107 protein-coding genes and 1 pseudogene (1 of these 108 running past the window's edge) are annotated in these 113,275 nt (G+C 63.0%); 55 read left to right on the top strand and 53 right to left on the bottom strand.

The genetic code is table 11. The features are described from left to right. Positions 1–12 precede the first annotated feature (12 nt). The 3 genes from WN72_RS14205 to WN72_RS14195 are packed head-to-tail and all read right to left on the bottom strand — an operon-like array spanning position 13 to position 2,869. The gene (locus tag WN72_RS14205) at positions 13–1,095 is read right to left on the bottom strand and encodes an ABC transporter substrate-binding protein (RefSeq protein WP_092214954.1); all 1,083 of its coding nucleotides are present in this window, start codon (positions 1,093–1,095) and stop codon (positions 13–15) included. 20 nt (positions 1,096–1,115) lie between these two features. Further along, on the bottom strand, positions 1,116–1,844 hold the full coding sequence (locus WN72_RS14200; RefSeq protein ID WP_092214616.1) for an ABC transporter ATP-binding protein: 729 nt from the start codon (positions 1,842–1,844) through the stop codon (positions 1,116–1,118). Further along, complete coding sequence (locus WN72_RS14195) at positions 1,841–2,869, bottom strand: ABC transporter permease subunit (RefSeq protein ID WP_244553716.1); 1,029 nt, start codon at positions 2,867–2,869, stop codon at positions 1,841–1,843. The genes WN72_RS14200 and WN72_RS14195 overlap by 4 nt, the downstream gene beginning before the upstream one ends. Before the next feature lie 362 nt (positions 2,870–3,231). Here WN72_RS14195 and WN72_RS14190 point away from each other — a divergent pair, with 362 nt between their 5' ends. The 4 genes from WN72_RS14190 to WN72_RS14175 are packed head-to-tail and all read left to right on the top strand — an operon-like array spanning position 3,232 to position 8,478. Continuing rightward, positions 3,232–4,884 (top strand): ABC transporter substrate-binding protein, encoded by a 1,653-nt coding sequence (locus tag WN72_RS14190; protein WP_092214949.1) that lies wholly within the window; start codon positions 3,232–3,234, stop codon positions 4,882–4,884. A 35-nt stretch (positions 4,885–4,919) separates the two neighbouring features. Continuing rightward, entirely contained in the window at positions 4,920–5,930 is a 1,011-nt protein-coding gene (locus WN72_RS14185; RefSeq protein ID WP_092214614.1) for an ABC transporter permease, read from the top strand. After that, positions 5,927–6,775: an ABC transporter permease gene (locus WN72_RS14180; RefSeq protein ID WP_092214612.1), complete on the top strand. Its 849-nt coding sequence runs from the start codon at positions 5,927–5,929 to the stop codon at positions 6,773–6,775. The genes WN72_RS14185 and WN72_RS14180 overlap by 4 nt, the downstream gene beginning before the upstream one ends. Next, positions 6,754–8,478 (top strand): dipeptide ABC transporter ATP-binding protein, encoded by a 1,725-nt coding sequence (locus WN72_RS14175; protein ID WP_092214610.1) that lies wholly within the window; start codon positions 6,754–6,756, stop codon positions 8,476–8,478. The genes WN72_RS14180 and WN72_RS14175 overlap by 22 nt, the downstream gene beginning before the upstream one ends. 21 nt (positions 8,479–8,499) lie before the next feature. Here the strand turns inward: WN72_RS14175 and WN72_RS14170 are convergent, their stop codons facing one another. Both WN72_RS14170 and WN72_RS14165 read right to left on the bottom strand, forming a co-directional pair. After that, positions 8,500–9,513 carry a DUF2891 domain-containing protein gene (locus WN72_RS14170; protein WP_092214608.1) on the bottom strand — a complete coding sequence of 338 codons (1,014 nt, stop codon included), beginning with the start codon at positions 9,511–9,513 and terminating at the stop codon, positions 8,500–8,502. Then, positions 9,510–10,391: a hypothetical protein gene (locus tag WN72_RS14165; protein ID WP_244553715.1), complete on the bottom strand. Its 882-nt coding sequence runs from the start codon at positions 10,389–10,391 to the stop codon at positions 9,510–9,512. Before WN72_RS14165 ends, WN72_RS14170 begins: the two co-directional genes overlap by 4 nt. Positions 10,392–10,486: 95 nt before the next feature. Between WN72_RS14165 and WN72_RS14160 the strand changes: the two genes are divergently transcribed. Further along, entirely contained in the window at positions 10,487–11,437 is a 951-nt protein-coding gene (locus tag WN72_RS14160) for a LysR family transcriptional regulator (RefSeq protein ID WP_244553714.1), read from the top strand. 158 nt (positions 11,438–11,595) lie between these two features. Next, positions 11,596–12,954: an FAD/NAD(P)-binding protein gene (locus WN72_RS14155; RefSeq protein ID WP_092214603.1), complete on the top strand. Its 1,359-nt coding sequence runs from the start codon at positions 11,596–11,598 to the stop codon at positions 12,952–12,954. Here the strand turns inward: WN72_RS14155 and WN72_RS14150 are convergent. From WN72_RS14150 to WN72_RS14135, 4 genes are all read right to left on the bottom strand, one after another. Next, entirely contained in the window at positions 12,947–13,729 is a 783-nt protein-coding gene (locus WN72_RS14150; protein ID WP_085404180.1) for a class II aldolase/adducin family protein, read from the bottom strand. The two genes, WN72_RS14155 and WN72_RS14150, sit on opposite strands and share 8 nt — an antisense overlap. Before the next feature lie 16 nt (positions 13,730–13,745). Then, positions 13,746–14,738, bottom strand: a complete 993-nt coding sequence (locus tag WN72_RS14145; RefSeq protein ID WP_092214598.1) for an NAD(P)-dependent oxidoreductase — start codon at positions 14,736–14,738, stop codon at positions 13,746–13,748. Between the two features lie 136 nt (positions 14,739–14,874). Then, on the bottom strand, positions 14,875–15,252 hold the full coding sequence (locus WN72_RS14140; RefSeq protein ID WP_092214597.1) for a 4Fe-4S dicluster domain-containing protein: 378 nt from the start codon (positions 15,250–15,252) through the stop codon (positions 14,875–14,877). Next, a complete protein-coding gene (locus WN72_RS14135; RefSeq protein ID WP_092214596.1) occupies positions 15,249–16,850 on the bottom strand; it encodes an FAD-dependent oxidoreductase in 1,602 nt (533 codons plus the stop codon). The genes WN72_RS14140 and WN72_RS14135 overlap by 4 nt, the downstream gene beginning before the upstream one ends. Before the next feature lie 237 nt (positions 16,851–17,087). Between WN72_RS14135 and WN72_RS14130 the strand changes: the two genes are divergently transcribed. The 4 genes from WN72_RS14130 to WN72_RS14115 are packed head-to-tail and all read left to right on the top strand — an operon-like array spanning position 17,088 to position 19,961. Then, positions 17,088–17,330, top strand: coding sequence for a hypothetical protein (locus tag WN72_RS14130; protein WP_143130572.1), 243 nt, complete (start codon positions 17,088–17,090; stop codon positions 17,328–17,330). After that, a complete protein-coding gene (locus WN72_RS14125) occupies positions 17,323–18,327 on the top strand; it encodes an ABC transporter substrate-binding protein (RefSeq protein ID WP_244553713.1) in 1,005 nt (334 codons plus the stop codon). The genes WN72_RS14130 and WN72_RS14125 overlap by 8 nt, the downstream gene beginning before the upstream one ends. A gap of 1 nt (position 18,328) precedes the next feature. Further along, a complete protein-coding gene (locus WN72_RS14120; protein ID WP_092214594.1) occupies positions 18,329–19,144 on the top strand; it encodes an ABC transporter ATP-binding protein in 816 nt (271 codons plus the stop codon). Next, on the top strand, positions 19,137–19,961 hold the full coding sequence (locus WN72_RS14115; RefSeq protein WP_092214593.1) for an ABC transporter permease: 825 nt from the start codon (positions 19,137–19,139) through the stop codon (positions 19,959–19,961). Before WN72_RS14120 ends, WN72_RS14115 begins: the two co-directional genes overlap by 8 nt. 26 nt (positions 19,962–19,987) lie before the next feature. On the opposite strand, the gene WN72_RS14110 is transcribed toward WN72_RS14115, so the two are convergent. The 7 genes from WN72_RS14110 to WN72_RS14080 are packed head-to-tail and all read right to left on the bottom strand — an operon-like array spanning position 19,988 to position 25,588. Next, a complete protein-coding gene (locus tag WN72_RS14110) occupies positions 19,988–20,335 on the bottom strand; it encodes a DUF3088 domain-containing protein (RefSeq protein WP_092214592.1) in 348 nt (115 codons plus the stop codon). Between the two features lie 27 nt (positions 20,336–20,362). Next, complete coding sequence (locus tag WN72_RS14105; RefSeq protein ID WP_092214591.1) at positions 20,363–20,683, bottom strand: 4Fe-4S dicluster domain-containing protein; 321 nt, start codon at positions 20,681–20,683, stop codon at positions 20,363–20,365. After that, complete coding sequence (locus tag WN72_RS14100) at positions 20,680–22,308, bottom strand: FAD-dependent oxidoreductase (RefSeq protein WP_244553712.1); 1,629 nt, start codon at positions 22,306–22,308, stop codon at positions 20,680–20,682. Before WN72_RS14100 ends, WN72_RS14105 begins: the two co-directional genes overlap by 4 nt. A gap of 24 nt (positions 22,309–22,332) precedes the next feature. After that, entirely contained in the window at positions 22,333–23,115 is a 783-nt protein-coding gene (locus tag WN72_RS14095) for a MetQ/NlpA family ABC transporter substrate-binding protein (RefSeq protein ID WP_092214590.1), read from the bottom strand. A gap of 41 nt (positions 23,116–23,156) precedes the next feature. Further along, positions 23,157–23,408, bottom strand: a complete 252-nt coding sequence (locus tag WN72_RS14090) for a hypothetical protein (protein ID WP_092214589.1) — start codon at positions 23,406–23,408, stop codon at positions 23,157–23,159. Positions 23,409–23,435: 27 nt separating this feature from the next. After that, positions 23,436–24,233: a MetQ/NlpA family ABC transporter substrate-binding protein gene (locus WN72_RS14085; protein WP_092214941.1), complete on the bottom strand. Its 798-nt coding sequence runs from the start codon at positions 24,231–24,233 to the stop codon at positions 23,436–23,438. A 35-nt stretch (positions 24,234–24,268) separates the two neighbouring features. After that, entirely contained in the window at positions 24,269–25,588 is a 1,320-nt protein-coding gene (locus WN72_RS14080) for an O-acetylhomoserine aminocarboxypropyltransferase/cysteine synthase family protein (protein ID WP_092214939.1), read from the bottom strand. Positions 25,589–25,842: 254 nt separating this feature from the next. On the opposite strand from WN72_RS14080, the gene WN72_RS14075 reads away from it, so the two are divergent. From WN72_RS14075 to WN72_RS14065, 3 genes are all read left to right on the top strand, one after another. Then, positions 25,843–27,243 (top strand): LLM class flavin-dependent oxidoreductase, encoded by a 1,401-nt coding sequence (locus WN72_RS14075; RefSeq protein WP_092214588.1) that lies wholly within the window; start codon positions 25,843–25,845, stop codon positions 27,241–27,243. Positions 27,244–27,437: 194 nt separating this feature from the next. Continuing rightward, positions 27,438–28,403, top strand: a complete 966-nt coding sequence (locus WN72_RS14070; protein WP_092214586.1) for an aliphatic sulfonate ABC transporter substrate-binding protein — start codon at positions 27,438–27,440, stop codon at positions 28,401–28,403. A gap of 43 nt (positions 28,404–28,446) precedes the next feature. Beyond that, complete coding sequence (locus WN72_RS14065; RefSeq protein ID WP_092214584.1) at positions 28,447–29,787, top strand: LLM class flavin-dependent oxidoreductase; 1,341 nt, start codon at positions 28,447–28,449, stop codon at positions 29,785–29,787. Position 29,788: 1 nt separating this feature from the next. Here WN72_RS14065 and WN72_RS14060 read toward each other — a convergent pair whose 3' ends face one another. Then, positions 29,789–30,880: an LLM class flavin-dependent oxidoreductase gene (locus tag WN72_RS14060; protein ID WP_092214581.1), complete on the bottom strand. Its 1,092-nt coding sequence runs from the start codon at positions 30,878–30,880 to the stop codon at positions 29,789–29,791. A 391-nt stretch (positions 30,881–31,271) separates the two neighbouring features. On the opposite strand from WN72_RS14060, the gene WN72_RS14055 reads away from it, so the two are divergent. From WN72_RS14055 to epsC, 6 genes are read left to right on the top strand one after another with little or no spacing between them, the layout of a single operon-like run. After that, the gene (locus WN72_RS14055; protein ID WP_092214937.1) at positions 31,272–32,018 is read left to right on the top strand and encodes an ABC transporter permease subunit; all 747 of its coding nucleotides are present in this window, start codon (positions 31,272–31,274) and stop codon (positions 32,016–32,018) included. Next, positions 32,015–32,743, top strand: a complete 729-nt coding sequence (locus WN72_RS14050; protein WP_092214578.1) for an ABC transporter ATP-binding protein — start codon at positions 32,015–32,017, stop codon at positions 32,741–32,743. Before WN72_RS14055 ends, WN72_RS14050 begins: the two co-directional genes overlap by 4 nt. Positions 32,744–32,761: 18 nt before the next feature. Beyond that, positions 32,762–33,766: an NrtA/SsuA/CpmA family ABC transporter substrate-binding protein gene (locus WN72_RS14045; RefSeq protein ID WP_092214576.1), complete on the top strand. Its 1,005-nt coding sequence runs from the start codon at positions 32,762–32,764 to the stop codon at positions 33,764–33,766. Positions 33,767–33,788: 22 nt separating this feature from the next. Continuing rightward, complete coding sequence (locus WN72_RS14040) at positions 33,789–35,021, top strand: acyl-CoA dehydrogenase family protein (RefSeq protein ID WP_092214574.1); 1,233 nt, start codon at positions 33,789–33,791, stop codon at positions 35,019–35,021. Between the two features lie 46 nt (positions 35,022–35,067). Next, positions 35,068–35,640, top strand: a complete 573-nt coding sequence (locus WN72_RS14035) for a flavin reductase family protein (protein ID WP_092214571.1) — start codon at positions 35,068–35,070, stop codon at positions 35,638–35,640. A 46-nt stretch (positions 35,641–35,686) separates the two neighbouring features. After that, positions 35,687–36,613, top strand: coding sequence for a serine O-acetyltransferase EpsC (epsC, locus tag WN72_RS14030; protein WP_092214568.1), 927 nt, complete (start codon positions 35,687–35,689; stop codon positions 36,611–36,613). On the opposite strand, the gene WN72_RS14025 is transcribed toward epsC, so the two are convergent. The 5 genes from WN72_RS14025 to WN72_RS14005 all read right to left on the bottom strand — a co-directional run bounded on the left by WN72_RS14025 (position 36,610) and on the right by WN72_RS14005 (position 42,072). Continuing rightward, positions 36,610–37,476 carry an ABC transporter permease gene (locus tag WN72_RS14025; protein WP_092214566.1) on the bottom strand — a complete coding sequence of 289 codons (867 nt, stop codon included), beginning with the start codon at positions 37,474–37,476 and terminating at the stop codon, positions 36,610–36,612. The two genes, epsC and WN72_RS14025, sit on opposite strands and share 4 nt — an antisense overlap. Beyond that, on the bottom strand, positions 37,469–38,329 hold the full coding sequence (locus WN72_RS14020) for an ABC transporter ATP-binding protein (RefSeq protein WP_092214565.1): 861 nt from the start codon (positions 38,327–38,329) through the stop codon (positions 37,469–37,471). Before WN72_RS14020 ends, WN72_RS14025 begins: the two co-directional genes overlap by 8 nt. Beyond that, entirely contained in the window at positions 38,326–39,276 is a 951-nt protein-coding gene (locus WN72_RS14015; protein ID WP_244553711.1) for an ABC transporter substrate-binding protein, read from the bottom strand. The genes WN72_RS14020 and WN72_RS14015 overlap by 4 nt, the downstream gene beginning before the upstream one ends. A 131-nt stretch (positions 39,277–39,407) precedes the next feature. Next, positions 39,408–40,334, bottom strand: coding sequence for a TauD/TfdA dioxygenase family protein (locus WN72_RS14010; RefSeq protein ID WP_092214563.1), 927 nt, complete (start codon positions 40,332–40,334; stop codon positions 39,408–39,410). Positions 40,335–40,632: 298 nt separating this feature from the next. Further along, positions 40,633–42,072, bottom strand: coding sequence for an FAD-dependent oxidoreductase (locus WN72_RS14005; protein WP_092214561.1), 1,440 nt, complete (start codon positions 42,070–42,072; stop codon positions 40,633–40,635). 374 nt (positions 42,073–42,446) lie between these two features. On the opposite strand from WN72_RS14005, the gene WN72_RS14000 reads away from it, so the two are divergent. The 6 genes from WN72_RS14000 (at position 42,447) to WN72_RS13975 (ending at position 46,820) form a co-directional block, all read left to right on the top strand. Beyond that, positions 42,447–43,283: a class I SAM-dependent methyltransferase gene (locus tag WN72_RS14000; protein WP_092214558.1), complete on the top strand. Its 837-nt coding sequence runs from the start codon at positions 42,447–42,449 to the stop codon at positions 43,281–43,283. A gap of 45 nt (positions 43,284–43,328) precedes the next feature. Beyond that, positions 43,329–44,672, top strand: a complete 1,344-nt coding sequence (locus WN72_RS13995; protein WP_092214556.1) for an LLM class flavin-dependent oxidoreductase — start codon at positions 43,329–43,331, stop codon at positions 44,670–44,672. 45 nt (positions 44,673–44,717) lie between these two features. Further along, positions 44,718–45,533, top strand: a complete 816-nt coding sequence (locus WN72_RS13990) for a MetQ/NlpA family ABC transporter substrate-binding protein (RefSeq protein ID WP_092214554.1) — start codon at positions 44,718–44,720, stop codon at positions 45,531–45,533. Between the two features lie 30 nt (positions 45,534–45,563). Further along, positions 45,564–45,890 (top strand): hypothetical protein, encoded by a 327-nt coding sequence (locus WN72_RS13985; RefSeq protein ID WP_092214552.1) that lies wholly within the window; start codon positions 45,564–45,566, stop codon positions 45,888–45,890. 199 nt (positions 45,891–46,089) lie between these two features. Next, positions 46,090–46,254 (top strand): hypothetical protein, encoded by a 165-nt coding sequence (locus WN72_RS13980; protein ID WP_167380734.1) that lies wholly within the window; start codon positions 46,090–46,092, stop codon positions 46,252–46,254. 56 nt (positions 46,255–46,310) lie between these two features. Next, positions 46,311–46,820: an Lrp/AsnC family transcriptional regulator gene (locus tag WN72_RS13975; protein ID WP_092214549.1), complete on the top strand. Its 510-nt coding sequence runs from the start codon at positions 46,311–46,313 to the stop codon at positions 46,818–46,820. Positions 46,821–47,212: 392 nt separating this feature from the next. Here WN72_RS13975 and WN72_RS13970 read toward each other — a convergent pair whose 3' ends face one another. From WN72_RS13970 to WN72_RS13955, 4 genes are all read right to left on the bottom strand, one after another. Beyond that, positions 47,213–48,190, bottom strand: coding sequence for an amidohydrolase family protein (locus WN72_RS13970; RefSeq protein WP_092214547.1), 978 nt, complete (start codon positions 48,188–48,190; stop codon positions 47,213–47,215). Between the two features lie 64 nt (positions 48,191–48,254). After that, positions 48,255–49,271 (bottom strand): aliphatic sulfonate ABC transporter substrate-binding protein, encoded by a 1,017-nt coding sequence (locus tag WN72_RS13965; RefSeq protein WP_092214545.1) that lies wholly within the window; start codon positions 49,269–49,271, stop codon positions 48,255–48,257. A gap of 324 nt (positions 49,272–49,595) precedes the next feature. Further along, a complete protein-coding gene (locus tag WN72_RS13960; protein ID WP_092214543.1) occupies positions 49,596–50,360 on the bottom strand; it encodes an MBL fold metallo-hydrolase in 765 nt (254 codons plus the stop codon). An 11-nt stretch (positions 50,361–50,371) separates the two neighbouring features. Next, positions 50,372–50,998 (bottom strand): MSMEG_1061 family FMN-dependent PPOX-type flavoprotein, encoded by a 627-nt coding sequence (locus tag WN72_RS13955; protein ID WP_208617486.1) that lies wholly within the window; start codon positions 50,996–50,998, stop codon positions 50,372–50,374. Positions 50,999–51,142: 144 nt separating this feature from the next. Between WN72_RS13955 and WN72_RS13950 the strand changes: the two genes are divergently transcribed. Together WN72_RS13950 and WN72_RS13945 are read left to right on the top strand one after the other, a co-directional pair. Then, entirely contained in the window at positions 51,143–52,093 is a 951-nt protein-coding gene (locus WN72_RS13950) for a helix-turn-helix domain-containing protein (protein ID WP_245003233.1), read from the top strand. A gap of 313 nt (positions 52,094–52,406) precedes the next feature. After that, entirely contained in the window at positions 52,407–53,312 is a 906-nt protein-coding gene (locus WN72_RS13945; protein WP_092214539.1) for a LysR substrate-binding domain-containing protein, read from the top strand. Between the two features lie 173 nt (positions 53,313–53,485). Here WN72_RS13945 and WN72_RS13940 read toward each other — a convergent pair whose 3' ends face one another. The 10 genes from WN72_RS13940 to WN72_RS13895 form a co-directional block, all read right to left on the bottom strand. Next, the gene (locus tag WN72_RS13940) at positions 53,486–53,821 is read right to left on the bottom strand and encodes a hypothetical protein (RefSeq protein WP_092214537.1); all 336 of its coding nucleotides are present in this window, start codon (positions 53,819–53,821) and stop codon (positions 53,486–53,488) included. A 79-nt stretch (positions 53,822–53,900) separates the two neighbouring features. Further along, positions 53,901–54,524 carry a helix-turn-helix domain-containing protein gene (locus WN72_RS13935; protein WP_092214535.1) on the bottom strand — a complete coding sequence of 208 codons (624 nt, stop codon included), beginning with the start codon at positions 54,522–54,524 and terminating at the stop codon, positions 53,901–53,903. Continuing rightward, complete coding sequence (locus tag WN72_RS13930; RefSeq protein ID WP_092214534.1) at positions 54,521–54,739, bottom strand: hypothetical protein; 219 nt, start codon at positions 54,737–54,739, stop codon at positions 54,521–54,523. The genes WN72_RS13935 and WN72_RS13930 overlap by 4 nt, the downstream gene beginning before the upstream one ends. A 225-nt stretch (positions 54,740–54,964) precedes the next feature. Beyond that, complete coding sequence (locus WN72_RS13925) at positions 54,965–55,813, bottom strand: ABC transporter substrate-binding protein (RefSeq protein WP_244553709.1); 849 nt, start codon at positions 55,811–55,813, stop codon at positions 54,965–54,967. 432 nt (positions 55,814–56,245) lie between these two features. Further along, complete coding sequence (locus tag WN72_RS13920; RefSeq protein ID WP_347337469.1) at positions 56,246–56,950, bottom strand: ABC transporter permease; 705 nt, start codon at positions 56,948–56,950, stop codon at positions 56,246–56,248. A gap of 52 nt (positions 56,951–57,002) precedes the next feature. Further along, positions 57,003–57,863: an ABC transporter permease gene (locus WN72_RS13915; protein ID WP_092214528.1), complete on the bottom strand. Its 861-nt coding sequence runs from the start codon at positions 57,861–57,863 to the stop codon at positions 57,003–57,005. Continuing rightward, the gene (locus WN72_RS13910) at positions 57,860–58,705 is read right to left on the bottom strand and encodes an ABC transporter ATP-binding protein (protein ID WP_092214526.1); all 846 of its coding nucleotides are present in this window, start codon (positions 58,703–58,705) and stop codon (positions 57,860–57,862) included. Before WN72_RS13910 ends, WN72_RS13915 begins: the two co-directional genes overlap by 4 nt. Then, on the bottom strand, positions 58,702–59,787 hold the full coding sequence (locus WN72_RS13905; protein ID WP_092214524.1) for an ABC transporter substrate-binding protein: 1,086 nt from the start codon (positions 59,785–59,787) through the stop codon (positions 58,702–58,704). The genes WN72_RS13910 and WN72_RS13905 overlap by 4 nt, the downstream gene beginning before the upstream one ends. Before the next feature lie 26 nt (positions 59,788–59,813). Beyond that, positions 59,814–61,166: an LLM class flavin-dependent oxidoreductase gene (locus WN72_RS13900; RefSeq protein WP_092214522.1), complete on the bottom strand. Its 1,353-nt coding sequence runs from the start codon at positions 61,164–61,166 to the stop codon at positions 59,814–59,816. 160 nt (positions 61,167–61,326) lie between these two features. Beyond that, a complete protein-coding gene (locus WN72_RS13895) occupies positions 61,327–62,925 on the bottom strand; it encodes an ABC transporter substrate-binding protein (RefSeq protein ID WP_092214520.1) in 1,599 nt (532 codons plus the stop codon). Between the two features lie 265 nt (positions 62,926–63,190). On the opposite strand from WN72_RS13895, the gene WN72_RS13890 reads away from it, so the two are divergent. From WN72_RS13890 to WN72_RS13880, 3 genes are read left to right on the top strand one after another with little or no spacing between them, the layout of a single operon-like run. After that, positions 63,191–64,798: an ABC transporter substrate-binding protein gene (locus tag WN72_RS13890; RefSeq protein WP_092214930.1), complete on the top strand. Its 1,608-nt coding sequence runs from the start codon at positions 63,191–63,193 to the stop codon at positions 64,796–64,798. A 22-nt stretch (positions 64,799–64,820) separates the two neighbouring features. Further along, entirely contained in the window at positions 64,821–66,002 is a 1,182-nt protein-coding gene (locus tag WN72_RS13885) for an acyl-CoA dehydrogenase family protein (RefSeq protein WP_092214518.1), read from the top strand. A gap of 24 nt (positions 66,003–66,026) precedes the next feature. Continuing rightward, positions 66,027–67,427, top strand: a complete 1,401-nt coding sequence (locus WN72_RS13880; RefSeq protein WP_092214516.1) for an LLM class flavin-dependent oxidoreductase — start codon at positions 66,027–66,029, stop codon at positions 67,425–67,427. Between the two features lie 17 nt (positions 67,428–67,444). Here WN72_RS13880 and WN72_RS13875 read toward each other — a convergent pair whose 3' ends face one another. Then, positions 67,445–68,647: an LLM class flavin-dependent oxidoreductase gene (locus tag WN72_RS13875; protein ID WP_092214927.1), complete on the bottom strand. Its 1,203-nt coding sequence runs from the start codon at positions 68,645–68,647 to the stop codon at positions 67,445–67,447. Between the two features lie 199 nt (positions 68,648–68,846). On the opposite strand from WN72_RS13875, the gene WN72_RS13870 reads away from it, so the two are divergent. From WN72_RS13870 to WN72_RS13850, 5 genes are all read left to right on the top strand, one after another. Next, a complete protein-coding gene (locus tag WN72_RS13870; RefSeq protein WP_092214514.1) occupies positions 68,847–69,833 on the top strand; it encodes an ABC transporter permease in 987 nt (328 codons plus the stop codon). 2 nt (positions 69,834–69,835) lie between these two features. Further along, positions 69,836–70,813 carry an ABC transporter permease gene (locus WN72_RS13865; protein WP_092214512.1) on the top strand — a complete coding sequence of 326 codons (978 nt, stop codon included), beginning with the start codon at positions 69,836–69,838 and terminating at the stop codon, positions 70,811–70,813. A 1-nt stretch (position 70,814) separates the two neighbouring features. Beyond that, positions 70,815–71,819 carry an ABC transporter ATP-binding protein gene (locus tag WN72_RS13860; protein ID WP_092214509.1) on the top strand — a complete coding sequence of 335 codons (1,005 nt, stop codon included), beginning with the start codon at positions 70,815–70,817 and terminating at the stop codon, positions 71,817–71,819. After that, on the top strand, positions 71,797–72,759 hold the full coding sequence (locus tag WN72_RS13855) for an ABC transporter ATP-binding protein (protein ID WP_092214507.1): 963 nt from the start codon (positions 71,797–71,799) through the stop codon (positions 72,757–72,759). The genes WN72_RS13860 and WN72_RS13855 overlap by 23 nt, the downstream gene beginning before the upstream one ends. Before the next feature lie 189 nt (positions 72,760–72,948). Next, positions 72,949–73,245, top strand: a complete 297-nt coding sequence (locus WN72_RS13850; RefSeq protein WP_092214505.1) for a DUF1330 domain-containing protein — start codon at positions 72,949–72,951, stop codon at positions 73,243–73,245. Positions 73,246–73,302: 57 nt separating this feature from the next. On the opposite strand, the gene WN72_RS13845 is transcribed toward WN72_RS13850, so the two are convergent. From WN72_RS13845 to WN72_RS13825, 5 genes are all read right to left on the bottom strand, one after another. Further along, positions 73,303–74,895: an ABC transporter substrate-binding protein gene (locus WN72_RS13845; RefSeq protein ID WP_092214502.1), complete on the bottom strand. Its 1,593-nt coding sequence runs from the start codon at positions 74,893–74,895 to the stop codon at positions 73,303–73,305. A gap of 186 nt (positions 74,896–75,081) precedes the next feature. Next, positions 75,082–76,707, bottom strand: a complete 1,626-nt coding sequence (gene groL, locus WN72_RS13840) for a chaperonin GroEL (protein ID WP_092214500.1) — start codon at positions 76,705–76,707, stop codon at positions 75,082–75,084. 87 nt (positions 76,708–76,794) lie between these two features. Continuing rightward, entirely contained in the window at positions 76,795–77,082 is a 288-nt protein-coding gene (groES, locus tag WN72_RS13835; RefSeq protein ID WP_092214498.1) for a co-chaperone GroES, read from the bottom strand. A gap of 192 nt (positions 77,083–77,274) precedes the next feature. After that, the gene (locus WN72_RS13830; RefSeq protein ID WP_092214496.1) at positions 77,275–77,622 is read right to left on the bottom strand and encodes a DUF3088 domain-containing protein; all 348 of its coding nucleotides are present in this window, start codon (positions 77,620–77,622) and stop codon (positions 77,275–77,277) included. Between the two features lie 79 nt (positions 77,623–77,701). Then, the gene (locus WN72_RS13825) at positions 77,702–78,925 is read right to left on the bottom strand and encodes an acyl-CoA dehydrogenase family protein (RefSeq protein WP_092214494.1); all 1,224 of its coding nucleotides are present in this window, start codon (positions 78,923–78,925) and stop codon (positions 77,702–77,704) included. Between the two features lie 896 nt (positions 78,926–79,821). Between WN72_RS13825 and WN72_RS13820 the strand changes: the two genes are divergently transcribed. Continuing rightward, entirely contained in the window at positions 79,822–80,331 is a 510-nt protein-coding gene (locus tag WN72_RS13820) for an Lrp/AsnC family transcriptional regulator (RefSeq protein WP_092214492.1), read from the top strand. Positions 80,332–80,483: 152 nt separating this feature from the next. On the opposite strand, the gene WN72_RS13815 is transcribed toward WN72_RS13820, so the two are convergent. Next, positions 80,484–80,903, bottom strand: a complete 420-nt coding sequence (locus WN72_RS13815) for a winged helix-turn-helix transcriptional regulator (protein ID WP_092214490.1) — start codon at positions 80,901–80,903, stop codon at positions 80,484–80,486. A 101-nt stretch (positions 80,904–81,004) separates the two neighbouring features. On the opposite strand from WN72_RS13815, the gene WN72_RS13810 reads away from it, so the two are divergent. Beyond that, positions 81,005–81,979, top strand: a complete 975-nt coding sequence (locus WN72_RS13810) for a quinone oxidoreductase family protein (protein WP_092214488.1) — start codon at positions 81,005–81,007, stop codon at positions 81,977–81,979. 82 nt (positions 81,980–82,061) lie between these two features. Here the strand turns inward: WN72_RS13810 and WN72_RS13805 are convergent, their stop codons facing one another. Continuing rightward, complete coding sequence (locus WN72_RS13805; RefSeq protein WP_245003232.1) at positions 82,062–83,201, bottom strand: alpha/beta hydrolase; 1,140 nt, start codon at positions 83,199–83,201, stop codon at positions 82,062–82,064. A gap of 187 nt (positions 83,202–83,388) precedes the next feature. On the opposite strand from WN72_RS13805, the gene WN72_RS13800 reads away from it, so the two are divergent. The 7 genes from WN72_RS13800 (at position 83,389) to WN72_RS13770 (ending at position 90,563) form a co-directional block, all read left to right on the top strand. Beyond that, a complete protein-coding gene (locus tag WN72_RS13800; protein WP_167380732.1) occupies positions 83,389–84,441 on the top strand; it encodes a taurine ABC transporter substrate-binding protein in 1,053 nt (350 codons plus the stop codon). Continuing rightward, complete coding sequence (locus WN72_RS13795) at positions 84,438–85,208, top strand: ABC transporter permease (protein WP_092214482.1); 771 nt, start codon at positions 84,438–84,440, stop codon at positions 85,206–85,208. Before WN72_RS13800 ends, WN72_RS13795 begins: the two co-directional genes overlap by 4 nt. 1 nt (position 85,209) lies before the next feature. Further along, positions 85,210–86,007: an ABC transporter ATP-binding protein gene (locus WN72_RS13790; RefSeq protein WP_092214479.1), complete on the top strand. Its 798-nt coding sequence runs from the start codon at positions 85,210–85,212 to the stop codon at positions 86,005–86,007. A 239-nt stretch (positions 86,008–86,246) separates the two neighbouring features. Further along, entirely contained in the window at positions 86,247–87,239 is a 993-nt protein-coding gene (locus WN72_RS13785; RefSeq protein ID WP_092214925.1) for an ABC transporter substrate-binding protein, read from the top strand. Continuing rightward, positions 87,236–88,006: an ABC transporter ATP-binding protein gene (locus WN72_RS13780; RefSeq protein ID WP_092214477.1), complete on the top strand. Its 771-nt coding sequence runs from the start codon at positions 87,236–87,238 to the stop codon at positions 88,004–88,006. The genes WN72_RS13785 and WN72_RS13780 overlap by 4 nt, the downstream gene beginning before the upstream one ends. Next, a complete protein-coding gene (locus tag WN72_RS13775; protein ID WP_092214475.1) occupies positions 88,003–88,869 on the top strand; it encodes an ABC transporter permease in 867 nt (288 codons plus the stop codon). The genes WN72_RS13780 and WN72_RS13775 overlap by 4 nt, the downstream gene beginning before the upstream one ends. Then, positions 88,866–90,563: an amidohydrolase gene (locus WN72_RS13770; RefSeq protein ID WP_244553707.1), complete on the top strand. Its 1,698-nt coding sequence runs from the start codon at positions 88,866–88,868 to the stop codon at positions 90,561–90,563. The genes WN72_RS13775 and WN72_RS13770 overlap by 4 nt, the downstream gene beginning before the upstream one ends. A 44-nt stretch (positions 90,564–90,607) precedes the next feature. Here WN72_RS13770 and WN72_RS13765 read toward each other — a convergent pair whose 3' ends face one another. From WN72_RS13765 to WN72_RS13750, 4 genes are all read right to left on the bottom strand, one after another. Then, positions 90,608–91,069 carry a tautomerase family protein gene (locus tag WN72_RS13765; RefSeq protein ID WP_244553706.1) on the bottom strand — a complete coding sequence of 154 codons (462 nt, stop codon included), beginning with the start codon at positions 91,067–91,069 and terminating at the stop codon, positions 90,608–90,610. A gap of 41 nt (positions 91,070–91,110) precedes the next feature. Then, entirely contained in the window at positions 91,111–92,949 is a 1,839-nt protein-coding gene (locus WN72_RS46915; protein WP_244553705.1) for a phosphatase PAP2 family protein, read from the bottom strand. Positions 92,950–93,135: 186 nt separating this feature from the next. Beyond that, positions 93,136–95,181 carry an ABC transporter permease subunit gene (locus WN72_RS13755; RefSeq protein WP_092214472.1) on the bottom strand — a complete coding sequence of 682 codons (2,046 nt, stop codon included), beginning with the start codon at positions 95,179–95,181 and terminating at the stop codon, positions 93,136–93,138. 5 nt (positions 95,182–95,186) lie between these two features. Then, positions 95,187–96,212: an amino acid ABC transporter substrate-binding protein gene (locus WN72_RS13750; protein WP_092214469.1), complete on the bottom strand. Its 1,026-nt coding sequence runs from the start codon at positions 96,210–96,212 to the stop codon at positions 95,187–95,189. 379 nt (positions 96,213–96,591) lie between these two features. Between WN72_RS13750 and WN72_RS13745 the strand changes: the two genes are divergently transcribed. The 4 genes from WN72_RS13745 to WN72_RS13730 are packed head-to-tail and all read left to right on the top strand — an operon-like array spanning position 96,592 to position 100,609. Beyond that, positions 96,592–97,623, top strand: coding sequence for a PhnD/SsuA/transferrin family substrate-binding protein (locus tag WN72_RS13745; protein ID WP_244553704.1), 1,032 nt, complete (start codon positions 96,592–96,594; stop codon positions 97,621–97,623). Between the two features lie 3 nt (positions 97,624–97,626). Further along, on the top strand, positions 97,627–98,493 hold the full coding sequence (locus WN72_RS13740; RefSeq protein WP_092214466.1) for an ABC transporter permease: 867 nt from the start codon (positions 97,627–97,629) through the stop codon (positions 98,491–98,493). Next, entirely contained in the window at positions 98,490–99,236 is a 747-nt protein-coding gene (locus WN72_RS13735) for an ABC transporter ATP-binding protein (RefSeq protein ID WP_092214464.1), read from the top strand. The genes WN72_RS13740 and WN72_RS13735 overlap by 4 nt, the downstream gene beginning before the upstream one ends. A gap of 23 nt (positions 99,237–99,259) precedes the next feature. Next, positions 99,260–100,609: an LLM class flavin-dependent oxidoreductase gene (locus tag WN72_RS13730; protein ID WP_092214462.1), complete on the top strand. Its 1,350-nt coding sequence runs from the start codon at positions 99,260–99,262 to the stop codon at positions 100,607–100,609. A gap of 96 nt (positions 100,610–100,705) precedes the next feature. Here the strand turns inward: WN72_RS13730 and WN72_RS13725 are convergent, their stop codons facing one another. After that, positions 100,706–102,085: an MFS transporter gene (locus tag WN72_RS13725; RefSeq protein ID WP_092214461.1), complete on the bottom strand. Its 1,380-nt coding sequence runs from the start codon at positions 102,083–102,085 to the stop codon at positions 100,706–100,708. A gap of 198 nt (positions 102,086–102,283) precedes the next feature. On the opposite strand from WN72_RS13725, the gene WN72_RS13720 reads away from it, so the two are divergent. Both WN72_RS13720 and WN72_RS13715 read left to right on the top strand, forming a co-directional pair. Then, positions 102,284–102,979, top strand: a complete 696-nt coding sequence (locus WN72_RS13720) for a helix-turn-helix transcriptional regulator (protein WP_167380731.1) — start codon at positions 102,284–102,286, stop codon at positions 102,977–102,979. Positions 102,980–103,204: 225 nt separating this feature from the next. After that, positions 103,205–103,723: a nuclear transport factor 2 family protein gene (locus tag WN72_RS13715; protein ID WP_092214456.1), complete on the top strand. Its 519-nt coding sequence runs from the start codon at positions 103,205–103,207 to the stop codon at positions 103,721–103,723. Between the two features lie 41 nt (positions 103,724–103,764). Here WN72_RS13715 and WN72_RS13710 read toward each other — a convergent pair whose 3' ends face one another. Next, the gene (locus tag WN72_RS13710; protein ID WP_092214455.1) at positions 103,765–104,673 is read right to left on the bottom strand and encodes a LysR family transcriptional regulator; all 909 of its coding nucleotides are present in this window, start codon (positions 104,671–104,673) and stop codon (positions 103,765–103,767) included. A 96-nt stretch (positions 104,674–104,769) separates the two neighbouring features. Between WN72_RS13710 and WN72_RS13700 the strand changes: the two genes are divergently transcribed. The 3 genes from WN72_RS13700 to WN72_RS13690 all read left to right on the top strand — a co-directional run bounded on the left by WN72_RS13700 (position 104,770) and on the right by WN72_RS13690 (position 107,839). Next, on the top strand, positions 104,770–105,387 hold the full coding sequence (locus WN72_RS13700; RefSeq protein ID WP_092214453.1) for a glutathione S-transferase family protein: 618 nt from the start codon (positions 104,770–104,772) through the stop codon (positions 105,385–105,387). Continuing rightward, positions 105,384–106,316: a pyridoxamine 5'-phosphate oxidase family protein gene (locus WN72_RS13695; RefSeq protein WP_092214451.1), complete on the top strand. Its 933-nt coding sequence runs from the start codon at positions 105,384–105,386 to the stop codon at positions 106,314–106,316. The genes WN72_RS13700 and WN72_RS13695 overlap by 4 nt, the downstream gene beginning before the upstream one ends. A 62-nt stretch (positions 106,317–106,378) precedes the next feature. After that, the gene (locus WN72_RS13690; protein WP_092214449.1) at positions 106,379–107,839 is read left to right on the top strand and encodes an L-lactate permease; all 1,461 of its coding nucleotides are present in this window, start codon (positions 106,379–106,381) and stop codon (positions 107,837–107,839) included. Positions 107,840–108,033: 194 nt separating this feature from the next. Here WN72_RS13690 and WN72_RS13685 read toward each other — a convergent pair whose 3' ends face one another. From WN72_RS13685 to WN72_RS13675, 3 genes are all read right to left on the bottom strand, one after another. Then, entirely contained in the window at positions 108,034–108,381 is a 348-nt protein-coding gene (locus WN72_RS13685; RefSeq protein WP_092214447.1) for a TfoX/Sxy family protein, read from the bottom strand. Positions 108,382–108,603: 222 nt separating this feature from the next. Next, positions 108,604–109,980: an LLM class flavin-dependent oxidoreductase gene (locus WN72_RS13680; protein WP_092214445.1), complete on the bottom strand. Its 1,377-nt coding sequence runs from the start codon at positions 109,978–109,980 to the stop codon at positions 108,604–108,606. A 72-nt stretch (positions 109,981–110,052) separates the two neighbouring features. Continuing rightward, positions 110,053–110,973, bottom strand: a complete 921-nt coding sequence (locus WN72_RS13675) for a TauD/TfdA dioxygenase family protein (RefSeq protein ID WP_092214443.1) — start codon at positions 110,971–110,973, stop codon at positions 110,053–110,055. A 421-nt stretch (positions 110,974–111,394) separates the two neighbouring features. Here WN72_RS13675 and WN72_RS13670 point away from each other — a divergent pair. Continuing rightward, positions 111,395–112,902: pseudogene (locus WN72_RS13670) on the top strand (sugar ABC transporter ATP-binding protein). Then, positions 112,899–113,275, top strand: the 5' portion of a protein-coding gene (locus WN72_RS13665) for an ABC transporter permease (RefSeq protein WP_092214441.1). 661 nt of this gene lie beyond the right edge of the window; only the first 377 of its 1,038 coding nucleotides appear in the window; the start codon lies at positions 112,899–112,901; the stop codon falls past the right edge of the window. The pseudogene WN72_RS13670 and the gene WN72_RS13665 overlap by 4 nt, the downstream one beginning before the upstream one ends.

The following is a 113,275-nucleotide window of genomic DNA, read 5'->3' as shown; positions in this document are numbered from 1 at the left end:
CGGCGTCTCTGTTTATGCGCCGAGCTCCAGTGCGACGGCCCTCTTTGCGGCATCGAACTGCGTGCCAAGCAGGAACGATCGGACGTCCACCTTGTTCGGGAGCACGCCGAGCGCGTGGAAATTGTCGGCGAGATCCTGCGTCGATGCGGCGGCTGCCTCATCGATCGGCTTGAGCGCAACTGCGGTCGACTCCGACAGCCTGGCATCGCGGACGAGCTTTTCATACACGGCCTGTTCGGTCCCGTTCGGGGGAAAGCCGCCTTGCGACGCCCAGAGTGCAACGGATTCGGCAGGATGCGCGAAGATATGGGCCTGGGTCTCCCTAATGATCTTCACGAACTTGGCGAGGAGCTGCGGATATTTCACCGCGATGTCACTGCGCGCGACGTAGAAGGCATAGTCGTAGGTCTTCACGTCGGGCAGCAGACGTGCCTTGCCGCCGAGCTTTGTCAGCGCCAGCGCCGTCGCCGGCTGCCAGTGAATCCAGCCGTCGATGCTGCCTTGCGCGAATGCCGTGAACGCATCCGCCCCGCTCAGGCTGACGGCTGAGACATCAGACAATCTGAGGCCGGCAGTCTCAAGATATTTGATCAGGCTGTAGGTGCCCGTCGTGCCATTCTGGTGGGCGATCTTCTTGCCTTTCAGATCGGCCGCCGTCTTGATCGGGGAATTGGCCTGCACCAGGAAATCGACCTCGTCGACCGGCAGCGGATAGGCTGCCAGTGGCACGATCGGAACGCGCGCCGGAACAGCATTCACGACCGCCGTTGCGGTGGCAAAGGTGAAATCGACGGAGCCGGCCTTGATCGCCTCCATCACCGGCAGCGATGCCGTGAAGCCGGGTTGCCAGACGATCCTGGTGCCAAGCTCCTGCTCGAGATTGCGGCCGCCCACGCCGGCTCGCAGCGATGCCCAGACACCGGTCCGGCCGTCTCCGATCACCGCGACAGTCAGTTGCGGCGGCACGGCATCGGCGGCGCTCACGCGCGATACCGCGCCTGCCCCGGTCGCGGCGGCGGCAAATCCAGCACCGATCGAGAGCACCGAGCGCCGCGAAATACCCGCGCTACCGCGCGTCGAACCACCAAAAGTCATCAAGTCATCCTCTCGTCTCGTTATGCAACGGCAACCAAATCGCGCTCTGCCGTCAGCAGACCGTCGAGCAGTTCCTCTTTCAGAGCCGACAGCACCGGATCCCCGCGATGCCGGGGGCGCGGCTGGTCGAAAATCAGATCGCGCGCGATGCCGCCGTCCTTGACCAGGAGCACCCGATCCGAGAGCAGCAACGCCTCCTCGACGTCATGCGTCACCAGCACGACGGTGCGAGGCCGCGCGACCAGCAACTGCCCCAGGAGCAGCTGCATCGCAGCCCTGGTGATGGCGTCGAGCGCCCCGAACGGCTCGTCCAGCAGCAACAAGTCAGGCTCGTGAATCAGCGCCCTTGCCAGCGCCACACGCTGGCGCTGACCGCCCGACAGTCCCACCGGAAATTCACTCTCGCGCCCTTGCAATCCAACGGCTTCGAGAATGCGTCCGGCGTCATCCTTCCTGCCCTTGATGCCCAGCAACACATTGCCGAGCACTGTCCGCCATGGCAGCAGCCGGTCCTCCTGGAACATCAGTCGCACGTCCGCCTTGTGGCCGGTCGTCCGGAGTTCAATACGGCCACGCGAGGGTGCGTCCAGTCCCGCCACAAGGCGCAGGAGCGTCGACTTGCCAGCGCCGCTAGGCCCGATGATCGAGACGAACTGGCCGGCCGCGATATCGAGATCAACGCTATCAAGGACCTTGCGCCCGGCGAATGACTTGCCGACCGAGCGCAGGCTGACGCTGGCTCCGCTCATGCCTTCACCCTGCCAGCATAGTTCGGATGCCAGCGCAGCAGCCGACGTTCAATCAGCCGCGTGATGAAATCCGACAGCCAGCCTGCGATGGCGTAAAGAACGATGGCCAGCACGATGATGTCGATGCGCAGCAGCTCACGGGCATTCTGCACCAGGTAACCGACGCCATCACGTGAGGCGATGGTTTCACCCACCACCAGCGTGAGCCAGGCCACACCAAGTGCATAGCGCATACCGACCAGGATCGGCTGAAGCGCCGCCGGCAGAATGATGGACAAGACCAGTTCGAAACGCCCGAGGCCGTAGGATTTTCCAAGCTCGATCAGCTTCGGATCGACATTGCGGATGCCACCGACCGTGTTGATGTAGACCGGGAAGAGCGACCCCATCGCGACGAGAATAAGGCGCGGCTCCTCCCCTATGCCGAACCAGAGGATCATCAGCGGCACCAGCGCCAGATGCGGAATCGTTCGGATCATCTGGAGCGACCGATCGAAGAGATCGTGCACCGGCTCGAACAGCCCCACGGCCAGACCGAACAGAAGCCCGCCGAAAGCGCCAATGCTGAAGCCGATTGCAACCCGACGAAGGCTGACGAGGATGTCGTGCTGCAATTCGCCGCGCTCGGCGAGCTGCCGTGCAGCGTCCCAGATGTCGGATGGCGCCGGTACGATCGCAGTCGACACAATCCCGGTCGCAGAGAGGAACTGCCAGACAAGCAGCAGGCCGATCGGGAGAAGCCAGGGCAAAGCGACGGAGCGCCAGATCGGGGCATGCGCGCGCAATCTCGACACTTCCGACGGACGCGCAACGTCGGCGACCACCGTCACGACAGATTCGCCGGGACGGTGGAATGGCTCCGTGCGGCTGGCTGCGGGTACTGCAGTCGCATCGGCAGATGTGGAAAGTAGCGACGCATCCGTCATGAAATCGAACTTGCTCCGTCTCAGCTGAGACGGCGTCACCTTCGCAAACTCCAGCGCGCAATTCGATGGTAGCAAAATTCGTTTTTCGATCGTCGGCATCAATGCCGTTCTACTGCGCGCGGGATTTGGCAGAATGTCCTTTCAATACGACGATGCGCCACGCGAATTGACACGTCGAAGCGAACCATCTCGCAGTCGAATTCAAATTTCGGGTGCTCGAGGCAGCAACGGATGCGCCTTAGATCGTGAGCCAAACTACAATCGTGCGCGTTTGCACGAAGAACAAAACGGCCATTGCGGCCATGGCCCTGATCCCGAGGCATTTGTTGCCCACCTCACCCAAACTTTGGAATGGCCAGGTCTGCTCGTTTCGCCTCTCCTACGAAGAAACGGCGATCGTGCCGAAACATCGCCATGGATACGGCGATCCGCTCGACGCTGCCAATCATCAGGGGCTATCCATGACCGCACGCTTCTCTTCACTCCTGCTCTCCCGGCGCCGCCTGCTGGCCGCCACCTCCGTGGTGGCGGCCGCCGCCTTGACGGCCATCGCGGGACTGTCGCCAGTCCGAAGCGCCGGCGCTCCGCCGAACGGCGGTGACATCACCTTCCTCATCGACTCGCTCGGCAGCACCTGGATTCCGAACAACAGTGCGATCTCCAGCTTCCAGGGCCACATCTGGGGCCATGTGACCGACAAGCTCGTCTATGTCGATGCCGACGGCAAGGTCAGCCCCTGGATCGCCGAGAGCTGGGAGCAGAACGGCGACGCCACCCAGTTCACCCTGCACCTGAAGAAGGGCGTGAGCTTCTCCGACGGCACCCCGCTCGACGCGTCGGCGGTCGTCGCCAATCTCGACATCTGGTATGCCGGCCGCCGCAACGAGGGCATCAACCCGATTGGCCTCTTTCCGAAGACTTACGACCGCGCCGAGGCTGTCGACGCGGCCACGGTGAAGGTCCTCTTCAGGGCGCCGACGCTCGGGTTCATCCCGACGCTCGGCTATCACGGTTCGATCCTCATCTCCCCGAAAACCATCGCGCAGCCCGCCGCCCATCAGGCTGATCTGGCCAAGACATCCGGCAGCGGACCGTACGTGGTCGCCGCCTGGAAGGAGGGCGATTTCGTCAAGCTGGTCAAGCGCAAGGACTACAATTGGGGCCCGCCGGCGGTCGGTCATACCGGCCCGGCCTATCTCAATTCGATCACCTACAAGCTTGTATCGGAGCCGTCGCTGCGGGTCGCCGCTGTCCAGTCGGGACAGGCCGATGTCGCCTACAGCCCCTCGCCGCAGGAACTGAAGTCTCTCAAGGAGGCCGGGTTCACGATCGCAACGCCGCGCTATCTCGGCTTCGTCAATGGCCTTGCGATCAACACCAAGCTGGAGCCGTACAATGACGTAAAGGTACGCCAGGCGCTTCAGGCCGGCATCAACCGGAAGGAAATCATCGACACCGTCTATACGCCTGACTGGAAGCTGGCGACGTCCTTCATCCAGAGCAACGTGCCCGGTGCGACCGACCACAGCGACCTCCTGGCCTACAACCCCGGCAAGGCCGAGAAGCTTCTCGACGATGCCGGCTGGACCAAGGGGGCCAACGGCATTCGCACCAAGGACGGCAAGCAGCTGTCGCTCACACTTCACTCCAACCCCTACCTCGCGACGGCGAAGTCGATCGACGAGCTCATCGCCCAGCAACTCGGCAAGATCGGGTGGAAGGTCACCATCCGGGCCTACGACGTCGTGACGTTCGGCGAAAAGGTCCGGTTCGGCGGTCCGGCCGTGCCGGCCTATGAGGTGACGCGCAGCTTCATCGACGCCGGCACGGTCGCCAGCATCCTCACCGAGGCCAACAATGGCGAGAACTGGTTCAACCTCGGCGACAGTGACGGCAAGCTCAACGAGCTGCGCGACAAGATCGCCGGCGCTGCCTCTCTCGACATTCGCAATCCGCTGCTCGACGAGTTGCAGACCTACGTTCTCGAGCAAGGCTACTTCATTCCGCGGACGCAGATCGTTCAGCGAATCTACGTGCAGTCCCCGAAGCTCAAGGGAGAGGTCTACAACGGCATCGCCTATGCCAGCTATTACACGGCAACGATCGGCGAGTAAGGCGTCGTGCAACCAAGCAGCCTGAGGCGACCGGCATGAGAAGCGCCTACCTGTCCTATGCCGCGAAGCGTTTCGCCCAGGCCGTCGTCGTCATCCTGCTGGCCTACGTCTTCACCTTCGTCGTCGTCAGCATTCTGCCCGGCGATCCCATCACCAACGTGCTGCGCGACCCGCAGAACGGGTTCACCGAGGACCAGATCAGGCAGATCATTGCCGCCCAGGGGCTAGACAGGCCGATTCCAGTCCAGCTCTGGACGTCTTTGTCCAACTTCGTGACCGGCGACCTCGGCTTGTCGATGCGGTCCAGCCGGCCGGTGACGACCCTGATCGCCGAAGTTCTCCCGTCAACGCTGCTCCTTGCATCCTCGGCGTTCGCCATCGCGCTGCTGCTGGCGCTGACGATCGCCTACGGCACGCAGTTCCTTCCGAAACGTTTCGGCCAGGGCTTGCTGCGCGGTTTCCCGTCGTTGTTCCTGTCGGTGCCCAATTTCGTGATCAGCCTGGCGCTGATCCACATCTTCGGGTTCCAGCTCGGACTGTTTCGCGTGATTGCACCGGATAGCTTCTGGGCCACCTTTTTCGCCGCGATCGCGCTCGGGGTGCCCGTCTCCGCTCGGATCGCCGAGGTGCTGATCGCGAACCTCGACAAGGAGTCAGACCAGGAATACGCCGCCGTTGCGCGCAGCCGTGGTCTGACGCAGGTGCGTCTGTTTGCCAGGCATTTGCTCAAGCCCTCTTCACTCCCGGTCGTCACCGTCATCGCGCTCGCCATCGGCGAGCTGCTCGGCGGCTCGCTGATCACCGAGACGGTGTTCGGCCGCACCGGCATCGGCAGTCTGGTGCAGCGCTCGGTGAGCACGCAGGATTTGCCCGTGCTGCAAGCGGTCGTCTCGCTCGCGGCAGTCGTGTTCGTGCTCGTCAATTTGATCGCCGACCTCGTCTACCCGCTGCTCGACCCGCGCGTGAAGCTGATCGGCGGTCGCAGGGTCCGCCCGACCACCGCGGACGATAGCGCCGCTGCAACAACCGCGGCGGTCACATCATGATTCTCGCCTCCTTCTCCTCTGCCTCGCGCGTCACCGCGATCAGCCGGCTGACAGCTTTTCGCGTGCCGCCAACTGTCGCGCTTTCATTCGCGGTCATCCTGATCGTGATTGCCTGGTCGCTGGCGCCAGGCCTGTTCACGAATCATAGCCCGATCGTCGGTGTTCCCGCCGAGAAATTGCTGAGCCCGAGTGCCGCACACTGGTTCGGCACCGATCACCTCGGCCGCGACCTCTACACCCGCGTTGTCTATGGCACGGCGTCCTCGGTGACGAGCGCACTCATCGCCGTCGCCATCGCCGCCGTCGCTGGCGGCCTGATCGGCTTGCTTGCAGGCTTCCTCGGCGGCTGGGTCGACATCGTGCTCGCTCGCCTGGTCGACGTGCTGCTGGCGATCCCGAACTTCCTGCTGGCAGTCATCGTCGTCACCGCGATCGGTTTCGACACCACCAACGCTGCGATCGCGACCGGTGTCTCGGCGGTGGCCGTGTTTGCGCGGGTGATGCGCTCGGAAGTGATCAAGACCCGGCAAGCGACTTTCGTCGAGGCGGCGTTCCTGATGGGCGGCTCGCGCTGGCACATCCTGTTGCGGCACGTGCTGCCGAACGCATCGCGCTCGGTGATTCCACTCACAGTGCTGCAATTCGGCCTGTCGATCCTGGTGATCGCGAGCCTCGCCTTCCTCGGTTACGGCGATCCGCCTCCCGCCTCCGACTGGGGCCTGCTGATCTCGATCGGCAAGGATTACCTCAAATGGCCGTGGCTGGTGTACGCGCCCGCCTTCGTCACGATCGCGACCGTCCTCTCCGTGAACAGGATCAGCCGATGGCTGCGCAAGACAGACTGACCTCCCACACATTTACGCGCGCGGAGCTCACCGCGCCGTTGCCGCTGCGTCCGCTTCCGTTGCTCCGGGTCGACGGCCTCTCGGTCTCCTACGGGCCGCATGAGGTCGTGACCAATGTCGGGTTTGAACTCGGCCGCGGCGAGAGCCTCGCCCTTATCGGGGAGTCCGGCTCGGGCAAATCGACGATCGCCCGCGCGGTGCTGCGGCTGCTCCCCAGCGGCGGACGCGCCACTGGCCGCGTCGCGTTCGACGGCCAGGACGTGCTGGGAATGTCCGAGCGCGGCTTCCGCCCCTTGCGAGGACGAGCCATCGGGTTCGTCCCGCAGGATCCCGCCAACTCGCTCAATCCGGTGCGGACGATCGGTGGCCAGGCACAAGAGGCCGCAGCACTCCTCGACGAGCCGGACATGGCGCTCCGCAAGCAACTCATCCTTGAGACGTTCGCCGAGGTCGGGCTCGACAACCCGCAACGTGTCTATGACTCCTACCCGCACCAGCTGTCCGGCGGCATGCTCCAGCGCGTGCTGATCGGCCTTGCGATCCTTCCTCGGCCGGCTCTGCTGGTCGCGGACGAGCCGACCTCCGCGCTCGACGTCACGATCCAGAAGCGCATCCTCGATCTGCTCACGCGGTTGCAGCACGATCACAAGATCAGCCTTCTGCTCATTACCCACGACCTTGCGATCGCCGCCGAACGCGCGAACTCGCTCGTGGTGCTCAAGGACGGCGTCATCCAGGAGGCCGGCCGCACCGCAGCCGTCTTCTCCTCGCCGGCGTCGGCCTACGCCAGGAAGCTTCGCGCGGATGTCCCGGCGCTCAACCCCGATCGTTACGCCGCGCTGCGCGATACAGGTTTTTGTGCCCTCAAGACCGGCGCCGGCGCGGCACCGAAGATCGAGGTCAGCGCCGTCACGAAGACTTTCACCGTCGACGGCAAGACGCTGACGGCCGCCAGCGATTTGTCGTTCGCCGTTCCGGCTGGCACCACGCATGCTCTGGTCGGCGAGTCCGGGTCAGGCAAGACGACCGCGGTCCGGCTGCTGCTGGGCCTCGAGCAGCCCGACCACGGGACCATTTCGGTCGCAGGCGAGCAGATCAACGGTCGCTCGCCCGAGGCCCTGCGCTCGGCGTGGCGCCACCTTCAGTTGGTCTACCAGAATCCGTTCACCTCGCTCGATCCGACCTGGACGGTCGAGCAGCTGGTGCGCGAGCCGCTCGACCGTTTCAAGGTCGGGACGCGCAAGGAGCGCGACGCGCGGGTCCGCGAGGCTTTGACCGACGTCGGACTGGCCGAGCACCTGCTCTCCCGCAAGCCAGCGGCCCTGTCAGGCGGCCAGCGCCAGCGTGTCGCCATCGCCCGGTCGCTGGTGCTCAAGCCCGACGTGATCGTACTCGACGAGCCCACCTCCGCACTCGACGTCAGCGTCCAGGCCGACATCGTCGAAGTCCTGCTCTCGCTGCAGGCCAATCTCGGCCTGACCTATGTGTTCGTCTCCCACGACCTGGCGCTGGTGCGCCAGCTCGCCCACACCGTCTCGGTGATGCACCGCGGACGCATCGTCGAGCATGGAGCCGTCACCGAGATCTTCGACAATCCGCAGCAGCCCTATACGAAGTCGCTGCTGGCCTCGATCCCGTCAGGTGTCGCCGGCGCTGCAAACGTTCCGCACGCGCGTCCCTGGCTGATGGCCGCTGCGGAATAACCGCAGGCAGCCCTCGCCTGCTCAGTTGTCATTATCAAGGGCAAGCACGGCAAAACTCGCGAGCCAGTGCTCGCCCATATAGTGCTCGGCGATATGTGGAAGGCCCGCGGCCAGGTGCTCGCGCGCCGCTTCGTGGGCAATGGCGCGACGGGGGTCGCCTGCCGGCAACGCATTACCGAGAGAACGCCAGCACCAGGCCCGGCTGAGATTGAGCCCGTCGAGATGGGCAATCTTGCCATCCGTGCGGTCGGTGACCGTCGCAGGCCTGAACAGCGTTGCCGGCTGCTTTTCGACGAGCCGCGGCAGGAACCGATCGAACCAGGACAGGAACGCATCCGGCGGCAATAGGCGCCGCATGCACTCGGCCTCGATGAGAGCCGAGGATTGGAAATCATCGCCGCTCGGCTCACCCCAGGCCGGGCAGTCGCTGTCCTCGCCATACCAGCGATGGCCGGTCTCGCGCAGCAGCCTGGCCAGCGCCTCATCCCCCTTGATACCGGCGTAGTCCGCTGCCATCCGCAAGCCAAACGCCGTATTGAAATGTGTGCCGACGCGTACGGGATAATGCGCCAACGGTAGAAAATCGTGAAAGCGCTGCGCGATGATGTCGGCCAGGGGTACGAGATTGCGGCTCCAGCGATCGTCGGGGTGGAGCGCGAGCTCGGTCGCGAGCTTCAGCAGCCAGCCCCAGCCATAGGGCCGCTTGAAGCCACGGGCGGTCGGGCGAGCGAAGTAAGCGCGCTCAGCAGCGACCTTCTCGGGTACGAACTGCGTGTCGAACAGCGTGCGGATGTCGGAGGCCGCCGCAAAATCCGGAAAGCGGCGCAGCAGTCGCGCCAGCATCCAGTAGCTGTGGACGCAGGAGTGCCAGTCGTAGCTGCCGTAGAAGATTGGATGCAGCTGGCTCGGCGTGCGGGCGTCCGACGGTTCGGCCAGTGCGTGGTCCACATTGTTGGGATATTCCCGCCCGACATGGCCAAGCGCAATGCGGGCGAAATGCTGGGCATGGTCGAGGGTGAGATGGGGTGTGGTCACGGCTTGGCCTCTTTAGTTTTACGGCTGATCAATGTCTCGATCAGCCGCGGCAGAAGGTAGATCGGAAATTGCGTCGCGGCGAAGTATAGGGCCATGCGCGGCGAGGCGGCGGCTCCCAGCGCCGACCAGACCAGGCCTACATTGCGATTGCCGAGGATGAGTCCGATAGTCAGGCGCTGGCCCAAACTGCCGGGCAGCAGTATGGCCCCCGCCGCCTGAAGGGCGATGTTGCAGGTAAAGGCGAGTCCCAGGCAGAGCATGGCGGCCTGCACATCCGCCGCGATCTGCGCGCGAATGCCGGCCATGGTCGCAATGGCAAAGACGAGGAGCGCCGCGACGATGGTCCCATCGACTACCGCGCCATGGGCCGCCAGCATCGAGGCCGCATGCCGCCGGACCAGGAACGCCACGCCTTCAGCGCTGCCGATCAACAGCGCCAGACGAAGCGCGAGCTCGAGCGCGCTAATCTCCAGTCCCCCGAACCAACCGGCAAGAAGCGGCACGGTGACCGGCGCCAGCACCATAGACAGCACCGTCACCACGAGTGGCACTGCGCCGTCGAGCCCGAGCATGCGTATCACCGCCGCCGTTCCGCTCGACGGCGGCGCCGAGACGGCAAGCACAATTGCAAGCGCGAGTTCCGGAGCAAGGCTCAAGGCATGCCCGGCAGCACCGACCAGCAGCGGACAGGCCACCATGACGATTGCGGGGAGCAGCACGGAGAGTGATGGCCGCCGCAGCGCCGCGATGACAGCCTGGCTGTCGATCCGCAACAGCGTTCCGAGCACGATCAGGAAGATCGTGGTCGGCATCAGCGGGCGCGCCAGATCCGCGAGAACAGGAAAGGCGAGCCCAAGCAGGACGCCGAGCGCCAGCAATGTCGGTCCGCGCGGGATGAGGCGCAGGAGTGAGGGTCGCATACGCCTCGTCCAGTCACGTCGTTTGGATCAGAGGACCACACCTCACGACATTCTTGAAATCGATTATTGCTATGCCTATCATTGCTATGATGAATTTGGCTTCCGTTGACCTTAACCTCCTGGTTGCCTTCGAGGCGCTGATGGAGGAGCGCCATGTGACCCGCGCCGGCGAACGCGTCGGCTTGGCGCAACCATCGATGAGCAGCGCGTTGATGCGACTGCGCGCGCTGTTTGGTGACGAGCTTTTCGTGCGCTCGGCCTCCGGTATGCAGCCGACGGCCAAGGCGCTGGCGCTGACCCAACCGATCAGCGACGCACTGGCACAGATCAGGGGTGTGCTCGCGCCCACATCAGCGTTCAATCCGGCAACAGTCAGCCGCCGCCTGTCGATTGCCGCGACCGATTATGGCGACCACGTCGTGGTGCCACCGCTGGTCGAGGCGCTGCGGCGGGAGGCTCCGGGGATTGATCTCGTGGTGCGTCCCATCATCGATCCGGCCGCGAGTGTCGCGAGCCTCGAGCGCGGCGATGTCGACGCGTTGATCGGCGGCCATCTTCCCGCGTCCCAACGCATCACCCGATGCACACTGTTCGCGGAGAACTTCGTCTGCATTCGTGACGCCAGGCGCACCAAAGGGAAGGCGCGGCTCACGAAGGACGACTACGCGCGTCTTCCGCATGTGCTGTTCTCATCCGCCGGCGGCGACGGGCTTCCTGGCGCTATCGACACGATGCTGAGCCGGCACGGACGCAAACGCAGGACTGCGATCACGCTCGCCCACGTCGTCGCGGTGCCATTTACAGTCGCCGGAACCGATCTGGTGGCGACCATGGCCGAGCGCATCGCGCGCCGCTTCGCGGCTGCCGCCGGCGTATCCGTCGTTCCGGTTCCCTACGATGTCGAGGCGTTCAATATCGACCTGCTCCACACCCGCCGCGCCATGGCGGATCCGGCGCTGCGCTGGTTCATCGAATTGGTCAATCGTGTTTGCAAGGAACTTTGACAAGATCGTTCCAGCAAATGGCGATTGAACGGAGCGTCACCACTCTTGATCTGGTGAAGAATAGAATATCGCACTTGTCTGACTATCAACGCATTTGAACGGTAAAGCTTCCCCGGTCCTGCGGCGTTGACTGAGCGATCGAAACGGGGGGCGGCACGATGAGTCCGGAGGGGCGGCACGCGATCGTCATCGGGGGAGGCGCCAGCGGCGTCCTCCTCGCCTTTCAGCTCCTGAAGAACAATCCCTCTGGCCTCCGCGTGACCCTGATTGAAAAGCGGCCCGAGATCGGACGCGGACTTGCCTATCATGCAGGCAATCCCGAGCATCTCCTCAATGTGCGCGTGACGAACATGAGCGCGCTACCCGACGATCCCGAACATTTCTGGAACTGGCTGTGTGCACGGCCCGGCGGGCCGCTGTGTCCCGATCCCTATTGCTTCGTTCCGCGGCAAACCTACGGCGACTATCTCGTCGATCTGATCGCGCCGCTGAGATCGCGCGACGGGACACAAGGCCTGACCATCGTGCGCGGAGAGTGCGTGTCGATCCGGGAAAATCCCTCCGACGTCGCAGTCACCCTTGCCGACGGAACATGCATCACCGGCAGCACGGCCATTCTCGCGACCGGCCATGACGCCGCGGCCCCGCTGCTGGCGGGTCATGCAGAACCCTGGGCCTCACCCACCGACGCCGGCATCGACACGAAGGCCACCGTGCTCATCCTCGGCACGGGTCTCTCGATGGTCGACTATGTCCTGTCGTTGCTTCGCTACGGACATCAGGGCCAGATCGTCGCAATGTCGCGGCGCGGCCTCCTACCGAGAGCGCACCGACGCGTCGATCCGATGCGCTTCACTGAACGCGAGATTCCGTTCGGCGCCGAGATCGGGCCGCTGCTACGCTGGTTTCGTCGCCGCATCGAGCTGCACGTCGCCGAGGGCGGCGAGTGGCGCGGTGCGATCGACGCAATCAGGCCCTTCACCCAGCGGCTTTGGCAGGAGCTGCCATTGAGCTCGAAGCGCCGCTTCCTGGAGCACGCCCGCGCCTGGTGGGATGTCCATCGCCATCGCACCGCGCCGGAGGTCGAGGCGCGCATCGCGGAGGCCCTCGCCATAAGGCGGCTGACGGTTATCGCCGGCAAGCTTGCCAGCATCGCGCCGAACTCCGGCGGCGCCATCGTTCGCTACCGCAGACGCGGTCAAACCGAGACGTCCGAGCTTGAGGTCGGAGCCATCGTCGACTGCACCGGGATCGTCCGGGATCCAGCCGCCAGCACCAACCCGGCCGTCCGCAGCCTGCTCGACCAAGGCCTTGCCCGCATCGATCCGCTGCGGATCGGCATCGACGTCACGCCCGACTGTGCAATTGTCAATCGTGACGGATCTCCCTCTCGCCGGCTCTATGCCGTCGGCCCGCTGACGCGGGCCGCGTTCTGGGAGATCATTGCCGTTCCCGACATCCGGCAGCAATGCGCGGAGCTGGCCGGGCGGCTTCGCGAGACCGTGATCGCTAGTTGAACAGATCCGGCTCGGCCTCGGTAATCCAGTCCCAGAGCGGCTGGAAGCTGAAATAGCCGCCCTTGTGCGTACCGACCTGCCGCGAGGTCAGGCTGGCGATCTCGTGCGGGATCGGCTTTGGGGTGCCGGCGGCCTCGGCAAGCAACTGAGCGCGCGCGGCATTGTCCATCGCGATGTACCACCATGCGGCCGCCTCGATGGTCGGTCCGACCGTGAGCAGGCCGTGGTTCTGCAAGATGGCGGCCTTCTTCGATCCCAGCGCCTGTGCGATCTTGCGGCCCTCTTCCGCCTCCAGCACGACGCCGGAGAAGGGATCGAATAGCACGTGATCCTCGTAGAACGCGCAGGAGTCCTGCGTCAGCGGATCGAGCAGACGACCGAGCGCCGACCACGCCTTGCCGTAGGTCGAATGGGTGTGGGCCGCCGCGATCACTTCCGGATGCGCCGCGTGGATCGCCGAGTGAATCACGAAGCCGGCCTGGTTGATCGGCTTGTCGCCGATCAGGATGTTGCCGTCGTGATCGACCAGTTGAAGGTCGGACACCTTGATCTGGCTGAAATGCTTCGACAGCGGGTTGATCCAGAACCGTTCGGGAAACTCCGGATCGCGCACGGTGACATGGCCTGCGAGGCCCTGATCGAAACCGTAGCGCGAGAACAGGCGGAAGGTTGCGGCAAGCCGCTGCTTGCGATGCAGCCGCTCCTCCTCGAACGTCGCGGCCGGCGTGCGCTCGACCAGGGAGTATTTCTTCGGCTTCTCGACGACCTTGTTCATTGTTGCGGCTCCTTTTCTAGTATTCGAGATTCCTGTCGAAGACGTCGGCCAGCGCCACGCCATGCGCATAGGCGTCGAGGTTGACCAGCGTCTTGTCGGCCAGCCGCTTGGCATCCTCGCCACCCGTCCACGACACATGCGGGGTCAGGACGACCTTGGGATGGTCATAGATCGGATCGCCTTCCGGCGGCGGCTCGGGGTCGGTGACATCGAGCGTCGCGCCGGCAATCCGTCCCTCATCAAGCGCCTGTAACAGAGCGCTCTGATCGACGATCCGTCCACGTGCGACATTGATCAGGTGCAGCGACGTCTTGGCGCGTGCCAGCACGTCGGCGTTGATGAGACGCGCCGTCTTCGTCGTCGCCGGCAGGGCAAGAACGAGATGATCGGAAACCTCGACCAACTGCTCGATGCTGCCGACAGGCTGAATGCCCGGGAGAACATATGGCCAGCCTGAGCGCCGCAAAACCCTGATGTTGACGCCGAACGGCTTGACCCGCTCCACCACGGCGCGGCCGATCGCGCCGAAGCCCGCGATCCCGATGGTCTTGCCGCTGAGCGAACCGAGCGGAGCAATCTTCCATTGTTCGCGGCTGCGCGGCCGGATGTCGTGGATGCGCTTTTCGAAGCCGAGGATCGCCGCAAGGACATATTCCGCAATTGGATCAGCCGAGATGCCGCGGCCGACCGTAACGACCGGGCCATCGAGCAGCCACGTCGGAAAGAAATCGACGCCCGTCGATGCGGTCTGGATCCAGCGCAGGCCGAATGGCCAGCCGGCCGGCTTCTCCGCAGGCGCCTTGTGCCATCCGGCGAGCGGCCGCGTCAGCAGCACGTCGGCTTCCGGAGCGATCGCCCAGGGCGCGCGATCGGCGGGATGATCGATGATCAGCGGACGCGACCAGTGATCGGCCAGCGCGGCACGAACGTCCGGGCCAAGCTGATTGACGACGATCGGCGATCGCACGCTGGCGGATGCGCGCTGGCCTTCAATTCGGGGGGTATTCATGTCCTGCAGCTTTACGATGACAATAACGAGGACATGCTAGGCGTTCAGACCAAGATAGTCTTTTCAAAGATCGCCGCTGTCATGCAACAACAGGACGACGCATCTCGACACGACATAAAAGTTTGTCTCTCTGGACTCACTTCGTGCGGATAACGTCAGCCGACGTCGCCTTCGCCGCGGCCTCGCCGGCGCGACGGAAAACGGTCTCCATCAGCCATTGCTCGTTTGGGAAACGATCGGACCATTCGTCCCAGCCGGAGTGTTTGCGGTATTGACCGAGGTGACCGGAGGTCACTACCTCCGCCTCGTCGACGGCGACACGGCGGTCGCAATCGGGTGCAACGTAGATGGCGTCGGCCTGACAATAGAGCTCGCACATGAAGCACGTCTGGCAATCCTCGACACGCGCAAGGATCGGCAGGCCGCCTTGCCCGGCGTCGAGCACATTAGCTGGACAAACCTCGATGCATGTCCCGCAATCCGTACAGCGGTCCGCGACGATAAGCTCGATCATGAAGCCGCCTCGAGTTGACCGGTCTTGGCATCCGCAGGAGCACCGTCGACAGCGACCCAGACCTGGTCCAGGCCGCCACTAAGCAGACGGACTGCAAGCCCGGAATCCCGTGAAGGGAAATCCTCGCGGCGATGAAGGCCCCTGCTCTCCTTACGTGTTGCCGCCGTGGCGACGGACCAGCGCGCTGTTGCCAATAGAGCCGCCGTCTCGCGCGAGGCGATTGTGCCTGCGTCTGCGTGATCGACCAACTCGGTCCACAAGCCCTTGAGCACGTGTGCAGATGCTGCAAGTCCTTGCCCGGTGCGCAATAGATTTTTGTCGAACGGGTGCATTTCGGCGCGCACGCCGTTACGAAGCGCGGCAAGATCGACGGCCCTGGCGCCCCTGCGAGGCTCCCGCCCGGCGCGGCCAAGTGGCCGCAATCGGCCCGCACTCGTCGTGCCGCGCGCCAGGCCTGCCGCAGCACGCCCGGCGAGCACACCGGACGAAAGCGCCCAGGCCGAGTTGACATTGCCGCCACCGGAGATGGCGCCTGCAACCTTCTCGCGCGATGCGTTGTCGCCGGCTACGAACAATCCCGGAACCGATGTCCTGCCATCCACATCGTGCACCCGCACCCCGCCGATGCCGCGAATGGTGCCGTCATTGTGCAATGTCACCTCGAAGCGGTCGCGATAGGGATCGACCCCCCAGCGGTCGAACACCAACGGGACGTTCGGCGATATCGTGTGCAGCCGCGCCTTGATGTCGTCGGGTAGACGATGCAGCGAGCAGTAGACCGGACCGCGCTGGAGCGCGCGCGCCAGGCGAATGGTCTGGTCGGGGCCGAACGGAAGATCGAGCTCGTGCCCGTCGGCGTCGTAATAGGTTGCGAACGCATAAGCCATGCTTCGCGTCATCGTCGAATGCGCGGGCGCAATGGTGTAGGCCGCAGTGAACTCCATGCCGGACATCTCCGCGCCCGCTTCGGCCGCCATGAGATAGCCGTCCCCGGTGTTGGTTCGCGAGCCCAGAAGATGGGACAGGAAGCTGGTCCCGCCGGCCGCAAGGATCACCGCCCCTGCCTCGATCCGATAGGCTCTCCCGCCGTCCTGTCGGCGCTGGCCGCGGGCACCGCCGATCGAGCCGTCGGACCGCGCCAGAAGTTCGAGGACGGGCGAATGATCGAGGATGGTGACACCGTGGCTCAGCACCTGTTGCCGCAGCGCGCGCATATATTCGGGCCCGCGCACCGCGCGATAGTTTACACGCCCATCGTCATCCGCGCCGAACTTGTAATAGCGCGCCAGTGTTGGCAGCGAGCGCCAGGTCTGATCGAGAATGCGATACATCCAGTCCGCTTCGCCGAGACCGAGGCCGCTCGCGATACGATTGGCGACAGCCGTATCGCGGGCCGACGGAGGATCCGGCGGGACCCACCAATGGCCCGGTCCTGCCGCGGCCGTCACGCCGCTGGTGCCGCAATAGCCCTTGTCGACCAGAACGACTTTCGCCCCCGCCTCGGCGGCAGACGTCGCGGCCCATGCGCCCGCCATCCCGCCACCGACGATCAGCACGTCGGTCGCTATCGACAATTCTTCGAGCGCGGAAGACATCATGATCCTGATCTCTCGTAACGCACTAGCCGCTCCGCCGGCACCTGCTGATGCCGAGCGGCACCCGGTGACCCATGTTTGAGGCGGGCCGTACTCGCGTCAATGAAAGGTAAAACTCTTTTGACGCCTCGCAGCGAACGAGTCGTGTGGCCTGTGGCGAAGTCGAGAAGATGGCTATTCTGGCATAGAACAGACTTCTCCAGCGAGGACAGGGAGTAAAACGAAGCTTCTCGCTGTCGTGTGGTCCTGCCCGACGCGAGAAATTGGATCGAAGCCCTTCAAGGCAAGGGAACAGACTTCTTTGATACAGATCGATTGAAGAACAGATCTCCTGCCGATGCAGTTGGCCAAGCGGATTTGTTTCGAAAATTGCGCAGCGACATCAGTTCACTGGACCGGCTGATTGATTTCCTGAAGTGTGCCGCAATGGCTCGTGGTGAGCCGTCGGACGAATGGGAATTCAAGAGACGTCAACATGAATAGGTCGAGGCTTTTGCAGGCGGCGCTCGCGCTGATCATTACGCTGGGTGGCGCGAATAGTGTGCGCGCTGAAACGGGCCAGCTTCGCATCGCCCAGCAATTCGGCATCGCTTACCTTCCGCTGATCGTCGCCAGCGAAAAGGGGCTGATCGAGGAAGAAGCCAAGGCCCTCGGCATTGCGCCGCCAAAGGTCGAATGGCTCCGGCTGTCCGGCGCGGCGGCCATGAACGAGGCGCTGATTTCAGGCGGCCTCGATTTCGCAACGGCCGGCATCACGCCCATGATCCTGACCTGGGACAAGACGCGGACCACGGCCAAGATCATTGGCGTCGCTGCGCTCGGCTCGATGGCGAACATCCTGACCACCAACAATCCCAATATCAAGACGCTGGCCGACTTCACCGAGAAGGACCGGATCGCGCTTCCCTCGGTCAAGGTCGGCTTTCAGCCGATCGTCCTCCAGATGGCGGCGGACAAGGCGTTCGGCAAATACGACAAGCTTGACGAGCTCACCGTCAGCATGCCGCATCCCGACGCGACGGCCCAGATCCTCTCCGGGCATTCGGAAATCACGGCACATTTCACCTCGCCGCCGTTCTCGCAGCAACAACTAGCGAGCGGCAAGGTGCATCAGGTCCTCAACAGCTACGATGTGCTCGGCGGGCCCCACACTTTCAACGTGGTCTATTCCACCACGAAGTTCGTCAACGACAACCCCAAGACGATTTTGGCGTTCGTCCGCGGCCTTGATCGCGCCAATGAATGGATCAAGGCCAATCCGAAGGAAGCTGCCGCGCTGTACATCAAGGCGGAGGGATCGAAGCTTGCCCCCGACTTCGTCGAGAGCATCATTCGCGACAAGGACGTCAACTTCACGACGGCTCCCGAGGGCGCCCAGAAGTTCGCGGATTTCGAGGCCAAGGTCGGCCTGATCAAGCAGGCGCCGGCGTCATGGCGGGACCTGTTCTGGTCCGGCCTCGGAGAGAAGCCGGGAAGCTGATATGAACGTCGCTCCGCGACTGACTGGCCTCGTCGGCGACACCACGTCGTCGACGCTGCTCAAGCTCGATCACGTCAGCATCAGCTATCCGACGCGCGAAGGCATCCTCACCGCGGTCGAGGATGTCAGCTTCACGCTCGCGGCCGGCGAACGGCTGATCCTGCTGGGTCCGTCGGGCTGCGGCAAGTCCACACTGCTGCGTGCGGTGGGCGGTTTCCTCAAGCCAAGCGCCGGTGAAATGCGCATGAACGGCCGGCGGATCGGAGCCCCGGGGCCCGACCGCATGACCGTGTTTCAGGAGTTCGACCAATTGCTGCCGTGGCGCACTGTGCTCGGCAATGTCCGCTATGCCCTGGAGCGAGGAAAATCGCTGCCGCGACGAGATGCAGAGGGCATTGCGCGGCGCTGGCTTGAGCGCGTCGGATTGAAGAACTTCATCGACGCCTTCCCCCATACCTTGTCCGGCGGCATGAAACAGCGCGTCGCGATCGCGCGGGCCTTCGCGCTGGAGCCGGCGCTGCTGCTGATGGACGAACCGTTCGCCGCGCTTGACGCGCTGACGCGGCGGCAGATGCAGGACGAACTGCTCAAGCTGTGCGATGAAACCGGAAACACCGCCCTGTTCGTGACCCATGGCATCGACGAGGCGATTCGCGTCGGAACCCGCATCCTGGCGCTGACGCCGCACCCGGGACGGCTGGCCGCCACCTTCGATGTCCCGCCGGAAACGCGCGCCCGCGGCAGCTCGGGTTTCGGCGAGCTGGAGCGGCGCATCCAGGAGACCGTGTTTTCTGCCCCGGAAGTCGACCATGTCTGACGTCGCGGCCCCAAAACTCGTTCGTGCGCCAGCGCTGCGGCGGGCGCTCGAGGGAACGCCCTGGCGGCGCTTCATCATCCTCGCCGGCTTTGCGCTTGCCTGGGAGCTTTATGCACGCTGGCTCGACAACGCACTTCTGCTGCCGACCCTGGGCGCAACGCTATCGGCGCTGTGGTCGGCCGTCCTGTCGGGCGAGCTGCCAAACCGCGCGTTGACCTCGCTGCGGGTTCTCATCACCGGCTATGCGCTGGGCGTTGCCGTCGCCGCGGTGCTGACGACCCTCGCCGCCCTGTCGCGCTGGGGCAATGAGGCTCTTGGCCTGTTGACGTCGATGTTCAATCCGCTTCCCGCCATCGCGCTTCTTCCTATTGCTCTGCTGTGGTTTGGTGTGGGAACGCCGAGTCTCATCTTCGTCATTGTGCACTCCGTTCTGTGGCCGGTGGCCCTCGCCTGCTATGGCGGCTTCCTCGCGGTGCCGCCGACTTTACGAATGGCCGGCCGCAACCTGGGCCTCTCGGGGGGCCGGTTCGTCGCGGAGATCCTGGTGCCGGCGGCATTTCCCCAGATCCTGTCGGGCCTGCGGATCGGTTGGGCCTTCGCCTGGCGTACCCTGATCGCGGCCGAGCTTGTGTTCGGCGTCAGCGCGCGGTCCGGCGGGATCGGCTGGTTCATCTACACCAGCCGTGCGCAGCTGGAGACGGCAAGCGTCTTCGCCGGATTGCTCACCGTGATCGTGGTTGGTCTTGTCGTGGAAGGCCTGATCTTCCGGACGCTGACGCGGATCACGGTGCAGCGCTGGGGACAGGTGCAAACCTAGGGGAATGCCGGCGATCCCGATCAGTCCTATTGGTGAACGTGCGGGAATGCGTAGCGGTCGGCCAGATAGCGCAGTATTCGCTCCGAGGAATCGAAGAAGCGCCGGCCGTTGGCGACGCCGGCGTCCTCAGGCACCGGCCGGTTCTCATCAAAGACCAGAACCGGAAGCGACTGATGCTGCTCGCCCAAGATATCGACCAGCGCCGTTCGCGGCCGCGTGAATGGCAGGCGCTGCACTTCGATCTGCGTTGCCAGCCCGGGGAACGACGCCAGCAACCCCTCGATTGCATTGCAGTGCGGGCAGACGAAGAAGCGGCCCGGCTGCTCGGGATCTTCAAATCCCGGCTTCAACAGAAAGAGGCGATCTCCGCTCATGGCCGGCCTCCAGAGACGACATGACTTTCAATGGCCGAACAGCCGATAACTCCGATCGGCCGCCCGCAGGTGCCGACTCTCCTCGACCCAGCCCACGGCACGCCGATAGCTGCCCAGCATGGTCGCCTCCTTCAACGCCGCCACGTCGACCGCTTGCGGCGCGTCGGCGAACGGCGAGACGAACAGCGCATCCTCGGGACAATAGAGCTCGCACAGGAAGCAGGTCTGGCAGTCGCTTTGACGTGCGATCCTGGGAATGCCGTCGGTCTTGTCGAAGACGTTGGTCGGGCACACGCTCACGCAGATGTCGCAGGCCGTGCACTGTTCCGCATCGATAACCTCGATCATTCCGCGGCCTCCGCATATTGCGCAGACGCCAGCGGACGTGCGGACGTCCAGACATCATCGAGCCCGCCGCTCGTCACCAGATGGAGGTAACGGTCGTCCTGCTCGGGGTAATCGTCGCGGCGATGCATTCCCCGGCTTTCCTGACGCGTCAGCGCGCTGCGATACATCCAGCGCGCGGTCGCGAGCATGGCGGCCGCTTCGCGTGCACGTAACAGTTCCTTCTCGTCCGGTGCATCGGCAGCCGACGCATCGGACCACAATGCATCCAGCCGACGGAGCGACTCGCCCAGTCGTCCGGCCTCGCGGAAGTAATTCAGCTCGTAGGGGAACACCTCGTCCTGAACGCTCCGCGCGAGGGCGCTGCCCTGCAACGGACGACCGCCGCCAGATCGCAGGCCAACGGTGCCGCGTCGGAAGGCCTGACGCCCGCTCGTCGTACCCATTTGTCGCGCAAACTCGGCGGCGCCCTGGCCGGCCCAATGCCCCGAAGACATCGCCCAGGCGGCATTGTGGCTGCCGCCGCCGGTGAAGCCACCGCAGATCAATTCGCGCGTCGCTGCATCGCCTGCCGCGTAGAGACCCGGCACGGTGGTCGCGCAACTGTCATCGATGATCCGCAGGCCGCCTGTCCCGCGAACGGTTCCTTCGAGGCGCAGCGTGATCGGAAAACGTTGCGTGAAGGGATCGATACCGGTGCGGTCGAACGGAAGAAAGAAGTTCGGCTGGGACACGCGCATGTGCCGCTGGGTCTCCGCGTCCGCCTGGTCAAGCTGCGCGTACACGGGGCCTTTACGGAGCGCGCGCGCAATCACGGAGCGTCCACCTTTCGACGACGCTCCGGGAATGACGCTGCCCTGCTCATCGGTGAAGCTCGACCAGCTGTAGAACAAGGTCTTGGTCACCGATCCGAACGCCGGCGAGATCGCGTAGGCGTTGGAGAACTCCATGCTGGTGAATTCCGCACCCGCCTCCGCAGCGAGGAGATAGCCGTCGCCGGTCAGGACGTTCGAACCGAGCGTCTTGCTGAGAAAGGCGCATCCGCCAGTGGCGATCACCACGGCCTTGGCGTTGACCGCCCAACGATCCCCCTTCTGGCGGCGCAAGCCCGTAGCTCCCGCAACCACGCCGTTGCCATCGACCAGCAGTTCGAGCGCCGGCGAATGATCGAGGATGGTCACGCCGGCCTGCTTGGTCCGCTTGCGCATCAGCCGCATGTACTCCGGGCCCTGGAGCGAATTCCGCTGCGGCCTGCCATCGTCATCGGCGGGATAAGGATAGCCCCAGTCGGCGAGCTGGTTGCTCTGGGCGTAGGTCCGGTCCAGCACGCGCGCCATCCAGCGGCGATCCTGGAGGTGGCCACCGAGTTTCTCACGGCTGGCCATCGCGGCCTCGCGGCGCTCCGGAGCGGGATCGACATACCAAACGCCGGTGCCGGCGGCCGCAGTCGCACCTGAGGTACCGCAAAATCCCTTATCCGCCAGCACGACGCGCGCACCATGTTCCGCGGCGCTGATCGCGGCCCAGGTGCCCGCGGGACCGCCACCGAGCACCAGCACATCCGCGTCGAACATGACGGATCCTGCCGAACTCGACAGCTTCTCGGCGCGACCAGGTGAGTTTGTCATCGCTCGTCTCCGGTTTGACTCTGTTCAGAACGCGGGTATCTGACCCGGCAATTTGTCCTTGATGGTCTGGCGGATCGTGTCGTTCTGATAGGCGCGCACCAGCCTGGCGACCCAAGTGGCATCCTTGTCCTTCTCGCGAACGGCGATGAAGTTGTTGTAGGGATTATTGACCGAGGATTCGATCGCGATGGAATCCTTGCCCGGAATGAGGCCGGCCGGGACGGCGTAATTGGTGTTGATGACGGCGGCATCGACGTCGTCCAAACTACGTGGCAGCTGGGCGGCGTCGATTTCGCGGATCTTGAGCTTTTTGGGATTTCCGGTCACATCGAGCGCGGTCGGCAGAATTCCTACGCCATCCTTCAGCTCGATCAGCTTTTCCGCCTGAAGCAGCCGCAGCGCACGGCCACCGTTCGACGGATCGTTCGGGATACCGATTGACGCGCCCTCCTTGATCTCGGCAACCGACTTCGCCTTTCTGGAATAGAGCCCGATCGGAGCGACGATCGTCTCGCCGACGGCGACGATCTTGTATCCCCGCGTCTTGATCTGATTGTCCAGGAACGGCTTGTGCTGGAAGGCATTCGCATCGAGATCGCCGACGTCAAGCGCGGCATTGGGCAACAGATAATCGTTGAAGACGACAACCTGCACATCGAGGCCGTCCTTGGCGGCGATCTCCTTGACCTTGGCCCAGACGATTTCGGCATCCCCGCCCGATATCCCGACCTTGATCTTCTGATCCGCGGAGGCCGGCGCGGCGAACAGTACAAAGGCGGCCATCACGAGCAACAAGCGACGTCTCATGGTCTACGATCTCCTTCTCTAGCGATAATCTGCTTCGACATCTAGCCGACCCGGGCCACCAGGACGTCCGCCGTGGCATCCGCGAACTCGGACGACATGTCGTTGAAGAGGGCAAGTTCCTGAACCGCCGCAGCACGCGGACGATGATTCGAACCCCCGGAGCCTCGTCGATTCAGGAAAACGCGATCCAGAGCCTGCACAAACCCCGGCGAGCCTGCAATCTCCGATGCGTGCCGCTCACTTCTCGCCACGAAGGCAAAGCTCATCTGATTCACGTCGACGACATAGATCATGGCGCGGCTTCCCAAGAGGACGATCTCCTAGCTGCTGAACCCCGCCGGAATGAACGCCGGGATCTTCTCTTCGATGAACTGCTTCACTTCTGGCGAGTTGAACACCTGGATAAATGCCTTCAGGCGCGGATCGTCCTTCTTGTCGGGCCGTGCCGTGAAGCGCAGCACGAGCCCATCATCAACGGTGCGGTCGATGATGAGCGCCGACTTGGGATCGCCACCGGCCGGAATGAGGTAGGTGATGTTGACGAGCGCCAGCGTCACGTCGTCCAGCGATCGGTAGGTCTGCGCCGGATCAAGCTCGACGATCTTCAGATTCTTGGGGTTGTCGGTGATGTCGAACTTGCTGACCGAAAAGCCCTTGCCTGGCGTCAGCTTGATCAAGCCTGCCCGCTCCAGCAGGATCAATCCGCGGGCGCCGTTGAGCGGCTCGTTCGGAATGGCGACGCTGTCGCCGGACTTGATCTCGTCGAGCGTCTTGATCTTCTTCGAGAACAGCCCGACGGGCGCGATCACGCCGACCTTGTCGGCCTGCACCAGATTGAATCCACGCTGCTTGTTCTGAAGCGCGAGATAAGTCGCATGCTGGAACAGATTGGCATCGACCTCGCCGCTGTTCACGACCTCATTCAATGCGACCCAGTCCGAGAGCTCGACGATCTTGACGTCCTGCCCCTTGTCCTTGGCGAGTTTGGCGGCAAACGAGGCCAGTTGGCCAACCGGGCCGGCGCTGGTCGCGATCTTCAGGGGCTCGCCGGCGAAGGCGGCCGCGGTGAACGCGAGCCAGAGACCCGCGGCCTGGGCGGTACGACGAAGGATTTTCACTGTCTCAATTTCCATTGCAATTCAGATGACGCGTCTCACGCGGCTTTGCGCGCACCGGCCTCGGCCTGCGCCAGCGCCTGGCCGAGATCTGCCAGGATGTCGTCGGGATGCTCGATCCCGACCGAGAGGCGAACGTAGCCCGGGGTAACGCCGGCGGCGAGTTGCTCGGCTGGGGTGAGCTGCTGGTGCGTCGTCGACGCCGGGTGAATCGCAAGCGACCGGGCATCGCCGATATTGGCAACGTGATAGAACAGCTTGAGTGCGTCGATGAACCGCCGGCCGGCCTCGACACCGCCTTTGAGCTCGAAGCCGACCAAGGCGCCGTAGCCGCCCTTCAGATACGCGTCGGCCCGGCGCTTGTTCTCGCCGCTCTGCAGCCCTGGGAAGATCACGTTCGACACCGAAGGATGCTTGGCGAGGAAATTCGCGACCTTCACCGCATTCTCGTTGTGCTGGCGGATGCGCAGCGGCAAGGTCTCGAGACCCTGGATGAACTGGAAGGCGTTCTGCGGCGCAATGGATGCACCGAGGTCCCGCAACAGCTTGACGCGGGCTCGCAGGATGTAGGCGATCGGTCCGAGCGGCTTCGCCGCCTCGGTCCAGATCGCGCCGTGATAGGCCTCGTCGGGCTTGTTCAGCAGCGGGAAGCGCTCGGCATGGGCAGCCCAGTCGAAGTTGCCGCCGTCGACGATGGCGCCGCCGATTGCCGTGCCATGGCCGCCGATATATTTTGTCGTGGAATAGACCACCACTGCGGCACCGTGCTCGAACGGTCGCGCGATCAGGGGCGAGGCCGTGTTGTCGAGAATCAACGGCACGCCCAGCGAGCGGCCGATATCCGCGACCTCCTTGATCGGGAACACGTTCAGCTTGGGGTTCGGGAGCGTCTCGCCAAAGTAGGCCCGCGTCTTCGCATCGGTCGCGCGACGGAAGTTTTCAGGGTCGGAGGGATCGACGAAGCGGACCTCGATGCCGAACTGCTTCAGGGTCTGCGAGAGCAGCGTCCAGGTCCCGCCGTAGAGATCGGTCGATGACACGATGTTGTCGCCGGCTTGCGCGATATTGAAGATCGCGAAGGCGGAGGCGGTCTGCCCCGAGGCGACGGCAAGCGCCGCCACACCGCCCTCCAGCGCGGCGAGCCGCGTCTCGAACGCCTCCTGGGTCGGATTGCCGATGCGGGTATAGATCGGGCCGAGTTGCTCGAGCGCGAACAGACGCGAAGCATGATCGGCGTTCTCGAACTGGAATGACGTGGTCTGGTAGATCGGAACCGCGACTGCGCCGGTGGCGGGATCGGTGCGGTACGATCCGCCGTGCAGCGCGAGCGTCTCGAAATTCCGGGTTTCCAAGGCCATCTGCTTTTCCCTTTCGATCTCGATAGTGCGCGCCGTTCGCGGCCCGCCATCCTTGTCGATCAAAATGATGTGGCCGGATTCCGCCTCTGTCGAGCGTGTCCGAAAAATAGCGATGCACGTGCTGCATCATCGCCGCCTCGCAACGCGTTTGTTTCCGCGCCTTTGCCGAATTGGAAACAAACTCGCTCGCACAAAATGCTAGTAACAGTCACGCGCAGCGAATGTGCTTCGCAAATAGACGATCGAGCCAGATCATGACGCGACCGCGCGAGCTACGCTTCAACGCTTTCAACATGACCGCGCCGAGCCACAATTGGGCGGGCCTGTGGTCTCATCCGCGCGATGCGTCCATTGATTACAACACGCTGGATTATTGGGTCGACTACGCCAAGACCGCTGAGCGTGGACTGCTCGACGGCATCTTCCTGGCGGATGTATTCGGCGTGTACGACGTCTTTGGCGGCACTGCCGATGCCGCCGCCCGTCATGCGGTGCAACTTCCTAACGCGGACCCGACCCTGCTCGTGTCCGCCATGGCGCTCGTCACCCGCCATCTCGGCTTCGGCATCACATCCAACCTGACCTTCGAGCATCCCTATCAACTCGCGCGCACGTTTTCGACGCTCGACCACCTTACGAAAGGCAGGATCGGCTGGAATATCGTCACCGGCTATCTCGACAGCGGCGCGCGCGGCATGGGTTTGCCGGCCGGCCGCGCCCACGACGACCGCTATGACGCGGCCGAAGACTTTCTCACTGCGGCCTACAAGCTCTGGGAGGGAAGCTGGGAGGACGATGCGGTTCGCCGCGACCGCGGCAGCCGCATCTTCACGGACCCCGCAAAGCTCCACCGGGTTCTGCATGAAGGCCCCTACTTCAGGGTCGATGGCATTCATCTCGCCGAGCCTTCGCCGCAACGAACGCCGCTTTTGTATCAGGCCGGCACCTCTAAGCGCGGCCGCGCCTTCGCCGCCCAACACGCAGAAGCGATCTTTCTCAACGGCCAGACCAGGCCAATCCTTGCACGCGCCGTCCGCGAAATCCGGGAGGCCGCGAAGACCCATGGCCGCGATCCCTACGACATCCGCCTGTTTGCCGGCGCGACCGTGATCGTGGCGCCGACGCGGTCCGAGGCGAATGATCTGCTCGAGGACTACGCACGGCATGTCGACCAGACCGGGCAGCTCGCCTTGTTGTCGGGCTGGACCGGCATCGACTTCTCGACCTATCGGCCGGACCAGCCGATCGAGTATGTCGAGAGCAACGCCATCCAGTCGATGGTCGAGAATTTCACGGTCCGGAGCGACCGGCCGGTCAATGTCGGCGACCTCGCCGGATTGAGCCGCGCCGGCGCTCGCTCGCCTTTCGTGGTCGGCTCGCCGCAGGATGTCGCCGACGAGCTGATCGCCTGGGCTGATGAAACCGATGTCGACGGCTTCAACCTGTTTCGCCTGGTCGCGCCGGAATCGCTGAACGCTTTCGTCGATCTCGTGGTGCCCGAGCTGCAATCGCGCGGCGTCTACAAGACCGCCTATCGCGACGGCACGCTGCGCGAAAAGCTTTTCCCTGGACGCGGTCCGCGACTGCACGCGACGCATCCCGGCGCGCGTTATCGGCGCTCAGCCGACAATCTGAGATCCGATGCCGCCGAATAGCGGGCGGGCCGATTTCAGATAACAAGCCGCATCGCGTGGAAAATTCCGTTCTCGGATCGTGTCCGACCAGAGACGCTTCGTTCTCCAACTGCCCCGCATTCTGAAATTGCAACGCGGCCGCGATTGCCGGCACATTGCGGCCTGCAATTTGCCAAACGCGTCGCCAAAGCGGCTCAGCTTCAGGATCATGATTCATGTCTCGTTCCACCTCCCGCCTGCGGACGCTCGCCGCGGCTGCGCTCGGCATCTTCGCCATGGCGACCGTTCAGCCTGCGATGTCCGAGGAGATCCGCATTGGCTATCAGAAATCCTCGACCCTGACGGCGATCCTGAAAACAAACGGTGAGCTGGAGAAGGCACTGGCGCCGCTCGGCGTCACGGTGTCCTGGCACGAATTCACCAGCGGCCTGCCGCTGCTGGAAGCCATCAATATCGGCAGCATCGATTTCGGCGCGGACGTCGCCGACACCGTACCGATCTTCGCGCAGGCCGCTGGCGCAAAGCTTGCCTATGTCGCCGAGGAGGCCGCCTCGCCGGCGGCGCAGGCGATCGTGGTGCCGCAGTCGTCCGCACTCAAGTCCATCGCCGATCTCAAGGGCAAGAAGATCGCGGTGACCAAGGGCGCCGGCAGCCACTATCTGCTGCTTGCGGCGCTCGCGAAGTCCGGGCTGAGCTTCAAGGACATCACGCCCGCCTACCTCACCCCGGCGGACGGCCGCGCGGCCTTCGTCAGCAACAATGTCGATGCCTGGGTCGCCTGGGATCCGTTCCTGACCAGCGCTCTGCACCAAACGAAAGGCAGTATCCTGTCCGACGGCAGCAATGGCCTTGCGAGTTACAAGCGCTATTACCTCGCCGCGGCCACTTATGCGGACAAGCATGCCGAAGTGCTCAACGTGATCTTCGCAAAGCTCTCCGAGACTGGCAAATGGGTGAAGGCCCAGCCGAAGGACGCCGCCACATTGCTCGCGGGCCTCTGGGGTATCGATGCCGCCACCGTCGAGGAGGCCAACAGCCATCGCTCCTATCAGGTGGGCGCGGTCACCGGCCCGGGCCTATCGGAGCAGCAGCGAATTGCAGACGCATTCCACGCCGAGGGTCTGATCCCCGTGAAGATCGACACCACGGCCATCAAGATCTGGTCCCCAAAGGGGGCCTGATCTCCGCTCCTTGCGGCTTAGACCGCCGATTTTCGGAATCAACATGCCGCCACGCCAATTGCACCTGAACGTCAACCTGCTTCACTCCGGCGTCTATCCATCGGCTTGGCGCCTACCGGGCAGCGATCCACGTGCATTCTTCGATCTCGGTCATTATGTGCGGGTGGCGCAGATTGCCGAACGCGGGAAGTTTGACGCCATCTTTCTGGCGGACTCGCCGGCCGTGAACGACCGGATCGACTACCGGTCGTTCACGTCGCTGGAGCCGACCATCATTCTGGCGACGGTCGCGGCCGCGACAACGCATATCGGCCTGATCGGCACGGTGTCGACGACCTACAACGAGCCCTACAACATCGCGCGCCGCTTCGTGACGCTCGACCACGCGAGCGGTGGACGTTCAGGATGGAACGCCGTCACCACCGCAGATGCCGCGTCAGGCCGCAACTTCGGTCTCTCAGCGGTGACGGAGCACAAGGCCCGCTACGAGCGCGCCAAGGAATTCACGGAGGTCGTCCACGCGCTGTTCGACAGTTGGGAGGACGACGCCTTCGTCGGTGACAAGGCGAGCGCCAGGTTCGTCGATACGTCGAAAGTACATCCAATCGCCCACCGCGGCCCGCATTATTCAGTCGCCGGCCCCCTGAACGTGCCACGCTCGCCGCAGGGACGACCGGTGACGGTGCAGGCGGGCGGCTCAGATGACGGCCGCGACTTCGCCGCCGCCTATGCGGAGGCTGTGTTCACACTGGCGCAATCGATCGAGGAAGGCGTCGCCTATGCGCGCGATGTGCGCACGCGTGCTGCAGCTTACGGACGCTCCGGTGATTCCATCGTCATTCTGCCGGGACTCGCCATCGTCATCGGCAGTACCGAGGCCGAGGCAAAACGGCGGCAAGACGAGCTCTGGGAGCTGGTGCCGATCGAATACAGCCTGGCGCGGCTGGCTGGCACGCTCCAGATCGACCCTACGCTGCTTGAACTCGACAAGCCCCTGCCCGATCCGCTGCCACTGCCGGTCAACGCCAACCACACGATGTTCCAGGGTACCGTGAATCTTGCCCGGCGCGGAAATCTCACCGTCCGCCAGTTGATACGCGCGCTCGGAGGCGGCGTTGGCCATCGCATCATCGTCGGCACGCCGGAGTGGATCGCGGACGATATCGAGGCCTGGTTCAAGGCAGGCGCCGCGGACGGCTTCAACCTGATGCCGGATGTTCTGCCAACGGGGTTGGAGACCTTCGTCGACACAGTCGTGCCGATCCTTCACAAGCGCGGCCTGTTCCGGACCGAATACACCGGCACAACGCTTCGCGATCATTTTGGTCTTGCGCGACCGGCGAGTCGCTTCGCCAAGCGGGCGCCGGAAGTTGCGTCCGCCTGACCTACCCCAAGGACTGGGCCAGCCCCTCGGAGGGCCCAGTCGATTGCGTCGCCCGCACACGGGGAATCACCTCGAGCGCAAAACGCCGCATCTCGGCTTCGAATGGCTGGAATTGCAGCATGAACAGTTCGATGCCCGCGGCATGGAACGCCTCGATGCGCGCCGCGACCTCGTCGTAACTCCCGACCAGCCCGGCGGCCGTGCCGCCGTTGCTGCCGACCCGCGGCGTCTTCTGCATGGTCTGCATCATCACGACCTTGGGATCGGTATTCTGCTTCTGAATGGCTTTCATCGGTGCATCCTTTGCGGCGAGGCTGAGCAATCGCTCATACGCGGCCTGCGCCTGCTCTCGGGTCTCGCGCGCGACGACAAAGGCGGACAAGCCGAAACGCAGCGGCGGCGCCGAACCTCGCGGCCGCGCCGCGACATCCGCGATCAGGCCGGCTACATCGTCGAGCGGCTGGCCGTTGATGAACCAGACATCGCCATGGCCGGCGACGAGATCGCGCGCCGGCTCGGACTCGCCGCCGACATAGATGAGCGGACGCCTGCGATATAGGCCGGCCGGGCGCAGCGCATAGTCGGTGACGTTGAAGTGTTCGCCAGCATAGGTGAGGCGCTCGCCCTCCATCAGGCGCGAGACGACGGATATCCATTCGCGGCCATACGCATAACGCGCATCGTGCTCCGGAAAGCCGATCCCGGCCTTCTCCAGTTCCGGGCGATTCCAGGCATTGACCAGATTGATCGCGAACCGGCCTCGGCTGATGTTCTCGATGCCGAGCGCCAGCTTGGCGAGCACCACGGGGTGATAGAGATACGGCTTGATCGCGGCGATGATCTCGATGCGCTGCGTCAGCGCGGCGATCGCAGCGGCAGCGCTCCAAGCTTCGAGCTGATCGAGATCCTCCCGATGCGGATTGATCGTGTGCTGCGCGATCAGCGTCGAATCATACCCGAGGTCCTCGGCAGCAAGGATGAGATCACGATTGCGCTCCCAAGAGGCATCGTAGGGCTCTTCCGGGTCCTGATGCGCCGCACGTGGGCCATGCACCAGCGCCCAGATGCCGAAGCGAAGAGGTGCAGCCGTCATTATGCTCTCCCGTAACTCTCTCGACTTTGAGCGTTCTCGCCAATGGCTGGCGCAAGTTCAAGCAGACCTGCATCAAAAGATTTTCTTTGTCGCGCATCCACGCGGCGACGACAGCAGATCACTCCGGATCTGACGACAATTGAAATACCGCTCTATTTCTGTGAGCTCGATTTCGTGGGACATTTTGTCGAGACGGCAAGTGATTGGCGTCACATCGCATGCATCGAATGCAGCGCGTAAAACGAGGTCTCGCGTCTTGAGCAATATCGAACTGAGCGGCATCTACCGCACCGTGATCGGTGCGGACAGCGCGCCGTCGTCGCAAGGCGGCGACAACGCACTCGCTCCGACCGCTCCGAAAAGCAAGCTTGGCGCTCGCGGCCTTCAGCTTCTGTCGTGGTTCGCCCCGGTCGTGCTTGTCGTCATCTGGGAATGGCTGGCGCAGGCGGGATGGCTCTCGCCGCAAGTCCTGCCCGCGCCGAGCAAGGTGATCCGGACCGCGTTCAAGCTTGCGACCACGGGGACACTGCTCAACGACCTCGGCGTGAGCTTGCTGCGGGCGGCGGCGGGATTCGCGATCGGCACGGCCGTCGGTGGCGGCCTTGGCATTCTCGTCGGCTTCTCAAAGATTGCCGAAGCCGCAATCGACCGCAGCGTGCAGATGATCAGGGCCATTCCGTTCCTCGCAGCCCTACCCCTGGTCATCGTCTGGCTTGGCGTTGGTGAGACGCAAAAAATCTTCCTTGTGGCCCTCGGCGTCACCTTCCCGATCTACATCAACACGGTCCTCGGTATCCGCCAGGTCGACCCAAAACTGCTCGAGCTCGGCCGCGTCCAAGGCCTGAGCTCTATCCAGCTGATCCGACGGATCATCCTTCCCGGCGCATTACCGTCGATCCTGACCGGGGTCCGCTATGCGCTGGCGACGGCATGGCTTGCGCTGGTCGTAGCCGAAACCATCGGCGCGCAGTCGGGTATCGGTTTTCTTGCCATGGACGCGCGCGAATTCCTGCGCACCGACGTGATCATGCTGACGATCGTGATTTATGCGCTGATTGGCGTCGCAGCCGACGGCATCGCGCGCTTCCTCGAACGGCGCCTGCTCGCCTGGCATCCGAACTACGGAGCAGCACGATGAACGCGCACGTCGCTCCGCTGTCGGCTGCCTCATTCGAAGCCGGACCCGCCGTCGTTGTCAGCAATCTCGTGCGCAGCTACGGCAGCCGCGCCGTGATCGAAAAGCTGAACCTGCGCATCGAGCGAGGCGAGTTCGTTGCGTTGCTTGGCGAGAGCGGCTGCGGCAAGACCACGCTATTGCGGGCGCTCGCGGGTCTCGATTCGATTCAAGGCGGCCGCATCGTCGCGCCGCGGCGGCCGGCGGTAGTGTTCCAGGAGCACCGGCTCCTGCCCTGGGACAGCCTCTGGCGCAACGTCTCGCTTGGCCTGCGGGTGCCGGACGCGCGCGAACGCGCGGCCGAAGCGCTGACAGAGGTCGGCCTCGGCGACCGTCTCGACGATTGGCCGCGTAATCTTTCCGGCGGACAGGCCCAGCGCGTCGCGCTTGCCCGCGCGCTGGTCCAGCAGCCCGAGCTTCTGCTGCTCGACGAGCCGTTTGCCGCATTGGACGCGCTCACCCGCATCCGCATGCATGAACTCGTTCGCGAGCTCGTCGCCAACCATCAGCCGGGCGTTCTGCTCGTCACGCACGACGTCGATGAGGCAATTGCGCTCGCCGACCGTATCCTGGTGATGCGGAACGGCGCCATCGCTTTCGAGCATCGCGCCGGGCGTGACGGCTCGATACCCATCTCGCGCGCCGAGCTCCTCGGCGAGCTTGGCGTGGTTTCCCACTCTCCCAATTAGTTCATCCGGAAGGCAAATATGTCCGACTACTCAATCGCCAAACCATCCCGGCGCAGCTTTCTCGGCTCCGCAGCCTTCGGAATTGGCGCGCTCGCCGGCATGAATATCAGCGAATTCGCCCAGGCCGCGCCTGGCCGGACCACCGACACCGTTCGCCTGACCTGGGGCCTGAGCGGCCTCAATCTGATCGCCAAGGAGCGCGGCGAGTTCGAGAAAATGCTGGCCAAGGACGGCATCAAGGTCGAATGGCTCGGGCCCTTCCCGAACCACGCCCCGACCTTGCAGGCGGTCACCGGCGGCAGCGCCGACTTCAGCTTCGGCGGCAGCACGACGCCGGCGCTGGCCGCGATCATCGCGGGCTCACCGCTGGTGTTCACCCAGTTCGTGGTCTACGAGCCGCGCACCACGGCAATCATCGCCAAGGACGGTTCCGGCATCGACAAGATCGAGGACCTCGTCGGCAAGTCGGTCGCGGTCAACCGCTCCGGCCTCGGCGAATTCCTGCTGGTCGCAGCGCTCGAGAAGCACAAGGTCGACCGGTCCAAAGTCAAGTTCGTCTATCTCAATCCGCCCGATGCGGCGCCCGCCCTCGCCTCGGGCAAGGTCGACGCCTGGTCGATGTGGAGCCCCGGCGTCGACATTGCCCGGCTTGAATACAAGGCGCACGACATCTTCCTTGAGGGTCGCGATCTCGACTTCCAGATCGACTACACGTCTTACCTCACCACCCGCAAATTCGCGACCGACAACCCTGCCCTCGTCCGCGCCGTAAACGATACGTTCCGCGCCGAAGGCAAGTGGATCTCGGAGAACGGCAAGGACGCCGAGTACATTGCCCAGAAAGCGGGCAAGTACAGCGACGAGGTTCGCGACCAGTTCATCGCGCTGAAGCGCCAGTATCGCTACTTCGGCGTCAACGACGAGCGCTTCATCAGCGAGCTGCAAAAGGCTGCCGACTGGCTCGTCGCCCGCAAGGTTTTGCCCGAGCCGGTCAAGGTGACCGACCATCTCGCCCAGCTCTGAGAACGCGACCAACAGGCCAATCATGAACAAGACCGTATCCGCTCCCTCCCTCGGCACATCGGAGCCGCTCAAGACCGCCTCGCCGGAGCTGGAGGCGTTGCTCAACCAGATCGCCGAGGGGGCAAGCGCGCGCGAACGCGACCGCGTGCTGCCCTTCGATGTCATCGATCTCATCCGCCGCGCCCGTCTCGGCGCCTTGCGGCTTCCGGTGAACGCCGGCGGCGCGGGCAGCACGATCCGCGATCTCTTCGCTTTCGTGATTCGCCTCGGCGAGGCCGACGCCAATGTCGCGCATATCCTGCGCAACCATTTCAGCGTGGTGGAACGGCTGGTGCGTACGCCCAAGGACGAGCAGAGCCGCGCGTGGCAGAAGGCGGTCGCCGAAGGCGCCATCATCGGGCTCGCCACCACCGAGCTCGAAAGCCCCCGCGTCGGCAATGTCACGCCGGGGACGACCTTCACGCCTGACGGAAACGGCGACTACTTCCTGAACGGGACCAAATATTACAGCACCGGCACACTGTATTCAGATTACGTCCTCGTCCGCGCCGCCGATCCTGATGGCACCAGCGGCGCGACCATCGTTCCGATCAAGCGCGACGGCATCGAGCTGGTCGACGACTGGGATGGGCTCGGACAGCGGCTCACTGCAACCGGCACAACGCATTTCCGTAACGTCAAGGTCAAACGCCAGGAGATCGTCTTCGACACGCCCGACACGGGCTACGGCGTTGCCTACTCCAACACGTTCGCCCAGCTGTTCCTGACTGCGGTCGTTGCCGGCATCGCGCGGGCGACCCTGCGTGACGCCACTGCCCTGATCCAATCGCGCAAGCGCACCTTCTATTACGCGCCGACCGAAATTCCGACCGACGACCCCCTGCTTCAGCAGACCGTCGGCCAGATCGCAAGCGGTGCGTTTGCGGCCGAAACCGTGGTGCTGGCGGCTGCCGAGGCGCTGGACGTTGCAACCGACGCCTTCGACGCGGGCGCAGCGAACGCCGCGGAGGCCGCCCACACCGCCGCGCTGCTCTCGGCCAAGGCCAAGATCGTCGCCGACGATTTCGCGATCCGCGGCGGCAGCCTGCTGTTCGACGTCGGCGGCGCTTCCGCGACCAAGAAGGTTACCAATTTCGATCGCCACTGGCGCAATGCGCGGACGCTGTCCTCGCACAATCCGACGACCTACAAGGCGCGCTCGATCGGCCAGTACGAGATCAGCGGCACGCCCCTGCCGGCGAAGGGCTTCTTCTAGGCAAGATGGCGCCGCATTCGATGGTCCGATGCAAGGAGAGACAGACATGGGAAAGTCGGACATCCATCTGGTCACTGACAGCAATGAGATCGAGCACCAGTTCCGCACCGTGATGCGCCGCCTCGCCGGCGGCGTCAGCATCATCACGGCCGGCCGCGATGACGACATCACGGGGATGACGGTCACGTCGCTGACCTCGCTGAGCGCGAGCCCGCCGCGCGTGCTGGTCAGCGTCAATCGGCAGGCTTCGTCCTTTGCCCCGATTGAGCGTCACAGGGTGTTCGGGGTCAACATCCTCGGATCCGACCAGCAGGAGCTCGCGAACCGATTCAGCAATGGCAGACTCAAGGGGGCGCAGCGGTATGAAGGCGTCGCCTGGACGGCTGGGCTATCCGGCGTCCCCCTGCTTGGCAATTCACTGGCGACAGTCGAGTGCCAAGTGGAGGAGATCATCGAGCGGTATTCGCATGGGATCATCGTCGGCAGCATCTTGAGCTTCGAACTGTCGCCCCAGTTGTCGGGACTGGTATACTGGAACGGTCAATACATCGAGATAAAGCACGATTTCGATCTGGACTTGCTCGCCGAGATCAGCATCCCTCTGGCGCATGTCAGGTAGGAGCACTCCTGCAGCTTCTCGAGCTCCCGCATCAAACGAGGGCAGCATGAAACGCGAAATCCCGACCTCGGACCTGGAGCCCACTTCCAGGCGGTGGCAGCTCGACCGGATCGTGGCCGAGCTACGTGTCTCCCGGGAGGAGACACACAGCATTCGCAGGGATGGCGAAGCCCGCCAGGCCCCATCGCGCGAAGCGCTGGAGGCGGTCCTCGATGGCCTCACGGCAGCACTGTTTCCACGGCATTACGGTCGCTCTGAGCTCGACGGCGAGAATATCGACTATTTTGTCGGAAATACCCTCAGCGTCGCCCTGGACTCGTTGTGCGACCAGATCCATCGCGGCGCCCTCTTCATCGGCGACGAACTCACCGCCGGCTTCCGCCGCGAGGACGCCATAGAACTGACCCGGACATTCGGCTCGCGACTGCCGATCGTGCGCGGGCTCCTCATCAATGACCTCAGGGCCGCCTTCGTCGGAGACCCCGCCGCCCGCAATTTCCCCGAGATCCTGATCGGCTATCCCGGGATGACAGCGATCATTCATCACCGCCTCGCCCACATCCTGCACGGGCTGGGTGCCCGGCTTATCGCTCGCCTGATCGCCGAGATCGCGCATACCCGCACCGGGATCGACATTCACCCCGGCGCGAGCATCGGTTCGGGCTTCTTCATCGACCACGGCACCGGCGTGGTCATCGGCGAGACGGCAATCATAGGCGACAACGTCCGCGTCTATCAGGCCGTCACGCTCGGCGCCCGTCACTTTCCGACCGACGACGATGGCAGTTTGATCAAGGGCGACGCCCGCCATCCGATCGTGGAAGACGACGTCGTCATCTATGCCGGCGCTACGATTTTGGGCCGGATCACCATCGGTCGCGGATCGACGATCGGCGGCAATGTCTGGCTGACCCAGACTGTGCCGCCGAACAGCATCGTGACCCAGGCCACGGTCCGCAATAAGCAAGGCTAGACAGCCGGCGCCTTCCAGCGCATCAGGCGACGCTCCAGCGCCTCGAGGATTGCGTTGAAGGCGAGGCCGATCACGGTGATTCCGAGGATGCCGAAATACATCTGAGGGATCAGGAAACTGTACTGGCTGTTGATGATGAGATAGCCGAGCCCGGATTTCGCGCCCACCATCTCGGACGCGACCAGCACCAGCATCGCCGAGGCGCTGGCCAGGCGGATGCCGACGAAGATCGTCGGCAGCGACGCCGGCAGGATCACCTTCCGGAACAACTGGCTCGGCGTCGCCCCCATCGTCCGCGCCGACTTGACCAGAAGCGGATCGACCTGGCGGACCGCCGCGATCGTATTGAGCAGCAGCGGCCAGGCGCAGCTGTAGACCACCATGGTGACCTTCGACAGTTCGCCGATCCCGAGCAACAGGATGAAGACCGGCAGCAGCGCAAGCGGCGCCGTGTTACGCGCGATCTCGATGATCTGGTTCAGGATATCGCCAAGCCGGGCGTACCACCCCGTCAGCACACCCAACGGCACGAACAGGACGATGGCGATCAGGAAACCGCTCAGGGCCCGAAGCAGACTGGCACCGACGTCGTCATAGAGCTCCCCACTCTGTGCAAGCTGCCAGCCCGCGACGATCACCTCGGAGAACGGCGGCAGGAAGGTCACGTCGATGAGACCGAAGCGCGGCGCCGTTTCCCAGACGGCGAGGAACAGCAGCAGCAGCAGGGATCGTTGCCCGAAGATGGCGAACCATCGTACCAGGCCGCCCGTGACCGCCGTGATCGCGCCGCCGCGCTGCGCGGCCCGATCCTTCGGGCTTCCCTCGGCCAGCTCCAGCAGCGTCAAGATCTCCAGATTAGACATGAGCAAGCTCCTTCGCCTTTGCGATCCGCTCGCCGTCCGAGATCGCGGCCTGGGAGCCTTGCGCCTTCAAGACCTCGTCGCGCAGCAAGGACCACACCTCGTGCCTGACATGCCCGAACCCGGGCAGCGATCGTACATCCTCGGTCTCGCTGTGCAGCTCATCGGGAATATCGATGACCTGCTTGATGCGGCCGGGGCGCGAGGTCATCACCGCCACGCGCTGGCCCAGGACCACGGCTTCGTCGATACCGTGGGTGATGAACAGAATGGTCTTTCCGGTGCGGCGCCAGATCCGCAGCAGCTCTCCCTGGAGAGTCTCTCGCGTCTGTGCATCGAGCGCCGCGAACGGCTCGTCCATCAGCAGCACCTCCGGATCGTAGGCAAGGCTGCGGGCGATCGCGACGCGCTGCTTCATGCCGCCGGAGAGCTCGTGCGGATACCGGTCGGCGAAGCCGGACAGACCGACCAGGTCGAGATAATACAGCGCCGTCTCCCGCCGCTCCCTGGCTTTCAGGCCGGCAATGTCGAGCCCAAACTCGACATTCTGCGCAGCCGTGCGCCATGGAAACAGCGCATATTGCTGGAACACGATGCCGCGGTCGCGCGCCGGTCCCTCGATGACCTTGCCATCGAGCAGGATGCGGCCGCTGCTCGGCGTCGTCAGGCCCCCGAGCAGGTCCAGCAGGGTCGACTTGCCGCAGCCGCTCGGCCCGACCAGCGCAAGGAATTCGCCTGCACGCACATCGAGCGTGATGTCGTCGAGCGCGGTGAAGCGCTGCGCCGGTCCGCCGTCCTTGCCGCGGACCAGGAACTCCTTGCGGACATGTTCGAAGCGGATCTTGGCCGTCGTCATTTGGCCTCCGCGGTCTTGCCCGGGCGGAAATAGTTGAACTCGTTGGTGTAGAGATCCGACGGCTTGAGCTGGTCCTGCTTCAGCAAGCCATCCCTGACCAGCCAGTCGATCCAGACCTGGAGCTCGGCATCGCCGATCACGCCGCCCTTGGTCGCGACGCCCGTGCTCTTCCAGTACTTGATCGGGGTGGCGTCCTCGTTGCGCTTGCGATCCGCGACGATGCGTTCGAAGCGGGCGCGGACCTCCTCCGGCGACGTTGTCTGAGCCCAGTCGATGGCACGAGACACGCCCTCGATCAGCTTGCGGGACGTGTTCGGATTGTCCTTGATGAACTTGTCCCGCAGCACATAGGCCCCTCCGGTGAAGTTCCCGAAGACGTCCGTATCCGCAAACAGCCGCCGAATGCCGCCGCGCTCGAGTGCCTTGTCACGCAGGACGCCGCCGAGCGTGCTAAGCTCGACCTGCCCCTGCCGCAGCGCCTGCTCACCCGTGACCGGCGGGATCGCAACCAGCGTCACCTGCTTCGCGTCCGCCGGCGTCAGGCCGTTGCGAGCCAGGTACTCGCGCAGCACGAATTCATGGTGCGCTCCCAGCGTATTGACCGCGACCTTCTTGCCGATCAGGTCCCGCGCGGTCTTGATCGGACTATCCTCCTTCACGTAGTAGCCGCTGTAGGTGTTGTCGTCCGAGCCGTAATAGCCGACCACTGCCTTGATCGGCGCCTTGGCGGCGATCAGCTTGATGATCGCGCCGTAGAAAGCGCCACCGATGTCGATATCGCCGGTGACGACGGTCTGGATGTCCTGCGGTCCGCTGATAGTGTTGCCGACCCATTTGAGCTTGAGCGGCGCGAGATAGCCGAGGTCGTCAGCCAGCTCGATGAAGGTCACCTGCCCAGCCCAGCCCTGGTAGCGGATCTCGGTCTTCTCGAGCTGCGGCTCGGCCATAGCACTTCCGAAGAGCCCTGTCAGACCGAGGGCGGCGAGGCCAAGTTGCCGACGTCTTGCACGGAGCCCGGCAACCAGCCGGCGCAGAGCGGAGATAGCGATTCTCATTGTGTTCACTCCATCGCTCGTTTTCAGGCGGCCTTTGCCTGCGGCTTCGCCACCTTGACGCGAGTGACGCTGCTCCGGCCGTCGATGCTGACCGGCACTTCGCCGTCGATGGTGGCGCGCCGGACCACGCGGTGCTGGTCGCCATAGTCGTTCACGGCGTAGTGCTGGGTCGCGCGGTTGTCCCAGATCACCACGTCCCCTTGCCGCCAGCTCCAGCGCACGGTGTTCTCCGGCGCGGTGATGTGCGACTGGAAGAGATCAAACAGCTTCTGGCTGTCGTATTTCGACAGGCCGACGAATCGCTGGACGAAGTTGCCGAGCACCAGCGTGCGTTCGCCGGTTTCGGGATGGACGCGAACGACGGGATGCTCGGTCTCGTAGACCGTCGCCGTGAAGACCTCATCGAATTGCTTCCGGTCGGCCTCACTCGCTCGGGTCTTGACCGCATAGTCATAGGCATTGCTGTGTACCGCCCAGAGCTCGTCCGCGAGCTTGCGCAGCGGTGCCGGCAGATCGAGATAGGACGTGGCCGTGTTCGACCAGATCGTGTCACCGCCGTACTCAGGGATTACCACCCCGCGCAGAACCGAGATCTTCGGATAAGCGTCGACGAAGGTGACATCGGTGTGCCACTGGTCGGCGCGGCCGCCTCCGCGCGCGGAGTCGAGTTCGAGGATCGAGGCCGTGCCCTTGGTGGCGCCGACCGTCGGATGCGGCACCAGCCTGCCGAGCCGATGGGCAAAGCGCTCCTGCTCGGCATCGTCGAGATGATCCTGGTCACGGAAGAAGATGACCTTGTGCTCGAGCAGCACCTGGTTGATGGCGGCAATCGTCCGATCCGGAAGATCACCGGACAGCTTGATGTTCCTGATCTCCGCGCCGATACGCGCCGATCGCTTGACGATATCCGCGCGCGGAATGACGTTGTCGATGGTGATTCCGTCAGTCATGTCATCTTCCCCAAGACCGCGATCCGTTTGGACAAGGCTCCGCCGTGCGCCGATCGCTGCTGCGACGGCGGAGTGAAAGACAGTGATGTTGCGATCGATCCTCTTGCAGGACTGCCGTCTGCTCTGACGGCAATCGCGTCTGGCGGGATCTTCCGTGGGAGGCTGCATCAATGCAGCCTCTTGTTCAGTCACAAGATGCTAACTCAAGGGCTTCGGAAATAGCTTCCAAAGTTCGAGGCAGTTGAGAAACAGACGCATCCGCGGTCATGGCGTGTCCAGTTGCTACTTGCGCTCTGATCTACTCCGCAGCGACGATGTAGGGCGAACGCCAAACGGCCGACGCATAAAGTGACGGCTCGAAATCGTCCGCGATCGGCCCGTTGATCCGGGTCTCATGCGCAGGGAGGTCGTCAAGAAACAGATCCCTGCTGATCCGCGCGACGACGCCCGGAATATCGCGCTTGAAGCTCGGCACGTCTCCAATCGGCAGGCCGAAGCTGACGAACGCCGCGGGATTGAACACATGGATGTTCCGCAAGTACGGCGCGCGGCCGGGCTCCTTCTCCAGGAATTCATGCCCCGCGCCGAGATAAGGATGCGCACCCAAGGCCTCATCCTGCTCGCTCGCTGCCGGAGAATAGCGGTCGCGCCATAGCAGGATCTCGTTCGAGAAGGCAGCGAGCTCCAGCCGCTTTGCGAGATCGACCTGGTAGCCCGTCCCCGCGATGACGAAATCGAACGCGATATCGCCTTGCGGCGTGGTTGCAAGTAGTCGCCGCCCGAATGGCTTGGCTGAGGTCCACGGCGCCGCCAGATGAAGGTGGAAGTTGGGGAATTTGACCGCGCGCGCGATCGCGTCGGGCGGCGGCGTCGACCCCGCGCGACGAAAGCGGATGGCCTGATGCCAGCGGACCGCGTCCGGGAGCGCCCCATAATTGTCATATGCGCCCGGATATCCGCGCGTCCTGATCACGGGCTCCGAGGCCAGCTTATCGCGCCGTGCGAACAGGTGCACCTCCCTTGCACCGGCCTCGAGCGCAACCGCCGCCGCATCGAACGCGGAGGCCGCACTGCCCAGCACTGCGACCGACTTGTCGCGCAGTTTTCCGAAATCGATCGCCTCCAACGTATGCGCGTAAAGCTCCTTAGGCAGATTGCGCGAGAGCACGTCGGGAACGGACGGACCGCCGTTGCTTGGGAAACCACTGGCGAGGATGATCTTGCGGGCGGTTTCGACCCTTGCCTCGCCGGCGACGTCGAGATGAAGCCGCAAGTGATCCGCTGCCGGCTCGATGCGAAGAAGCTTCGTCCGGTAGCGCACCTCGATGCCGAGCGTCTTGCGATACCAGTCAAGATAGGCCGCCCAATCGACGCGGGAAATACGATCGACCGCTTCGTAGGCGGCCGCGCCATTGCGGGCTTCATACCACGCCCGAAAACTCAACCCCGGCAAACCGAGCTCGGGTCCGGGCAAGCCCTTCGGCGTCCGCAGCTTGTGCATGCGCGCACTGCTCAGCCATGGGCCCGACGAAGCGGCATCGCTTGCAGCATCGATCACCGTGATCTTGCCGATGCCAGCACGGCGCAGTGCGAAGGCAAAAGCGCTTCCGGATTGGCCGCCCCCGACGATGGCGACGTTGTGGTCAACCCCGTGACGATCCGGGACCCAGTTCTGCGGGTCGGGACCAAGCAGACGCAAGGTCTCACAAGCTGCGGCGTCGACATCAGATTGAAACATGTTGCACCCGGATTTGTCGGCATCAGATGCGACCAAATCGTAGAAGCCGGCGACATTCAGTCAATGAAATGGATTGGGTTTTGTTTGGCGGCACGAACAACGAACCCACCGCCGGGTCACGGCGCGTTGAAAGATTTGCTTCGACTGCGCGAAGTGAGCCAGGGCGGGCGACGGGACATTCGATCGCCACGCCGCCTTCAGTTGAGATGGTCGGTTCGCAACATCATCTCCTTAGTGCGCTCCCATCGCTAGATTCATGCTCGCGTCGCACCGAACAACGTAAATCCATTTCATCGACTTTTCTCGCCCCGACAACATAGAGTTCGTCTCGATCAAGCCGTCTCGACGGCGCGTTGGAGATTTTGGAAAGTACGATGTTGACCGCCGGCGTCATCAGCCTCGAACGGGACACGCCTGAGCTTGCACGCACCTACGAACAGGCTGGCATCCTCCAGTTTCACCATGGCAAATTCCTCATCGGGCCGCTGGCTTTGAAGGCCGGTGATCACGTGCTCGATATCGGTGCCGGCACCGGCCGCCTGACCGAATTCGTTGCGGGACTTGTCGGCCCGACCGGCCGCGTGGTCGGCATCGATCCACTGGAGAACCGGATCACCATCGCGCGGCTGCGCGCATCGCAGACCCTGACCTTCGATGTCGGCCGTGCCGAGGACCTTTCGCGCTTCGGGCCTGCGGAATTCGACGCCGTCTACCTCAACAGCGTCTTCCACTGGATCGCGGACAAGCGGCAGGCGCTGCGTGAGATCGAACGGGTCCTCAAGCCGGACGGCCGGATCGGGCTGAATGTGCAGGATCCGACCAAGCCTCACGAGTCGCGAACCCTGCTTCGTGAGGCCATCGAACAGGCCGGGTTCGGCGCGAGAAGCAGCGAGTCGCATCGCGTGCTCGGCGCGACGGACGACGAGCTCAAGACGCTGTTCGCCGAGACCGGCTTCGTCGATTACCGAAGTGACCTTCGTTCGCTGGTCGATCTGCACGGCGACGTGACTTCGGTGCTCGGATGGTCCGAGGCGAGCGCCTTCGGCAACTTCCTCGGCGGCTTCTCGCCAGCGGAACGGGCAGCGATCGACGCCGCCTTTGCCGCGCTGGTCGAGACGAAGCGCACGCCGGAGGGCCTCCGCCTCGAACGATACCTGCGCTTCGCTTTCGCGCGGAAGCTGGGATCACAAGCCACCTCTTCCATCTCGTAGCCGCTCCGGCCTCCTCCCCGGCCTTCGCATCTGGAAGTTCGAACCATGAGCAACCCACGGCAGCTTGTTCTCAACCTCTTCATCTATCCCGGCGGCCATCACGAAGCCGCGTGGCGCTACAAGGGGTCGTCGGCGGAGCGCATTCTCGACATCACCTATTACCAGGAGCTGGCGCAGCGCGCCGAGGCCAGCAAGTTCGACGCTATCTTCTTCGCCGACGGGCCGGCGCTGGCCGACAACGTCCGCTTCGCCCAGCGTTTTCGTTTCGAACCGATCACCTGGCTGGCTGCGATCGCCGCGGTGACCAAGCGCATCGGCCTGATCGCAACGGCATCGACCACCTATACCGAGCCCTACAATCTCGCGCGCCTGTTCGCCTCGCTCGACCATCTGAGCAAGGGTCGGGCCGGCTGGAATATCGTGACGACCAGCGCGCCGCAGGCCGCGCAAAACTTTGGATTGCCCGAGCATCCGCCCCACCATGAGCGCTACGAGCGCGCCCGCGAATATCTCGACGTGATCTCGCGGCTTTGGGACAGCTGGGAGGACGACGCGCTCGTCAACGATCCCGCTTCCGGCGTCTTCGCCGAGACCAGCAAGATCCACACGCTCGACCATGTCGGCAAGCATTTTCGCGTTCGCGGCCCGCTGAACATCTCGCGCACACCGCAGGGCCGGCCGGTCTATGTGCAGGCCGGCTCCTCCGATGACGGTCGGGCCTTCGCTGCCCGCTTCGCGGAAGCGATCTTCACGGCGCACCAGACGCTGGACTCCGCCAAGGCTTTTTACGCGGACATCAAGCGACAGGCCCGCAGCTTCGATCGCGGCCCCGACGAGATCAAGATCCTGCCCGGCATCAGCCCCTTCATCGGCAGCACGCAAGCCGAGGCCGACCGGCTCCAGGAGGAGTTCAACGAGCTGATCCAGCCGGAATATTCCCTGACGCAGCTGCGCCAGATGATCGGCGTCGATCTCACCGGCTACGATCTCGACGGTCCCGTTCCCCGCCATTTGATCGACACCGCGAGCGCACGCGGCGTCGCCAGCCGCTTCAAGCTCGTGGTCGACATCGTCGATCGCGAGAAGCCGACAATCCGGCAACTGGTGCAGCGCCTCGCCGGCGCGCGCGGCCATTGGGTCATTGCCGGCACGCCAGAAAAGATCGCCGACAACATCCAGGCCTGGTTCGAGGGCGGCGCGGCCGACGGCTTCAACGTGATGCCGCCTTGGCTGCCCGGCGGCTTCGATGTCTTTGCCGAGCAGGTCGTCCCGATCCTGCGCAAGCGCGGCCTGTTCCGCGAGGGCTACACCGGCACGACGTTGCGCGAGCATTACGGCCTCGCCCGCCCCGCCAGCATCTACTCCAACCAGGTCAAGGCGATCGCCTGACACCGCATCCGCACTCCCGTCCAGACTCGAGATCAGTAAGAAGACATGAAGATAGCGTTGTTTCTCCTCTCGGGCCTTCTGGCTCTTTCCCCGTTCGCCGCCGGAAATTCTTTGGCACAGCAACCCGCAAAGCCCGAGCTGCGGGTCGGTTTCGTGCCGGGGCCGTACATCGATGAGTTCAAGATCGGCGTCGAGCCCGAGCTGAAGCAGAAGGGCTACAAGATCCGCTACGTCGAATTCTCGACGGGCCTTGAAGCCAACAACGCGGTGTTCAAGTCCGAGATCGATGCCAATGTGATGCAGCACACGGTCTTCCTGGAGTCCTATAACGAGCGCCAGAAGACCGATCTCGTCGGCATCGTCCACGTCCCGACGCCCCCGATGGGCCTCTATTCGAAGAAGCACCCGCTGGGCACGCCGATCAAGCCGGGCTCCAGCGTCGCGGTGCCGAACGATCCCGTCAATCTGCAGCGCGCGCTGTGGGTGCTGCGCGATCTAGGCCTGATCGAGATCCGCGACAGCAAGCCGGTCGACGTCACCGAGCTCGATGTCATCAAGAATCCCGGCGGTATCAAGCTGGTCCCGCTCGAGGCCGCGCAGGCGCCGCGCGCGCTCGACGACGTCGATTTCGCCGCCATCCAGGGCAATTTCGCGATCTTCAGCGGGCTGAAGCTGACCAATGCCTTCGCGCTGGAGAAGATGACGACGCCCTACATCAACGTGCTCGCGGTGAAGAAGGCGAACGCCAATGCCGAATGGGCCCAGGACATCGTGGCCGGCTACAAATCGCCGACGTTCAAGACGGCGATCCGGGCGGACCATTTCTATGACGGCTTCACCCTGCCTGACTACATGAAGTGAAGGGATCGCGAACCAACAGCGACACACGGCATGTTCGAATTCACCCTGGAATGGACCGGCCTCCGTTCTCCCGCCGAGCGGGCGAACGACGCGCGAGCGGTGACCGATCGCATCGGAAGGCATGAGGCATTGATTTTCCCGCTAGTGCTGCTGATCGCGTTCCTGTTCGTACTCGGCCTGGTGACGGGGGCGCACCTGCATGAGCGAGCCGACCGGAGCCTTTTGTATGCATCGTTCGGCAGCATGGGAATGCCCATGCTGCCGATGGTGCCGGACTCCTGCCGCAGACCGTTGAACACCGGTTCCACACAGCAGCTGCGGCACGCTGACGTTCTCGCGCTGCTCGCGAACGACTGATCCAACGCCTCCGCGCTCCTTACACCGCATGAAAATCGTTCCTTGCGAAACGGCGCCATGGAATTTTCTGCTCGAACAGATGACGGTCTCAGTGCGATCCAACCAAACTGATCGTGGCCAGCGGCTGGCGATATTCAACGTGTTACCGCTCGTGATAGCCTTGTCGGGTTCTCGCCCTACACCGTTGTCCGGAGTGAACATGAGCTACGTCATCTCGCTGCATTCATGCTTCGCCAGTTGGCTCGAACAGGCACGCGGATGGTTCCGGCACTCACTGCGGCCACAGACGGGCGGCCCGAACGATGACCAGGGCGGCCATCAGGACGACCTTTACGAGATCTTCCTGTTCGGGCCCCACGGCTGACAATTTCGCCCAAACGCCGGCCCCCAAGCTTCCCCCTGACACAGAGGTAATCCGACATGACCGACGCTGCCTTGCAGCTCGCCGAGACAGGCCGCCGCCTCGATACCATCGACCGCAAGATCCTGACGGTGCTTCAGGAAGACGCCTCGCTGTCGGTGGCCGAGATCGGCGACCGGGTCGGCCTGTCGTCGACGCCGTGCTGGAAACGCATCCAGCGGCTCGAGGCGGACGGCGTGATCCTGAAGCGCGTCGCGTTGGTCGACCAGAACAAGATCGGCCTAGGCCTCTCAGTGTTCGTGTCGGTAGAAAGCTCCGATCACTCCGATGCCTGGCTGAAACGCTTCGCCGCGGCGGTCAGCGCCATGCCTGAGGTGATGGAATTCTACCGGATGGCCGGCGACGTCGACTACATGCTGCGCGTCGTGATCCCGGATATGCAGAGCTACGACGTGTTCTACAAGAAGCTGATCCACGCCGTCCCGCTCAAGAACGTCACCTCGCGCTTTGCGATGGAGAAGATCAAGTCGATCACGGCCCTGCCGGTGCCGCTCATCCTGGTGGAATAAGTGTTAAGGAACGGCGAACCTACACACGCGACGAATTGCCGATATCGGATCGAAATGTCCCCAACTTACGCCCCCCTTCACTCCGATTTTTGGTAATCCATATCAGCAGAGAGCTGCCATCGCATGTCGCGACGCCACATATCCCCCGGCTCTCAGACATCGCGCGGCTTACTCGAAGAGCGGTCGTTAGGCTCGCTCCTGCGCTCCTAGGCCCAATTGTGAAGCGGCGGCCTCTTATCGCTCAGCACGTAATGCCGATCAAATGATACTTCCATCGCACCGGGTCGTGCAGCGTATGGGCTTCTGAGACCGACGCAACACTTTCTAGGAACGGCGCCAACTCACCTCACTCGGTGGTATCGACAAGCGACAGCGCCGAAAACTGCCGGTGGTCATCGATCATCCCTATGATGGCTCAACTCCCGGCGTTCTCGTGCATGCCTTGCCCACCTCGAGATTGGGACGTTGTATAGATTCAATGCGGTCGAACTGAACAACTGCCGTCGAATCCCCGAGTCATCGGTTGCCTCCTCGACATTTCGAATCGACTTCAGCACTACCGGTGCGGGATCGCGCACAAATCTCCACACAGGAGACCAATCCGTGCCAAAGAGCAGTCTACTCGGCCCAATCACCTGCAGAGCCCGTCTCAAATGGTTCGAGGACGAGCCTGAAACCTCCAAATAGACATTCTCATTTCGCATAGCGACCGACAGGCAATTCTCGAAAAGGTGATCTATCTCTCTGCCCATCTTGGTCAGAATGATGCGCGCCGAAGGATGCCGGTTCGCCACCTCATCTACCCATATCGGATCCCCATAGTAGAGACCGCCGGGAAGCTGAGTCCAGGCGGTTGGAATCTGGACACTGGTTTCGTGAGCGGCAATCACCTCCATCATCGGCGCCAAATCGTCGGCAATATCTTCGGGATGAAGTTTCCGAGTCAGCCGCCTTAGAAAGATCTCGCCTACACCGATCATTCCAAGTTCAGTGATACATCGCTCCAGCTCCTCCGCGACGTCCCGCGGAGACATCATCCTCCCCTTGTCGCGCGGATCGTCAGCCGGCGTCGGCCAAGGGGTCGGGACGGCGATAGGAATTAGCCGCTCGGGATGGCGAGCCGCGATCGCCGCCACGAAATCATTGCTGATACCAGGCCGGCTTTGAACGATGGCTTTCTCGACCCCAAACTTGTCCATATCCTTGAGAAGCGCCTCTCCGTTGTCGAGCGGCTCCTCACGCGCGAATCGCTCGTAGAGCTCGCGATGGCGGGTCCGAAATGCGACGACATCGGGCACGGTGGACAGCAAGTGACCGGCGCTCTCGACCGAGGGGAATGTTCCGACGTGAACGTGACTGTCGATGATCATGATCGTTCCGCAAGAAGCTTCCCTGTTTCACGACGCAGGCCGGAATGGCTTCGGCTGGTGCGCATCACGCCTGCCAGTTCCACACCGCATCGCGAATCTTGATGGCCTTGGGAATGAGACCCAGCTTGAAGAACAGATCGGCCACCTCCTGCTGACTCTCAATCACGTCGTCCGTAACCGGCGCAATCGCATAATTCGCGCGCTCTGCCGCCAATCGTTGGGTCTCAAGTTCAATCCCGGTGATCTCGGCGAGTTGCTGGGCGATCTCGCCCCGGTGATCCTGCGCCCATGATCCGATCGGCCGGAGTTGCGCCAACACCTCGTTGACGGCCTGCGGGTTCTCATTCACGAAACCGCGCCGGACGACCAAAAAATTGTAGGATTTGATATCCGCTCCCAATGACGCAATCACGCGCCCGTTGAACTTCTGCTCGGCCAGGGCGAGATAGGGGTCCCAAACGACCCACGCGCTGACATCGCCTCGCGAAAGCGCCCCGGGCGCGTCGGAAGGCGCCAAGAATACCGCGGTCACGTCCTCGTATCCAAGGCCAGCCTTCTGAAGCGCGGCAACGAGGAAGTAATGCGAACTGGTTCCCTTCGCGACAGCAACCTTCTTGCCCTTCAATTCCCCAACGTGCTTGATGCCCGACTGCGGAAGAACGACGATCCCCTCTCCGCCATCGCCGGACCGCTGCGCGGCGATGTACTGGACATCGAAACCAGCGGCTTGCGCAAAGATGATCGGTGTGTTTCCCGACGACGAAAAGTCCATGCTGCCGACATTGACGGCTTCGAGCGCGGGATTGCCGTAAGAGAATAGTTTCCAGACGATCTCACTCCCCCGCGGCTGAAAGAACTTCTCGAGTACTTTCTGCTGCTGCGCGACAACGAGAATCCCACCGCGCTGATAAGCGAAGCGAATTTCCTTGGGCCTGGCACCACGATTCTCGACCGCCGCATTCTGCGCGAAGATCGTTCCCGGCGCGAATGCTGCGGACCCGACTGCAAGCCCCTGGAGCAAGCGGCGACGCAACAGGTTCACCGAGTCTTCTGAAACTTCAGGATACCGCTGCTTGGACATCAATTTCTCCGGCCATCTCGACGAAAATTATCGATCAGCAGATCGTTGTAACGATCCGACTTCGTCGCATGATCTTGCGCGAGTCAATGACGCTGGAGAATTAAGAAAATTCATGTTGCTTTCGCACGCAATTGAGCAATGCATCTCCGCAGAATAGCGCGAAGCTGAAACGCCATTCCGGCTACTCTCAATCGGAACGGCCTCGGCGTGATTGCACACAATCGTTTGCTATCGCCGGCACGGCGAATGATGCGGCATGGCCTAACAACAAGACGAATGCGAGCGATACGGCTCCGACCATCGATCATAGCCGCAGGCCGCGCGTCACTTGAGCTGGCCAGCCGTCAAAGACAGAAGATCGCCGTCCTGCGGGATCAGAAGCTGCTGCGGTCCGATCCCTTGATCCTGGGCGGTTTGTTGCAGATCGATCCGGCTCACGGTCGCATGATCAAGGGAGTCCATATGTGTCGCAATCACCACCGCGTCGGGCGCGAGCCGGCAGGTCTCGACCGCCTGCGCCGCATCCATCGTGATGAGATCGCCGTCCCATTTCGCTCCGCAGGGATGGATGACGATGACGTCCGGCCGGCTTCCCGCGATGTTGGCCTCGACCGCGGGATACAGCACGGTGTCGCCGGCCCAGTAAAGCGACGGCTCGTCCTTCGCCGTGATCGTGAAGCCCATCACCGAGCCCATCTTCTGCACGACCGGTCCCAGGCCATGGCTGCCCACACGTCGCTGGAACCGGATGTCCTGCCAGACGTATGCGTCGGCAAGCGGCGTGACGTTGCCAAAGCCGTAGGAACGGATCTTGTCTTCATCGCCGGGCTGGCAGATCAACGGCAGATGTTTCGGCACCAGCTCCTGCGCGACGGGATCGAAATGGTCGGCGTGGAGGTGCGACACGACGACGAGCTCGACACCATCGAGGATCTCCTCCGGGCCGACTGGCAGCTCGACCAGCGGATTTGGGGCACGCCCGGTAAAGGACGGCCGTGAGCCTTTCGGTGCGAAGAACGGATCGATCAGCACCGACCTGTCCAGAATGTCCAGCTTCAGAGTCGCGTTGCGCAGGAGCCTGAACTTCATCGTCGTTTCCTTCAGTAGAGGTTGTTGCGCGCATCGGCCTCGATGCGAGCCTCGATATCGGCAACGCTGATACCCGACCCCGTCTGGTCGGCCAGCATCCGGCCGAGCGTCGGAAGTTCGGCGCGGTCGAGCCGATACTCGTCGCTCCACAGCCGCGCGCGCTTGAATGCCTTGCTGCAATGGAGAAATGCTTCCTGCACCTCGACGACGATCGCGAGCTTCGGCGCCCTGTCACGCACTGCCATCTGGTCCAGCAGCAGCTGCGACCGCGTCAGGCGTGCCGTTCCGTTGACGCGAAGCAGCTCATCGATGCCGGGAATGATGAACAACAGTCCGATGGAGGCATCGGCGAAGAGATTTTCGATCGTGTCGAGACGATTGTTTCCGGGCCGATCGGGAATGGCCAGATACTGGGAATCGAGGATGCGGACGAAACCTGGCGCATCGCCGCGCGGGCTTACGTCGTGGCCACGGCGGGGATGGGACGAACCGATGATCACCAGCGGGGACTTTTCGATGAAGCGGCGGCAATGGGCGTCGAGCCGGTCGAGCTGCTTGGCACGAACCAGGGCGGACGCCTGCGCATAGAGCGGCCGCAATTCGTCGGCCCCGACAAGATATGTCAGATCGTCGAACATCGAATGACAAGCTCCCTGAACGGAAACGAAGCTGAGGCTTGTTCGACCGATTGACCAGTGGCACGGATGCCGCCTATCGTGAAGATAATGCCAAACCAAGGGTTCCCTTCCCGCAAGTCCGGTACGCCTCGGCGCAAGCAGGCCGTGGCCGTGCTCGCCTATGACGGGGTCAACGCATTCGAGCTCGGCCTCGCGGTCGAGGTCTTCGGCATGGCGACGGACTGGTATCGCGTCGTGATCTGCTCGGAACGGCCGCGACAGCCCCTGAAAGCCAACAACGGCCTCAAGGTCGTTGTCGACGGCGGCCTTCGGGCCTTATCCCGCGCCGACACGATCATCGTGCCGGGTTCGCTCGATATCCTGGATAGCCCACCTCCTGCGCTGCTCGAAGCACTCAGGCGCGCGCACAAGCGTGGCGCACGGGTGGCTTCGATCTGTGCCGGCGCCTTCATCCTTGCCGCAGCCGGACTCCTCGACGGCCGGCGCGCCACCGCGCATTGGGCGCATACCGAGACCCTTGCGCGGCGATTTCCGCGCACGCGGGTCGACGCCAACGTGCTTTATGTGGAGGACGGCAACATCATGAGTTCGGCCGGCCGCGCCGCCGGACTCGATCTATGCCTCCACATCGTGCGCCGGGATTTCGGCTCCGAGATCGCCAATCGTATCGCCCAGCGGCTCGTGATTGCACCGCATCGCGACGGTGGTCAGGCCCAGTTCATTCCTCAGCCAGTGCGAAAGGCCGAAGGCGACGCTCTCGCCGCGGTTTTCGTCTGGGCCCAGCGCCATCTCGACCGCGACCTGACCATTGCCAGCCTGGCGTCGCAGGCCGGAATGAGCCGTCGCACCTTCATCCGCCGGTTCGAGGACGCCACCGGCCTATCGCCGGGCGAGTGGGTGGTGCAGGCGCGCGTGGCCAAGGCACGCGAACTGCTGGAGGGAACGCGTCTTCCGATCGAGAGCGTTGCGACCGAAACGGGATTCGGCTCCGCAGACGCGATGAGGCATCATTTCAGGGCGCGTCTCGGCACAAGCCCCGCACTCTATCGGGCGGCTTTTCGCCAACCTGCGCATGGTGATCTTGCCGGCCGATAAGTGATGAAGGGCAAGAGGCGCTAGATCCATCCGGCGTGATGTCGCCGGATCTGATCAAGTCGCTCAGACCTCGATTGGCCATCACCGTCCATCAGACCGAGGTCCTGCCGTAGCCAGTCAGGATAGCTGTCGACCCTTTCGGGCCGTCCCAGCAGCGAAATGCATTGCCATGCCGCTTTCGCGGCACTGAACCACCAGCGAAGTCCCATAGGTCGATCTTCCACCAAGAGCAGTGGGCTCCTGGCGCCGACACTGGACTGCTTTGCGCTCAACTGACAAAATGGATTTGACTAGTTTCGCATGAGTCATTTCGATGGCAACGTCCCGAAAGCTTCCTTCGCTGGCTGCAATCCGTGCATTCGAAGTCGCTGCGCGACAAGGCAGCTTCACCCGCGCCGCGGAGGAATTGGGCACCACGCAGTCTTCGATCAGTCATCACGTCAAGACTCTCGAAGACCAGATTGGCCACGCTCTGTTCGTGCGGCGAAATCGATTCATAGAGCTCACGCCTGTAGGGATCGAGCTCGCTCCGGTCCTCCACCGAATGTTCGATTCGATGGCGGAAGCATTCGCGCATTTGGACGCGAAACGCCGCACGGTTCTCTCCGTCACGGCACTGACGAGCCTTGCTCCGGGATGGATTCTGCCGAGACTGGACGGCTTTCGCCGCAGGCACCCGGACATCGAGGTGAGGTTCGAAACGTCGCGCGAGATCGTCGACCTCGAACGGCACGGTTTCGATGTCGGGCTGCGCAGTGGCGGCGGCGTCTGGCCGGGACTGCGCATTCACAAGCTGCTACCATTTGCGCTGACGCCTCTATGCAGCCCGGCCTTCGTCAAGCAGTTCGGACCGCTGAAGTCGCCCCACGATCTGCTTCGCGTGCCGATGATTCAGAAGTCAGACCCTTATTGGCCCTCGTGGTTCGCGAGGAGCGGCATGCCAAACGTCGATCTTCCCACCAAGGCCGAGCTCAGTCTCGATTGCCGAAATCTATGTGCCGAGGCCGCGCTGCGAGGACATGGCGTCGCCCTGCTCTCTCCAGCCCTTTACGCGCACGAGATACAGGAAGGACGGCTCGTCCAACCTTTCCCGATCGTCACTGACATGACCCCGCGCGCGTACTGGTTAGTCTACCCAGTCAATCGAAGCCGTTTTCCCGCGGTACAGGCTTTTCGCCGTTGGATGACCAAGCCCGTGCAAGGTGAGCAGGACGTTTGAATATTGCTCGGCGACGGATCGACGCGATCCCAAGTCCGAGTCCGCCGCATCTCCAATATAAAAGATTCATATCTGTTATATTGGTAGATCCAGCCTTCAGGTTCGACAGCGTTTCCATTTTCTTGGATGAAAGCGAACGAGACAAACATTTCCCGATTCACTTCCCGTGCAGTTCATTTTATCTCCTTTGGCAGCGCAAATGAGTGCTTCCTACTTGGTCCCCGGAGAATGACAATGAACACCGCGATGAAGATGATGCCCATGCCGATGATGATGAGCCCCGCCATGGCCGGCAACATGATGCCGATGATGAACATGATGGGCATGCCGATGATGATGCCCTGCCAGATGAAGTACACCATGACCCCCACCGGCATGACCTGCGAGATGACGCCGATGGATCCGTCCATGAAGGACATGTTCATGAAGTGCTGCGAGAGCATGACCAACATGATGCAGATGGGCATGCCCATGATGATGTGCTGCGGCGGCATGATGATGATGTGCATGCCGATGAAAGCTGCCTGAGCCGCGATCCTCGCAAGGACGGACGGTTGCTTCGGGTCGGCTTTCGCCGGCCCGTTTGCGTTAGACGACGTCCTCCGCGCAGGTCACGACCAGGTAAAGAGTGGCCTCGCTGGCGACCAGATTCTTGTAAACGTGGGGCACGTCGGCCTCGAACAGAATGGCATCGCCTTCCATCAAGGTCTGTGGTTTTTCGAGGCCAACGGTGATCTCGACCGCCCCCTTTGCGACGAACAGATTTTCACGGGTGCCTGCCGCATGTGGCTCGGCCGCCTCGCGATGGAGAGGACCCATTTTTAGCTCGTAGAACTCGACCTGATGATTACCATCGAATGGAAACAGTGCCCGCGACGTGAACTGTCCCTGACTCGAGGAGAGCAGCTTGGCATCGCCGCGCCGCAAGACCACTGGTCCTCGCGCCGCGTCTGTCTGCAAAAGGTTGGCGAAGGGAACGTGAAGCGCGTTCGCGACCTTCCACAGCAATGCAATGGTCGGGACGCTCTTTCCTGTCTCGATCTGGCCCAGCATGGCACGGCTGACGCCTGACTGCTTCGCAAGCCGCTCGAGGGAGTGGCCGCGGCTGGTTCGCAGGCGCCGCAGGTTGCGCCCAAGGACGAGCGGCAACTCCAGGTCAGTAGGCGATGGAAGGTTCGTGTCCGAGGATGGAGCGACGCTGCCGTCGCTCATGAAGCATCCCACTGCACGGCCGATACCGCTGGGACGGGTACCGCAACCCAAACCCAGGTCGGCCAGAACCAGAGCAGCGGCATGGCCCCGCCAAAAGACGGGTTGCCGGCGGCGTTCTGCTGCGGCCCGATCACAGCTTCGGACGCCTGCTGGCGCCTCTTCAGCCGATAGGCATCGAGATCAATGATCCGCGCCGAATTCGTACTCTCGGTCACCTGTTCGATCCGCCTTCTGTTGTCACATTCAACATCCTAGTTCCACCGGGATCGCCGACAAGCTCTCGCAGAACAAAACAACACGTGTCCTGTAAAGCCCGACGACGTAGCAAAGATTTCTCGCCGCGGCCTCGTGCAGAGCGGCGCGCTTCTGCCTAGCTTTTGTTCGCCGCTTGCCCTCGGCCCCCTTCACCGGCGTCCGAGAGGTCCGCAACTACCCGCATCTCACGCTTCGACGTCAACCACGACGCGATTGGCAAGCTTTGCCGGATCCGTGTTGGGCTTGATGATCGTCGCACGTTTTAGATCGGACGTGATCTTCACGACCTCCTTCCGCAGCTCTGCGCCCGACGGATGATGCCCGTGGGTATGGCTGCGGAGCATCGCCGCGAGGTCGGCCACCGCGACCTTGGGCGTGTAGGGCGCGAAGATCTCGGCAGCGTCATCGGCATTCTCGGCGACGTGATGGGCCGCCTCGCGAATCGCGTAGGTCAGCGATTTCACGGCGGCAGGGTCTGACGCCCAAAGCGAGCTGCGTACTCCGAGGGTGCAGCACGACAGATTGGCGTAGTCATCGCTGAGGTTCGACGCGATCTCGACGATGTCGCCGTTGGCACGCCGCTCGGTCAGCCAGGCGTTCGGATCGGAATCGGCGATCGCCTGAATCTCCCCGCGTTGCAGGGCGATCAACTGCAGGTCGGCCGGAAATTCGCGCCACTGAACGTCGGTCTGCGGGTCCAGCCCATTGTCCGACAGCAGAATCGCGAAGAAGTTGCGCGGCGGCCCCGAAATGCTGGACACGCCGATCGTCTTTCCCTTGAGATCCTTGATGTCCTGGAAACCGGACTCCTTCCGCACGAACAGGCGGGTGCAGCCGCCATGGAGGCCTGTCGTCAGCTTGACGTCGATGCCCTGCTCCAGCGGCTTGAGCCAGTTGAGCAGCATGCTCGAGCCCGCATCCACCTTGTCGGTCGCGAGCGCCTGGAGCATCTGGTCAATATTGCCCGCGAGCTGCAGGAACTCGACGTCCAGATTGTGACGCGCGAAAAATCCCCGGTGCAGCGCGACCGGCACCGCTGCCGTACAGATGCCGGTGCCGTTATAGGCAAAGCGAATATGGCGCGGCGGCCTTTCGGGGTCTCCTCCGTGCTCGCGATCTTGCAGATTGGCGCGCCGCTCAAGGGATCGGCGATCTGGCCCAGACCAAGCGCCGGAAATGCACGCGCGGCCTGCATCAGGCCGAACGGCGCAGTCACACCGGCGAGCCCCGCCAGCCCGAGCACCCCACGCCGGGACCAGGTATCGCGTCGATCTAATGTCATGAAGATCTCCCGAATGCCCTTGCCGTTCGCGTAACGGCGACGCTGGCCTCAGATGCTAGAGATCGCTGTAGGTCGGGTCGATTGCAAAGATTTGCGCTGAGCTAGTGCGTTCATGTCGCGACGCACGGCGCGGCGGAAATAGCCGTACTGAAACGAGACTGAAGACACGCGACGACGTGAATCCCTATTCCTTGCGCCACGGAATGAGTCTCCGTTCGAGCCATGCCGCGCCCCGGTCGATGACGAAGCCCACCGTGCCCACAACCAGGATGCCGAGCATGACCAGGTCCATGTCGAAACGCTCGCGGCCCGCGATGATGAGCCCACCGATGCCGGGCCCAGCCGCCATAAAGTATTCGGCGCCGATCGTGGCGAGCCACGCGTAGATGAGCGCGAGGTGGAGACCCGTCAGAAGCGAGGGCAACGCGGCCGGAAAATAGACGTAGACGACGAACTGGAGGCGATTGAAGCGAAAGACGTCGCCGACTTCGACCAGCTTTTCCGAGGTCGCATGCACGCCCTCGACGAGATTGAGAATGACCGGTATCGCCGCCGCCAGCGCGATGAACACGATCTTGGCGGTCTCGTCGAACCCGAACCACAGTGAGATCAACGGAATCCAGGCCAACAAAGCTATCTGCTTCAGTCCATTGAACCACGTCGTGAAGATGCGATCGGCAATGCGGGACAGGCCGAGCAACAGTCCGACCAGGATACCGATGCCAGAGCCGAGCGCAAATCCCAGCAGATCTCGGCGCAGGCTGGCCGCAAGCGACTGGGTGAGCTCGCCACTGCGCAACTCCTCCCAGAAACTGACTCCGACGTGCTCGAGTGGCGGCAGAAACTGCCGGTTCACGAGGCCGGAATGGCTTGCGAACTCCCAGAGCACGAGCAAGCCGAGCGGAAGAACCAACCCGCGGCCGATGGTCCTGAACGCGGCGCTATCGGACACGATCGATCCGCCAGCGTTGCAGCCGGGCTTCCACTATCGCCAGCGCCTTGTCGCTGACAAAGCCGATGACGCCAATGACGATCATCGCGACCAGCACCGTGTCGAGCCAGAACATCTGGCGGCCCCAGACCAGGAGATAGCCCAGCCCTTCGGACGAGGCCAGCAGCTCCACGCTGACCAGCGCGATCCAGGCATGGGTCAGGCCGTAGCGCAGGCCGGTGAAGATCGGCGGCACCGCTCCCGGCAGCACGATATGGCGCAACATCTGTAACGGCGTGAAGCGAAAGGTCTCGCCGACCTCGACGAACGCCTTCGGCACGTTGGCAATGCCTGCGCTGGTGTTCATGACGACGGGCACGAACGCCGCCTTGGCGATCACCACGATCTTGAGCCCCTCGCCGATACCGAGCAGCAACATCGCCAGCGGGATCCAGGCAAGCGCCGGCACCTGCGCGATCGCCGTGAACAGCGGCCGCACATACTCGTCCACGCGGCGCGACAGGCCCATGGCGGAACCGACTACGAGGCCTGCACCCGCGCCGACAACGAAGCCATAAGCGACACGCCGCAAACTGTAGCCGGCATGCTGCGCGAGCTCTCCGCTCACGACCATGTCCCGCAGCGTATGCAGGACGTCGCCTGGCCTCGGCAGGATCTGTTCCGCCAGCCAGCCACGATCCGTCCCGATGATCCAGATCGGGAGGGCCACCGCCGGCAACACCAGCAGCCAACCGAAGGCCGCTAGACGCCACAACACCGCCTGCCCCGCAGAACCGGAGACGATGCGGCGAAGAGCAAGATGCCATGAGGCGCGTGGGCCGGCTGAGGTTCGAATTGCGGCGTCGGTCATGCGTCTGCTCCGCTCGGGAGCCCTTGCGCGACCGTGCCACCATCGCCTTCGCCGAGCGTCCTCAAGATTTCGTTGCGGGTACGGACAAGGTCGTCACTGCTCCGGGATCTTGGCCGCGGGACCGTCACATCGAAGATGCGTGCAACCCGGCCCGGTCGGGGCGCGAGCACGATGATGCGATCGCCGAGCAGCACGGCCTCGTCGACATCATGGGTCACGAGGATCATGCTGATCTTCTCATGGGCCCAGATGCGCTGAAGCTCGAGCTGGAGCCGCGCGCGCGTCAATGCATCAAGCGCACCGAACGGCTCGTCGAGCAGAAGCAACCGCGGACGGTTGACGAGACCGCGGGCGATGGCCGCCCGTTGCGCCATGCCGCCGGAAAGCTGGTGTGGGTAGGCCTCCGCAAACCCGTCCAGGCCGACCAGCGAGATATGTGCCGCAATCGTTTCCCTTTTCGCGCGCTCGCTGAGCGGCGCATTCTTGAGACCGAGGGCGATATTCTGGGTGACCGTTGCCCATGGGAACAACCGCGGCTCCTGGAACACGATGCCGCGATCGAGGCTGGTCCCCGCAACCGGCTCGCCATCCTGGCTGATGCTTCCGCGAAAATCGCGATCGAGCCCGGCGACGAGCCGCAGCAGGGTCGATTTTCCGCATCCGCTCGGGCCGAGCAGGACCACGAACTCACCTGCTGCAACATCCAGCGACACGTCCTTCAACGCCTCGACCGCTGCGCCGTTGACGACGAACGATTTCGACACATTGCGAATGTCCAGACGAGCGCCACTCCGATCGGCGCTCGCAGATAAAGCCGGTTCGACCTGCGCCAACGCGGTCATTGTCCTGCCGCCAGCGGCTTGCCGCTCGCATCGTATTCCTGCCAATAGCCCACCAATCCCTGCTGCTTGAGCGCCGCATCGAGGAACGAGCGATCGAACCATCCGTCGATGTCGACGTCTCGACGCAGGAGGCCAAACTCCTTTGCCTGCTTTGCCTGCACCCGGTAGCTCTCGATGATCGAGGCATCGACGATCGGCGTGTTACGGTACTTCAGCTCCTGATTTGAGAAGTCAAACCTGTAGCCCGAGGCCGGAAAGCCGGTACGCGCCGAGAACTCGAAGAAAGCTTCCCGATTGGCTTCCTCCGACGACCAGCGCGCGGCCTTCACGATCGCAGAGACGATCTTCTGCGTGACATCAGGATGCGCCTTGATGAAGGCCTCCTGCCCGATCAGCGTGGAATGGCGCTCATAGGCCGGGTTGTCGCCCTTGGTCGTATAGATGATCTCGACGATGTTCTTCTCGGCGAGGCCCGCCAGCGGGAAATTGCCGAAGGCGGCATCGATATCCTTGGAGGTCAACGCGGCATTGGTCGTCGCGGTGTCCATGTTGATCACCTGCACATCCTTCTCCTGAAGGCCGTTGCCGGCGAGCACCTTCACGGCGGCAAGGTGATTGTTGGTGCCCCTGAAGATCGAGACCTTCTTGCCACGCAGATCCGCGACCTTGCGGACCGGCGAGCCCACGGGCACCGCGAGATAGATCGGCGCATGCGCGCCCGACGCCAGCAGAATCTTCGTCTTCAAGCCGTTCGCCCGGCCGATGATCTCCGGCAGATCGCCCTGGATCGCAAAATCGAGCTGGTTGTTGGCGAAGGCTTCGTTGACCGCCGGACCGGCCCCCTTGAAGAAGAACCATTCGATCTTCACATCCGGCCGGTCACTGAACTCGCGATCCAGATAGTGCTCGGAGTGCGCGACCCCGGCGGATGAACCGCCCGAGAACTGGCGGTTATCCGAGCCGACCGAGGCAAACCCGATCCTGACCGTGATCGTATCGGCGGCCGAGCCCGGCGACGACGCCGCGATCAAGAGTCCTGCTCCCGCGAGCAAATGGCGGAACAGCGTGCGTATTCCGATCATGGCGTGATTTCCTCGTGCATTTCGAATTATTCGGCGGCCTCAGCCGCGGATCGGCGCGCCGGCTGAGGGCGGCGCAGGCCGAGGTGGTCGCGCAAGGTCGTTCCCTCGTACTCGTCGCGGAACAGGCCGCGGCGGCGCAACTCGGGGACCACCAGCCGGATGAAGTCGGTCAGACCGCCCGGCAGGGTCGGCGCCATGATGTTGAAACCATCGGCCCCGTAATTCTGGAAGCGCTCCTCGAGCTGGTCCGCGATCTGCACGGGCGTTCCGACCAGTTGCCAGTGCCCCCGCGCGCCGGCGATGCGGAGATAGAGATCGCGAACCGTCAGTCCTTCCCGGCGTGCCAGCTCGAGCAGGAGCGCTTGCCTGCTCTTGCCGCCCTCGGTCTCCTTGAGGGCCGGAATGGGGCCGTTCGGATCGGCATGAACGATCTCGGGCGCACCGAGGAAGCCGGCGAGCAGATCGAGCCCGACCTGAGGCAGGATGAGCGACTGCAATTCGTCGAACTTCTCCTTCGCTTCGCTTTCGGTCTCCGCCACAACGGGAAAGATGCCAGGCAGAATTTTCAACTCGTCCGCGTCCCGGCCATATTTGTGGAGCCTGCCCTTGACGTCGGAATAGAATGAGACGGCGTCTTCGAGCGTCTGCTGCGCAGTGAAGATGGCTTCCGCCGTTCGCGCCGCCAGCTCCTTGCCGGGTCCGCTCGAGCCTGCCTGCACCAGGACCGGGCGCCCCTGCGGCGACGGCGGGATATTGAGGGGGCCGCGCACCCTAAAGTGCCGCCCCTGATGGTTGAGGAGGTGCAGCTTGTCGGGATCGAAATAGCGACCGCTTGCGCGGTCGCGCTCAAAGGCATCGTGATCCCAGCTGTCCCACAGACCGAGAACCACGTCGGCGAACTCTTCCGCCCGGGCATAGCGCTCGGCGTGGGCGACGAGGCCGTCATGATTGAAGTTCAACGCGGCCGAAGCCTCTGTCGATGTGACGAGATTCCAGCCGGATCGACCGCCGCTCAAACGATCGAGCGAGCCGAATTGCCGCGCGACGTTGAACGGCTCGCTGTAGCTGGTCGAAACCGTGGCGACGAGACCAATCCGGGATGTAACGGCAGCGAGCGCCGACAGCAGCGTGAGCGGCTCGAACGGATACACCCCACTGTGGGCCTTGTGGCTGGCGCCTTCGATGCGATCGACTCGTACGCCGACCATGTCCGCCAGAAAAATGGCGTCGAACTTGGCGTCCTCTGCGATCCGGGCGAACTGCACGAAATCCGCTAAAGACTGGCTGTCGGAGGCCTCCGGCGAGCGCCACGCAGCGACGTGGTGACCGGTGAACAGCAGAAAGGCGCCGAGAGACAGCTTCTCCTTGCGACGCGACATGCAATGGTCCTTCGATGATCAATATTGAGATGCGCGATCGTTAGCCGATATGACGATTGCTTTTCGCTTTGCGCAATCTCACAGATTTTCATTCTTGCAGCGTCCGGCGCTACGTCTCTTCTGCAGAAGCAATCGGACGCGGAAGAATATGATTTCCGGGTCACGCCGACGGGTCGATCCACAGATCGGCGAAGCTGCCGTTCAGCCCCTCCCCGCCCGGCGCGAAATTGCGGACCTTCTTGTTGGCGATGATCACGCCTCCGGCGGCGACAAGGTCGACGGAGGCAACTTCCTCGTGGATCGTCGACTGGAACTTCCACCAGATATCGCGGCGCTTCTCGACGTTCGGCTCGATCGCCGCGGCCTCCAGCAGCTGATCGACCTCGGCGTTGTCGTAATGCGCGGCATTCGAGAACGGCAACCCGATCCGGAAATTCTTCGACCAGTACGCGCGCTGGATACCGAGACTCGGGTCGAACGTGTTCGACAGGCTCTCGGCCGTGAGGTCGAATGCCCGATCGCGATAGACGACGTTCAGGTAGGTCGCGAGATCGTATCGTTGAATCTCGATGTCGAGACCGATCTGGCGCAGTGAATTGCGCAAGAAATCCGAGAGACTTGCGGGCAAGAACGGATTCTGCGTCAACCTCAACTTGGCGCGGACGCCACCTGCGCCACGCTTGATGCCGGCCTCGTCCAGCAACTGTTCCGCTGCCTTCGGATCAAATGGCCACGCCTGGATCTTGGGATCATAGAACTTCGGCAGCGCCGTGCTGACCGGCGACGGAGAAACGAGCGCGTAGCCAAAGAAGACGACGTTCACCAGCGCCTTCAGATCGATTGCGTGAGCGATCGCCTTGCGCACGCGGCGATCCCGCAAAAGCTGCGTGTCGTAATTGAAGAAGAGCTGCTGCTGCGGGCCGGAATAGCCGTAAGTCGCGGTATCGACCACGAAGCGCTTGTCGCGCTTGAACCGCTCGATGTCGCCATAGGGCACCGGGGTCGCACCGATATCGACCTCTCCCGCCTCGAGTGCCGCCGCCCGCGCGGCCGGATCGAGAATCACCTTGAGCACGAGGCGGTCGACATAGGGTTTTGGCGCGTCCCAATAATTGGGATTGCGGACGAACAGAAGATGGCTTCCGGGAACCCACTCGCGAAGGATGAACGGGCCCGTACCGATCGTCTGTTCCAGCTTGGGCTGCTCGTCCGGTTTCAGCGCCGTATAGATATGCTTCGGCACGATCGGAGATTCCGCACCCGCCAATGCCGTGATGAGGTACGGCGCCGGCTTCGACAGCACGATCACAGCCGTCAGCGCATCAGGTGTTTCGATAGTCTCGACATTCGCGAACGTGATCCGGCCACGCGGATGGGCGATCTTCAGGCGCTCGATCGAGAACGCGACGTCGGCCGAGGTGAATTCCTTGCCGTCGGACCATTTGACGCCGGGCCTGAGCCGGAACGTGTAACGCTTCCCGTCCTCGCTGATGGTCCAGGATGTCGCCAGCACCGGCCGCGGATTGAGGTCGTAGTCGTAGGCCAGCAGCCCCTCGTTGATCTTGGTGCCGATCGACTGGCCGGTGCCGGACGACGTATTAATCGCGATGATCGCCGACGGATCGGGGTAATAGACCCAATTCAGCGTACCGCCCGAGACCGGGCGCGCCTCCGCCGCAACGGTCCTCGCGGAAGGCAGCAGCGTGACGGCGCCGGAGGCGAGCATGCCGCGATTGAACGTTCGACGATTGATCCCCATCACGTCACTCCGCCTCTTCCAATTCGTCACAATGCGGCATTCGCCCGATGACTCGGCGCGATCCCCAACCGCCGCAATGTTAGGCATGGTTCGCAGAGAATTTGCTTTTGTTGTTTGAAGCGACGACGCGCGTTCGCTTGCACAGGCCGCCACGCGTACAGCAGCAAAATTTTCATTATGCGATCGGGCGCGTCGCGGGATTGATTGTCCGATCCTTCGGTGAACTATTGGTATGAAGATATTCTCGAGTGACATGCGACCCGCGATGAACGAACCGACACGCCGACAGATTACCAAGGCGCTCCTGCTCACATCCGGAGCTATCGCCGGCGGTCTTGCGCCGAACCCCATCCGTGCGGCCGAGGAGATCAAGCGCGGCGGCACGCTGAACATCGTCATTCAGCCCGAGCCGCCGATTCTGGTCAGCCTCACCCACACCGCCGGGCCCACCACACGCGTCAGCCCGAAAGTCACGGAAGGACTGCTGACCTTCGATCTCGACTTCAATCCGCGGCCTCAATTGGCGACAGCCTGGCACATCAGGGAAGACGGGCTACGCTATCGGTTCGAGCTGCGGCGCGGCGTGAAGTGGCATGACGGACGGGACTTCACCTCGGCCGACGTCGCCTATTCCATCGAGCTTCTTAGGCAGCATCACCCGCGCGGCCGCGGCACCCTCTCTTCGGTACGGGAAGTCCTCACACCCGATCCGCATATTGCGGAGATCGTGCTCGACAAGCCGGCGCCGTATCTGCTGGCCGCGCTGACGGGCTCAGAATCGCCCATCGTGCCGCGGCATGTCTACGAGGGCTCTGATCCACTCGCCAATCCCAATGGCCGCGCGCCGATCGGGACCGGCCCTTTCGTCTTCAAGGAGTGGAAGCAAGGCAGCCACATCCTGCTGGAGCGCAATCCGAACTATTGGGATCCGGGCAAGCCGTATCTCGACCGCGTGGTCATCCGCTTCATTGCCGACGCCAATGCCCGCGCCGTTGCGCTTGAAACCGGAGAAGTTCACTTCGCGCCGGACACGCCGGTGCCGCTCGGGCAAATCGAGACGCTCAAGGCCAACCCCAACCTCGTGATCGAGACACGTGGCTACGACTACCAGCCGATCGTCTATCGGCTCGAGTTCAATCTCGCCAATCCCTATTTCTCGCGACCCGAGGTCCGTCGCGCCGTGGCGCACGCTATCGATCGCGAGGCCATCAATCGCGTCGTCTTCTATGGCTGGAGCAAGAATGCGCCCGCCGCCATCAGCCCCGCGCTGAAGCAGTTCCACAATCCGGATATCCCCCGGCACGACTTCGACCCGAAGAAAGCCGAAGCGATCCTCGACGCAGCAGGGCTGCCGCGCGGCCCCGACGGCACGCGCTTCAAGGTATTCCACGACTACATGCCCTATAGCGAGACTTATCAGCAGCTCGGCGCCTATACGCGCCAGGCGCTCGCCAATATCGGCATCGGCGTCACTCTGCGGGCGCAGGACGTGCCGACCTGGTTCAAGCGCACCTATACCAATCGCGACTTCGATTTCATGAGCAATGGGATGAGCCATTCCTTCGACCCCACGGTCGGCGTGCAGCGGCTCTACTGGTCAAAGAACTTCAAGCCCGGCGTGCCCTTCTCAAACGGCTCGGGCTACAGCAATCCAGAGGTCGACCGGCTGCTGGAAGCCGCCGCCGTCGAGAGCGATCCCGCCAAGCGGCGCGAGCTGTTCCGTGCCTTCCAGATGATCATCGCCACCGACCTGCCCGACATCAATCTGGTGACGAGCGCCAACCTGACGATCGCCAACCGCAAGCTGCGGAACCACACCGCGACCATCGACGGCCCGTCGGCGAACTTCGCCGACGTCTGGCTGGAGGCCTGATCAACATACAAGGCATCGCCGAATGAGCTTTGATCTCGACACATCCAATCCGCATTTCGCCAAGGCCGTCGACCTGCGCGAGATCTTCGCCCGGGACGCCGCGGAGCGCGACCGCGCCGGCGGAAAGCCGCTTGAACAGCTGGCCCATCTCAAGGCCAGTGGCCTGCTCAATCTTCTGATCCCGCAGGAGTTCGGAGGCTCCGGCGAGCGCTGGTCAACCGCTCTCAAGATCGTCCGCGAATTCGCCAAGGTGGATGGCGCACTCGGTCATCTCTATGGCTATCATTTCGGCTCGCAGCATGCGGTGCATCTACGCGGCACCACGGAGCAGGCCACGGATATCTTCCGGCGGTCGGCGGCAGGCAACTGGTTCTGGGGAAACACCGCCAACAGCTTTTCGAAGAGCCTGTTCGGCCGCAAGGACAGCGAAGGGGTCGTCCTCGACGGCTTTCGTCCCTTCACGTCAGGGTCGCACATTGCCAACTATCTCCAGGTTGCTTGGGAGGACCACGAAACCAACGTGCGCGGCTTCGCCGCCATTCCAGCCAACCGCGAGGGCATCCGGGCTGAAAACGACTGGGACGGGTTCGGGCAGCGCCAGACCGGCAGCGGCCGCGTCACCTACACGAATGTCCGCGTCCATCGGAACGAAGTGCTTGAGCACAAGCCGGATGGCGGCCGCCCCTACCAGACCATCACGCCGTTCCTGCAACAATCCACGCTGCTGAATGTCTTCGTCGGCAGTGCGCAGGGCGCGCTGATCACCGCACGCGACTATACGCGCGACAAGTCTCGGCCTTGGATTCATTCCGGCGTCGAGAAACATACCGACGATCCCTGGATCAAGCGCGTCTACGGCGAGCTCTATACGCGCGTGAAGGCGGCGACGCTGCTCGCCGACGAGGCTGCGGCGACGCTCGACTGGGTGTGGTCGCGCGGCCGTGACCTGACAGCACGGGAACGCGGCGAGGCCTCTGTGGTGATCGCCGGCGCCAACGCTCATGCCGGTGAGGTTGCGCTGGATGTCACCAGCCGGATCTTCGAGGTGATGGGCGCGCGCTCCACCACGATCGCCAACGGCTATGACCGCTTCTGGCGCAACGTGCGCATCCACACGCTGCACAATCCCGCGGAATACAAGACGCGTAACGTCGGCAGCTGGTTTCTGACCGGCGCCCATCCCGATCCCTCTGCATTCCAGTAACGATCGTTCTCGCGAGATCCTGCCGTGTCCAAGCTCATCCAGGTCAATGGCTTTGCCATCTTCAGCCCGGTCCATCTCTCGCCGGGGCTGTGGCGCCATCCGGACGACCGCTCGCTTGATTTCTCCACGCTCGACTACTGGACCGACGTGGCGAAAATCCTCGAGGCCGGCAAGTTCGATTCCATCTTCATCGCCGACGGAATCGGGATCCACGACGTCTACGCCGGCACGGCCGATGCGGCGCTCAACACCGGCGCGCAGATCCCGAAGCTCGATCCGATGCTGCTGGTCTCCGCCATGGCCCACGTCACCGAGCATCTGGGCCTGGGGGTCACCGCTCCCGTCTCATACGAGCCCCCCTTCACCCTGGCGCGCCGCTTCTCGACATTGGATCATCTGAGCAAGGGGCGCATCGCCTGGAATATCGTCACGGGCTATTCCAACACGGCGTCGCGCGCGGTCGGCCGCGACAGCATCATGGCGCATGACCCGCGCTATGATCTTGCCGACGAATTCCTCGATGCCGTCTATGCGCTCTGGGAAGGCAGCTGGGACGATGAAGCCGTCGTCGTCGACCCGATCCGCGGTGTCATTGCGGACCCCTCGCGCATTCGCAAGGTCCATCACCACGGCGCGCACTTCAAGATCGATGCGATCCATCTGGTCCATCCCTCGCTGCAACGAACGCCCTTCCTGTTCCAGGCCGGCGCTTCCAACCGCGGCAAGGATTTTGCGGCCCGGCACGCGGAAGCGGTCTTCCTGGGCGAGCATTCGAAGGCCCCGACCGCGGCGAATGTCGCAGAAACCCGGGCCCGCGCGCGCGCGTTCGGTCGCGATGGCCGGGACATCCGCTTCTACGCCCTCCTGACCGTCATCGTCGGCGAGACCCATGCCGAGGCGGAAGCAAAGTACCGCGACTACCAGCGCTATATCGACCCAAAGGGCTCGCTCGCCCTGCTATCCGGCTGGACCGGGATCGACTTGTCCCGCTACAGCCTGGACGACCCGTTCCCGACGGTGAAGAAGGACAATGCCGTCACGTCGATGATCGACTCGTTCTCGCGCAGCGAGCGCCCCTGGACGATCCGCGAGATCATCGAGCACAACGGCATCGGCGGCCGCGGCCCCGTGATCGTGGGATCGCCGACCGAAGTCGCCGATCAGCTCCAGGCCTGGGTCGCCGAGACCGACATCGACGGCTTCAATCTCAGCTACGCCGTGACGCCCGGCGGCTACCAGGATTTTGCCGAGCTCGTCGTACCGGAGCTGCAACGGCGTGGTGTCTACAAGACCGGGTACGCCAAGGGCACCCTGCGCGAGAAGATATTCGGCCCCGGTCAGGCGCGGCTGCCGTCGTCGCATCCGGCGGCGCGCTTTCGCCATCACGCGGCGGTCGAACCGCAGCGCGAACCCACGTCCGCCTGAACGTCATGCGTCCGCTTTCAACCGCCCTGCAATCTCGGCACGGCATGGCGCAGCCCGGCCCGCTCCATCAGGGGCAGCACGCGACGGCCGAAGAAGTCCAGGTCGGGCTTGAAGTCGAAGAAGCTCAATTGAAGTCCGTCGACACCGGCCTTCTTGAGCTGCACGAATTGCTCCACCACTTGCTCCGGCGTGCCGATCACCTCGATGTTGCCGCCGATGGCGCGCCGCTTCTGCGCATCGACGCCGACGCGTCCCTTCCAGGCATGCGCATCGCTGGCAAAGTTCTGCATGCTGGCCTTGGGGTCGATATGGGCGACGATGGCATCGTGATACTGCCAGGTCTCCCGCTCGGTCTCCCGACAGATGACCATGGGGTTCAGCAGGGTGCGGACCTCGCGGCCGACGTCGATAGCCGACTGTTTGACGCGCTGCGTATGCGCCGGAAGAGCCTCGATCGCGCTGTCGAAGGACGAGCCGGCCGGGCTGGTGACGAACACGATATCGGAATAGCGGCCGGCGAATGCGATCCCGGCATCGGACCCGGTGGCGTTGACCAGGATGGGACGGCCAAACTGCGGCTTGGGCGTCACGAAGGCATTGCTGAGCTTCCAGGGCGACTGACCGGAGAAGGAGAAATTCTCGTGGTCGTTCCAGAGCCGCTGGAGCACTTCCAGGAACTCGGCAGCCAGCTCATAGCGCCGGTCGTGCTCGATCTGGTTCCAGCCAAACGCTTCGTGCTCGACGGCGCGGTGACCAGTCACGACGTTGATGCCCCAGCGGCCGCCCGCAATGTGATCGAGCGTGGCGCCGTACTTGGCGAGATGCAGCGGATGGATCGGGCCGTAGAGAACGTGAATGGTCGAGATCAGCATGATCCGCGACGTCACGGCGGCGAGCGAGGCCGTGGTGATGAAGGAGTCCAGCGCCTGGCCCGTGAACACGCCGCCATAGCCGCCCTTCGGCAGCCATTGCGACAGCGCAAAGACGAGATCGAATCCCAGTGCTTCGGCAATGAGTGTCAGATCGCGGTTGTAGTCGAACGTCCAGGTCGTCGAACGCGGCAAGGTCGAAGCGCTCCAGCCGCCCGCCTGGATCGGAAGAAACAGGCCGAGCAGCAACGGCTGCTTCAGCGATTTCGCCAAAGGACTGTCGGGATATTGCGCGGGGCTCGGGAAGACCGGCCAGCCAACGATTTCGCCCGGCTTGTGCACTATCGTCATGATCATGTCCGTCGTGATGAGGCGCGCATTCTGCTGACAGTTCACAGCACTCATGCAGCTGCACGCGAATGCATCGACGTTGCTGATGCATATTGCCGTTGTCAACCGAGCGACGGCGACCGTGCAGACTCGTCCGCGCAATCGCGCAACACCGGGCCCAACAGCATTTTGTCGACGAACCACGGAAGTTAGAAAAATCATGTCGAGCATTGCGCGCATCGCAAAGACTTTTCGTCGTACGTTGTGGCAGGCGGTCCCAACAGTGATCGGGATCATCATCATCAATTTTTTTCTGCTTCAACTCGCTCCCGGCGACGCCGCGGACGTTCTGGCCGGAGAGTCGGGATCCGCGACGATGGAGACGGTCGCGGCCTTGCGGGCTCGCTTCGGGCTCGATCAGCCCGTGCTGATCCAGCTCGTGGCCTACCTAGACAATCTCGCTCACTTCAGCCTCGGCTACTCGCCGCGCTACAATCTGCCTGTCGCCGACATCATCGGCCAGCGCCTGCCCGGCACGGTCGCCCTGATGGCAACCGCTCTCGTCATCGCGCTCGCCGGCGGCATCGCTCTCGGCATCGTCATGGCGACCTTCGCCGGACGATGGCCGGACCGGGTGATTTCGATCGTCGTCACGCTGTTCTACTCGATCCCCGGCTTCTGGATCGGCCTGATGCTGATCCTGTTGTTCTCGGTCAAACTCGGATGGTTGCCGAGCGGAGGCTCCACGACGATCGGTTCAACCGTCGGCGGAATTGGTCTCGTGCTCGACCGGGCGCGCTACATGGTTCTGCCCGCATTGTCGCTCTCGCTGTTCTACATCGCGATCTATTCGAGGCTGGCGCGCGCCGCCATGCTCGAGGCCCAGGCGCAGGACTATGTGCGCACGGCTGCGGCCAAGGGCCTGTCGCCGCTCGCAATCACGGTGCGCCACGTGCTGCGCAACGCGCTGCTGCCCGTCACCACTGTTGCCGGCATGCATTTCGGCGGCCTGCTCGGCGGCGCCGTTGTCGTCGAGACGGTCTATAGCTGGCCGGGGCTTGGCCGTCTCGCCTTCGAGGCCGTCATGAGCCGCGATTTCAGCGTGCTGCTCGGCATTCTCCTCCTGTCATCCCTGCTCGTGATCATCGCCAACATGACGGTCGATCTCGTCCAGGCCTGGCTCGACCCTCGTATCGAGACCCGTTGATCATGACCGATACCATCCTTCAATCCACCGCATCGACCCAGCGAGGCGCCGCCGGCGCTCCAGCTCCCGTACCGGACCAGAGCGACTGGCCCAACATCCATGCTGCGGACACGCATGTCGTTGCCCCCGATCTGGAGCGTGCGCGACCTCACTTGGTCCGCCGTCTCAGGCAAAACCCATCCGTCATCGCCGGTGGCCTGCTCCTGCTGTCTATCGTTGTCGCAGCGACCCTGGCGCCCGTGCTCTATCCGGCCGATCCTCTGGGGATGGTGGCACGGCCGCTGCTCTGGCCGGGGCAGGATCTGGCATATCCGCTTGGAACGGACTCGCTCGGTCGCGACGTAGCTGCCGGCCTGATGCATGGTGCGCGTGTTTCGCTGCTGATCGGATTTGTCGCCACCACGATCGGGCTCACGGTCGGTATCCTCATCGGCGCGACTGCGGGATATCGCGGCGGACGCGTCGACGACATTCTCGTTCGCGTCATCGAGCTGTTCCAGACGGTCCCGAGCTTCATCCTGCTCGTCGTCCTCGTAGCGATCGCCCAGCCGTCCATCGTCACGGTGACCTGGGCTATTGGTCTTGTCACATGGCCGACCATTGCCCGTCTCGTCCGCGCCGAGTTCAGGGTGCTGCGCGAGAAGGAATTCGTCATGGCGGCCCGGAGCCTCGGCTTCGGCCATGCGCGGATCGTCTTCCGTGAAATCCTGCCCAACGCCCTGCCCGCGATCATCGTCACGGCGTCGGTCATGGTCGCCTCCGCCATCCTGATGGAGGCGGCGCTATCGTTTCTGGGCCTCGGCGATCCCAACGTCGTGAGCTGGGGCAGCATGATCGGCTCCGGGCGCGAACTGATCAGGACGGCGTGGTATCTCACCGCCCTTCCCGGTGTCGTCATCGTCCTGACCGTGCTGTCGCTGAACCTGATCGGCGACGGCTTGACCGACGTGCTCAATCCTCGTTTCAGCCGGGAGCGTTGATGTGACCGCTCTGCTCGATATCCAGGACCTCACCATCGGCTTTCCGGGCGCCACGCCGGTCCGGAATCTCAGCTTCAGCGTTGCGCCGTCGGAGACGCTCGCCGTCGTCGGCGAGTCCGGCTCCGGCAAGTCTCTGACCGCGCTGGCGCTGATGCAGCTGTTGCCGAAGACGGCACGCATTGCGTCCGGGCGTATTCAGCTCGGCGGCGAAGATCTCCTCGCGCTGTCCGAGACCGAGATGCGGCGGCGACGCGGCCGCGATATCGCGATGATCTTCCAGGAGCCGATGACGTCGCTCAATCCGGTGCTGACGATCGGGCGGCAGATCAAGGAGGTGCTCTATTTGCATCGCGGGCTGACCAAGGCGCAGGCGCACCGCGAAGCGGCCGCGCTGCTCGACCTCGTTCGAATACCGAATCCGGAAGCCTGCCTCGATGATTATCCGCACCGTCTCTCCGGCGGGATGCGACAGCGCGTCATGATTGCCATTGCGGTGGCTTGCCAGCCTAAGGTTCTGATTGCCGATGAACCGACGACAGCGCTCGACGTGACCATTCAGGCGCAGGTGCTCGAACTGCTCGACCGGCTGCGCCGTGAACTATCACTGTCACTGCTGCTCATCACCCATGACCTCGGCCTGGTGGGCCAATGGGCAGATCGCGTCGTCGTGATGTATGCGGGGCGAAAGGTCGAGGAAGCCTCGCCAGGCAAGCTGTTCGAGCGTCCCCTACATCCCTATACGCGCGGTCTTCTGGCGGCATCGCCGCGCCTGCATGACCGGCTGCACTATCGCAACGCCAGACTGTCCGAAATTCCCGGCAGCATTGCCTCTGCCGCCGCCCAACAAGGCTGCCCGTTCGGCCCGCGTTGTCCCGAGCGGCTCTCACCTTGCCGAACCCAATTCCCACCCGAACGGCAGGCGGAGCCCGGCCGCCGCGTGGCCTGTCACGCCGAACCTGCTCACGCCTCTCACGGAACGATCCATGACGCTGCTGTCAGTCTCTGACCTCAAGACGACCTATCGCTCGGGATCGACGCCGGTCCATGCCGTCGACGGCGTCTCGTTCGACATCGCTCCCGGCGAGACCGTGGGCCTGGTCGGCGAGTCCGGTTGCGGCAAGTCCACACTCGGCAAGACCATTCTGCGGCTGGTCGAACCCTCTGCGGGCCGGATCACATTTGACGGAACGGATCTCACGAAGCTGCCGGATCAGCACCTGCGCGCCTACCGCCGCAGGCTCCAGATGGTGTTTCAGGACCCCTTCGCATCGCTCAACCCGCGGCAGACGATCGGGGACATCCTCGGCGCACCGCTGGACGTCCATCGTGTCGGCTCGCGCAGCGAGCGGCGGCAGCGGGTTGGGGAGATCCTTTCGCAGGTGGGCCTGCCGGAGGATTCGGCATCGCGATATCCTCACGAGTTCTCGGGCGGCCAACGCCAGCGAATTGGCATTGCACGAGCGCTGATCCTGGGGCCCGATCTCATCATCTGCGACGAACCGGTGTCCGCGCTCGATCTGTCCGTGCAGGCTCAGGTCCTGAACCTGCTGGCCGACATCAAGCGCAGGCTGAATCTGTCGTTGCTATTCATTTCGCACGACCTTTCCGTGGTGCGATATCTCTCGGACCGTGTTCTGGTGATGTATCTGGGCCGGATCGTGGAAAGCGGTAGCCACGAGCAGATCTGGAAGACTCCGCTGCACCCCTACACCCGCGCCCTGATCGATGCCGTGCCGGACCCGGCGCGCAGACGGTACGCGGCGCCCTTGCCGGGCGACCTGCCGGACCCTCGCAGCGCGGGCAGAGGCTGCCGTTTTCAGCCGCGCTGCCCGCTGGCGACGGAGCTGTGCGCACAGCAGGATCCCGAGTTGCGCAAGAGCCCGTCGGGCCAGAGTGTGGCTTGTCATCACGCCAATTTCCAGGCGAGTCCGGCACCGCCGAATTAACATAGCTATGGTTTGACTGAACTCGCTCGGCAGCCGAGGCTCATGATTTGGAGCCACCGTTGTCTTTCGCTCAACCGCTGACGCGATCGGGTGCCCAATCTTCGGCTGCCTTATCGAAAGGTTGTCCCCGACGCACCAATCACCATCTGATCAAAGCGTATCGATGCAATCGATTTGGAGGGATGGTAGATGCCAGCTTATGTGGTCGGGCTGCACCAGATTACGAACCCGTCCAAGTTCGAGGAGTACAAGGCCAAGATTGGGCCGATGGTGGCGCAATATGGCGGCCGGTATCTCACACGGGGCGAAAATCTCGAGATGCCCGAAGGTAGCCATTGGGTACCGGAGCGCGTCGTGGTCATAGAGTTTCCGAATATGGCAGCGATCAAGGCCTGGTACGCTTCTCCCGAGTACCAGCCCCTAATTGAACTACGCAAGGCTTGTCAAAGTGAGAACGACATGACGTTCTTCATGGACGGGATTTAAAGCGCCCCACAGCACGACCGGCCATCGTGCGGATACACAGCTCAGTCGAGATACAGCTCAGGTCCGCAGCCACACGCCGGCGAAATTGCCTTGCGGCCCGGCGCTGTCGACGGTGTGACCGACGACACGCTTGTTGTAGACGGTCACCGGCTTGCTCAGCATCAACGGAAGCACCGGGAGCTCGTCCGCCACGATCTCCTGGAAGCGGTCGATCGCCGCTTTGCGCTTCACCGCATCGGCCTCCACCGCGATCTCGGCAAACAGCCTGTCGATTTCCGGATTGGCATAATGGCTCGCATTGGTGAAGGCGACGCCCTTCCGGTAATTGTCGCTGGTATAGAAGCGTTGCAGGCCGACGGTCGGATCGAACATGTTGGTGAAGGGATGGAACGTGAAGTCGTAGTCGCGGTCGGTATAGACGCGCTTGAGATAGCTCGGAAAATCCTGTCCGCGGACGGTCACATCGATGCCGACCGTAGCCAGCGCGCTCTTGAGGGCTTCGCCGCTGCGCCTGAAATTCTCGCCGAAGGGCTGGAAGTCGTGCGTGAGCGCAAAGCGCCATCGTCCCTTCAGTGGGAAGCCGGCCTCGTCGAGCAATAGCGCCGCTGCCTTCGTGTCGTAACCATAGGTGGGGACTTTGGAGTTGTAGAACCGCTTCAAGGTCGGGCTGACGATGCTGACCGTTCGCTCACCGAGACCGTACCAGGCCACATTCAGGATGATCGCCGGATCGACCGCATGGGCAATCGCCCTGCGCACCTTAATGTTGCTGAGAATCGGGTGATCGAGATTGAACTCGAGGCCATACAGCGTCGGCGAGTATTCGTAGCCGCGCGTTTCGAGGCCGAGATGCGGAACTTGCTGGAAGCGCTCGAGATCCAGCGGCGAAACCGGGGTCGAGCCGCCGAGATCGAGCTCACTGGTCTCGAAGGCCACCGCGCGGGCCGCGCCATCCGGGATGACGCGGACCAGCAACGCTTCGAGATAGGGTTTCGGGCTATCCCAGTAGTTCGGGTTGCGGACATAGCTAACATAGTTGCCGAGTACCCACTCCTTGAAAACGAATGGGCCCGTCCCGATCGGCGCACGGTTGTTGGGATTTTGCAGCGGATCGCCCTTGCCCTCATAGACGTGCCGCGGAACGATGGGGGACTCTCCCGCCGCGAGCGCATAAAGCAGATATGGCGCCGGCTTGGAGAGTTTCAGGACGACCGTGTGCTCGTCCACGGCCGTCGCCTCAAGAAGATTCGTGAATGTCGTGCGCCCACGCGGATGCGCCGACTTCAGCAGGCCGACCGAATAGACCACGTCCGCTGCGCTAAAGGGTCGCCCGTCGTGCCATTTCACGTTCCGACGCAGCTCGAAACGATATTGCAGGCCGCCCTCGCTGACGCTCCAGGCTGTTGCGAGCTGTGGCCTGGGATTGAGATCGAAGTCGTAGCTGAGAAGACCTTCGACGACCTTGGTGCTCGCCTGGATTGCCGGCCCTTCCGTCGTGTTGAAACAAACGAGCGTGGTCGGCTCGGGGTGAATGACGAAGGAGAGCCGTCCTCCGGCACGCGGCGCTTCCTCCTGGGCTCGCGTGGAGGTCGAGACGGCAAGCGCAGCTGCGGTCGTCGCAACGAAGCTTCGTCTGGACATCAGAGTCATGAGTTATTCCTAAAATCCGCGGCAACTGACGAAGAACTCATGGCGTCCGCATGGATCGCTTCCGTTCTGCGCTGACTCCGTCGAGTTGGCTGTCGCGTGAGACGCACAGCGCAGACCGCCATCCGGTCGTGCGCTCACGCGACAGCCGTTCCGATCGACAGACCGCCCCGCAACGGGTCCGCCGGCTCAGAACTCTCCCCCCGCACCGGGAGCAGCAAGACCCGCCTTATCCTTTGGCAACTCGGCAACCAGCGCCTCCGTCGTCACGATGAGGGAGGCGATGGAGGCGGCATCCTGTAGCGCCGTTCTAACGACCTTCGCGGGATCGACGATGCCCGAATTGATCAGGTCGACATATTGTTCGGTCTGCGCATCGAAACCGTATGTCGGCGACCTGTTCTCGAGGATCTTCCCGACCACGATGGATCCTTCAACGCCGGCATTCTCGGCGATCTGCCGGATCGGAGCCTCCAGGGCCTTGAGCACGATGTTGATGCCCGCCTGCACATCGGAATTGGCGTGGGTCAGACGGCCGATCGCGGTCTTGGCGCGCAGTAGCGCCACACCGCCGCCGGGCACGATGCCCTCCGCGATGGCGGCACGCGTCGCGTTCAATGCATCGTCGACGCGGTCCTTGCGCTCCTTGACCTCGACCTCAGTGGCGCCACCAACGCGGATGACTGCGACTCCTCCGGACAGCTTCGCCAACCGCTCCTGGAGCTTCTCGCGGTCGTAATCCGACGTCGTTTCCTCGACCTGGGCCCTGATCTGCGCGACCCGCGCGTCGATCTCCTTGCGCTTGCCGGCCCCGCCGACGACCGTTGTATTCTCCTTGTCGATCCGAACCCTCTTGGCCCGCCCCAACTGCGACAAGGTGACATTTTCCAGCTTGATGCCGAGCTCTTCCGAGATCGTCTGCCCGCCCGTCAGGACCGCGATGTCTTCGAGTTGAGCCTTGCGCCGATCACCGAAGCCCGGCGCCTTGACCGCAGCGATCTTCAAGCCGCCCCGAAGCCTGTTGACGACCAGTGTGGCGAGCGCCTCACCCTCCACGTCCTCGGCGATGATTAAAAGTGCCTTGCCGGACTGCGCAACCGCCTCTAGGACCGGCAACAAGGGGTGAAGCGAGTTAAGCTTGGCTTCGTGGATCAGAATGTAGGGATCCTCGAACTCGACGAGCAGCTTCTCGGAATTCGTGACGAAATAGGGCGACAGGTAGCCACGGTCGAACTGAAGCCCCTCGACGACGTCGAGCTCGGTATCCAGGCTCTTCGCTTCCTCGACCGTGATAACGCCGTCGTTTCCGACTTTTTTCACGGCGTTGGCAATGATCTTCCCGATCTCGACGTCGCCGTTAGCCGAGATCGTGCCGACCTGGGCGACCTCCTCCGATGACTGAACCTTCCGCGCGCGCTTCTCGATATCCTTGATCGCCTCTGCGACGGCGAGATCGATACCGCGCTTCAGATCGAGCGGATTGAGACTTGCTGCGACCGCCTTGGCACCTTCCCGAACAATCGCCTGCGCCAACACTGTCGCAGTCGTCGTCCCATCGCCGGCGAGATCGTTCGTCTTCGACGCTACCTCACGGAGGAGCTGCGCGCCGATGTTCTCATACTTGTCTTCGAGCTCGATCTCCTTCGCGACCGTGACGCCGTCCTTCGTGATCCTTGGCGCGCCGAACGACTTCTCGATGACCACGTTACGCCCCTTCGGGCCAAGCGTCACCTTGACGGCGTTCGCAAGCACGTCCACGCCACGCAGTAAGCGCTCGCGGGCATCGGCGGAGAATTTCACTTCTTTTGCAGCCATAGCGATGATCCTTCAGACAAAAGTGCTCCGCCTCACGCTTGCGCGCGAGCTACAGCACGTTGAACAAATACGATTGGGGTCGAGAAGCTAGGCGATCACGCCCAGAATGTCGGATTCCTTGGCGATCAGCAGGTCCTCGCCATTGATCTTCACTTCCGTTCCGGACCACTTCCCGAAGAGAACGCGGTCACCTTTCTTGACGTCGAGCGGCAGGAGTTTCCCAGTCTCGTCGCGGGCACCGCTGCCGACTGCCACAACCTCGCCTTCCTGCGGCTTCTCCTTGGCCGTGTCGGGAATGATAATTCCGCCCTTCGTCTTGTTGCTCTCTTCGATCCGGCGGATCACCACGCGATCATGCAATGGACGAAAACTCATCTGAACCTACCTCGAAAGATTCTTGCGTTGACTCTTGAGCACCGACGACTTCGCTTCCCTACGCGGCCGAAGGTAACTGCAAAAAGCTATGGCCGCGACCACATCGTGTCCATGGCAAATTGAACTACGAAAATAGACGATTCCTGCAGAGCAAAAGCGGCCTGAAAAACGTTTCGATCGGCCCGCGCGGCTTCAATAATGGACATAGGGAAAGGTATAGCGATTGGCCAGATAGTGGAGTATTCGCTCTGACGAATCGATGAAACGCCAGCCGTTGGCGACGTCCACGTCCTCAGGCACTGGATGGTTTTGATCGAAGACCAGGACCGGCAGCGATTGATGCTGCTCGCCGAGTACCTCGACAATCCCGTCTCTTGGCCGCAGGAACGGAAGCCGGTGCACCTCGACCTGCGTTGCCAGTCCGGGGAAGGACGCCAGCAAGCCCTCAATTGCGTTGCAATGTGGGCACACGAAGAACCGGCCCGGTTGTGCCGGGTCCTCAAATCCCGGCTTCAGGAGGAAGAGGCGATCACCACTCATCACCGTTCTCCAACATGTTCAGCACCACCCGCAACTTGCCTGATCCATACGAACGCGGCTGAGATCTAGTCGTATCGAGCTATGGCGTCCCGATCCGGTATTGGCCCGGCGGCGGCGTTCCGTTGACAGCAAAATCGCCGACGATGCGATCGCGATAGACGCGCGGGTTGTGCGTCACGATGGTCCTGGCATTCCGCCAGTACCGGTCGAGCCCGAGATTTCTTGCCGTCGAAGACGCACCGAGCGCGTCGAAGATGATCGTTGTTGCCTCCAGAACGAGATCCGAGATGACGGTTACGGACTGATCGAGCTCGATCTCGGCGATCGCGATCGCGGCGGCTGTGCGATCGGGGTCACCGGCCAGTTGCGCCTCATGCGCCCGTTGCAGCGCTTCGGCAACCTTGAGGACAATTGCGCCGGCCGCGTACGCGTTTCCGCGCACCCGTCCGATCACCTGGAGAATCTGCGGGTCGGCCGCGGCGCTACTCGCGTTGCCATGACTGAAGACCCGCGTTCTCTTCCTCACCAGCGCCGCCACGTCGTTGGCCGCCGCGCGTGCGATGCCGGCGAGCGTGGCAAGATGGAAGAGTTGATAGAACGGATTGGAATATTTGAAGCGTTCAGCAACCTCGACGACCCGATTGCCCTCAACGGGAACGTCCTTGAACAGAGCCGTTCCGCTCGCGGTCAAAGCCTGCCCGAAGCCGTCCCAGTCGTCAAGAACCTCAACACCCGGCGAATGGCGCGAAACGACCACACTGACCGGATCCCCATTCTCGTGCTGGGCCGCTACGTTGATCCAGTCGGCAAAGAGCGTACCGGTCGTGTAGTACTTCTTGCCGTTCAGAATCAATTGACCGCCCTTGCTCGACACTGTCGTCGAGAAGGCCTGGAGCTTGGCGTCCCCGATCTCGCTGTGCCCGTTCCCGAAGAACGTCTTCGCGCCGATCCGGCGCAACCAAAGCTCGCGTCGCTCGGGATCTGGCGAATTGACGACGTCCTCCGTGAAGCCGAAATGCGCCCGGACGGAGTTCGTCACGTTTGAATCGGCCTCCGACAATTCGATCAACAGGTTGAATAGTTCGGGAAGGTTCGCTGCTGCACCGCCAAAATCCCGCGACACGCGGACCGACGTGAAGCCTGCGTCCCGTAACGCCTTGATCTCGTCGTAAGGCAGGCGACGTTCCACGTCTCGCGAGACCGCTCCCTCTCTGATCGACTTGAACAGCGGACGGAACGGTGCGGCGAGTGCTTCATAACGCCCTGAAGGTCCGCCGCCCCAGGCGAGATCGATCTGAGACATGATCACCCTTTCCGATCGTTCACTGGCACGCTCGATAGCTTCTCGGCGCGGCCAGCGTTTCATTCGCGATACAGCAAGGAAGATCGCGCGAGACGACGCCTCTGGCAATTTCGGATATCTGCGTCGGAAGAGATGAAGCTTCCTGCCGGATCACGGGTGACGGAAGGTTTCTACCGGGTGCCGGCGCGAGGATCTGGACGTCCCGCAATGACGCTTGAACGCACGAGGCCATTCGGGGTCGGCCACTGGCTGCATCAGCCGGGCCGCCTTGCCGCCTCGATTGCAATCGATACGCCGCGACCACGGCGTCGCGACGATCCCGCGAATCGTGACCTAATCGCGCGCCTGCGCGGAATTCTGGGCGACGACGCGTCGGCATGATCAGTCCCAAGTCTCCGTGCTCAGATGGCGTTCCGGTGCCGCGATGTTCGAGGCTGACATCAACGCCGACTTGCCCCAAACTAGCCTAGTTGCTTGCCTTGCCCACGGCCGACAGCGTTACCACCCGCCTCAAGGCTCGCTTGCCGAAAGCGTAGAAATCCGTCACCAAAGAACGAGACCGGGGAATTTTCCACTCAAGCCCCAGGCGAGCTCAGCACAATCCAACCAAATTAGTTACCGCCATCTGCCGGTCATGTTCAACGCCGTCTCGGCCGTGATAGCCTTGGGCCTCCACTCACACTCGTTGTTGGAATGGACATGAGCTACGTGACCTCGCTGCACTCAAGCTTCGCCGGCTGGATAGAACAGGCATACAGATGGCTTCTAGGCTCGCGGCAGCTTCGGACTGGCGCGACGAGAGATGATCTGTACGAGATCTCTCTCTTCGGACCTTATGCCTGACGACACGAGGCGCACTTCTCTCGCCCAACTCCCATAATCCTGAGGTACCAGACATGACCGACGTTGCGTTGCAGCTGGCCGATACGGGTCGTCGACTCGATATCGTCGACCGCAAGATCCTGGCGGTCCTTCAGCAAGACGCCTCGCTTTCGGTTGCTGAGATCGGTGACCGGGTCGGCCTGTCGTCCACGCCCTGCTGGAAGCGAATTCAACGGCTGGAGGCCGACGGCGTCATCCAGAAGCGCGTTGCGCTGGTCGACCAGAACAAGATCGGCCTCGATCTCTCGGTATTTGTCTCCGTCAAGAGCGCCGATCATTCGAACGCGTGGCTGAATCGCTTCGCAGAGACGATCAGCGCGATGCCGGAGGTAGTGGAAATCTACCGGATGGCTGGCGACGTCGACTACATGCTCCGCGTCGTGGTCGCCGACATGCAAAGCTACGACGTATTTTACAAGAGGCTGATCCACGCCGTGCCACTCAAGAACGTCACGTCGCGCTCCGCCATGGAAAAGATCAAGTCCGTTACCGCATTGCCGATCCCGTTCCTTGCAACGCAATAGACTGAACGAGCGGTGGCTTGGCGATACGCCACTTTCACCGGTCGGCTCGAACTAGCGGATACGTCTGCCGCTTCTCTCTCGACCCTGACACTACAATACAGATTGCGTGCTCGGTCGGCGGCAAGCGCGCCGGTCCTTGTTTACCGCCAGCATCAGTGGGTTGGCCGATGGCGCCCGACGCCTCTGGACGAGCTGCCGTTTGCGACGACCGGTCTTATGACGCAATCCGCCAAACCATCGAACTCGTTCTGCTGCATGGCATGAAATTGTCCCCATTCGCAGAGAGCCAGCATGAGGGGCTGGAGAGTCAGGCCGAGCTGTGTCGCGGAATAGTCCACGCGGGGCGGGACTTGCCGAAATATCTCGCGGCGAACGAGCCCGTGCTGCTCGAGTTCACGCAGTTGCTGGACCAGAACCTTCTGGCTGACGCGCGGCACCAACCTTCTTAGTTCGGTGAGCCGCTTCGGTCCTCCGAGCAGATGATAGAGGATCACCGCCTTCCAGCGCCCGGATATCACCTTGAGCGCGCGTTCGATCGGCAGGGCAGGAAGCTTCTTCGACGGCATTTTCATGGTTACCGACCGGTTCCTATGGGAGCAATTTGTCAATAGCGTAGCGCAAAGAGCCCGAGATAGAGAAGCAGCGCGATCGTCTTCTTGCACCGGGATAAGTCATGAAAGCCGTAAGATTGAGCCGGTTTGGCGAACCAGACGTTCTGGAGGTTGTCCAAATCCCCGAACCGATCCCCGGTGACGGACAGATCCTGGTCCGGGTTGAGGCTGCCGGCGTCAATTACTTCGAAGCGCTCATGCGTGCGGATCGCTACGCCGTCACACCGGCGTTGCCGTTGCTGCTCGGCGTCGAAGTAGCAGGGGTGGTGGAAGCGGCCGGTCGTGGAGCAGAGTCTGCGATCGGCACAAGAGTAGCAATTCCCCTCTTTGCTGTAGGAGCCAGCGGCGGTTACGCAGAATATGTCGCGGTCGATGCGGCCGCAGCGGTTCCGATTCCGGACCGGGTATCATCCGGGGTCGCTGTCGCCCTGCTCATTCAGGGCCTCACGGCGTTGCGCGCAGCCCGGCGATACCCGCTCGCAGGCAAGACCGTGCTTGTGACAGCCGCCGCAGGTGGGGTTGGCACCCTGCTGGTACAGCTCTTGAGGCAGATGGGAGCTGCGAAGATCATCGCCGCAGCGAGCAAGCGCGAGAAGCTGGATCTGGCACTCTCTCTCGGTGCCGATATTGCCGTCAACTACGCGGACGATCGATGGAGCGAGGCCGCGAAAGATGCAACACACGGCCACGGCATCGACATCGTTTACGATTTCGTTGGCGGGAAGATCGGTTCGGATTGCCTTCCCCTGCTCAAGCAGGGTGGGATCCTGGTATCCGGTGCGCTCGGACGAATAACATTCACCCACCTGGATCTCGAAAGCATGGCCGAACGAAATCAATCAATCAACGGCTTCGCGCTTCTTCCGTTGCTTGCCCCTGACGCGCTACAGACCGACCTCGCTTACCTGTTCGACCTTTCGTCGACAGGCGCGCTGAACGTGCTCATCGACGAGACCTATTCATTGGACGACGTCGCCAAGGCGCACCGCAGGATGGAGAGCCGATCATCGCAGGGCAAGATCATTCTCGTTCCATGATATCATTGTCATGCAAGGCGTCATGCCTGCTGATCGCTCCTGTCAGAGACACCAAAACTGTCGCGGCGAGCCACCCGCGCAATCAATTGCGATCCAGAAAGTTCTGGACCTCGCGGAAGAGCAGGTCGCGCCCCGTCTCGACCTCGACGAAATGGGTGGCTCGCGGAATCTCGATCAGATGGCGCACGGGTGCATTGCGCAGAAGCGCGAACAGCGCCTGTGATTGGCTGAGCGGCGTCAGTTCGTCCCATTCTCCGCGAATGATGAGCGTCGGCGCCGAGATCTTGCCAGGATCGTAGATCGCCTTGTTGGCGTTCCAATATTCGGCGCCATCGGCCACGACGCCCGTCGGCGAGCGGAAACGAGGTGGATTATGCGCCTTGGCATCAGGTTGAGTCGCCAGAAGGGCCTGCTCCCAGATCGTCTTCCAGGCCGGCGGAAAGATCGTTTCGGCCTGTCCTTCCGGTACGCCGGTCTGAAGGCGCTTGAGCGCCGCGTCGGCCGTCCATTCCTGCCATGCGGCTTCCGGGATCTTGCCGCCCGCAGACGAAAGCCAGGGCGGCGCGAGCAGAACCAGGCCGGCGACATGTTGCGGCTTCGCAGCCGCGTAGCTGCCGGTGATCAGGGTTCCCCACGACCATCCGATCAGTTGCAATTTTGAAAGTTTGCGCTGGGCTAGAATATGGTCAACCGCGGCAGTGAGATCCTCAACCGCCTCCTTGGTCGTGGCAAACGGCTTCGACTGATCCGCAGGCGGACGTGAGCCGCCATAGCCCCGGACATCGACCAGCCAGACGTCGTAGCCTTGCGATGCGATGTAATCGGCCCACGATCCATGCCCCACAGCCAGATCGAATACGGTTTCCGATGGCTGGGTCGAGCCGTGGACATAGAGCACGGTGCGGGAGGCATCGAAATTTTCGAGATCCTTCGGACGCTTGTTTCGCAGAAAGATCTGAACACCCGGCGTTGTGGAGGCGACATGAAAGTCTTGCGCCACGAGCTGTCGTGGCTCTTTCGACCATGCCGGCAGCCACGCGGCCGAAATCGACAGCAACAGCGACGACAACAACAAGCGCTTCATCTGAAATTCCCTAGGCGCGAGACACGTTGCCTTGCATCGAAACCCTGCAAGACTGAGGCTCGTTGCATTTCGGCATTCACGCCAATCGTCGTCAATTCCAAAGAGATCCGCCGATTGAGAATGATTCAGCTGCCACACCTACAACCAAAGCCGCCGGCGATTGCACTCATCGTCTCGAAGGATGAAGCTCTTGCCGGGTGTCGCACTCAAACGAAATTTGTTGCGCTCGCGCGGTATGAGCGGAAATGAAAATCTTATTTCGCAGCCCGGATTGACTTGCTGCGGTCGAGCTGACGATCTGCGCGCCTCATCAGGCAGGTGCACCATGACAACAGACATTCGCAAGGGAAAGCTCGGACGGCGTGACGTGCTCCGCCTCGGCTTGGGCGCCGGAGCGTTGTCACTCGCCGCGGGACGCAGCCGGGCACAGGCGACAGCGAAGCCGGATGTCGTCCGCATCGGCTATCTCACGGCGGCACGCGCCTGGGTGATCGGCAAAACCGACGGCAGTTTCGACAAGGCCCTCGGCACCAGGATCGAATGGGTGCCCTTCCCGTCGGGAGGGCCCGCCCTGTCCCTGCTTGCCGCAAAGCAGATCGACTTCGCAATCTTCGGCAACACCCCGATCGTCGCCGGGCTTTCGCGCAAACTCCCGATTCAGATCCTGGGATCACCGGAGATCGTCGCCACCAGCGAGCGGCTGGTCGCGAAACCGGGCCTTGCCAGCCTCAAGGATCTCGAAGGCAAGCGCATCGCGGTTGCGCCCTCCTCGACGATGGCCTTTGCGCTCGAGGCGCTGATCCGGATCAACAAGCTCGATGCCAGCAAGATCAAGCGCCTGCCGCTGAACCAGCCGGATACGATCGCGGCCTGGAAGCGCGGCGACATCGATGCGACCTATATCAACGGTCCGTTCTGGGCCGAGCTCCTGGCCGATGGCGGTCGGCAATTGCTGGTCTCGGAGCAATTACAGCCTGCAGGCGTCTATGTCTGGAACAGTGCCGTCGTGCGCGCCGAGTTCGCCGAACGTTATCCCGACAGCGTGATCGCGTGGCTGCAAACGGTTCAGACGCAGTTCGACCGTTATCGCGCCGATCCGGAAGGCGTATCGCGCATCCTGGCCAAGGATTTCGGTGCGCCGTTCGAAGCCGTGCGCGATACGCTGGCCGGGCTGCGCTATCCCACGTTCCACGATCAGCTCGGCCCGAAATACTGGGGCGACGGGCCTGGCGCCGCTAAGGACGCTCCGCTGATCAAGGCACTCGGCGATGCCGCCGCGTTCCTGGCCGAGACGGGCGAGATCAAGCGTGACGACGTTCCGGCCTCGTTTGTCCCGGCGGTCAATTACGCACTGCTGCGGCGCGCGTTCCGGTCTTGAGCGGGTCTCTACGTTTTCTCATCGGGCTTTCGGCGGTCGCCAGCGTTACGCTGGTGTGGGAGATCGCCGGGCGGACCCATCTCGTCGAGCCGTTGCTGCTTCCGCCACCGTCGGAAATCCTGACGACGGCATTCGACCTGCTGCGCGACGGCTATCGCGGCACTCCGCTCTGGGAGCATCTGGCGCTCAGCCTCGCCCGCGCCCTGGGCGCGTTTGCTGTCGCCACCCTGATCGGCGTGCCCTTGGGCCTTGCCATGGGAACAGCACCGAGCTTCGGCGCCGTGATCGATCCGTTCGTCCAATTCCTGCGCCCTCTGCCGAAACTCGCGTTGATCCCTCTCGTCATCCTCTGGTTCGGCATTGGCGAGACTTCGAAGGTCTTGCTGATCTTCATCTCGGCCGCGCTCAGTATCATTGTCGGAACGGCGGCCGCGGTCGGCACCGTGCAGCGACAGCGGATCCGCGCCGGACAGGCGCTCGGAGCCCACGGCCTCGCACTGTTCCGCTACGTGATCCTGCCTCATATCCTTCCCGAACTGTTCGTGACCCTGCGCCTGTCGTTCGGGATCGGCTGGACAACGCTGATCGCCGCCGAGATGATCGCATCGGACGCAGGGATCGGCTGGATGGTCGTCAATGCCGGTGCCTATTTGCGCACGGATATCGTAATGCTCGGCATCGTGCTGCTGGGTGGCACCGGCTACGCACTGGATCTCGTTCTCGTCGGATTGCAGCGCTGGGTAGCCCCGTGGGCGGGACGCGCGTGAGATGACGGCTTCTCAACGGATTGTGATCGAGAACGTCGAGAAGCGCTTCGAGGACAAGCGCGCGCGGCGCGCGACCGTCGCGCTCGAAGGCCTCTCGCTCAGTGTCGCCGAGGGCGAGTTCGTATGCCTGCTCGGACCAAGCGGCTGCGGCAAATCCACCGTTCTTGACCTGCTCGCAGGCTTCGAACGGCCGACCCGTGGCAGCGTGACGATCGATGGCAAGCCGGTCGGGCGCCCCTCTCCCGACCGCGGCATCGTGTTCCAGGAAGCGACGCTATTCCCCTGGCTGTCGGTCATCGACAACATCACGTTTGCATCACGTCTTTCTGGACTGCCTGTCGCCGAGTACCGGCCGCGTGCGCAAGAGCTGATCGAGATGATGGGACTGCGCGGCTTCGAGAACCACGCCGTCTACGAACTTTCCGGCGGAATGCGTCAGCGCGTCTCGATTGCGCGCGCCTGGATCTCGCAACCCCTGCTCCTGCTGATGGATGAGCCGTTCGGAGCACTCGACGCGCAGACGCGGCTCGCCATGCAGGAGCTGCTGCTGACGGCGCGCGAACGGCGCCGCTCTACCGTCCTGTTCGTCACCCATGACATCGAGGAAGCGCTGTTTCTCTCGGACCGGATCGCAATCATGAGCCACCGCCCGGGCCACATCGTCGAGGAGATCGTCGTTCCCTATCCCCGTCCCCGCGCCTATCAGGACATCATCGCCGCACCATCCTTCGGCGAATTGAAAAGGTCGATCCTTGCCACGCTGCGCGAGCAGGTTGCGCGCACCCGCATCGAGGCCTGAGTACTCTGTCATTCCGCCTCAGCGCGCGCGAAGCCACGGGGAAAGTAATTCTCAATCCTCGACACTGCACAAAATTTTGCTCCCTCATGTCCCGGATTTCCGCAATTGCCATGAAGATGCGGAGTCACCAGAGTGCAGTGGAATTCCTCTCTCTGCTAACGGGTTGCTAAATGTTTCGCTCGTCATACCCTGCTTTGGCCGCAGAACGCTCCGGCTTGCCTTTGCTCGATCGCCGCAACATGCTCGCTGGTCTAGCCGGCGCCAGTGCCGCAGCCCTCCTGGGCGGGCGAGCGGTTGCGGAGCAGCGGCTGAACGGCGTGCTGGCATATGGCGGTGTTGGCTACACTTGGGCCGTCCCATACGTCGCCGAAGCTGCCGGCTACTTCAAGAAACAGGGCGTCGAGCTATCGACTTCCTCGTTCGAATCTGGCCGTGACGCGATGCAGGCGCTGCTGTCCGGCTCGGCCGATTTTTCCGCGTCCACGGATACGCCCCTGGTGTTTGCCGCGCTCTCCGGCCTTCGGCCGGTGGCCATCGCGAACTACAGCCGCTATTCGCGAGACATGAAGATTGCTGTACGGAACGACGGCGGCGTCGATCCCAAGACGCCTGCCAGCCTCAAGGGCCGGCGCATCGCGACCCGGGTCGGCACATCGGGTCAATATCTGATCGCTAAATATCTGGAACTCGCCGGCCTTAGCGCCAGCGACGTCACCATTGTCGACCTAGCGCCCAACAATATGGCCACCGCGTTGACGCGCGGCGACATCGACGGCTTCTGCTGGAGCAGTCAGACCGTGGCGGTGGCTCAGCGGCAGTCCGGCGGCAAGGTCGCGGAGATGACCTTCGACGGCATCGAGCGCTATTTCCAAAGTCACCAGCTGCTGCTAACGACGGAAGCCGTCATCGACAAGAAGCCGGAACTGGTCAGGGCGACGCTGAGCGCCCTGTTCGCCGCCGAAGAGCGGATCACGACCGACCGCGAATGGCCACAATTGATAGCGGAGCGCATCAAGACGCCACCCGCCGATATTGCGCAGGCAACCTCGACCTTCGCGTTCAAGGTCGGGTTCGACCAGCGCTTCATCGACGACATGGTCTCGCAGGCGGAATGGGCCATCGCCGCTGGTCTCGCCAAGCCGCCCAAGGGCGACTTGCCCAAGCTGCTCAGGTCGCTTGTTGTTGAAGGGCCGACCAAGGCCCTGCGTCCCGATCGCGTCACGCTGACATGAGCGATGCCCTCATCGAAGTCGCGTCGGTTTCGCAGGTTTTCGCGACGCGCGACGGCTCGCCCACCTTCGCATTGCGCGACGTCTCGCTCACCATCGGCAAGGGCGAATTCGTCTGCCTGATCGGCCCCTCCGGCTGCGGCAAGACCACGCTGATGCACCTGATCGCGGGCTTCATGACGCCGACCCGCGGCCGCATCAGCTTCTCCGGCACGCCGGTGACGGGACCAAGCCCCGATCGCGGCGTCGTGTTCCAGGAGTATGCTCTGTTCGCCTGGATGACGGCCCAGCAGAACGTGGAATTCGGACTGCGCATGCGCGGTTTTCCATCACGGATACGCGCCGCACGCGCGCTCGAGGCACTCGAACGCGTCGGCCTTGCGCACGCCGCCAACAAATACCCGCACGAGCTATCCGGCGGCATGCGTCAGCGCGTGGCGGTCGCTCGCGCGCTTGTCGTCAAACCCGCCGTGTTGCTGATGGACGAACCGTTCGCCGCTGTCGATGCGATCACCCGGCAGGCGCTTCAGGAGGATTTGCTACGCCTCTGGCGTAACAGCGAGCTCTCGGTGATCTTCGTCACCCATAATATCGACGAGGCGGCCTTCCTCGCACAGCGTGTCGTCGTCATGAGCCCTCATCCCGGCGCCATCCGCGCCGACATCGCCATCGACGCTTCCTATCCGCGCGATCGCAGCAGTGCTGCGTTCGGCGAGCTTTACAGCAGGATCTCCACCAGCCTTTCCGTCGGCACGCGGAGCGCTGCATGAGCATTGCTTCATCCGAGGGAACCTTGTCGCCGTCCAGGGATTCTGAGGCCCCGGGCTTCGAAGCCGAGTTCCGGACCGCCTATTGGCGCACACGTCGCCGTGCCGTCTTGTTCCGGTTGGCACTGAATGCCGCCGGGGTACTCTTGTTCGTCGCAGCCTGGGAAGCGATCCCGCGTTGGTCGAACTGGGTCAACGAAGTGCTGTTTCCGCCACCATCCCAGGTGCTGGAAGCGTTCTGGCCGATGCTCAAGTCGGGCGAGATCGGCCACAACATCGTCGTGAGCCTGCGCCGCGCCGGGACGGGGTTTGGCCTCGCGTTTGTCCTTGGCATCGCGGCAGGGCTGATCACTTCGCGCGTCCGCTTCTTCCAATACCTGCTCGAGCCGCTGCTGCACGGCTTCCGCGCGATCCCCACCATCGCGCTCGTACCCCTGTGCATTCTCTGGTTCGGTATTGGCGAGGCCTCCAAACTCGCACTCGTGACCTGGGGCGCGTTCTTCCCGATCTGGATCACCACCCATATCGGCGTACGCGACGTCCACGTCATCTATCTGCGCTCTGCCGCCTGTCTTGGGGCGGGCCGCCTGGCCACGCTATTCCTGGTCATATTGCCCGCGGCATTACCCTTCATCCTCTCAGGCCTACGTCAGGCGATCGCGGTCTCGCTGATCGTCCTGGTTGCCGCCGAACTGTCGGGCGCCTCTGCCGGCGTGGCCTATATGATGTCGCAGGGCAATCAGCTTTTCCGCGTCGACATCATGTTCATTGGCCTGGCGCTGCTCGGCATCTTCGGCTTTCTCGCCGATCGTGCCTTCGTCGCGCTCGCCGGATGGCTGTTTCCCTGGTACGAGGGGGCGAGATGAATCCGCTGCCCGGTGCGGCGGAGCCGCTGGTGTTGCGAAACGCAAGCATCATCACGTTCGACGAAACTCGGCCACGCGCGAGCGCCATCGCCCTCCAGGGTGGTAAGATCACGGCGATCGGCAGCGACGCAGAGGTGCCCCCTATTCCCGGCGTACGCGAACTCGATCTCAAGGGCGCCTGTGTCATTCCCGGCTTTAACGACACGCATGCTCACATGGAGCGTGAGGGACTGAAGCACCAGCGGCCGTCGCTGGCGGAAGCCCGTTCGGTCGCCGACATCATCGAGGTGATCCGCAACCTCGCGGCAAGCACGCCACCCGGACAGTGGATCGTCACCATGCCGGCGGGCCGGCCCCCTTTCTTTTTTGACGGGGTAGCTTCACTAGCCGAGAAGCGGTTGCCGAACCGCTACGCAATCGACAAAGCCGCACCCGACCACCCCGTCTACATTCCCGGCGTGTTCGGCAATTGGGGCAAGCCGCCCGGGCATTCCGCCCTCAATTCACGCGCGCTCGCGCTCAACGGCATCGACGCCAACAGTGAACCCCGCCTGAGTGGCCTAGAAATCGAGAAAGACGCGCGAGGAGAGCCGACGGGCATCATCGTCGAGCGCAACAACCGCCCGACCGTGGAATTCGACCTTTTACCCGCCGTCCCACGATTTGGGTTCGCGGAGCGCATCGAAGGGGTTCGTCTTTCCCAACGCCTCTACAATGCCAAGGGCACGACGAGCATCTACGAGGGGCACGGGTCCGCCGCGGAGACCATCTCGGTCTATCGCAAGCTGTGGGAACTCGGCGAGCTCACGGTGCGTACCGGACTCGTGGTCAGCCCGAGCTGGTCAGACCTTGCGGAGGCGCGCCGGATCATGCGGGACTGGCTTGCCACCGCGCGTGGCGCCGGCCTCGGCGATCCCTGGCTGCGAGTTTCCGGCATCCATGTCGCCTACGGCGGCGATCCCGAGGTGGCACATTGCGCCCGCGCGCATCTGCCCGACACCGGCTGGAGCGGCTTTGTCGAGCAAGCCGTGACGCCGGCTGACTTCCGCGAGGCCAGCTTCCTCGCCGCCGAATTCGATCTGCGCTTGCACACGATCGTGGGCGACAAGCTCCATGAGATCGTTCCGGTTCTCGAGGCGGTCGACGCGCGCTTTCCGCTGCGCCCAAGGCGCTGGGTCATCGAACACATCGGCCGCGCCCGCCAATCCGACATCGAGGCGCTCGCCCGTCTCGGCGTGCTGGTCACCACGATCCCGACCTACTACCTCTGGAAAGGCGGCGAAAAATATCTCGACGATCCCGACGGTGGCGATCTCGTCGTGCCGCATCGCCGTCTTTTGAACGCCGGGATACCGCTCGCCATCGCCACCGACAATATCCCTTATGATCCATTCTTCACGCTATGGGTCACCTGCGCCCGCGAGGAGCGAACCAGCGGCCGCGTGATCGGGATCGACCAGCAGCTCGGCGTCGAGGAAGCGCTGCGTCTCTTCACCGTCAACGGTGCCCGCCTGACCTTCGACGAGAGCTGGAAAGGACCCTTGAAGCCAGGCTTCGCTGCAGATCTTGCCGTGCTGTCGGATGATCCGACCGCGCTGCCCGTAGCTGAGATCAGGAATCTGCGCTGCGGGCTCACCATCGTCGGCGGGCGCATTGTCCATGATGACATGCTGACACCTGGAGCCCGGAGATAGCCCTGGCGATTATGGCCATGAGTCGGCGATCGTATGCGCTATGCTCAAACGTCAATCTTGAAGCCGAGATCGATCTCCGAAGCTGGGTAGCCACCTCTCAACCCCCAATTCTCCGCTGGCACTTCGAATAGAATGATCTTGATCTCCGTCGCGGGCACGCCGAGCGCGGCTAGGTTCGCGACGAGGGTTTTGTACAGCAAGCGCTTCGCTTCAATCGACCGCCCCGAGAACAACGCCACCTCGACGCGCACATAGTGGTCCGAACGGCCGGTCGGAACGATCCGGGCGCCAGCGTCGTAGAAATCCAGAACGATATCGCGGTCGTAGTCGGGTATCCTGAGCGCCGAGAGCAGCGCCGACTGAACACTCTCGATGACCTCTTGCTCCCGGTTTCGTGCCCAGAGACCCGTCGTGATTCGTGTGCTTGGCATTGGGATACTCTCTAGAAATTGAGGCCAGTTGAACATCTCGAGCGGAATGATCGCCCACGCGCCATCCCCTGTCACGCCTCTTCGCCGCAACCTCAGCACTTGAGCAAGCCAGTTCTTCAGACTGTGATCTTCGAGCCGTCGAACCTAGTGAAGCTGAATCCGTCGAACGGCTCGGCAAATGTCGCCTTCTGTTCGCGCAGCAGGCTGATCGCGAGATTCTCCCCTTGCGGAAAGGATGCCGCGGCGTCGGAGCGCCAGTGGATGCCGCCCCAGGTCCGGCCACCAGAGTAATTCAGCGCGAGCTTGTTCAATTCGCCTCCGACCGTGAGCGGCGGCCCCCGGTATGGAATCAGCCGCGTCGGATCCTTCGGATCGGGCTGGACGGGATTCGGAAACTCCCGGCTCTCGTCATAGAACGCCTTCAGCAAGGTCACGGTGACCGCGGCAATGATCGCGGCGCCTCCGGGGTAAGACGAGTGAAGCGGCGCTCCCTCGGGAAAGATATGACCGAGCAGGAACGTGCCATTCTTGTTCCGGCTTCGCTCCAGCGCTTGCGAACCGAGCAAGCTGTCGTGGATCGGATAGTCGGAGACCTTGTTGGCGAGGCGATGGTGAACCAGCCCGGAGAACGCCTCGGGGCGCACGATCCGCTGCTCGTACCATTTCTGGTAATAGTTGATCCGTATTGCGAGCGAAGAAGCCAGCGCAATGATCGATTGATAGTAGGCCGCCCCGAATGTCCCGGAAGCTCCGCCCTGGGTCTTGGAGCGCAGATAAGGATCTCCTGGAGCCGTCGCCGGCTTGTTCGCCGGATAGATCCCGCCATAGGCCGGCTCGGCTGCAAACTCCGGCGCGCTCAACAGTTGATTAGCGACGAAATTGAAGGCCTGCGCCGTGTGCGCATAAGCACCAAGGTCGCGCCCGTTGGAAATGTAGCGCGGCGTCGATTCGTAGGTGATGCGCTCTCGCGGCACATTGCCGTTCTGGACGTGCAGCCATTCGTCGTACTTCGTCAGGAAATCCGGTGTCGGCGCATAGGCGCGGATTTTTGCGGAGAGGCTTTGATTGCCGAGCGGAACATCCCGATACAGGAATTGCGAAACCAGCGGACCGTCGATCACGCCCGGAGGCGTCACCCATCGCGGGGTCGCACCGCTCGGGTCGGCCGGATCGACATAAGCAACGCTGCCGCGAAACAGCGTCTGGGGCGTGACGCGGCCGTTCACCTTCGGTCCCTGGAAAGCGGCGATGCGGTTGAGCTCGTCGACCGCAGCACGGATATCCGGGTTGGAAGTCTCCTCGTTATATTCCGTGAATGGCACGTCCCGCAGCAGGGACTGCCAGTAGATCTCGACTGCATCGGCCGCACGCGCGGGACTTGCGAGGGCCGGTGCCGCCGGTAACTGGAACTGAGACGCGTTGAGACCGTCGAGGCTAACGGCGAGAGTGCCCACGGGATTGACGAGCTTGCGCGCGCCACCAAGCGGAATCTTCTCGAAGTCCGCTGGGCTGCGCGTGGAAAACGCCACGTTCGCCAACCGCCAGGCCTCGGCATTGACCTCGCCACGCTCGTCATGCGGCAGACCACGGGTATCCGAGCCGATCGCATTGGGATAGCGCTGTTGATCTCCGTTGTGAGGATGCGGCGGAATCGGTGCGCTGGCAACGTCGTGCGCCAGTTTCTGCCGCAATTCCACCGCGCGGCGGCGGAAGCCTTCGTCGTAACTCGCGGCAGATGCTTGCGGCCGGTCGGACGCACCAGCCGACTTGTCCTTGGCAAGCGCAGGACCCGCCGGCCCCGCTACGGCAAGGGCTGCCGCGGCGGCACCAGCACCGATAAATTCGCGGCGTGTACCGTGCTTTGCACCATCACCGTTCTGCTCCTGCCGCGCGTGGTGACGCTGCTCCGCGGCGCCGGTTGTGGGGATGTCGTGTCGTGAAATCTTGTCGGACATTTCCGGCTCCGCTTTCGCTTATGTGCTCCGCAAATGCGGCTTCACATGCACGTTAAGCGTAGGGGCGCACCACGAAATCTGTCCATAATTTTTCCGCACTATAATTCGCGGCGAAGCGATTGCTCTATTTTGCAAATGCGATGTTGTGTGAAGAGTTTCACTCAACCGCCCCGAAGACGACCGTCGTCAGCGAATGACGTTGATCGGCTTGCTCGCTGCGCGCGATCCGCTTTCGCGTTCGAGACGAGCGGCATAACGCGACATCGCATAGCAGACAGTGAAGTAAATTGCGGCCAGGACCAGATAGGCTTCGGTCGAGAACAGCCGCCATTCGGGATCGGCAAGGGCCGCCTTGGTCGCGGCGAACACGTCGAGCAGCCCGATCACCAGAACCAGCGACGTGTCCTTGAAGCCGCCGATGAAGGTATTGACCAGCGGTGCCGAGCAGAGCCGGAACACTTGCGGCCAGATCACCAATTGCTGCGTCCGCCAATAGCCGAGGCCGAGAGCGCGAGCGGCATCCAGTTCGCCTGTGGGGATCGCCTGGATGCCACCGCGAAAGACTTCCGCCAGATAGGCCGCCATCAATAATGTGAGAGCCAGCAGGCACCGCGCGAGCTTTCCGCCCGGCGCTTCCCCGGGCACAAGCAGCGGCAGGATGACGGCAACCGCGAACAGCAAGCTCACCAGCGGCAGACTACGCAGCATCTCGATCGCCGCAACCGCAGCGTTTCGCAAACCCGGCCGGTCCGACGTCCGCGCCAGGGCGAGCGACATGCCGAGCGGCAAAGCCAGAGCGAACGACAGCACGGCCAAGCCGATGGTCAGCGGCACCCCACCCCAATCCAGCGGACTGACGATCCGAAGACCAAAAACGCCGCCGCCCATGATCGCGATGGCGGCAACCGTACCCAGGGCCCAGCCCGACGCAATCAGCCGCCAATGGCGCCCTGCATCTATCAGGCTCCATATGATCAATCCCGAAAAAATCGTGGTCGCAACGACCGGTCGGATGATCTCGTTCGCCGGATAGGCGCCGAACATCATCAGCCGCCCTTTCTCCGCAAGCAGCGCCCAGCACGCTCCGTTCGCGGCGCGGCAGTCGGCAGGCGTCCCCGTCCACACGGCGTCAACAATGCCCCATCGCAGCAGGGGCCAGCTCACGGCCAGCACAACTACCAGCAGCATCGCATCGAGCCAGCTGACATGCTGCATCTTGGTTGTTGCGCGGCCAGTCTCCGCGCTCGCCGCCATGCCGCGTCCGGCCCAAAACGCATTGTAGCGTTCGACGACAGCACCGAGCGACAGATTGAGCACAAGGAACACGCTCAGAATGATCGCCGTCCCCTCGATCGCGCGCCCGGTCTGGTTGATCACCGTGTTGGTCACCGACACCAAATCGGGATAGCCGATGGCGACGGCCAGCGTGCTGTTCTTCGCAAGTATCAGCAGTTGTGAGGCCGCAGCGGGCACAGCCAGTCTTCGTGCCTGCGGCAACACGACCAGCCAGAGGCTCTTCAAACGACCGGTCCCCAAGGCGCGCGCCGCTTCCCCTTGCCCGATCGGCACGGCCTGAATGCCGGCGCGTACAACCTCGGCAAGCGAAGCACCATGAAACAAGGCCAGACCGCCGATCAGCGCCAACAATTCCGGCGACAACGTCCATCCGCCGATGAAGTTGAAGCCGCGCAGCACGGGCCAATCGAGAAACGGGGTATGAAGCGACACGGCCGGAATAGCGAGGCCGCGACTGCTGAGAAAGACGCCGGGGAGCAATTCCATGGCGTCGCGAGGTGCCGGCAGATAGCGGATCAGCAAGCCATACCAGAGGAACAGCTGGAGAATGACGGGAGTATTGCGTAACGGCTGAACATAGATCCCGGCGAAACGCACGACCCGCGCACTGGGACTTGCGCGCAGCAGGCCTACGACGATGCCAATAGCCAAGGCGAGAGGGCTTGCGACCAGCACCACAAGCAGGGTGTTCGCCAGCCCCGCCGCCAAGGTGACGACGATCGGATCAGAGGGCGTCACCGCAAACAGGGCTTCCGAGATCTGAAAGCTCGCCGGTCGCCACAGGAAATCGAAACCCGTCGCGATTCCCCGCACTGCCAGCGCGGCGGACAGGACCATCCAGCCCGCCACCACGCCGATCACGAGCGAGACTGCAACGATTGCGCGGCCGGCGATACCCCTTCCGCGCCAGCCTCGCGTCGTCAGCGCCGTCGACATGCGTCCTATTGGAACGGCGGCGAGTAGAGCAGACCGCCGTCGCGCCACAGCGCGTTCTGGCCGCGGGCAAGACGCAGGGCGGTCTTGGGACCGAGATTGCGCTCGAAGATCTCGCCGTAATTGCCGACGGCCGCGATCACCCGCGCACCCCAGATCTCGTCCAGCCCGAAGCTCTTGCCGATCCCCGGCGTCACGCCGAGCAGGCGCTGGACGGCTGGATTCTCGGACTTCTTCTGCACTTCGACATTGGCGCTGGTCACGCCGAGCTCCTCCGCTTCGATCAGCAGATTGAGGGTCCAGCGCGCGATGGCGAACCAATTGGCGTCATCGGCGCGCACTGCCGGGGACAGCGGAGATTTGGTGATGCGCTCGGGGAGGATCACGAAATCATCGGGCGACGACGCACGCGCCGCCCGGCTGGCCGACAGGGTCGAGGCATCGGACAGATAGACGTCGCAGCGTCCCGCGTAGAAGGCGCCCTCCAGCTCCGGCAGGCTTTCGATCACCACCGATTTAAAGGTGAGCTTGTTGGCGTGGAAATAGTCGACCAGATTCTGCTCATTGACCGTCCCTGGCTGGACGCAAACGGTGGCGCCATTGAGCTCGGTCGACCTGGTGACGCCGAGCTTCTTCGGCACCATGAAGGCCTGGCCGTCATAGAAGATCGTACCGACGAACAAAATCCCGAGCGAGGCATCGCGGCCGGAGGTCCACGTGGTGTTGCGCGACAGCACATCGACCTCGCCCGATTGCAGGACGGTGAAGCGCTGCTGTGAGCTCAAGGGAACGAACCGCACCTTCGATGCGTCTCCCAGGACGGCGGCCGCCAGCGCCCGGCAGTAATCCGCGTCGAGCCCACTCCAGCGCCCCTGTCCATCCGGCAGCGACAGGCCGGCCGATCCTTGCGAAACGCCGCAGACCAGCTCGCCGCGCGCCTTGATACGATCGACGGTCGGGCCAGCCGCAGCTTCGGTGTTGATCGCGGCAACCGCCAGAATCGTCGCAGCCGCGACGATGCTTTTCAGTGTCATCTTGAAATCCGGATGATGAGGGAGAGATCGTGGAACTTGACCGGTTTCTACGATGGGGAAGCCAGAGAGTGCTTTTAAAAAGCGATGCGAACGCAGGAGGAAATTCTTCATCGTCGATGGCGGACGCAAGACTTCATTCGGCGCAGCGGCCGAACGGAGCTTACGACAGACGCCGCCCGCATGGCGCCTCAGCCGTTGCTTTCGTTCCACAAAATCAATGTTCTCTGATTTGCCGCGCCGAAGAGAAGACTCTTCGCTTGTTGCCTGCACAATGAAAACAGCATTCGTTTGACTAACAAAACGATTTCTCACCAGTATTCATTGGCTGTGCCCTTTTCCGAGAGACCAGAGCGGCCATCACCCGGAACGAGGAGCGAGCATGTTGATCGTGTCATCATCCGCAAGACAATCGACGCTGATGCGTCGTGCACTCTCGACGTGGCTCCTCCTGCTGTCCGCCACGGTGATGGCCTCGGGAACAGCCACAGGACAGACGACAAAGGTGTCCTCGGGCACAAAGCTCGTCGTCGCCGATCAGAACGAGGGACTTCAAACGCTGATGCGCGCCTCCGGCGCTGCGGACAAGCTTTCGAGCACGATCATCTATGCCAACTTTCTCGGCGGTCCCGCCATTCTCGAAGCCTTCCGGGCCGGCGCGCTGGACCTTGCCACCGTCGGCAACACACCGCCGATCCAGGCCCACGCGGCCGGCGAGCAGATTCCGATCGTCGCAGCCCGAACCTCGTCGGAAGCCGACTATTTCTTCGCGGTACGCCCGGGCTTGAAGGTCGACACACTGGAGCAATTGCGCGGCAAGAGCATCGCGTATGGCGAAGGCACCGGGCGCCAGCCATTCGTGCTCAACGCGTTGAAGCTCGCCGGCCTCACGCGGAAGGATGTCCGCCTCGTCCCGCTGCGCGCCGCCGATTTCCCTGATGCGATCCGTTCGGGCCAGGTCGACGTCGCCTCGCTGAACGAGCCGCACTTCTCCCGTTATCTCGCCGATTTTGCCGATCGCGGCGCCAGCGCAATTCCCAAGGCGCAGAACGACCGGCTCCCGAAGAGCCTGACCTACCTCTACGCCAGCAAGAAGGCGCTCGACGATCCCGCCAAGGCCGCGGCGATCCGCGAGTTCGTGGCCGCATGGATCGAGGCGAATCGCTGGTCGAACAAGAACGTCGATGCTTGGGTCGATGCCTATTACGTCAAGAAGCAAAATCTGAAGCCGGCCGACGGGCGCAAGATCGTCGAGGCGGACGGCATCTATGATTTCCCGTCGCTGACGAGCCTCATCCCCAGGCAACAGGCCCTGATCGACGTGATATTCGAGGCGGGCGACCTGCCAAAGCGCCTCGACGCGCGGGAAGAATTCGACCTGCGCTTCGACGATGTCATCAGCAAGACGAATTGAACCATGACGGATCGAGCCGACGATCTGAGCCTGCCCGTCTACGTTCCGGAAGAGCCGCGCAGGGCGCAGCCATCCGCTTCCAGAGGTGGCCAATTGCCAAGGCTTGCGCCGGCTCGGTTGCCGAATGCCGCCATCCTGTTCGGTCCCGTGGTGCTGGTGGTCCTCTGGGAGCTCGCGTCAACAGTTGGCTGGATCTCGCCAAAATTCCTGGCGGCGCCGTCGACCGCCCTGCTCACCGGTTTCAAGCTGTTGGTCTCCGGTACGCTGGCCGATCATTTCCTCGCCTCGGCCAGACGCGCGTATCTGGGACTTGGCATCGGCGTCGCAGTGGGCGTCGCGCTGGCGCTGGCCGCCGGCCTCAGCCGCATCGGCGACGCCTCGATCGACGGCCTCGTCCAGGTCAAGCGTGCGATTCCGACGCTGGCGCTGATCCCGCTGGCCATCCTGTGGCTCGGCATTGGCGAAACCATGAAGATCGCGCTGATTGCGTCGAGCGTGCTGATCCCCGTCTACATCAACACCCATGCGGCGCTCAGAGGAATAGACGCGCGCTACATCGAATTGGCGCGCAGCGTGAGGCTGTCGCGCGCGGCATTTGTGCGTGAAGTCGCACTGCCAGGTGCACTCCCGGGATTCTTCACTGGGCTCAGGCTCGCCGTAACCACCTGCTGGGCCGCCCTCGTGGTGCTCGAACAGATCAACACCACAGAGGGCATCGGCTATCTCATGAACCGCGCCCGGGATTACGGCCAGACCGATATCATCGTTGTCGGGCTCGTGATCTATGCGGTACTTGGCCTCGGCTCGGATCTCGTCGTCCGACTCTGGGAGCGCAAGGCCCTTTCCTACCGCAAGGCGCTCGCCTCATGAGCGCCTCGATCCATTCCCTGATCCCTGCGCAAGCCGGCTCTCCTCAGGCGGTCAGCCTGGTCGGCGTGACCCGCCGCTTCTCCAACCGCACTGTCCTTGACGCCGTCTCGCTCGATCTTGCGCCGGGTGAGTTCGTCGCGCTGATCGGCAAGAGCGGCTCGGGCAAGAGCACGCTGTTGCGCGCCATTGCCGGCCTCGACGACGATGTTGACGGCGATGGCGTGATCTCGGTTCCGGACGATCGCTCAGTCCTGTTTCAGGACTCGCGGCTGCTGCCGTGGAAGACTGTGCTCCAGAATGTCACCTTCGGCTTCCGCGCGGCCGATGCCGACAAGCGCGGGTGCAGGGCGCTCGCAGACGTCGGGCTCGCCGGCCGCGAAGGCGACTGGCCCAACGCACTCTCGGGAGGCGAGCAACAGCGCGTGGCGCTGGCGCGCTCGCTGGTCCGCAGCCCGCATCTGTTACTGGCCGACGAGCCGTTCGGCGCACTCGACGCGCTGACGCGCCTCAAGATGCACGAACTGCTGTTCCAATTGATCCGGCGACAGCGGCCGACCGTGTTGCTCGTCACGCACGACGTCGATGAAGCGATCAAGCTCGCCGACCGTATCCTGCTCATGGAGAACGGTCGAATCGTCGTCGACCGCGCCATCGCTCTTCCCCACCCCCGCGCCAGGGATCGTCGGTTCGACGATCTGCGCAATGAACTCCTCGCCGCACTCGGCGTCTTCGATACCGTCTGATCGTTCCCGACAGGATTGAACCAATGGCTCGCGAACTGCATCTCAATCTCTTCATCCACGGCCGCGGACATCATGAGGTCGCCTGGCGCCACCCAGACTCCGCCCAGCGGGCCCCGACCGATCTCGCTCATTACCGTGACCTCGCACTGGCGGCGGAAGCGGCAAAGCTGGACTCGGTCTTTTTCGCCGATCATGTCGCCCTCGGACAGGACCTCGGCTATGCCGCGCGCGGCGAGCTCGAGCCTCTGACGCTGCTTGGTGCACTCGCTGCGGTCACGCAACGGATCGGACTGATCGCAACGGCGTCGACGACCTACAGCGAGCCCTACAACCTCGCGCGCCAGTTCGCCTCGCTCGATCATCTCAGCGGCGGCCGCATCGGCTGGAACATCGTGACCTCCTGGGCGCCGGCGGCGGCAGCGAATTTCGGGCAAGAGCACCAGGCCGGCATCGACCAGCGCTACGAACGCGCCCATGAATTCGTCGAGGTGGTCTCGAAACTGTGGGACAGTTGGGCGAAGGACGCCATCCGCGACGATCGCGAGGCCGGCGTCTATGCCCACGCCGACCTCATCCAGCGCACTGAACACCGCGGCAAGCACTTTGCCGTCGCGGGCGCGCTCAACGTCCCGCGCTCGCCGCAGGGGCGGCCAGTGTTCGTCCAGGCTGGCGCCTCCACCGACGGGCGTGCTTTCGCCGCGCGCTATGCCGAAGCGATCTTCACCGCTCACCTCCAGAAAGAGAGCGCCATTACCTTCTATTCCGACATCAAGACGCAGGCCCGCGCCCTCGGACGGCGACCGGACCAGATCGTCATTCTGCCGGGGATCAGTGCCGCGATCGGATCAACCGAAGCCGAGGCGCAGCGGGTCTGGGAGGAGCTGAACGAACTGGCGCATCCGAGCGTCGGGCTGTCGCGCCTGTCGAACCGGTTCGGCGGCCATGACTTCTCGCACCTGAAGCTCGATCAGGTGCTGTCCGCCGATGACTTCCCGGATCCGTCGCAGGTGGAGGCCTCGCGCAGCCGCGCACAGTTGATCACGGCCTATGTAGCCCGCGAACGGCCGACGCTGCGCCGCCTGCTGCATAGCCTCGCCGGCGCACGCGGGCATTTCACCGCGACGGGAACGCCGGAACAGATCGCTGACATCATCGAGGACTGGTTCGTGTCGGGGGCAGCTGATGGCTTCAACGTCATGCCGCCGATCCTGCCGACGCAATTCACCGTCTTCACCGAGGAAGTCGTTCCGCTGCTGCGCAAGCGCGGCCTGTTCCGAAGTGAATACCGCGACGGCACGCTGCGCGACAGGCTCGGCCTTGATCCGGTACCGAGCCGCTTCGACAGCCCGACGCAGGAGCAACGCTCGGCGTAAACTGACTTCCTGACAAAACGGCGAAAACAACCCCATGCACAGTAGCCGACGCTTGTTAGATCAAGGGCTTGCAGAAGGGATTCGCGTAACATCGGATCAGGCTGATTTTGAGCCCGACAGAACGACTACTACTATCGCCGCGGCGGCGAGTAGCACGGCAGAAAGAAGTGCAGCCATCTGGAACCCCCAAGACGGGCTGGTGACCATCAAGGCGCCGAACACGGCGACCCCGATCGCCGCGCCTGCTTGGCGCAGTGCATTCAGAGCTGCCGACGCTGTGCCGACCTGCGTGGCCGATATGGAGGACAAGAGCATTGACGTTGTAAGTGGCACACTGGCACCAATGCCTAGCCGAACCATGATCTGGGCCGCCAGCATTTCAGCGTAGGTGCTGGACGGCTCCATTCGCAGCAAAAGTGCGTAGCCGCTTACGCACACCATGAGTGCTGCGATCATCGTCCGCGCCGCGCCGATCCGCACAGCGAAGGTGCTACCGACCAAGTTGGCCGCTGTGATGGTCAGCGCGAATGGTATGAATGCCAGCCCGGTTTCCACCGGCGAGTATCCCTGTACGGACTGATAGTAGATAGAGAGAGCAAAGACGGTACCGAAGGAGCAAAAGCTCAAGACCACACCAACGACCATCGCGGTGCAGGTCGCGCGATCTCGGAACAGTGACAGCGGCAGCACGGGGTACAAAACGCGCCCCTCTTGGCGCAAGAACATCGCACCGGCAGACATGAACACGGCGATGCCCCCGAACATGACCCCGGGGTTCCAGCCTCGCGACCCGCCCTCGATAAGGCCGGCGACCAGCCCGAGCATAGCAACCGCAGCCAGGGCCTGTCCCGCTCGATCGTGCCCCAACGGTACCGACCTTGTCGGCTGCGCTGCCAGACGCCGAGATGCGAACGCCAGGCCGGCCAGGCAGATCGGAAGGTTGACCAGGAAGATGCCGCGCCAGCCGACAGAGCCTATGAACAGGCCCCCTACGATTGGCCCCGCCGTGATGGCGACGCCGCCGCCAGCCGTCCACCAGCCGATCGCCTTGGCCCGAGTTGTTCGGTCGTCACCATAGGCTTGACTGATAAGCGCGAGCGAAGACGGCGTCAGGATTGAGCCCCCTGCACCTTGCAGGACGCGACCGAGGATCAGCGCTTCCATGTTCGGCGCAAGCGCACACAGGCTGGATGCGATGACGAACACACCGAGCCCCCAACCGAACACACATCGCGGCCCGAAACGATCGCTGGCAGCGCCCGCGGAGAGGAGCAGGCAGGAATAGGCAAGGGTGTAGGCATCGACAGCCCATTGCAGCCCGGACAAGGATGCCCCGAACAAGCGTCCGATTGTGGGGAGCGCCACGTTTAGTGCGGATCCGTCGAGCTGCACGACGAAAGTCGCGATGCTGGCGAGCGCTGTCACCTTCCACGGCGGCAAGGTCGTTAGGCCCGGACTACCGAGGAAAGACGGCATGGGAGGTAAAGTTCTCGTCAGAAATTTCGTCAACCTCCAACCATTCGCACGGAGGTCGGCTCGCTTACACGAAGGGAGCCCCCGGCCGCCGCCGCGAACGTCTTTGATCGGCCGCAGTGTCTGTCAGCGTGAACCTAGCAACCCCCTCCTGACAGCGTTATGTCAGGAGTAGCGGTCCCGACCGACCAGGAGGTCACGATGCGACGCGCCGACCGGCTGTTTGATATTCTCCAGCTTCTCCGCGTGGCAGCGCATCCGACGACAGCGGCGACCATTGCCGAGCGGTTGGAAGTGACGGAGCGGACGGTATACCGGGACATCGCGACATTGCAGGCCCGTCGTATTCCTATCGAGGGCGCTGCCGGGATCGGCTACGTGCTGCGCCGTGGGTTTGATCTACCGCCTCTGATGTTCACCGACGATGAGATCGAAGCTATCACGGTCGGTGCACGTCTTGTGCGCCGCTTGCGCGACCGCGGCCTGCAGGCCGCCGCCGAAAGCGTCCTGGCCAAGGTGACGACAGTATTGCCCGAGGCGCTGCGAAGCGGGATAACGGCTGCGCCCTTCTTCGTGTCGCATGGGGACGCTGAAACGCCCACCGGCATCAACCTTGCCGACCTACGGCGTGCGATTCGCGAAACCCGCAAGATCAGGATCACCTATTCCGACGTGCGCGGGCGAGAGAGTGAGCGAACTGTTTGGCCAATTGCAATGGCCTACTACGTCGATGTGACGGTACTCGGCGCATGGTGCGAGTTGCGCAGCGACTTTCGCCATTTCCGGGTTGAACGGATTGGGAACTCCAGCATGCTGAACGAGCAATTCTCGACCGAGAACGGCAAGCTGATGGAGCGCTGGTTCGCACTCCAAGGACAACAAACGCCTGGCGCATAGCCCACCTCTGAGCATCTTCCGGCTTAAGCGGTCGACAACCTCCAACTGCAGAAAAATATAATCTCCACCCCGGCTATGAAGGCGCCATAATTCCGGCGGTCCACGGTGCTATTTTGTGATGGTAGATCAGACCCCGCGAACTTCCCAAGAGTCCATTCGCGTTCCATCGATTCCGCTCACGCATGATGGCTGGCAGCGGGCGGCCAACTCTCCGGAGTAGTCTGGATGCCAATGACGCCTCACGACGACCTCCTGCTCTGGCATGCCCTTCATCGCCTAGAGGTGAAATATTGGTACGACGTCGACTTCAACGATGGGCGCACGGCCCATGACTTCTTCACGCCGGACGGCGTGAAGATCGTGGGTCACAACCGGTTCGAAGGGCGTGAAGAGATCCGAGCATTTTATGAGTGGCGAGCCAGTCAAATCGGCGAGAAGGCAGTGGATCGACTGGCGATCAGCGGTGTGAAAGCGGTGCGTCACCTGATCACCAATCTGCACGTCGCATCGAGCAGCGAACGCTCCGCGACGGCGGTGGGCATCATTGTCTTCTATGGCGGCCTCACTTATCCATCCACGCGTCAATCAAATCCTCCAATGATGGTGGCAGATTTGATCAATGAGTGCGTGCTCGACGAAGACAATGTGTGGCGGTTTAAATCGCATACGCTCCAGCCCGTATTCATGAGTGCCGCCGCCCCTCCGTCAATGGAGATCGATCCCATTTTCCTGAAGGACACCTGAGCTAACCGCGAGACGATCGCAGTGTGGCCGCACCGTTCCCATCATTTTTTCTTCATCGGGCGAATGACATCCAGCTTGGTAAAATATGCGGCGGCATAGTCGAGAAAGCCTCTGACCTTCGGCAATTTTTGTCTTCCGCTGGATGTGACGAGATGGATCGGGATAGCAGGCGGCTCCAACGCCGGCATGATGCGAATGAGCGATCCTGCCCGAAGATCCTCACTAACCTGATACGACAAGACACGCGTAATGCCCTGCCCGGCGCGCACCGCTACGAGGCGCGCTTGCGTTTCATTGACGATGAGCCGCGGCGACAGACGCACGACGGATCCTCCTTTCGGCGGCCCGAAGCGCCATTCTGATGGTTCCGATCTCATGGTCCCAAGTATCGTGTCGTGGGCTCCAAGCTCCACGGGCTTCTTCGGTGTACCGCGCCTTGCAAGATAGGCAGGGCTTGCCACCAGTATCCGCCGTACCTCACCGACACGCCTGGCGATCAGCTTGGAGTCCGAGAGCGTGCCAACCCGCACCGCGACGTCGATGCCCTCCTCGATGAGATCGAGAAAGCGGTCATTGAGGACCAGCTCGAGACGCATTTCAGGATGGGCCTTCAAAAATTCCGTTACGAGCGGCGCCACGTGCTGGCGACCGAACTGGAGCGGCGCGGTCACACGCAACAGGCCACGAAACGGGGATGCGGCAAGGCCGCTGACGGCCGCATCGTACGCATTCAGAACAGTCCGCGCCTGCTCTGCAAAGGCGCGACCTGCTTCGGTCACCGCAAGGCGGCGCGTGCTGCGCTCGATCAGCCGTGCACCCACTCGCGCCTCGAGCGCGGCGAGTGCACGCGTGATGGCGGGAGGAGATCGGCGCAGCCGGCGTGCCGCGGCCGCGAGGCTACCGTTGTCGACCACAGCGACCATCACCGCGAGCTCTTGAAGACGGTCCATTGATTATTCCACTTTTCGCAACTCTGAATTTTACAGTTTCCTGCTTTGCTGCAACTTCTGCAACGACTATGTGGGCGATCAGAAAGGTTGATCGTCATGACCGAGAACCACATCACGCTTCATGGCAGCGAGATATCGGGCCACACCCACCGCGTGGAGCTATTGCTGCGCGCGCTCGATTTGCCGTACCGGTTCGTGCCCTCGCCGCCCGAGATCAGACGATCCGACACGTTTCTCGCGCTCAACCCGCTGGGGCAGGTGCCCGTTCTGCAGGACGGCGATGTGGTACTCGCCGACAGCAATGCGATCCTGGTCTATCTCGCCAAGCGCTATGCAGCCGAGAGCAACTGGTTACCTGACGATCCGGTTGCGGCCGCCAGCGTTCAGCGCTGGCTGTCGATTGCGGCGGGCGAAATCGCCTCCGGCCCCAATATCGCACGTCTGATCGTAGCACGCGGCGTGCCCGGGGATCGCGCCAAGGCGGTCGCAGTCACTGATCGATTGCTGCACTTCATGAACGGACATCTCTTGAAGCGGCCCTATCTGGTCGCGGCGCACCCGACCATCGCTGACCTTGCCTGCTATTCGTACATCGCCGCTGCTCCCGAAGGAGGCATCGAGCTCGAACCGTTCGCCGCGGTTTGCGCGTGGCTGCGACGGATCGAGACCATTCATGGTTTCAAGCCCATGCCTCCGGCGACGCGGCCGACATGAGTGCGACCGTGGAAGGCTCTCCCTTTCACACCGACGAGCTTGAAGCCCAAGCGCGCGCAGGCCAAACGGCAAGAGGATCGGGAATTCGCGGTTTCATGCCCGACCAGCATCGTAGCTTCTTTCCACTACTGCCCTATGTGTTTGTCGCAGCCGCGGACGCCGAAGGCTGGCCGTTGGCCACCATGCTGACGGGGCGACCGGGTTTTGTGCATGCGCCTGATCCCGTCACTTTGCGCATCGACGCGGCACCGGAGCCGGATGATCCGGCGACCGCGACTTTGGCGTGCGGCGAGAGCATCGGAATTCTCGGCCTGGATCTCACGACCCGCCGGCGCAATCGGGCCAACGGTCGAATTGTGGATTTGGATGCGACGGGACTGACTGTCGCGGTCAGCCAGAGCTTCGGCAACTGCGCGAAATACATACAGAGGCGCGCGACGCAAGAGGCGCCACTTGCGCCCGCGTCAACCGAAGCATTCACCGGCCTCGACGTGAGAGCTCGCGTGCTGATTGAAGGCGCCGACACATTTTTCGTGGCGAGCCGCTCACGGGCGGAAATCGAAGCCAACGGAGGTCTCGACATCTCGCATCGCGGCGGGCGCCCCGGCTTCGTGCGCGTCGACGGAAACGCACTGACGATCCCGGATTTCCCGGGAAATCGCTACTTCAACACGTTCGGCAATCTCCTGGGCGAACCACGTGCTTCACTCCTCTTCATCGACTTCGATTGCGGCAACCTGCTTCAACTCCAGGGCATCGCAACGCTCGATTGGAGCGCGAGCCCTCCGTCGCTTGTCGAAGGGGCCGAGCGCCACTGGCGGTTCGACGTCGTTCGCGGCTGGCGCCGGCATCCGGCGGCTTCCTTACGATGGTCGTTCATCGACTATTCGCCGGTTACGCTCGGCACCGGAATATGGAGCTCTTCGTAAGCACCGCGCACATCTTGAAGTGATGCGGATCTTTGCGGATCGGTCGGGAACCAGGGCAAGCAATGTTGATATACATCCTTTGGTCGCTACCGATTCTTGTCGTTATCGTTCTTGTTGTCTCCCGCCGCACCTCGTCCGCGAACGCTGGGGCCTGCGGCCTTGTCATTGCGACCGTGGTCGGACTGCTTTCCGCGCCGAGCGCTTTCGGGCCGCTTCAGGCCGTCCTCGCGGTTGCACAAGGCGCTTGGCTGGGCCTCCTCGTGGGATCTGTGATCCTGGGCGGACTTATCTTCCGAGACCTCGCCTCGAAGGGAGCTGACGGAGGCGAACCCGCGCCAAGCCCGACTTCGCTCCGCCGTGATGAAGTCTATGCCGCCTGCTTCCTGCTCGGACCATTTGCCGAGGCTGCAACGGGCTTTGGCGTCGGACAGGTTACAATCGCGCCCATCTTGAAACGTGCCGGCATTGCTCCGATCGATGCCGTGCTGCTTGGCCTGTTCAGTCAGATTCTCGTGCCTTGGGGTGCACTCGCGAACGGCACGATCGTAGGAGCGCAGCTCTCCGGGCTCGCTCCGGCGATTCTAGGTGCACATAGCGCCATCCTATCCGCGCCTCTGCTCCTGGGCTGGCTGTGTTTGTTCTGGCTTTTCGCTGCGCGCGCGGGGGTCTCAGCGACCTGGCGACGACTTTTGATCGAGCTGCTTGCGACAGTCAGCACAATCGCACTCTTGATTATGGCAAATATTCAACTCGGCCCGGAGCCTGCCGGCATGGCGGCGCTCGCACCGCTTATCGTTGTGCGCTTTCTATTCACGAAAGGACTGGATCGAAAGGCGTGGCGATCCGCTATCAATGCCGGTTTGCCTTATGCGACCCTCGTCGGCGGAATCGCTGCAACACGGGCGTTTCCCCCCGTCAATCAGGCGTTGTCGGAGGTCTTTGCGATACGCCCCTTTGCCGAGGGCCCCACCTGGTTTCCTCTGATGCATCCCGCCTCCTGGCTGCTGGCGGTCGGAGCTGCCACGGCCCTTGCGAGGGGAGGTCCGAAGGACATCGCTCCCGCCCTCACGCGCGCCTGGGCACTGGGCAAGTCGCCCGTCCTGGCGATCGTTCTCTTCCTCACCATGGCGCAGGTCATGCTCGCATCCGGAACAGCCGATGGCCTGGCGCAGGCCGTACGTTTTGCGCTCGGCTCCGCTGCCGCACTCGCGACGCCGATTTTCGCAGCACTGTTCGGATTTCTGACCAGCAGCAGCAGCACGGCCAACGGATTGCTGATGCCTTCGCAAGCGGCATTGTCCAAGGCAGGTCATTTGAGTTTACCGTGGCTCGCCGCCTTGCAGAACGTCGCTGCCGCGGCAGCAACCATGCTCTGTCCCGTTCGCGTAGCGATGGGCTGCTCGCTCGCCGGTGTTGCCAACCTTCAGCCCAAGGTCGTGGCGCGTGCCTGGCCGCTTGGTGCACTGCCAGTCTGCATTCTGCTGGCCGCGGCGGCAGCGCTCGTTGCGATCGCGCGCATGTAGTTCGGCCCTAAGCAGGCATTGGCGTCGAGCAGCCACGTGCACGCTGCGGTCAAAAGTGCTTCGTGAGCGGTGCGGCGTCGAAATCCTCCCCCCTCTACAGCAGACCTTATGCGGTTCTTAACCACCTTCGCCTTCGGGCCAACAGCCGACGATGCATTTCCCAGAAGCGCTAGGGGGTACGAGACCCGACACCTTTAGGGCTTTCGTTTGGCGGCCACTCTATGAGCCGCAGCTAACGCTAAACGCGCCCAATTGATGAATTCATCGGCATCGTCGAACAGCCGGTCTGGCACACGCCAAAAAGCGAGATCGATGAATTTTCCTCCCTTTGCGTAATTCAAGGGCGGTGACGTGCGGGCCTCCTCAAAGGCCGCTCGGTTTTCGTCGTCAACGCGAAGATAGAGAATGTTTTCGGTCACCATACCGAGCATTGCTCCATCGCAGAATACACCTGTCTTTCCGAACATGCGCCGCATGGTGATGCGGCCCAGCGGAGCCAGTTGCTCGCGCAGAAACTCGGCATATGCTGTGCTCGCGACCATGGGGAGACGCGTATTTCACTGACTACCGGGTTCGCCGGGGTAAGCTGGGCTTCGCCAAAGACGTTGAATAGATTAGACGTCCGTTTTTATCGACGTCCTTCTCAATCTGCAAGTTGGTCGCGACGCGTCGGCACGGCCACGTTTTATGGTGCGCCGTACCCCGCGTGATTCTTAAGACTCAAAACTCGCAATAGCAGTGGCCCCGGGTGGCACTCATCCGCCTCACTCGGCCGCCAGACGCGGCGTGAAGGCACCGCGCCAGCGCGCGGCCGGATGGCGATCGTCGAGCCGGTCGTGCCCGAACAGCTTGTTGCGCAAGCTTCCCTTTGCGTACTCACGCTTGGCAAGGCCACGCCGCTGCAGTTCGGGAAGCAGATGCGCGTTGAATTCCTGATAGGAGCCAGGGATCGTCCAGTTGATCAGGTTGACGCCGTCGATGCCGGCCTGCTGCCATTCGGTGAGCGCATCGGCAATCTGCTCCGGCGTACCGACCAGCCGGGGATGGCGCTGGGCCACGAGACGGCCGAGATCGCCGACCGTCGGCTCTCGGCCGGGCTCGCGCTTGCGCAGCCATTCGATGTGGCTACGGCCGCCGTTGGTCTCAATGTCCTTGAGCAGCGTCTCCGGCGGATATGGCCGGCCATCGTCCTGGGACACGCCGAGATTGGAATGCGCGAGGAAGCCGTCGATGCTGACATAGCTGTCGAGCTCGGCTTCCTTGCGCCTCGCCTCCGCCTCAGTGCTCCCGATAACGAAGGCAAAGCCCTGGAAGAACTTGATGTCCTCACGACGCCGCCCGGCGCGCTCGGCAAAGTCGCGGGTCTCCGTGATGAGCTCGGCGGCGGTGCGCGGGTTCGGCGTCGAGATGAACTGCGCCTCGGCGTTGCGCGCCGCGAAGGCCCGGCCTGCCGGCGAGGAGCCGGCCTGGAACAGCAGCGGCGTGCGCTGAGGCGACGGCGACGGCAGATGCGGACCTTCCACGCGATAGCGCTTGCCGACATGGTTGATCCGGTGGATCAGGCGGGCATCGGAGAAGATGCCGCGATTGCGATCCTTCAGCAGGGCTCCGTCGTCCCACGAGCCTTCCCACAGCTTGAACACGACCTCGAGATATTCGTCCGCCCACTCGTACCGCTCGTCATGCGCGGTCAGCCGATCGAGCCCGAAATTGCGGGCGGCGCTCTCCTGCGTCGAGGTGACGATGTTCCAGGCCACGCGGCCCTTGCTGATATGGTCGAGTGTCGAAGCGCGGCGCGCAAATTCGAACGGATGGGCCTGCAGGACCGAACTGGTGAAGGCAAGACCGAGATGCTCGGTGTTGACGGCGAGCGCGGACAGCAGCACCGAGGGATCGTTAGTTGGGATCTGGAGGCCCTCGCGCGCATTGACCGTATAGTCGCCGCCGACCGGCCCATAGACCCCGACGACGTCGGCGAAGAAGATTGCGTCGAACAGCCCGGCCTCCAGCGTCCTGGCCAAATCGATCCAGAGATTCACGTCCTCGAAATCCGCCTGCCGCGCGTCGGGGTGGCGCCACAGCCCGTGCTGGATGTGCGAGACCGTGTTCATCACAAAGGCATTGAAATGCAGCGCGCTCATGCGGAGCTCCCCTCGACGCGGTTCAATGGACGTCTGGCAGCCCCAGTCGTACCGGCATCTCTCATGGCTGAGCTAGAACACGCCGTCATATTCCAGCGTGACGCGATGAATGCGGCGCGGCGCCTTGCCATAGTCGCGCACGGCGTAATGCTGGACTTGCCTGTTGTCCCAGATCGCGACGTCGCCCTCCTGCCACTCGAAACGGGCCTGGATTTCTGGCGTCTTGATCACGTCGTAGAGATAGTTCAGCAGGCTCTGGCTCGCGGTCTTGGACACCCCGAGCAGATGGCTGGTGTGGGCCTCGTTGACGAAGATCAGCTTGCGGCCGGTTTCCGGGTGCGTCTTGACGACAGGGACTTCGATCGGCGGAAACCTCGAATTCGCCTCGTGGACTCGCGCGAGCCCCTCCTCCGCCGTCTCCCGATGTCCTGCCGCATAGCCCGAGAGGAGATCCGACAGCGCGGCCTTCTTCGGTGACGCGATGAATGTATTAACCGCGGTCAGCTTCTCGAAATAGCGGGCGAGATCGGGGTCGAGCAGATCAAAGGCCGCGGATGACGAGGCCCAGATCGTATCTCCGCCGCCGCCGGCAGGAACCTGCTTGATATGCAGCACCGTCGCCTTGGGCGGCTCGCGCTGCCAGGAGACGTCCACGTGCCAATTGTCGGTGCCGCCCGACTTCGTGTGCTCGTCATGGGCGATCACCTCGATCTCGGGAAATTCGCTCACCGACGGAAGATAAATGTTCTTGCGGATCGGCTTGCCGAAGATACTGGCGAGCTCGACATGGTGCGCGTCGTTCAATGCCTGATTGCGGATGAAGATGACGCCGTGCTCGACCAGGGCACGGTTCAGATCCTGCCTGTTGCGATCGCTGAGCGGCTTCGCCAGATCGACATTCTCGATCACCGCGCCGATCAGCGGCTTGTAGGGACGAATAGAGAGATTCTGTCCTGTTGTCTCTGCAACAGGCTTCTCCAACACAACGGCCATCCCGTGGTCCCTCCATCAATTTGCAACGAGCGCGAAATCGTCGAGCCGCATAGACGTCATGTCAAGCTTGCCCCAAAAATAAGTAAACTCTCGTCGCGCAGCGTCGATCAGCATCCGATCCGTATTTTGCGAGGCGAAGGACGCGAACAGTTTGTCCTATGGAACATTCGCGGTGCATGCAGCTGTTGAACGCATGCGACGATCGCCAGCGCCGAGCGACCTCGATCACACCTTGGGTCATCATCGATTGAAAGCTCGCGTCACCGCCCAAACGGACGCCGGAAACTCTCCATTGCACGACTGACACTCAACTCGATGCGGATCTTCTGCGCGCCAGTCTCATTTTGAAAGGTGAAACCACGCAATCTCGCCCGTTTGTCGATATCATCGACTGTCCCTTTCGTTGAAAGAACATCTTCTAGTGCAATTACGTGAGCCGGACTCTCCAACACAAGCCTCGTCCGGAAAAGGGCTCGAGGTTCGCGGTGTGTCGAAACGCTTCGGCCCGACCATTGCACTGGACAATGTTGATCTCACCGTCGCACCTGGCGAGATCGTCGGCCTCATGGGCGCCAACACGCCGGCAAGTCGACCCTCGTGAGCATCCTGGCCGGTGTGCTTGGCGCAGATGCCGGCGAGATCCGGCTCGACGGCAATCAATTTGAGCCGGCGACGCCGAGAGCCGCGATCGCGGGAGGCGTGGTCGCGATCCATCAAGCCACGGACCGCGCCGGCGTGCCGGGGCTCACCGTCGCAGATGCGCTCCTGCTGGACCGATTTGCCGATGGCCGCGCCGGCATTTTCGTCTCACGGCGCTCGATACGAACAGAGGCCGAGACGGTTGCCCGCAGAGCTGGCTTCGATCTGCCACTCGATGACGATTTTGCCGACATCGGCGCGGCCGAGCGGCAGCTGGTTGCGATTGCCCGTGCATTGTCGGCCAAGCCGAAGCTGTTGATCCTGGATGAACCGACGGCAAGTCTGTCCGCGACGGAAGCCAATCGCCTCTTCACAATCCTCGAGGATCCGGCTGCGGGCGGCCTCGCCATCATCTACATCTCACATCGCACAGCCGATCTGGAGCGCCTGGCTTCCCGCGTGATCGTGCTGCGTGGTGGCCGCGTGGTTGCGACTCGGTCACGTCCGGTCGATTTTTCCGTCGCCATCGAAGCCATGATCGGCCGCCCCGTGGCGAGCGTCAGGCCTCCCGCGAGAAACGGCGGCGCGGTCCGGCTCCAGATCCGAGAGTTGCGCTTCTTCCCCGACAGTCGTCCCATTGATCTCGACATACGCGAGGGCGAGGTCGTGGCGCTGATCGGCCCGCTCGGGTCGGGCAAGAGCCGGCTTCTGAACATCCTGTTCGGCATCGAGACGTCTCACTCGGGCGAGGTGCTGCTGGACGGCGCGCCGCTCCGCCCGCCCTCTCCGAGTGATGCGATCGCCGGCGGCGTCTTCCTTGCGGGCGAAGACCGCAAGCGGTCATCCTTCGTGCCTGCGGACTGGCCGGGCGGCACAGTCGCGGCTGCGATCGCGCAACCGCATCTCCGTCGCTGGTTTCCCGCCGGCTTCCTCGTCGGCCGTAAGGAGCGTCAGGCGGCCGAGCACGGTGTTTCGAGCCTGGGTATTCGCACCTCGAGCCCGTTTGCGCGGCTGGACACGCTGTCCGGCGGCAATCAGCAGAAGGTGGTTCTGGCGCGCTGGCAGGCCGAGCCCGCACGGCTTCTGCTGCTCGACGAGCCGTTTCAGGGCGTCGACGTCGGAGCGCGCACCGACATCATCGCTGCGATCCGCGCGCAGGATCGCGTGGCCACGCTGATCGCGACCTCCGATGCCGAGGAAGCCTTCGAGGTCGCCGACCGTGTGCTCCTTCTCGACAAGACCGGCCTTCATGCCACCGGCGACGCTTCTACGCCGTCCAGGGGACACTGACCTATGACCATCGCAACAGAACAGTTACCCGCAGCGCCTGGTGGTCGGACCATACAGCCCTTGCACAGCTCGTTCGCCGTTGGGCCGTCTTCGCTCTTCTGCTTGGTCTGATCGCCGTTTTCGCGGCTGAGGAGCCGGCCTTCCTGACGCTTCCCAACGTCATGAGCGTTCTCCAGGCCGTGTCGGTGGTGGCGATCATCGGCGTCGGTGTGACGGTCTCGATTGCAGTGGGCGGCTTCGATCTGTCCGTCGGTGCGATCGCGGCGTCGAGCGTCATGGCGGCGAGTTACGCCATGGTCGTCTGGCACTTCAGCGCAGCAGAAACGGTTCTCCTCGTGCTGGCGCTCGGCCTGGCTGTTGGGCTCGTCAACGC

The sequence above is a fragment of the Bradyrhizobium arachidis genome (genome assembly GCF_015291705.1).
Classification (GTDB): domain Bacteria; phylum Pseudomonadota; class Alphaproteobacteria; order Rhizobiales; family Xanthobacteraceae; genus Bradyrhizobium; species Bradyrhizobium arachidis.
This window is presented reverse-complemented; position numbering and strand designations above follow the sequence as displayed.

What these genes read in the sequence shown, in the direction of transcription:
- WN72_RS14205 (WP_092214954.1), bottom strand. Translation starts at nt 1,095, where the DNA reads ATGACTTTTGGTGGTTCGACGCGCGGTAGCGCGGGTATTTCGCGGCGC.
- WN72_RS14200 (WP_092214616.1), bottom strand. Translation starts at nt 1,844, where the DNA reads ATGAGCGGAGCCAGCGTCAGCCTGCGCTCGGTCGGCAAGTCATTCGCC.
- WN72_RS14195 (WP_244553716.1), bottom strand. Translation starts at nt 2,869, where the DNA reads ATGCCGACGATCGAAAAACGAATTTTGCTACCATCGAATTGCGCGCTG.
- WN72_RS14190 (WP_092214949.1), top strand. Translation starts at nt 3,232, where the DNA reads ATGACCGCACGCTTCTCTTCACTCCTGCTCTCCCGGCGCCGCCTGCTG.
- WN72_RS14185 (WP_092214614.1), top strand. Translation starts at nt 4,920, where the DNA reads ATGAGAAGCGCCTACCTGTCCTATGCCGCGAAGCGTTTCGCCCAGGCC.
- WN72_RS14180 (WP_092214612.1), top strand. Translation starts at nt 5,927, where the DNA reads ATGATTCTCGCCTCCTTCTCCTCTGCCTCGCGCGTCACCGCGATCAGC.
- WN72_RS14175 (WP_092214610.1), top strand. Translation starts at nt 6,754, where the DNA reads ATGGCTGCGCAAGACAGACTGACCTCCCACACATTTACGCGCGCGGAG.
- WN72_RS14155 (WP_092214603.1), top strand. Translation starts at nt 11,596, where the DNA reads ATGAGTCCGGAGGGGCGGCACGCGATCGTCATCGGGGGAGGCGCCAGC.
- WN72_RS14150 (WP_085404180.1), bottom strand. Translation starts at nt 13,729, where the DNA reads ATGAACAAGGTCGTCGAGAAGCCGAAGAAATACTCCCTGGTCGAGCGC.
- WN72_RS14145 (WP_092214598.1), bottom strand. Translation starts at nt 14,738, where the DNA reads ATGAATACCCCCCGAATTGAAGGCCAGCGCGCATCCGCCAGCGTGCGA.
- WN72_RS14140 (WP_092214597.1), bottom strand. Translation starts at nt 15,252, where the DNA reads ATGATCGAGCTTATCGTCGCGGACCGCTGTACGGATTGCGGGACATGC.
- WN72_RS14135 (WP_092214596.1), bottom strand. Translation starts at nt 16,850, where the DNA reads ATGATGTCTTCCGCGCTCGAAGAATTGTCGATAGCGACCGACGTGCTG.
- WN72_RS14125 (WP_244553713.1), top strand. Translation starts at nt 17,323, where the DNA reads ATGAATAGGTCGAGGCTTTTGCAGGCGGCGCTCGCGCTGATCATTACG.
- WN72_RS14120 (WP_092214594.1), top strand. Translation starts at nt 18,329, where the DNA reads ATGAACGTCGCTCCGCGACTGACTGGCCTCGTCGGCGACACCACGTCG.
- WN72_RS14115 (WP_092214593.1), top strand. Translation starts at nt 19,137, where the DNA reads ATGTCTGACGTCGCGGCCCCAAAACTCGTTCGTGCGCCAGCGCTGCGG.
- WN72_RS14110 (WP_092214592.1), bottom strand. Translation starts at nt 20,335, where the DNA reads ATGAGCGGAGATCGCCTCTTTCTGTTGAAGCCGGGATTTGAAGATCCC.
- WN72_RS14105 (WP_092214591.1), bottom strand. Translation starts at nt 20,683, where the DNA reads ATGATCGAGGTTATCGATGCGGAACAGTGCACGGCCTGCGACATCTGC.
- WN72_RS14100 (WP_244553712.1), bottom strand. Translation starts at nt 22,308, where the DNA reads ATGACAAACTCACCTGGTCGCGCCGAGAAGCTGTCGAGTTCGGCAGGA.
- WN72_RS14095 (WP_092214590.1), bottom strand. Translation starts at nt 23,115, where the DNA reads ATGAGACGTCGCTTGTTGCTCGTGATGGCCGCCTTTGTACTGTTCGCC.
- WN72_RS14090 (WP_092214589.1), bottom strand. Translation starts at nt 23,408, where the DNA reads ATGATCTATGTCGTCGACGTGAATCAGATGAGCTTTGCCTTCGTGGCG.
- WN72_RS14080 (WP_092214939.1), bottom strand. Translation starts at nt 25,588, where the DNA reads ATGGCCTTGGAAACCCGGAATTTCGAGACGCTCGCGCTGCACGGCGGA.
- WN72_RS14075 (WP_092214588.1), top strand. Translation starts at nt 25,843, where the DNA reads ATGACGCGACCGCGCGAGCTACGCTTCAACGCTTTCAACATGACCGCG.
- WN72_RS14070 (WP_092214586.1), top strand. Translation starts at nt 27,438, where the DNA reads ATGTCTCGTTCCACCTCCCGCCTGCGGACGCTCGCCGCGGCTGCGCTC.
- WN72_RS14065 (WP_092214584.1), top strand. Translation starts at nt 28,447, where the DNA reads ATGCCGCCACGCCAATTGCACCTGAACGTCAACCTGCTTCACTCCGGC.
- WN72_RS14060 (WP_092214581.1), bottom strand. Translation starts at nt 30,880, where the DNA reads ATGACGGCTGCACCTCTTCGCTTCGGCATCTGGGCGCTGGTGCATGGC.
- WN72_RS14050 (WP_092214578.1), top strand. Translation starts at nt 32,015, where the DNA reads ATGAACGCGCACGTCGCTCCGCTGTCGGCTGCCTCATTCGAAGCCGGA.
- WN72_RS14045 (WP_092214576.1), top strand. Translation starts at nt 32,762, where the DNA reads ATGTCCGACTACTCAATCGCCAAACCATCCCGGCGCAGCTTTCTCGGC.
- WN72_RS14040 (WP_092214574.1), top strand. Translation starts at nt 33,789, where the DNA reads ATGAACAAGACCGTATCCGCTCCCTCCCTCGGCACATCGGAGCCGCTC.
- WN72_RS14035 (WP_092214571.1), top strand. Translation starts at nt 35,068, where the DNA reads ATGGGAAAGTCGGACATCCATCTGGTCACTGACAGCAATGAGATCGAG.
- epsC (WP_092214568.1), top strand. Translation starts at nt 35,687, where the DNA reads ATGAAACGCGAAATCCCGACCTCGGACCTGGAGCCCACTTCCAGGCGG.
- WN72_RS14025 (WP_092214566.1), bottom strand. Translation starts at nt 37,476, where the DNA reads ATGTCTAATCTGGAGATCTTGACGCTGCTGGAGCTGGCCGAGGGAAGC.
- WN72_RS14020 (WP_092214565.1), bottom strand. Translation starts at nt 38,329, where the DNA reads ATGACGACGGCCAAGATCCGCTTCGAACATGTCCGCAAGGAGTTCCTG.
- WN72_RS14015 (WP_244553711.1), bottom strand. Translation starts at nt 39,276, where the DNA reads ATGGCCGAGCCGCAGCTCGAGAAGACCGAGATCCGCTACCAGGGCTGG.
- WN72_RS14010 (WP_092214563.1), bottom strand. Translation starts at nt 40,334, where the DNA reads ATGACTGACGGAATCACCATCGACAACGTCATTCCGCGCGCGGATATC.
- WN72_RS14005 (WP_092214561.1), bottom strand. Translation starts at nt 42,072, where the DNA reads ATGTTTCAATCTGATGTCGACGCCGCAGCTTGTGAGACCTTGCGTCTG.
- WN72_RS14000 (WP_092214558.1), top strand. Translation starts at nt 42,447, where the DNA reads ATGTTGACCGCCGGCGTCATCAGCCTCGAACGGGACACGCCTGAGCTT.
- WN72_RS13995 (WP_092214556.1), top strand. Translation starts at nt 43,329, where the DNA reads ATGAGCAACCCACGGCAGCTTGTTCTCAACCTCTTCATCTATCCCGGC.
- WN72_RS13990 (WP_092214554.1), top strand. Translation starts at nt 44,718, where the DNA reads ATGAAGATAGCGTTGTTTCTCCTCTCGGGCCTTCTGGCTCTTTCCCCG.
- WN72_RS13985 (WP_092214552.1), top strand. Translation starts at nt 45,564, where the DNA reads ATGTTCGAATTCACCCTGGAATGGACCGGCCTCCGTTCTCCCGCCGAG.
- WN72_RS13980 (WP_167380734.1), top strand. Translation starts at nt 46,090, where the DNA reads ATGAGCTACGTCATCTCGCTGCATTCATGCTTCGCCAGTTGGCTCGAA.
- WN72_RS13975 (WP_092214549.1), top strand. Translation starts at nt 46,311, where the DNA reads ATGACCGACGCTGCCTTGCAGCTCGCCGAGACAGGCCGCCGCCTCGAT.
- WN72_RS13970 (WP_092214547.1), bottom strand. Translation starts at nt 48,190, where the DNA reads ATGATCATCGACAGTCACGTTCACGTCGGAACATTCCCCTCGGTCGAG.
- WN72_RS13965 (WP_092214545.1), bottom strand. Translation starts at nt 49,271, where the DNA reads ATGTCCAAGCAGCGGTATCCTGAAGTTTCAGAAGACTCGGTGAACCTG.
- WN72_RS13960 (WP_092214543.1), bottom strand. Translation starts at nt 50,360, where the DNA reads ATGAAGTTCAGGCTCCTGCGCAACGCGACTCTGAAGCTGGACATTCTG.
- WN72_RS13955 (WP_208617486.1), bottom strand. Translation starts at nt 50,998, where the DNA reads ATGTTCGACGATCTGACATATCTTGTCGGGGCCGACGAATTGCGGCCG.
- WN72_RS13945 (WP_092214539.1), top strand. Translation starts at nt 52,407, where the DNA reads ATGGCAACGTCCCGAAAGCTTCCTTCGCTGGCTGCAATCCGTGCATTC.
- WN72_RS13940 (WP_092214537.1), bottom strand. Translation starts at nt 53,821, where the DNA reads ATGCACATCATCATCATGCCGCCGCAGCACATCATCATGGGCATGCCC.
- WN72_RS13935 (WP_092214535.1), bottom strand. Translation starts at nt 54,524, where the DNA reads ATGAGCGACGGCAGCGTCGCTCCATCCTCGGACACGAACCTTCCATCG.
- WN72_RS13915 (WP_092214528.1), bottom strand. Translation starts at nt 57,863, where the DNA reads ATGACCGACGCCGCAATTCGAACCTCAGCCGGCCCACGCGCCTCATGG.
- WN72_RS13910 (WP_092214526.1), bottom strand. Translation starts at nt 58,705, where the DNA reads ATGACCGCGTTGGCGCAGGTCGAACCGGCTTTATCTGCGAGCGCCGAT.
- WN72_RS13905 (WP_092214524.1), bottom strand. Translation starts at nt 59,787, where the DNA reads ATGATCGGAATACGCACGCTGTTCCGCCATTTGCTCGCGGGAGCAGGA.
- WN72_RS13900 (WP_092214522.1), bottom strand. Translation starts at nt 61,166, where the DNA reads ATGTCGCGTCGCAAGGAGAAGCTGTCTCTCGGCGCCTTTCTGCTGTTC.
- WN72_RS13895 (WP_092214520.1), bottom strand. Translation starts at nt 62,925, where the DNA reads ATGGGGATCAATCGTCGAACGTTCAATCGCGGCATGCTCGCCTCCGGC.
- WN72_RS13890 (WP_092214930.1), top strand. Translation starts at nt 63,191, where the DNA reads ATGAACGAACCGACACGCCGACAGATTACCAAGGCGCTCCTGCTCACA.
- WN72_RS13885 (WP_092214518.1), top strand. Translation starts at nt 64,821, where the DNA reads ATGAGCTTTGATCTCGACACATCCAATCCGCATTTCGCCAAGGCCGTC.
- WN72_RS13875 (WP_092214927.1), bottom strand. Translation starts at nt 68,647, where the DNA reads ATGACGATAGTGCACAAGCCGGGCGAAATCGTTGGCTGGCCGGTCTTC.
- WN72_RS13870 (WP_092214514.1), top strand. Translation starts at nt 68,847, where the DNA reads ATGTCGAGCATTGCGCGCATCGCAAAGACTTTTCGTCGTACGTTGTGG.
- WN72_RS13865 (WP_092214512.1), top strand. Translation starts at nt 69,836, where the DNA reads ATGACCGATACCATCCTTCAATCCACCGCATCGACCCAGCGAGGCGCC.
- WN72_RS13855 (WP_092214507.1), top strand. Translation starts at nt 71,797, where the DNA reads ATGACGCTGCTGTCAGTCTCTGACCTCAAGACGACCTATCGCTCGGGA.
- WN72_RS13850 (WP_092214505.1), top strand. Translation starts at nt 72,949, where the DNA reads ATGCCAGCTTATGTGGTCGGGCTGCACCAGATTACGAACCCGTCCAAG.
- WN72_RS13845 (WP_092214502.1), bottom strand. Translation starts at nt 74,895, where the DNA reads ATGACTCTGATGTCCAGACGAAGCTTCGTTGCGACGACCGCAGCTGCG.
- groL (WP_092214500.1), bottom strand. Translation starts at nt 76,707, where the DNA reads ATGGCTGCAAAAGAAGTGAAATTCTCCGCCGATGCCCGCGAGCGCTTA.
- groES (WP_092214498.1), bottom strand. Translation starts at nt 77,082, where the DNA reads ATGAGTTTTCGTCCATTGCATGATCGCGTGGTGATCCGCCGGATCGAA.
- WN72_RS13830 (WP_092214496.1), bottom strand. Translation starts at nt 77,622, where the DNA reads ATGAGTGGTGATCGCCTCTTCCTCCTGAAGCCGGGATTTGAGGACCCG.
- WN72_RS13825 (WP_092214494.1), bottom strand. Translation starts at nt 78,925, where the DNA reads ATGTCTCAGATCGATCTCGCCTGGGGCGGCGGACCTTCAGGGCGTTAT.
- WN72_RS13820 (WP_092214492.1), top strand. Translation starts at nt 79,822, where the DNA reads ATGACCGACGTTGCGTTGCAGCTGGCCGATACGGGTCGTCGACTCGAT.
- WN72_RS13815 (WP_092214490.1), bottom strand. Translation starts at nt 80,903, where the DNA reads ATGAAAATGCCGTCGAAGAAGCTTCCTGCCCTGCCGATCGAACGCGCG.
- WN72_RS13810 (WP_092214488.1), top strand. Translation starts at nt 81,005, where the DNA reads ATGAAAGCCGTAAGATTGAGCCGGTTTGGCGAACCAGACGTTCTGGAG.
- WN72_RS13800 (WP_167380732.1), top strand. Translation starts at nt 83,389, where the DNA reads ATGACAACAGACATTCGCAAGGGAAAGCTCGGACGGCGTGACGTGCTC.
- WN72_RS13790 (WP_092214479.1), top strand. Translation starts at nt 85,210, where the DNA reads ATGACGGCTTCTCAACGGATTGTGATCGAGAACGTCGAGAAGCGCTTC.
- WN72_RS13785 (WP_092214925.1), top strand. Translation starts at nt 86,247, where the DNA reads ATGCTCGCTGGTCTAGCCGGCGCCAGTGCCGCAGCCCTCCTGGGCGGG.
- WN72_RS13780 (WP_092214477.1), top strand. Translation starts at nt 87,236, where the DNA reads ATGAGCGATGCCCTCATCGAAGTCGCGTCGGTTTCGCAGGTTTTCGCG.
- WN72_RS13775 (WP_092214475.1), top strand. Translation starts at nt 88,003, where the DNA reads ATGAGCATTGCTTCATCCGAGGGAACCTTGTCGCCGTCCAGGGATTCT.
- WN72_RS13770 (WP_244553707.1), top strand. Translation starts at nt 88,866, where the DNA reads ATGAATCCGCTGCCCGGTGCGGCGGAGCCGCTGGTGTTGCGAAACGCA.
- WN72_RS46915 (WP_244553705.1), bottom strand. Translation starts at nt 92,949, where the DNA reads ATGTCCGACAAGATTTCACGACACGACATCCCCACAACCGGCGCCGCG.
- WN72_RS13755 (WP_092214472.1), bottom strand. Translation starts at nt 95,181, where the DNA reads ATGTCGACGGCGCTGACGACGCGAGGCTGGCGCGGAAGGGGTATCGCC.
- WN72_RS13750 (WP_092214469.1), bottom strand. Translation starts at nt 96,212, where the DNA reads ATGACACTGAAAAGCATCGTCGCGGCTGCGACGATTCTGGCGGTTGCC.
- WN72_RS13745 (WP_244553704.1), top strand. Translation starts at nt 96,592, where the DNA reads ATGTTGATCGTGTCATCATCCGCAAGACAATCGACGCTGATGCGTCGT.
- WN72_RS13740 (WP_092214466.1), top strand. Translation starts at nt 97,627, where the DNA reads ATGACGGATCGAGCCGACGATCTGAGCCTGCCCGTCTACGTTCCGGAA.
- WN72_RS13735 (WP_092214464.1), top strand. Translation starts at nt 98,490, where the DNA reads ATGAGCGCCTCGATCCATTCCCTGATCCCTGCGCAAGCCGGCTCTCCT.
- WN72_RS13730 (WP_092214462.1), top strand. Translation starts at nt 99,260, where the DNA reads ATGGCTCGCGAACTGCATCTCAATCTCTTCATCCACGGCCGCGGACAT.
- WN72_RS13725 (WP_092214461.1), bottom strand. Translation starts at nt 102,085, where the DNA reads ATGCCGTCTTTCCTCGGTAGTCCGGGCCTAACGACCTTGCCGCCGTGG.
- WN72_RS13720 (WP_167380731.1), top strand. Translation starts at nt 102,284, where the DNA reads ATGCGACGCGCCGACCGGCTGTTTGATATTCTCCAGCTTCTCCGCGTG.
- WN72_RS13715 (WP_092214456.1), top strand. Translation starts at nt 103,205, where the DNA reads ATGCCAATGACGCCTCACGACGACCTCCTGCTCTGGCATGCCCTTCAT.
- WN72_RS13710 (WP_092214455.1), bottom strand. Translation starts at nt 104,673, where the DNA reads ATGGACCGTCTTCAAGAGCTCGCGGTGATGGTCGCTGTGGTCGACAAC.
- WN72_RS13700 (WP_092214453.1), top strand. Translation starts at nt 104,770, where the DNA reads ATGACCGAGAACCACATCACGCTTCATGGCAGCGAGATATCGGGCCAC.
- WN72_RS13695 (WP_092214451.1), top strand. Translation starts at nt 105,384, where the DNA reads ATGAGTGCGACCGTGGAAGGCTCTCCCTTTCACACCGACGAGCTTGAA.
- WN72_RS13690 (WP_092214449.1), top strand. Translation starts at nt 106,379, where the DNA reads ATGTTGATATACATCCTTTGGTCGCTACCGATTCTTGTCGTTATCGTT.
- WN72_RS13685 (WP_092214447.1), bottom strand. Translation starts at nt 108,381, where the DNA reads ATGGTCGCGAGCACAGCATATGCCGAGTTTCTGCGCGAGCAACTGGCT.
- WN72_RS13680 (WP_092214445.1), bottom strand. Translation starts at nt 109,980, where the DNA reads ATGAGCGCGCTGCATTTCAATGCCTTTGTGATGAACACGGTCTCGCAC.
- WN72_RS13675 (WP_092214443.1), bottom strand. Translation starts at nt 110,973, where the DNA reads ATGGCCGTTGTGTTGGAGAAGCCTGTTGCAGAGACAACAGGACAGAAT.